Genomic DNA, 115343 nt, shown 5'->3' with positions numbered 1-115343 from the left:
AGTTCGGCGCGCCCACCATCACCAACGACGGTGTGACCATCGCCCGTGAGGTCGAGGTCGAGGACCCGTACGAGAACCTCGGTGCCCAACTGGTGAAGGAGGTGGCGACCAAGACCAACGACATCGCGGGTGACGGTACGACCACCGCCACCGTGCTGGCCCAGGCCCTGGTCCGCGAGGGCCTGAAGAACGTCGCCGCGGGTGCCTCCCCGGCCGCGCTCAAGAAGGGCATCGACGCGGCCGTGGCCGCCGTCTCCGAGGACCTCCTCGCGACCGCCCGCCCGATCGACGAGAAGTCCGACATCGCCGCCGTCGCCGCGCTGTCCGCCCAGGACCAGCAGGTCGGCGAGCTCATCGCCGAGGCGATGGACAAGGTCGGCAAGGACGGTGTCATCACCGTCGAGGAGTCCAACACCTTCGGTCTGGAGCTGGACTTCACCGAGGGCATGGCCTTCGACAAGGGCTACCTGTCGCCGTACTTCGTGACGGACCAGGAGCGCATGGAGGCCGTCCTGGAGGACCCCTACATCCTCATCAACCAGGGCAAGATCTCCTCCATCCAGGATCTGCTGCCGCTGCTGGAGAAGGTCATCCAGGCCGGTGCCTCCAAGCCGCTGCTGATCATCGCCGAGGACGTCGAGGGCGAGGCCCTGTCGACCCTGGTCGTCAACAAGATCCGCGGCACCTTCAACGCGGTCGCCGTCAAGGCCCCCGGCTTCGGTGACCGCCGCAAGGCGATGCTGCAGGACATGGCGACGCTGACCGGCGCCGAGGTCATCTCCGAGGAGGTCGGCCTCAAGCTCGACCAGGTCGGCCTCGAGGTGCTGGGCTCCGCCCGCCGCGTCACGGTCACCAAGGACGACACCACGATCGTCGACGGCGCCGGCAAGTCCGAGGCCGTCCAGGGCCGGGTCGCCCAGATCAAGTCCGAGATCGAGAACACCGACTCCGACTGGGACCGCGAGAAGCTCCAGGAGCGCCTCGCGAAGCTGGCCGGCGGCGTGTGCGTGATCAAGGTCGGCGCCGCCACCGAGGTGGAGCTGAAGGAGAAGAAGCACCGTCTGGAGGACGCCATCTCCGCGACCCGCGCCGCGGTCGAGGAGGGCATCGTCTCCGGTGGTGGCTCCGCTCTGGTCCACGCCGTCAAGGTCCTCGAGGGCAACCTCGACAAGACCGGCGACGAGGCCACCGGTGTCTCCGTGGTCCGCAAGGCCGCCGTCGAGCCGCTGCGCTGGATCGCCGAGAACGCCGGCCTGGAGGGCTACGTCATCGTCTCCAAGGTCGCCGAGCTCGAGAAGGGCAACGGCTACAACGCCGCGACCGGCGAGTACGGCGACCTGGTCAAGGCCGGCGTCATCGACCCGGTCAAGGTCACCCGCTCCGCCCTGGAGAACGCCGCCTCCATCGCCTCCCTCCTCCTGACGACCGAGACCCTGGTCGTCGAGAAGAAGGAAGAGGAGGAGCCGGCGGCCGCCGGTGGCCACGGGCACGGCCACGCCCACTGAGGCACGCACCACGAAGAAGCCCCCGCTGCGGTCGCAGCGGGGGCTTCTCCCTTCGCGGGCGTATCACTGACCGAGTACCCCCAGCTGTTCCAGCAACCCCGCCCGGTCGTACATCCACCACCCCTCACAGATCCTCCCCTCCCGCAACCGCTGCCAGGTCGTGCCCTGCATGGTCACGTCCTGCCCGGTCGCCGGGATCCCGAGGAACTCCCCCTTGTGCCGCGCGGTCCACGTCCACCGAGTACACACCCGGTCGTCCTGGGCCAGCTGGTCGTCGATCCGGAACGTGAAGTCGAAGGCGCCGTACCACCCCGCGACCTGCTCCCGCATGGCTTCGATCCCCTGGACGGGCTGCGGGTAGGACGGATCGTGATCGACGTAGTCCTCCGTGACGTGCTGGGTGAGCGCGTCCGGCCCGACCCGGCCCAGGTCCGTGAAGAAAGCCCGCGCGGCAAGGACGTTCAGCTGCTCGTCCCGCACGACGTCCAGATCCGTGAAGGTCGGCGTCTCGTCACAGAGGGCGACCATCTCCTGGAAGATCCGATCGGTCTCGGGAAGACCGGAGTTGCGCATCGCCTCCTCGTACGACGGAAACTCCACGATCTCGACGAAGTGCGAGGTGTCGGACCGGTCCCGCCCGATGACGTCGTGCGTCGCCGTCCGCTTTCCCTTGGTCTGTTCGACCCACCTGTCCATCAGCCGGTTCATCTCGTCGAAGCGGCTGGTCCTGCAATCGATGAGCTGTACGAAGGTCATGGCGCCGTCGCCTCCCCGGTGCCCTGGGTGGGGCTGGACAGCACCATTGTCCCCGTGGGCGCCGGGCCCTGCCTGTCGAAGCCCTCTACTGCGGCCCGTACTTCCGCCCCGTCCGCGAGCTGATCCCGCCGAGCACCCCGCGGGGCACCAGCTTCGCCGCGCCCAGCAGCACCTTGTACCGGGCGTCCGGGATCGACACCGACTTCCCCCGCGCCAGATCCCCGAGCGCCGCCGCCACCAGCTTGTCCGCGTCGAGCCACATCCACCCCGGGATGTTGTCGGTGCCCATCCCGGCCCGCTCGTGGAACTCGGTCCGCACGAACCCCGGGCACAGCGCCATCAACCGCACCCCACTGCCGGCCAGATCCCGCGCCGCCCCCTGCGTGAACTGCACGACCCACGCCTTGGACGCGCCGTACGTCCCGCGCGGTACGAACGCCGCCACGGACGCGACGTTCACGACGCCGCCCCGCCCGCGCTCGCGCATCGCCTCGGCCGCCGCCGACGTCAGGCGCAGCACGGCCTCGCAGTGCACCTTGAGCATCTTCAGCTCGTCGGCCATGGTGACGTCGAGGTAGCGGCCCTTGTTGCCGAATCCGGCGTTGTTGATCAGCAGGTCGACGGGGTTCCTGCGGTCGCCGAGGCGGGCGGCGACCGACTCGATGCCGGCGTCCTGCGCGAGGTCGGCGGTGAGCACCTCGGCCTCGACGCCGTGCCGGTCGTGCAGTTCGGTCGCCTGTTCCCGCAGCCGCTTGGTGTCCCGGGCCACCAGGACGAGGTCATGCCCGTCGGCGGCCAGCCGGCGCGCGAAGGCGGCGCCGATCCCCGCGGTCGATCCCGTAATCAATGCCGTTGTCATGGCCCAAGATTAGTGACCCGGACCAGGTGCATCCGCTTACCGCACAGCCCCGCCCGGGCGGTGCGGTCCGGACGCAGGCGCGCGCCGCGCGAGCCCGTGGCCCGTCGCCGGGGGCGAGTTCGCCGGGAGGGCGGCGTGATGCCCTGTCAGGAGCCGTGCTGGGCCACGTACTTGTGCGCCGCCTCCAGCGACTCCGGGTGCAGTGCCTCGCCCGCCGTCAGCAGCCGGGGCAGCAGCGACCGGTCCGTCGTGACCGCACGGAACTGAAGCGCGACCGTGACGTCGTGGCCCGGCCGGTGAATGACCTCCAGCGCGTCACCGGCCCGGATCTCGCCCGGCACGATCACCCGCAGATACGCGCCCGGCGCGCCCTTCGCCGTGAACCGCTTCACCCACTGCTTCTCGCCCACATGACCCTGGAAGGTGCGACAGGGGATCCGGCCGCTCGTGACCTCCAGCACCACCTCCGGCCCGATCCGCCAGCGCTCGCCGATCAGCGCGCCGGACACGTCGAGGCCGGAGGTCGTGAGGTTCTCGCCGAAGACGCCGTTCGTCAGCGGCCGTCCCAGCTCGCGCTCCCACTCGTCGAGGTCCTCGCGCGCGACCGCGTACACGGCCTGGTCGTTCCCGCCGTGGTGGCGGGTGCTGCACACCGCGTCCCCGGCCACGCCGCTCGCCCCGATCCCCTTGGGCCCGGGTGCCGCCACCCGCACCGGACCCTCGACCGGCCGCTTGTCGATCCCGGTCACGCCCTCGGGGTGGTCCGTGTACGGCGCGTGCGTGCGGTGGCCCAGGTTCACAGACAGAAGCTTCATGACGGCACGGTAGGCGACCGCCGGTCAAAGCGTCTACGCATTATCCGGCGGCATACCCAAGGCTCGCTTATGCTTGAGCCGTGATCGAGGCCCGTCATCTCCGTGTGCTGCGCGCCGTCGCCGCCTCCGGCTCCTTCTCCGCCGCGGGGCGCGAACTGGGCTGCACCCAGCCCGCCGTCAGCCAGCAGATGAAGGCCCTGGAGGCGTCCGTCGGCACGCCCCTGCTGGTCCGCACCGGACGCGAGATGCGGCTGACCCAGGCCGGGGAGGCGCTCGTGCGGCACGCCGCCGGGATCCTCGCGGGACTCACCGCCGCCGAGGAGGAGGTCGCCGCCATCGCCGGGCTGCGGGCCGGCCGCGTGCGGCTCGTCTCCTTCCCCAGCGGCAGCTCCACCCTCGTCCCGACCGCGCTGGCCGCGCTGCGCGCCGCCCACCCCGGCACCCGTGTCTCCCTGGAGGAGGCCGAGCCGCCGAAATCCGTCGAGCTGCTGCGCGAGGGCGACTGCGACGTGGCGCTCGCCTTCCGTTACGAGGGTGCGGCCCAGGAGGGGGAGTGGGAGGACCTCGTCGTACGTCCCCTGCTGACGGACCGTCTCGTCGGCCTCGTACCGGACCGGCACCGGCTCGCCCGCGCCGCCTCCGTCGCCATCGGCGAACTCGCGGCGGAGCCCTGGATCGCCGGCTGCCCGCGCTGCCGGGGACAGCTCGTCGAGGTCTGCGAGAGCGCCGGCTTCACACCGCGCATCGACTTCGCCACCGACGACTACCCGGCCGTCGTCGGCCTGGTGGGCGCCGGTCTGGGTGTCGCCGTCCTGCCCCAGCTCGCCGTCGAGTCGGTACGGCCGCGCGGGGTCCGCATGCTGACGCTGGAGCCGGCCGTCCGCCGGGAGATCGTCGCGCTCACCCTGCCCGACCTGGCGCAGGTGCCGGCCGTGGCGGCGACGCTGGAGCAACTGGCGCGGGCCGCCAGGCGCTAGGCCGGTCGAAGAAAAGGGCACGCAGGCCGCGTGCCCTGGGTTGAAGAAACGTTCCTTCAGGTGTGCGGACCGGCCTCCCCGCTGGTCGTCGACGCCGACACCAGCCGGTTGCGCGCCCGCCCCATGAGCTCTTCGCGCTCGTCCTCGGTCAAGCCGCCCCAGACGCCGTACGGCTCACGCACCGCCAGCGCGTGCGCCGCGCACTGCGCGCGCACGGGGCACCTCATGCAGACCTCCTTGGCCGAGTTCTCTCGAGCGCTCCGAGCCGCACCGCGCTCACCCTCCGGATGAAAGAAGAGGGAGCTGTCGACCCCGCGACAAGCAGCCAGCAGCTGCCAGTCCCACAGGTCCGCGTTCGGTCCGGGAAGGCGGGAGAAATCTGCCATTGCGTGACCCCTTGTAGCCGTTCTAGGCGGATACGGTGTCTACGACCGTACATCTACGATCTAAGGAGATGAAAATATGACTCATTGCGAATCTAGCCCCAATCGCCGTGAAACGGGAAGAAAAAGGGCTGAATGGGGCATGGGTTGTGATGAAACATTGTGGGTCCGTCGTGCATGTCTGCCCCGTGTCCGTCCCCTCACGTAGAGTGCCGAAGACGGCACATGCCCCCGTAACTCTTTCGAGTGACCGTCGTTGAGAGGGCGGAGGCGGTTGAAGGAACAAGGGCTCGGGCAGGCGTCCGAGACGGTCGACCGCACAGGTGACGATTTCGTACCAGCCTGGAGGCTCAAGGTGACGTGCATCAGCTGCGGAGGGCGGCCATGACATCCGTCCTCGTCTGCGACGACTCCCCGCTTGCCCGAGAGGCGCTGCGCCGCGCGGTCGCGACCGTGCCCGGCGTGGAGCGCGTGACGACCGCGGCCAACGGCGAGGAAGTCCTCCGCCGCTGGGGCGCCGACCGCTCGGACCTGATCCTGATGGACGTACGCATGCCCGGTCTGGGCGGCGTCGAGACCGTGCGGCGGCTGCTGTCCGCCGACCCCGGTGCGCGCATCATCATGCTCACCGTCGCCGAGGACCTGGACGGCGTGGCCCTCGCGGTCGCCGCGGGCGCGCGGGGCTACCTGCACAAGGACGCGTCGCGAGCGGAGTTGCGGGCCACCGTCACGCAGGCTCTCGCCGATCCGACCTGGCGGCTGGCCCCGCGCCGGCTGCGGTCCGCCGAGATGGGTGCGGCGCCGACGCTCACCGCGCGTGAGATCCAGGTGCTGGAGGGCATGAGCCACGGCCGTTCGAACGCCGAGATCGGCCGCGAGCTGTTCCTGTCCGAGGACACCGTGAAGACGCACGCCCGGCGACTGTTCAAGAAGCTCGGGGCGTCCGACCGGGCGCACGCGGTGGCGCTCGGCTTCCGGTGGGGCCTGGTTCGCTAAGGAGCCCGGCTCCCGGGCCGTCGCTTCGGCGCGGGCCGTTCGTGACTTGTCGCGCCCGCGCGGCGGTAGTCGCAATCGATGCAGTTCCGCGCCCCTGCCGGGGCGCGGCTGCGACGCCTGTCAACAGGTGCTGTCGGCGCCCGCTGCTCGTTTCGGCGCCGATGCCGCATCCTTGAGATGTGGAGTCTCTCGGGGACGAGTCGGTCGAGCGGAAGGGGAGGGCGCAGGGGATGAGTTCCGGCGCACCTGCTCATAACGCTTCGGTGCACAACAACGGGCGCGATGCCACGGACGCAACGGCCGCAAGGCACCATGGACCGATGCGCGACGACGAGGCGGCCAACGCCGCAGGGGCGATCGGTGCACTCGTCCATCGCGCCGTGGACGGGGACGAGCAGGCCACGCACGATCTGCTCGCGCATGTCCACCCCCTGGCGCTGCGCTACTGCCGCACCAGGCTGTCCCGCCTCCCGGGCGACGCCCGGCACTTCGTCGAGGACCTCGCCCAGGAGGTCTGCGTCGCCGTCCTGCTCGCGCTGCCGCGCTACAAGGACACCGGCCGTCCCTTCGAGGCGTTCGTCTTCGCGATCGCCGCGCACAAGGTCGCCGACCTGCAGCGGGCGGCGATGCGGCACCCCGGTTCGACCGCGGTCCCCTCGGACGAGATGCCCGAGCGCCCGGACGACTCCCTCGGCCCGGAGGAGCGCGCGCTGCTCAGCAGCGACGCCGAGTGGGCCAAGAAACTCCTGGCCAACCTGCCCGAGAACCAGCGGGAGCTGTTGCTGCTGAGGATCGCGGTGGGGTTGACGGCCGAGGAGACGGGACAGATGTTGGGAATGTCACCCGGAGCGGTCCGGGTGGCGCAGCACAGGGCGCTGAGCAGGCTGCGCGCGCTGGCCGAGCAGTAGTGGTCCCCGTAGTGCTCCCTTGAGTGCGCCCCCGGTGAACGCGCTCGTCCCCGGTTCCGTACGAACATACGAAGCCCAGGGACGACCGCAACCGTGGAATTTGCAGGCCATGCTTCCCGTTAGCATGGACATCCGCACCGATCAAGGCCATTTGGGGAAGGTGTCATGACTGCCAACGTCGACGGAGTGCCCGCCAAATTCGCGACTCTCGGGCTGACCTACGACGACGTGCTGCTGCTGCCGGGCGCATCCGAGGTGCTCCCCAACGCGGTCGACACCTCGTCCCGAATCTCCCGCAACGTCCGGGTGAACATCCCGCTGCTGTCCGCCGCCATGGACAAGGTCACCGAGTCGCGCATGGCGATCGCGATGGCCCGGCTGGGCGGCGTCGGCGTACTGCACCGCAACCTGTCCGTCGAGGACCAGGTCAACCAGGTCGACCTGGTGAAGCGGTCCGAGTCCGGGATGGTCACGGACCCGATCACGGTGCACCCGGAGGCCACGCTCGCCGAGGCGGACGCGCTGTGCGCCAAGTTCCGCATCAGCGGCGTCCCGGTCACCGACCCGGCCGGCAAGCTGCTCGGCATCGTCACCAACCGCGACATGGCCTTCGAGAGCGACCGCTCCCGTCAGGTGCGCGAGGTCATGACCCCGATGCCGCTGGTCACCGGCAAGGTCGGCATCTCCGGCGTCGACGCCATGGAGCTGCTGCGCCGCCACAAGATCGAGAAGCTTCCCCTGGTCGACGAGGCGGGTGTCCTCAAGGGCCTCATCACCGTCAAGGACTTCGTCAAGGCGGAGAAGTACCCGAACGCCGCCAAGGACGCCGAGGGCCGCCTGCTCGTCGGCGCCGCCGTGGGTGCCAGCCCCGAGGCCCTGGAGCGCGCCCAGGCGCTCGCCGAGGCCGGGGTGGACTTCCTGGTCGTCGACACCTCGCACGGCCACAACAGCAACGCCCTCAGCTGGATGGCGAAGATCAAGTCCACCGTCTCCGTCGACGTGATCGGCGGCAACGTCGCCACGCGTGACGGCGCCCAGGCGCTGATCGACGCGGGTGTCGACGGCATCAAGGTCGGTGTCGGCCCCGGCTCCATCTGCACCACCCGCGTGGTCGCCGGCATCGGCGTCCCGCAGGTCACCGCCATCTACGAGGCCTCTCTCGCGGCCCGTCCCGCCGGTGTCCCGCTGATCGGCGACGGCGGTCTGCAGTACTCCGGCGACATCGGCAAGGCGCTGGCCGCCGGCGCCGACACCGTGATGCTCGGCAGCCTCCTCGCGGGCTGCGAGGAGTCGCCCGGCGAGCTGCTCTTCATCAACGGCAAGCAGTTCAAGTCGTACCGCGGCATGGGCTCCCTCGGTGCCATGCAGTCCCGCGGCCAGGGCCGGTCGTACTCGAAGGACCGCTACTTCCAGGCCGAGGTCGCCTCCGACGACAAGCTCGTCCCCGAGGGCGTCGAGGGCCAGGTCCCGTACCGCGGCCCGCTCTCCAACGTCCTGCACCAGCTCGTCGGCGGTCTGCGCCAGACGATGGGCTATGTGGGCGCGGCCACCGTCGCCGAGATGGAGTCCAAGGGCCGGTTCGTCCGGATCACCTCCGCGGGCCTCAAGGAGAGCCACCCGCACGACATCCAGATGACGGTCGAGGCGCCGAACTACAGCCGTAAGTAGGCAGCACGCCTGATGGGGCGGCTCCGGGAGCATCCGGGGCCGCCCTCGTCGTGCCCGTCGGCGATACTGGAAGACGCTGAACGCATCAGGGAAAGGCCACAGACGTGACTGAGATCGAGATCGGGCGCGGCAAGCGCGGCCGCCGGGCGTACGCCTTCGACGACATCGCCGTCGTCCCCAGCCGCCGTACGCGGGACCCGAAGGAGGTCTCGATCGCGTGGCAGATCGACGCCTACCGCTTCGAGCTGCCCTTCCTGGCCGCCCCCATGGACTCGGTCGTCTCCCCGGCCACCGCGATCCGCATCGGCGAGCTCGGCGGCCTCGGCGTGCTGAACCTCGAAGGCCTGTGGACGCGGTACGAGGACCCGCAGCCGCTCCTCGACGAGATCGCCGCGCTGCCCACCGAGGCCGCGACGCGCCGCCTCCAGGAGATCTACGCCGCTCCCATCAAGGAGGAGCTGATCGGGCAGCGCATCAAGGAGGTGCGCGACTCGGGCGTGGTCACGGCCGCCGCGCTCTCCCCGCAGCGCACGGCCCAGTTCTCCAAGGCGGTCGTCGACGCCGGCGTCGACATCTTCGTCATCCGCGGCACGACGGTCTCGGCGGAGCACGTCTCCGGTTCGCACGAGCCGCTGAACCTGAAGCAGTTCATCTACGAGCTCGACGTCCCGGTGATCGTCGGCGGCTGTGCCACGTACACCGCGGCCCTGCACCTGATGCGCACCGGCGCGGCGGGTGTCCTGGTCGGCTTCGGCGGCGGCGCCGCGCACACCACGCGCAACGTCCTCGGCATCCGGGTCCCGATGGCCACGGCGGTCGCGGACGTGGCCGCTGCCCGCCGTGACTACATGGACGAGTCCGGCGGCCGGTACGTGCACGTGATCGCCGACGGCGGAGTCGGCTGGTCCGGCGACCTGCCCAAGGCCATCGCCTGCGGCGCCGACGCCGTGATGATGGGCTCCCCGCTGGCCCGCGCCACGGACGCCCCGGGCAAGGGGAACCACTGGGGCATGGAGGCGGTCAACGAGGATCTGCCGCGCGGCAAGAAGGTCGACCTGGGCACGGTCGGCACGATCGAGGAGGTGCTGACGGGTCCGTCGCACACCCCCGACGGTTCGATGAACTTCTTCGGCGCACTGCGGCGGGCCATGGCCACGACCGGGTACAGCGAGCTGAAGGAGTTCCAGCGCGTTGAGGTCACGGTGGCGGACTCGCAGCACATGCGGTAGCCGCTTCATCGGCGTTTGGGAAGGGCCGGTCGCCCCGAGTGGGGTGACCGGCCCTTTTGCGTGCCCAAGTGGGGCTGGGTGGGGGCGTGTTGTGGGGGAGGGGGCGCGTGGTTGCGTTTGGGGCGAATGCGGGCCGAACGGGCGAATGGGGTCGGTAGTGTCCGTGATCGGCGTCCCGTTCTCTGGGGCGCCCCCTTCCAAGGAGATGTTCCGGACCCCGGCCCTCGGGGCCCGGCCCGAGCTCCAGACGGACCGCCTACCGGGTCAATGGGCGGCATCGTGGAAGGGGGCGCGCCCATGGGCCGTCACCGCAAGCCCACCCGCTGGGATCGCACCTGGCTTCGGCTGGTGAAGTTCCGGAGGAGGTGCATCTTGTGGATTTACGGCTGGTGAGCGGCCGCCCCTACAAGAACTAGGGGCGGGCACCCGTCAATCAGCCAGGAGCCCGCTGCAGCGACCACTGCGGTGGGCTCCACCTGTTCCACACGGTACCGGCGCGGAATGCCCCACGCCACCAACCCCGGCAGCGCACGCACCCGACGCGCCCCTTTCACAACCGATGCGCCGCCCCCGTAGGCGCCGCCCCCCGCGTGTCCAGCAGCAGCTGGGCCTTCACCGACAGGCCCTGAAGGTCGTACGTCCGGTGCTGCTGGAGCAGGATCGTCAGGTCGGCGTCCGCGACGGCCTCGTACAGGGCGTCCGCGCGGGGGACCGGGCGGTCCAGGACGTTCCAGGAGGCGACGTAGGGGTCGTGGTAGCTGATGGAGGCGCCGAACTCCAGCAGCCGGATCGCGACCTCCTGGGCGGGGGTGGACTGCTGGTCGGCGAGGTCGGGCTTGTAGGTGACGCCGAGCAGGAGGACGCGGGCGCCGCGCGCGGACTTGCCGTGCTCGTTGAGGAGGGTGGCGGCGCGCTGGACGACGTAGCGCGGCATCTGGCTGTTGACCTGCTGGGCCAGTTCGACCATGCGCAGGGTGCGGCCGGCGGGGCCGGAGAGGTCCTGCGGGACGGCGTGGCCGCCGACGCCAGGGCCGGGGCGGAAGGCCTGGAAGCCGAACGGCTTGCTCTCCGCGCAGCGGATGACGTCCCACAGGTCGACGCCCAAGTCGTGGCAGAGGACGGCCATTTCGTTGACGAGGGCGATGTTGACGTGCCGGAAGTTGGTCTCCAGGACCTGCACGGTCTCGGCCTCGCGCGGGCCACGCGCGCGTACGACCTTGTCGGTGAGACGGCCGTAGAAGGCGGCCGCGGACTCGGTGCACGCGGGCGTGAGGCCGCCGATCACCTGGGGGGTGTTCGCGGGCGTGAAGTGGCGGTTGCCTGGGTCGACGCGGCTCGGGGAGTACGCGAGGTGGAAGTCGCGGCCGGCGCGCATTCCGGAGCCCTCTTCGAGGAGCGGGCGCAGGACGTCCTCGGTGGTGCCCGGGGGTACGGGCGACTCCAGGATGACCGTGGTGTGCTGGCGCAACTGCGCGGCCAGGGTGCCGGCGGCCGCCTTCAGCTGGCTCAGGTCGAGCCCGCCGTCGGCGTCGCGCGGGGTGGGCGGGCAGATGACGGCGGTGCGCACCCGGCCGAGGTCGGCGGGGTTCGTGGCATGCCGGAAACCCCCCGAGAGCATCCGGCGCAGTTCGGCGGGACTGAGGGAGTCGGCCTCGGGCCCGGTCCGGTAGCCGAGCGTGGGGATGCCGGCGGCGACGGCGGCCTTGGCCAGGGGCAGGCCGTACGGGCCTAGTCCGATGACGGCGAGATCTGCGGGCATGGCGTGGGCCGTCCTTCCCGATAACCGACGTGGGGCAGGTGCGCAACCCCTGTGGACAGGACGAGGGAGCGCAATGTCAGACTAGGAGTAAATATGACCGATTTGCTGCATTGAATGATCGCGTTTCCGGGAGTGTTGTCCACAGGCTGGGGGTACGTGGTGGCTGAAGTCGGGCAACCCGGTCAGAATTTTGGGCATGGGGGTACGAGGCGGGCTTCGCCCGACGGGTGCGGCCTACGCGACCGATGAGCGGGAGGCAGCGGTGAGGACAGCGACACTGGGGCCGGCGGAGCGCGCCGAGTCACTGGCGGCCATGGCCGAGCGCGAGCTGGACGTACTGGTCGTGGGCGGTGGCGTCGTGGGCGCGGGCACCGCACTCGACGCGGTGACCCGCGGCCTGTCCACCGGCCTGGTCGAGGCCCGCGACTGGGCGTCGGGCACCTCCAGCAGGTCCAGCAAGCTGATCCACGGCGGCCTGCGCTATCTGGAGATGCTCGACTTCGTGCTGGTCAGGGAGGCCCTCAAGGAGCGGGGGCTGCTGCTGGAGCGGATCGCACCGCATCTGGTGAAGCCGGTGCCGTTCCTGTACCCGCTGCGGCACAAGGGCTGGGAGCGGCCGTACGCCGGTGCGGGCGTCGCGCTCTACGACGCGATGTCGATGGCCCGTGGCCATGGACGGGGCCTGCCCCTGCACCGCCATCTCAGCCGCCGTCACGCCCTGCGCATCGCCCCGGCCCTCAAGAAGGACGCACTGGTCGGTGCGCTGCAGTACTACGACGCGCAGATGGACGACGCCCGCTATGTCGCCACCCTGGTGCGTACGGCGGCGGCCTACGGCGCGAAGGTCGCCAACCGCGCGCGGGTGACCGCGTTCCTGCGCGAGGGCGAGCGGGTCGTCGGGGCCCGGGTGCAGGACGTCGAGGGGGGCGGGGAGTACGAGGTCCGCGCCAAGCAGGTGGTGAACGCGACCGGGGTGTGGACCGACGACACCCAGTCGATGGTGGGGGAGCGCGGCCAGTTCCACGTACGCGCCTCCAAGGGCATCCACCTCGTCGTGCCCAAGGACCGCATCCACTCCTCCACGGGGCTGATCCTGCGCACCGAGAAGTCGGTGCTGTTCGTCATCCCCTGGGGCCGGCACTGGATCGTCGGCACCACCGACACCGACTGGGACCTCGACAAGGCCCACCCGGCCGCGTCCAGCGCGGACATCGACTACCTGCTGGAGCACGTGAACTCGGTGCTCGCGGTACCGCTCACCAGGGACGACGTGGAGGGTGTGTACGCGGGACTGCGACCCCTGCTCGCCGGTGAGTCGGACGCCACCAGCAAGCTCTCGCGCGAGCACACCGTGGCGCACCCGGTGCCCGGACTCGTCGTCGTGGCGGGCGGCAAGTACACGACGTACCGGGTGATGGCCAAGGACGCGGTGGACGCGGCGGTGCACGGGCTCGACATGCGGGTCGCCGAGTGCGTGACGGAGGACATCCCGCTGCTGGGCGCGGAGGGCTATCGCGCACTGTGGAACGCCCGTGCGCGGATCGCGGCGCGCACGGGCATTCATGTGGTGCGCGTGGAGCACCTGTTGAACCGGTTCGGGTCGCTCGCGGAGGAGATTCTCGAACTCATCGCCGCGGACTCCTCGCTGGGCAAGCCCCTGCAGTCGGCCGACGACTATCTGCGCGCCGAGATCGTGTACGCCGCCTCGCACGAGGGGGCGCGCCATCTGGACGACGTGCTGACCCGGCGCACGCGCATCTCCATCGAGACCTTCGACCGGGGCACGCGGTCCGCCCGCGAGGCGGCCGAGCTGATGGCGCGGGTGCTGGGCTGGGACAAGGACCAAATCGAGCGCGAGATCGAGCACTACCAGAAGCGCGTGGAGGCCGAGCGCGAGTCGCAGCGCCAGCCGGACGACCTCACGGCGGACGCGGCGCGGCTGGGGGCGCCGGACATCGTGCCGCTCTAGGCCCGCGTGGTGAGGGAACGTCACCCGAATGGGCGACCGGGACCGGGATCTCCGCTCGAATGCCGGCCGTTCTACTTGGTGCGAGGGCAGAACTCGGCCGCGAGCAGCCGGGGTTCGAGACCGGGATCTGCGATCGCCGTCGTGTTCACCCGGAAGGTCAGGACCCGACGACCGCCGACGGTGGCCGCGGAGCGCACGTAGCTGCCGGATATGCGCCCGTTGTGCCCCCACACGACGGTGCCGCAGCGCAGTTTCACGGGGAAGAGCCCCATGCCGTACGAGCCGTGTGCGGCACGGGTGTCGAGCATCTCGCGCAGCAGGCGCGGGGGCAGCAGCCGGCCACCGAGCAGCGCGGCGTAGAAGCGGTCGAGGTCGGCGAGCGTGGTCACCAGCTCGCCGGCTGCGCCCGCCACCCGTGGATCGAGTTCGGTGACATCGGTCCCGTCGGCGGCGTAGGCGCGGCCGTGCGGGGCGGGAAGAGAAGTGCGGGAGCCAGGGAAGGAGGTGCCGGTCAGACCCAGCGGAGCGACGATGCGCCGCTCGGCCTCGGCGGCGTAGGAGCGGCTGGTGACCCGCTCTATGACCAGGCCGAGCAGCACGTAGTTGGTGTTGGAGTACGAGAAGCCGCCGGGATCGGCAGGAGGGTGGGTGAGTGCCGTACGGACAGCCTGAAGCGCGGTGAAGGGGACGGTACCCCTGGTCGCGGCGGTGAAGTCGTACAGGCCGCTGGTGTGGGTCAGCAGGGAACGAAGGGTCAGCGCGCGCCCGTCGTTGCCCGCCCCGCGCACGAGGCCGGGCAGATGCCGCTCCACGGTGTCGGCCAGGGACAGCCGTCGCTCGGCGGCCAGTTGCAGGACGACCGTCGCGATGAACGTCTTCGTCATGCTGCCGGCGCGGAAGTGGTCGGTGCGGGCGATGCCCTGGCCGGCGCGGACATAGCGGAAGCCGCCGTTCTCGCGGGCCAGCAGGGCCGCGGCGGGGGCCTTGCCCCGGGTGACCAGCCGCGCGAGGAGAGCGTTCGTCGCCGGGGGCCCGGACGTGGAGGAGGCGGTGAGAACCGACGTGCCGGTGGGGGAGACGCCGAGGAGGACTGGGGCCGACAGGGCGAGAAGGGTCAGGAGCACGGGGACGACCGGGAGCCTCCGCAGCACGGATATCGCCTGTCGTGCCATGGGGGTTCCTCCCTTCTCCTCGCCTCTCCCGGCTCATCATGCCGGGTGGCGGAACGGGCCATTCCGCCGGGCCTCGGGTGAATCGGGACCGGCACGTTCGCGCCATGCGGCCGGATGGCGGTGCGAGAGGCACCCTGGGCGCTGGGCACTTGTCGGGTGAGAGACAATGGAGGCTCTGTCAGGGCGGGTTGTATGAGGGGACGCATGTCGGAGGCGGAGCGGGCGGGGTCATCTCGTCAGGACACTCGTCAGGACGACCGTGAGCGTCTCCTCGCGGGGCGGTACCGGCTGGGCGCGGTCCTCGGCCGGGGCGGCATGGGCACGGTGTGGCGTGCCGTCGACGAGACGCTGGGGAGAACCGTCGCCGTCAAGGAGCTGCGGTTCCCCTCGAACATCGACGAGGAGGAGAAGCGGCGGCTGATCACGCGCACCCTGCGGGAGGCCAAGGCGATCGCGCGGATCCGCAACAACAGCGCGGTGACGGTGTTCGACGTGGTCGACGAGGACGACCGGCCGTGGATCGTGATGGAGCTCGTCGAGGGCAAGTCGCTCGCCGAGGTCATCCGGGAGGACGGCCTGCTGGAGCCCAAGCGGGCTGCCGAGGTGGGCCTGGCCGTGCTCGACGTGCTGCGGTCCGCGCACCGCGAGGGCATCCTGCACCGCGACGTGAAGCCGTCGAACGTCCTGCTGGAGTCCGACACCGACCGGGTCGTGCTCACCGACTTCGGTATCGCCCAGGTCGAGGGCGACCCGTCCATCACCTCGACCGGCATGCTCGTCGGAGCGCCCTCCTACATCTCCCCGGAGCGGGCCCGCGGGCACAAGCCGGGACCGGCGGCCGACCTGTGGTCGCTGGGCGGGTTGTTGTACGCGTCGGTCGAGGGTGTGCCGCCGTACGACAAGGGCTCCGCCATCGCCACACTCACCGCGGTGATGACCGAGCCGATGGAGGAGCCGAAGAACGCGGGGCCCCTGAGGGACGTCATCTACGGCCTGCTCACCAAGGACCCCGAGAAGCGGCTCGACGACGCCGGCGCGCGGGCGATGCTCAACGCCGTCATCCACGCACCCGAGCGCAAGTCCGAGCCGGAGCCGCTGGACGCGACGAAGGTCGTGCCGTTGCCGCCGCAGCCCGGGGCGCGTGCCGAGAAGGGCCGTTCCGGTTCCGGGTCCGGGGCCAAGCGGGGCGAGGAGGCCGGGGAGCGGTTGCGCGGGGCGCTGCGTTCCGTGCGGAAGGCCGCTGTGGGTGCGGGGGCGGCCGGGGCGGCCGCCGGGAGTACCAAGTCCGGGAGTGAGAAGGACGGTTCCGAGTCCGGCGCCGGAGCGGCCGGGTCGGCCGCGGCGACGGGCGGGGCCGGGAGTGCGGCAGGCGCCGGTACCGGTAGCGGCACCGGTGCAGGTGAACGGGATGCGGCCGGGGCGAACGGGCAGAGCGGGGGGCGCAGTTCGGGATGGCCCGTGATGCCGCCGCCGGATCTGCCCGCGCGGCCGGTGCCGAGGGCGCCGCTGACCGATGTGGTGCCGAAGCGGACGCTGGTGATCATCGCGGTGGTCGTGGCGCTCGCCGTGCTCGGCGTGGTGCTGGCGATCGCGCTCAACGGCGGCGATGGCTCGACGGACGCGTCGGGCGGTGGCGGGGACAAGCCGTCGGCCAAGTCCAGCGCGAGCTCCGACACCAAGAAGGACGACGACGGCGGGACCCGTACGGGCGGTTCGAAGTCCGCGACCGGCGGCTCCGGGTCCGGGTCGGGGGCTGAGAAGACGCCGAGTGCCGAGGCGAGCGCGACCGGTGGGAGCGGCGCCGAGGCGGGCTCCGGCGGCGACAGCGGGGCCGCCTCCACCCACAAGGGCGGCCAGGGGTACTCCATCGGGCTGCCGAAGGGGTGGAAGTTCCAGTCCTCGGGTTCGGCGGGGGACCGGTTCACCGGGCCCGACGGGCAGAAGCTGCTCATCGCCTGGACTAGCACGCCCAAGGACGACCCGGTGGCGGACTGGAAGAGCCAGGAGCGGTACATGCAGCGCTCGCAGTACGAGCGCATCCGCATAGAGCAGGTGGACTACCGGGGCTGGAACACGGCCGACTGGGAATTCACCTACACCGAGGGCGGGACGAAGTACCGCACCATCGACCGCGGGTTCGTCGTGAACGACCGGAGCGGGTACGCGCTCATGTACACCGCGAAGGCCGATGGTTGGGACAGCGATCTCCGTAAGGACACCTGGAAGACACTGACCGGTTCGTTCAAGCCGAAGTCTTGAGGAGAGCGGTTTCGGTTCGGGCTCGTGAAGGCGGGGTTCGCGACGTGAGATCCGGCAACCCCTCTTTGTGAGTTGCCTCCGGCACGTATCGTGAAAGCTTGCGGACCGTGCGCATCCAGTCGTGTGTCCGGAACGGGACGCAAGGCGAGCGGAATTGACCATCCGGGCGGCCGGGGGAGGCAACGTGGACGACTATGCGGGTCGGGTGCTCGCCGACCGCTACCGCCTGCCGCTGCCGCCCTCCGACGAGTACGAACTCACCGAGACCCGCGCCTTCGACACCTACAGCGGGCAGGAAGTCCTGGTCCGGCAGGTGCCGTTGCCCGAGGTCGTCGAGGCGGAGGTGCTCGACGCGGAGGGGCTGCCCGACGGCTTCACCGCGCGGGACGCCGGCCGGCGCGGGGCGGCGGGGCGCGGACCCGCAGCGCGTTCGAGTACGCGCCGGCCCAGTGATCCCGCCGTACGGCGGGCGGTCGAGGCGGCGCAGGCCGCCGCGCGGATCCCCGATCACCCACGGCTGGACCAGGTCTTCGACGTGTTCGCCGAGGGCGGCTCGTTGTGGATAGTGAGTGAGTTGGTGGCGTCGCGCCCGCTGGCCGCGCTGCTCGCCGAGAAGCCGTTGACGCCGTACCGTGCGGCCGAGGTCGCCTCCGACGTCCTGATGGCGCTGCGGGTGCTGCACGCGCACGGCTGGGTCCACCGCAACATCACCGCCCGTACGGTCCTCGTCTGCGACGACGGCCGGGTCATGCTGACCGGGCTCGCGGTCGGGGCGGCCGAGGAGGCGCTGTGCGGGTACGACCCGGTGCCGGCCGAGGACGGTGACGGGGGTGGCGGTGCCGCCCCGACGTTCGCACCGGGTGGCGGCGGACCGGGCGGGCCGGGACCTGCCGGACAGCTCGCAGGCGGTACGGATCCCGAGGCCGCCAGGCGGGCCGCCATAGAGGCGCGGGCGGCGGTGCCCGCGGGCGACGCCGGCGGCGGCGCGCAGGACTCCGGGGCGGCGCCGGGCGGTGCGCCGGATGCCGGCGGGGACATCAGGGCGGCGCGGGCGGGAGCCATCGCCGCGTACCGGGCGGGTGCGCGTGCCGCGGCCCGGGTGCAGGAAGGCCGGCAGAACGGACGCGTCGCGCTGCCGGGGGCCCGTCCGGCGCCCGAGGGCGGCCCCGCGCCCCACGCAAACGGCGCGGCGCAGCGGCCGTACCCCTCCGGCGAGGGCGCCGCGACGCCCCCCGGGCAGATCGCCGACCCGTACGGCGTGCGGACCACGCCCTGGCCCGGCGGCGCCACGCCGCACAACGGTGGGACCTCCGTCGAAGCGGGCCGCGACCGCACGGCACTGCCCTCCGCAGGCTTCCAGGCAGGCCCCGGTATGCCGCCCGACAGCCTCGTGCCCTCCCCGGGCGTCGGCGGGTACCCCGCGCAAGGCCTCCCCTCCGCCGTCGGCGCTCCGGCGCCCGGCCCTTCCCCCGACTCCGGTCAGTCCCCGACCCGTTGGAACGACCTCGTCGCCGGCACTCCCGCCCGTCGCGGCCCCACTACCGCGCTCGCCGCCGAGCGGGCGCGGCAGGCGCGGATGGCCGTGGTCGGGCCCGTCACCGAGCGCTGGGCGCCGGAGCAGGCGGGGCCGGTGCACGAGAACTGGCAGCTGGCCGCGCCGATCGGCCCCGCCACCGACCTGTGGGCGCTGGGGGCGCTGCTCTTCCGGGCCGTGCAGGGACACGCGCCGTACCCGGAGGAGTCGACGGCCGAGCTGGTGCAGATGGTGTGCGCGGAGCCGCCCGCCTTCGCCGAGGAGTGCGGGCCGCTCAGGCCGGTCGTGGAGTCGTTGCTGCGTCAGGATCCGACCGAGCGCCTCGACTTCGAGGAGCTCAGGGGCTGGCTGCGCTCGCTCGTGCGGTCCGCGCCGGAGCCGGAGGCCGGCGCGCATGTCGTGGCCGCCCCGCCCGTCGACCCGAACCGGCTGCCGATCGTGCGCCGCCGGGGCGAGCTGGTGCGCAAGCGCCGGGCCGGGCTGCCCGCGCACCACGGACGGCACAAGCGGGCCAAGCAGGAGGCGCGTTCGCCGCGCAGACTCGGCCGTACGCTGCTGGTGCTCGTGCTGCTCGGCATGGCCGCGGCGGTCGCGTACGCCATGCTGTTCATGCCGAAGGCCGATCCGGGCAGCGGCTCCAGGGCCGACTCCGATCGCACCGGCGCGGCCGGCCAGACCGACCAGGTGGAGCCCGAGCGGTCCGCCGAGGCGAGCAGCGAGCCGCGGCCCGACCAGACCTCCCCTTCCGGCAACGACCCCTCGGAGACGGCCGGTTCCACCGAGACGCAGACCAACGGCCCCGACGTTCCCGACGGTTTCACCCTGCGCAAGGACGCCGCCGGCTTCCAGGTCGCCGTCGCCAATGGATGGAACCGCACTGCGGAGAACGGGCGCGGGCAGGTCGTGTACTCGCACGGCGACTTCGACCTCGTCGTCGTACCGGGCCGGGACACGGCCGACCAGTACGGCAGCGACCCGATGGTCTACCAGCGCGAGCACGAGCGGGAGTTGCAGCCCTACCGCGACTCCAGCTGGGCCTCCTCCGGCGGGCTGAAGACCATTCAGGTCGGTGAGCGGGTGATGGCCGAGGGGCAGTTCACCTGGACCGATGACCAGGGGCGCGACCTGTTCGTACGCAATCTCGCGATGCTGGTCGACGGGCGGTACCACGTGGTGCAACTGCGCGGCCCGGACGCCGAGCGGGACGAGGTGACAAGGCTGTTCGAGCAGGCGTCGGCGACGTATCAGGTCACCGGATGACTTCGCCCCTGGACACAGGGTGATGGTTGCTTCCCAACGCCGAAAGCGACAACCATCACAGTGCGGTCTCCTTGGCACCCCCGTGGTTCCAGTCGCGTCGGCCGGTCCTTAACCTGACCCTGTCAAGAGCATTGCGGGGCAACGTGAATCAGATGCAGGGCCAGCTCGTTTCGGGCCGCTACCGGCTCGCCGACGCGATCGGCAGCGGCGGTATGGGGCGCGTCTGGCGTGCGCATGATGAAGTGTTGCATCGAGCGGTCGCGATCAAGGAGCTGACCGCCGCGCTCTACGTCTCCGAGAGCGACCAGGAGCGACTGCTCGCCCGCACCCGCGCCGAGGCCCGTGCCGCCGCGCGCATCAACCACTCGGCCGTCGTCACGGTGCACGACGTCCTGGAGCACGACGGCCGGCCCTGGATCGTGATGGAGCTGGTCGAGGGCCACTCGCTGGCCGACGCGGTCAAAGAGCGCGGACGCGTCGATCCGGCGGAGGCCGCCCGGATCGGTCTGTGGGTGCTGCGGGCGCTGCGCGCGGCGCACTCCGCCGGGGTCCTGCACCGCGACGTCAAGCCCGGCAACGTCCTGCTGTCCGAGGACGGCCGCGTCCTGCTGACCGACTTCGGCATCGCCCAGATCGAGGGCGACAACACGATCACCCGCACCGGCGAGGTCGTCGGCTCCGTCGACTACCTCGCCCCCGAGCGGGTGCGCGGCCACGACCCGGGTCCCGCCTCCGACCTGTGGGCGCTCGGCGCGACGCTGTACACGGCCGTGGAGGGCCGCTCGCCCTTCCGCCGCACCTCGCCGCTGGGCACCATGCAGGCGGTCGTCGAGGAAGAGGCCACCGAGCCGCAGCACGCCGGCCCGCTCGCGCCCGTGATCACCGCTCTGCTGCGCAAGGATCCGGCCACCCGGCCCGGGGCCGCCGAAGCCGAGCAGATGCTGGCCGAGGCGGCGGAGGGGCGCAGGCCGAGCGCGGCACAGGTGTACGTGCCGACGCAGCACGCCCGGCGGTACGAGCCGGAGGCGCACACCGGGCCCTCGTACGGCGGGATGCCGCTGCCCACGGGGGCGCAGACGACGGCGACCGGCACGCCGTATCCCCCGATGCACGGTCCGACGACGATCGGCCGGCCGTACGACACCGCGGGGACGGGCACCGGCGGTACGCCCGTCCCGCCGCCCCGCAAGCGCCGCCGGCTGCGCACCCTCGCCCTCGTCGTCGCGCTCGCCGCGCTCATCGGCGGGGGCACCGCGGTGGTACTGCAGAAGTGGGGGCCGCGGGACAGCGGCAGCACCTCGTCCGCGTCGTCGCCCGACCCCACCCCGAGCGACTCGCCGGGCCCGGTGGGCGGCGTCCCGGCGTCCTGGGTCCGCTACGACGACCCGTTCGGCTTCAGCCTCTACCTGCCCAAGGGGTGGAAGCGGGAGGTGGTCGGCGAGGAGGTCGAGGGCCTTAAGCAGGTCGACTACAGTCCCGACGGCGGCGAGCACTTCGTCCGGATCGCCGTCGATCCCGCGCCCGACTTCGCGAAGGCCTACGACCACATGCGCGACCTGGAGGACCAGGTGAGCGAGAAGCTGGTCCGTTACCGGACCGTGTACCTGAAGGAGAACCTGTACCGCGACCGCGATGGCGTCCTGTGGGAGTACACGTGGACCGCGCTGGCCAAGGACACCCCCTTCCCTGGGCCGCGCCGCGCCATCGACCAGGCGTACATCGACCGGGACGGCACGGAGTACGCGATCTACATGTCCACGCCGGAGGTGGACTGGGCCACCACCCGCGAGCAGTACACGGCGGTGCTCAAGGGATGGCAGACGGGCGGTTCCTGACGCCCCGGGCGGGCCGACGGCTGCCGGAATTCGTGACCGCCAGGCGGCTTTTGAAGTCGTTTGCTCCTTTGCATAGTTGGCCGATCGGCACCCCGGAGTCGGTCCGTCCGGTGCGGCATGATGGGGCGCATGGGGACCGAGGGGGCCAACTTCCGTGTGATCGCGGGGCGTTACCGCCTCGAGACGAGGCTCGGTCGCGGCGGCATGGGTGTCGTATGGCAGGCGACCGATCAGTTGCTCGGGCGCAGGGTGGCCGTCAAGGAACTCCCCTTCGACGACACGCTCTCCGCGGCCGACGCCCGGCGCCGGCGCGAGCGCACGCTGCACGAGGCGCAGGCGCTGGCACAGCTGAGCCATCCGCACGTCATCGTCGTCCACGACGTCGTCGAGGACGACGAACGTCCCTACATCGTCATGGAGTTGATCGACGGATACTCCCTGGCCGACCGGATCGCGACGCACGGGCCGGTGGACGCCCGCGAGGCCGCCCGGATCGGTGCCGACCTGCTGAGCGCGCTGCGCACGGCACACGCGGCCGGGGTGCTGCACCGCGACATCAAACCGGCCAACGTCCTCATCGAGAGCGGCACCGACCGTGTCGTCCTCAGCGACTTCGGAATCGCCCAGGTGCCCGGCACCCCCACGCTCACCGAGTCCGGGTCCTTCGTCGGCTCGCCCGAGTACACCGCGCCCGAGCGGATGGCCGGGGGCGGGACCGGACCGGCCTCCGACCTGTGGTCGGTGGGGGCGCTGCTGTGCGCGGCGCTGAGCGGTGAGTCGCCGTTCCGGCGGGACTCGTTGAGCGGCGTCGTGCTCGCCGTGGTGTCCGACGACATACGGCCGCCCGCGCAGGCGGCGCCGATCCTGCCCGTCGTCCAGGGGCTGCTGGAGCGGGATCCGGGGCGACGGCTGGACGCGGTGGCGGCGGAGGGGATGCTGCGGGAGTTCCTGGAGACGGGGGCCGCCCTTGTGCCGAAACGGTTCAGCAGAGCGGAGCGCACGTATTCGCCCCGCAGCGTGCTGGCCACCGTCGTACTGGTCGCGGCGATGGCGGTGGTGGGGGTGTCGGCGGCGGCGCTGCTGGTGAAGGGGGGTGGGGACGGGGGTGTGGCGCCGAGCAGTTCGGCGCCGGGGAGTTCCGGTCCCTCGGAGAGGCCCAGCGTGTCGGTGACCCCGTCCCCGTCTCCGTCGCCGTCCTCCTCCCCGGCCGCGTCCCGGTCTCCGTCCGCGTCGCCCAGCGCATCCCCCTCGCCGACTCCGACTCCGACTTCGACCTTCGCCACTTCGGCCTTCTCGCCCCCCAACCCCGGATAAAGCGGAGATAAGTGGCGATCCGAGTCACGGGTCTGTGACCGGAAAGGGTTCCTGCTGGCTGCCGAAGCGCTTGCCGCGATATGGATGGAGCCATGAGCAGCAACGGGGGAGCCCCTTATCGGTCCGACGAGCCGACGAGTTTCGAGCTGCAACCACCGCAGCCGATCTCGTCCACGCCCGTCCCGCACCCGGACAATCCGTATGCGGCGCCCGCCCAGGCCGTACCGCACCCGAGCACGCCCGCCGCGCCCACGCCGGCGGCTCCCGCGCCCACGCCCGCGGCTCCCGCGCCCGACCCCGGCACCGGACGTCTGATAGCCGGCCGCTACCGGCTGCTCGCCAAGCTGGGGCACGGCGGCATGGGGACGGTCTGGCGGGCCAAGGACGAGACCGTGGACCGTGAGGTCGCCGTCAAGGAGCCCCGCGTCCCTGATCACCTTCCCGAACGTGAACGTGCCAACGCCTACGAGCGGATGCGCCGCGAGGCGCGCGCCGCGGCCAGGCTCGATCACCCGGCGGTCGTGAACGTGCATGACGTCGCCGTCGTGGACGGCCGGCCGTGGATCGTCATGGAGCTGGTGCAGGGCCGTTCGCTGGGTGACGCGTTGCAGGAGGGCACGCTCGGCGCCCGGGACGCGGCGAGAATCGGCCTCGAAGTGCTCGGCGCGCTGGAGGCCGCCCACGCGGCGGGCATCCTGCACCGTGACGTGAAGCCGGACAACGTCCTGCTGGGCCGTCATGACCGTGTCGTCCTCACCGACTTCGGCATCGCCCAGATCGAGGGCGAGACCAATCTGACCGACACCGGCGGCTTCGTCGGCTCGCCGGAGTACATCGCTCCGGAGCGGGTGCTGGGCCAGCGCCCGGGGCCGGCGAGCGACCTGTGGTCCCTGGGCGTCGTCCTGTACGCGGCGACGGAGGGCGTCTCGCCGTTCCGCCGCAGCAACACCCCGGCGACGCTCCAGTCGGTCCTCAACGCCGTCCCGGCGGCACCCGCCTCGGCGCAGGGTCCGCTCGCGGAGGCCATCAACGGGCTCCTCCAGAAGGACCCGGCGCGCCGCCCCAACGCCGCGCAGACCCGTGCGCTGCTGGAACAGGCGGCCAATCCGCCGGTGCAGGCCGCCACCCAGGTCGTGCGGATCCCGGAGAGCGTGAAGAGCGGCATCCGGCTGGGGCCCAAGGCGCTGCTCGGCATCGGTGCGGCGGTGGTCGCGGGCGCGGTGGCGGCGTATCTGGTGGTCGCCGATCCGTTCGCGGGGCCGTTGCCGGACGGCTGGAAGGTCCGTGAGGAGAAGGCTCTCGGCGCATCCCTCGCGGTGCCCGACGGCTACAAGCGGGGCGTGCCCGAGGAGACGGACAAGGAGCACTGGGTCACGTACACCGACGAGAGCGGCGCCGTCTGGATCGGCCTGCGGCTCGACAAGAAGGCCGAGGACACCGGCAGCAGCATCGCCGACTCCGCGGACGCCGAGATGTACGACGACAACAGCGACTTCAAGGAGGGCAACAACTACGCGCTGAGCATGGCCGAGGGGGCGAGGACCAAGCCCGACGGCGAAAACACGTACAAGGGCAAGCCGGCCGCCGAGAACACCGTCGTCTACACCACCACCGACAGCCAGAACCCGCGCCCGCGCGAGATGAGGATCTTCTACTACAAGACCTCCAAGGGCGACATGTACAAGCTCACGATCAACTACCCGGGCAAGGGCGACTTCACCGACCGCGGACGTGAAGTGGCGCGGACGGCCATCGCGAACCTGGACATCGACAAACTCTGAACTGGCGAAGTGCCCACCCCGCAAGGTAGGCATGGGACATGAGCGAAGACGGTGGCCGCACCGGACCCAACGGGCGTGTGATCGGCGGGCGTTACCGGCTGGTCGAGCGCATCGGCTCGGGTGGCATGGGCACCGTCTGGCGGGCGCTCGACGAGCTCGTGGAGCGCGAAGTCGCCGTCAAGCAGCCGAGGTTGCCCGGCGACCCGGAGGACGCGGCCCATCAGCGGGCCGCCCACCGGCTCTACCGTGAGGCCCGCGCCGCCGCTCGCGTCGACCATCCGGCCGCCGTCTCCATCCACGACGTCGTCGTCGAGGACGGACTGCCCTGGATCGTCATGGAGCTGGTCCGCGGCGAGTCCCTGCACGAACTCCTCCAGCGCGGCCCGGTGGAGGCGCCCGAGGCCGCCCGCATCGGCGTCGCCGTCCTCGGCGCCCTGCGCGCCGCGCACGCCGTCGGCATCGTCCACCGCGACGTCAAGCCCGCCAACGTCCTGCTCGGACCCCATCGCCGCGTCGTCCTCACCGACTTCGGCATCGCCCACATCCAGGGCGAGGAATCCCTCACCGTCAGCGGCGAGTTCATCGGCTCCCTGGAGTTCATCGCGCCCGAGCGCATGTCCGGCCGGGGTGCCGGCCCCGCCTCCGATTTGTGGTCGCTGGGCGTACTCCTGTACGCCGCCGTGGAGGGCTGGTCGCCCTTCCGCCGTACGACCCTGGAGTCCACGCTCGCCGCGATCCTCGCCGCCGACCCGCCCGAACCGAAGCAGGCCGGACCGCTGGGGCCTCTGATCGTGCGGCTGCTGGTGAAGGATCCCGAACTGCGACCCGACGCCGACGAGGTCGGGGCGGCGCTGGAGGCGGTGGCGAAGGGGTGGCCGATGCCGCAGCTCTCCGGGGGAGCGGGGGCGACGGAATCGCAGGACACCTCGGGGCTAAGGGAGTTCGCGGAGGACGCGGGGACGGTCAGGCTGGCCCCGGCAGACTTGAAGCCCGACGTGGCGGGGGAGTCGAAGCCCGAGGAGGAGAGGGCACAGGAACCGGAGTTGAAGCCGGACCCGGAGCCGGACCCCAAGCCGAAGCCGAAGCCGGAGTCCGGCCCCGACCCGATCGCCGAATCCGAGACCGGTGCCTCCGGAGCATCCGGAACCTCCATCACGGCCTCGTCCCTCGGCACCCCGGCCACCCCGGCCCAGCCGAGCCGCCGCCCCCGCCTCCTGCGCCCCGCCCCGATGGCCGCCCTCGGTGTCCTTCTCGTCGCCGGCACCTGGTTCACCACCTCCCACTACCTCGCCGGCCAGAGCGGTGAGGCCAAGGAAATGAACCCCGTCCACACCTCCGCACCCTTGACCCCCGAGTCCACCCCGCCCCCCGAGTCCAGCGACCCGAAGTGGATCGCACACCGCGAGACGGACATGGACGCCGTCCTCTTCCTCCCACCCGAGTACAAGGAAGCCGCGCGGGAAGGCAGTGCGGGGGACCCGCCCCGGCTCGTCGTCTACGACATCGGCCTCGTCCAGGTCCGCCTCACCCAGTGGGACAAGGCACCCCGCCCCCTGCTGGACCAGGCGCAGGAGGCGCACGACACCTGGGACAGCTACAACCACGACGCGAGCACCCAGGCGACCCGCACCACCTTCAAGGGCTACGACGCGGTCCTCTCCGACACCACCTACGACATGGAGGAGTCCCCGAGCCGTGTCATGCAGCTGATCGTGGTGACCGGCGACGACCGCATGTACGAGCTGCGCGTCGACATGCCCAAGGGCACGCCCACCGAGAAGAAGGGCACCGCGGTCTTCAAGGGCGCCCGTGACCGACTTGAGATCGGGCCGGACTGACCTGCACCCGATCCTCTTCGGCAACGCCCTGATCAGCACGTTTGTTGCCAGTGGACACTGGCGTCATGTGAGCGGTCGGTGAATCCCCGTTACCGACGGGTACACAAAGCCCCCGCTCCGGCATACTCTGCGGCTCATGACGGACGCGCAGGCCCCGGCCAAGACCGGCACCAACCCCCTCGCCCCCGCCCCGCAGGGCGCCCGTACCGCAGCCGACGTGGTCACCCCCGAGCTGGTCGCCCAGCTGACCAAGGGCGTGGTCGGCTCCGGCCGTACCGCCAACCACACGCCGTTCACCGGCGAGAAGCTGGCCGACCTGCCGGAATCGACGCCCGAGGACGTGGCGAAGGCCTTCGAGGCGGCCCGCCGGGCGCAGGCCGTCTGGGCGCAGGTCCCGGTGCGGCAGCGCGCCGCGGTCCTGCTCCGCTTCCACGACCTGGTGCTCGAACGCCAGGCCGAGGTCCTCGACCTCATCCAGCTGGAGACCGGCAAGGCCCGGCTGCACGCCCACGAGGAGGTGCAGGCCGTAGCCGTCGCGGCCCGCCACTACGGCCGTAAGGCACCGGCCTACCTCAAGCCGAAGCGGCACACCGGCGCCATTCCCACGCTGACGAAGGTCACCGAACTGCGCCACCCGCGCGGTGTCGTCGGCCAGATCGCCCCCTGGAACTACCCCCTGGAGCTGTCCGTCGGCGACGCGCTCCCGGCGTTCGTCGCGGGCAACGCGGTCGTCATGAAGCCCGACACGGAGACCTGCCTGACCGCCCTGTGGGCCCGCGACCTGCTCATAGAGGCCGGGCTGCCCGCCGACGTCTTCCAGGTCGTCCTCGGCGACGGCCCGGTCGTCGGCCCCGAGGTCGTCAAGCACGCCGACTACGTCTCCTTCACCGGCTCCACCCGTACCGGCCGTGAGGTCGCCCAGGGTGCCGCCGCCCGTCTGGTCGGCGTCTCCCTCGAACTCGGCGGCAAGAACGCGATGCTGGTCCTCGAGGACGCCGACATCGAGAAGGCCGCCGCGGGCGCCGTCCGCGCCTGCTTCTCCTCCGCCGGCCAACTGTGCATCTCCATCGAGCGGCTGTACGTCCACGAGTCGATCGCGGACGCCTTCGTCGAGCGCTTCGCCGCCCGCACCAAGGCGATGCGGCTCGGCACGTCCCTCGCGTACGGCGCCGACATGGGCTCCCTGGTCGGCGAGCGCCAGCTGGAGACGGTCACCCGGCATGTGGAGGAGGCCGTCGCCAAGGGTGCGAAGCTCGTCGCCGGCGGCTCGGCCCGGCCCGACATCGGCCCGTACTTCTTCGAGCCGACCATCCTCGACGGCGTCGAGGCGCCGATGGCCGTCTGCGCCGAGGAGACCTTCGGCCCGGTCGTCTCGATCTACCGGTTCAAGACGGAGGACGAGGCGATCGAGCAGGCCAACTCCACGGCGTACGGCCTGAATTCCTCGGTCTGGACGAAGAACGGCAGCCGCGGCCGCGCGGTCGCCGCCCGCCTGCGCACCGGCACGGTGAACGTCAACGAGGGCTACGCCCCCGCCTACGGCAGCGTCCAGTCGCCCATGGGCGGCATGAAGGACTCCGGCCTGGGCCGCCGGCACGGCTCCGAGGGCATCCTCAAGTACACGGAGGCCCAGACGGTCGCGCAGCAGCGGTTGCTGCCGATGGCGCCGTCGCTGGGCATGGACGACGAGAAGTACGCGCAGTTCATGAGCCGGAGCCTGCGGGTGATGAAGGCCTTCCGGTTCAAGTAGGAACAGCCGTACAGGAACACCCGTTCTCAACGAGGAGAGCATGTGCCACAGGACACCTATGACTACGACGTGATAGTCGTCGGATCGGGCTTCGGCGGCTCCGTCACAGCCCTTCGTCTCACCGAGAAGGGCTACCGCGTAGGTGTCCTGGAAGCCGGCCGCCGGTGGACCCGCGAAACGCTCCCCAAGAACTCCTGGGACCTGAAGAACTACCTGTGGGCGCCCAAGCTCGGCATGTACGGCATCCAGCGCATCCATCTGCTGGGCAACGTCATGGTGCTGGCCGGCGCGGGCGTCGGCGGCGGCTCCCTCAACTACGCCAACACCCTCTACGTACCGCCGAAGGCCTTCTTCGACGACCCGCAGTGGCGTGACATCACCGACTGGCACGAGGAGCTGAAGCCGTACTACGACCAGGCCCAGCGCATGCTCGGCGTGCGGCTCAACCCGACGATGACCCCGTCCGACGTGCATCTGAAGGCGGCGGCCGAGCGCATGGGCGTCGGCGACAGCTTCCACATGGCGCCGGTCGGCGTGTTCTTCGGCGACGGCAAGGACGCCACGGGAGAGGCGAAGGCCGCACCGGGGCAGGAGATCGCCGACCCGTACTTCGGAGGGGCGGGCCCTGCCCGCAAGGCGTGCACGGAGTGCGGCGAGTGCATGACCGGCTGCCGGCACGGCGCGAAGAACACCCTGAACGAGAACTACCTCTACCTCGCCGAGAAGGCGGGCGCGGTCGTCCACCCCCTGACGACGGTCGTCTCGGTCACCGACGACTCGCAGGGCGGCTACGCGGTGGCGACCCTGCCGACGGACCGCGGGAAGAAGGGCGACGGCAGGCTGTTCACGGCCCGCCGGGTGGTGATCGCGGCCGGCACCTACGGCACCCAGACGCTGCTGCACCGGATGAAGGCCGGCGGCCAGCTGCCGCACCTCTCCCCGAAGCTGGGCGAGCTGACCCGTACCAACTCCGAGGCCCTGGTCGGCGCGCAGACCGACAACCGGCGCTACCGCAGGGCGACGGGCGAGCAGAAGGTCGACTTCACCCGCGGCGTCGCCATCACCTCCTCGATCCACCCGGACGAGAACACCCACATCGAGCCGGTCCGCTACGGCAAGGGATCCAACTCGATGGGCGGCCTGTCGATCCTCCAGGTCCCGTACGCCGAGGGCCGCTCACGCGTCGGCGCCTGGCTGGCGAACGCGGTCCGCCACCCGCTCCTCGTCGCCCGCTCCCTGTCCAACCGGCGCTGGTCGGAGCGGACCATCATCGGCCTGGTCATGCAGTCGCTGGACAACTCGCTGACGACGTACCTGAAGCCGAACGGCGTCGGCAAGGGCCTGCTGACGGCACGCCAGGGCCATGGCGCCCCCAACCCCAAGCAGATCAAGGCCGCTTCTCAGGCCGCGTCCGTCATCGCCGCCGACATCAACGGCTTCGCCGGCTCCAACGTCGGCGAGCTGATGGGCACCCCGCTCACCGCCCACTTCCTCGGCGGCTGCCCCATCGGCGACTCGCCGGAGACCGGTGTCATCGACCCGTACCACCGCCTGTACGGCCACCCCGGCATCTCGGTCGTCGACGGGGCCGCGGTCTCGGCCAACCTGGGCGTGAACCCGTCCCTGACGATCACCGCACAGGCCGAGCGGGCGATGTCCTACTGGCCCAACAAGGGCGAGTCCGACCCGCGTCCGGCGCCGGGAGCGGCGTACGAACGTCTGAAGCCGGTCGAACCGCAGTCCCCGGCGGTCCCGGCGGAGGCCTTCGGGGCGCTCAGGCTGCCGTTCCTGGGGATGCCGGCAGTGCCGCCGAAGAAGTAGGGAACCGAGAAGGGCTTCCGGAAGCAGGGAGACGAAGAAGGTCCCGGAAGCAGGAAAACGAAGAAGGTCCCGGAAGCAGGGAAACAGAGAAGGACCCGCACCCCCCTCCGAGTGCGGGTCCTTCTCTGTCTTGCGCAGGGTTTCGGTGAGGCTCAGGCCTCGGAGCCGACCCTGCGGCGCTTCATCGCGAACACGACGCCGGCGCCGGCGACGATGGCGATACCACCGACGGTGGCGAGCACCGGCAGGTTGGAGTCGGCACCGGTCTCGGCGAGGCTGCCCGTGACGTCGACCTCGCTGACGTCGGAGATGGGCTTCTGGCCGCCGGTCTGCGGCTTGGCGTCGTCCGGGTCACCCGGGTCGGAGCCCGCGGCGAGGATGTCGAAGAAGTACACCCAGCCGTTCGGGTCGTCGGCCATCCAGCAGCCGTCGGCGTCGGAGTACTGCGCGAAGCCACCGGTGATGCCGATGGCGTCCGGCACGTTGCCGCTGACGCTGAGGCGCAGCTTGAACGAGGTCGACTGACCGGCGTCGAGCGCGAACGCGGTGAAGGTCGCGCCCTCACCGGCGGCGTCCGCCAGGGTCTGCCAGGCGCCGGCCTCCTTGTCGAAGACCTGGACCTTGATGTCGCCCGAGTAGTCCTCGGCGTCCCAGCCCATGGCGGCGACGCCGATCAGGGGCTTGATGTTCTTGATGGCCTCGTCGCCGGAGTTGGAGACGTCGAACGAGAAGTTCGTCCAGCCGCTGCCCGCGACGATGGTCTCGGGCAGGCCCGACAGACCGCTGTGCAGGTCCGCGCTGAGGCCGACCTCCTCCTCGTCGGCGTCCTCGCAGAAGTCGACCTCCTCCGGGGCGCTCTCGCTCGCGCTCGGCGACGGGGAGGTGGAGGCGGCGGGGCTGCTGTCCTCGGCGGCCGGGGTCGACTCGTCGGCGGCCGGCGTGCTCTCGTCCGCGGCGGGGGTGCTCTCGTCCGCGGCCGGCGTGCTGTCCTCGGCGGCCGGGGTCGACTCGTCGGCGGCCGGCGTGCTCTCGTCCGCGGCCGGAGTGCTGTCCTCGGCGGCCGGCGTGCTCTCCGACACCGTCGGCGTCGCGGTCTCGTCGTCCGTGGCGAACGCGGCCGGCGCCGACAGCAGCGCGATCGGCGCGATGACAGCCGTCGTGGCCGCGGCGGCCAGTGCACGGCGAAGCTTCATGAAGACCTCGAAAGTCCGGAGTGCTGCGCGAACGCAGCACGCGCTGAAGGGAGGCCTCCGCGTGTGGGGCGCGGGTGTGGCCGTTGTTTCGCAGGGTTGGATCGGTGACGGCTGTGAATGGTTGTGCCGTCACTAACAGATTTCTTATGTGCGCTGCGTCACATGAAATGGTTGTCCGCTCGGCGAGTGCGAACTGACGTACGCTCAGCGGCCGACAGCCCTCTGAGAGGAAGCGCACACCGCCGTGACCGACAAGCCGTCCGAAGGGCCCAGACCGGAGCCCGAGGGCTCGTCCATACCGGACGAGGAGTGGGAGAAGTTCGTCCGGGACGCCGAGCGCGACCGGGATTCCGTACCGAAGGAACCGTCCGCGCGGGCCCGTATGGTCACCGAGCGGCTGCGACAGCAGGAAGCCCGGGGCGAGTTGCCGGCCGGGTGGCGGACCGGCCCCGCCTGGCAGGAGATGAACGGCCGCGGCACCCGCCGCCGGAGAGTGTGGGGCGTGCTCGGCGTGCTGCTGGCGGTCGCGGTGGCCTTGATCGCCCTCAAGCCGTCCGCCGCCCTGTCCCTGCTGCCGGGTGGTTCGGACGCCGGGTCGGCCGAGGCGTCGGCCTCGCCGCTGGCCCCGGAGACGCGCCGGCCCACCGGCGCGCCCGCCGACACGGCCGGTCTGCCCACCCGGAAGCGGCCGTTCACCGGCTCCCCGGCCGAGCGCTGGGCCGCGAACGCCGACGCCATCGAGGTGCCCGAGGCCAAGGCCGTCGGCGGGGTCTCCGCCGCACGGATCGAGAGTGCCCTGCGGCTGACGAAGCGGTTCCTCGTCGCCGCCAACCTCGACCGCGAGGTGCTGTACGGCGCCGAGCCGAAGACGGCGCTCGGACTCGTCGACCCGCTCCAGAAGGACTACCTCGCCGACTTGCGCGCGAGCCTGCGCGGCCCCAGCGTCAAGAACGACCCCAAGTGGACCTTCACCCGCTTCGATCCCGACGAGGTCGAACTGGTGGGCTCGCAGGTGAAGGCGCGCGGCCGGATGACGGTCGAACGCGGCGGCGGCGCGAACGGAGGTCCGGTGATCCGCGCCGACTACACCTTCGTCTATCCGCTGGCGAAGGCCGGGGGCGGCACGGAGATCTCGCGCACGATCGTCCGCCGCGCCATCGAGGTGGAGGTCATCGACCCCGCGAAGTTCCAGGTCACCGAGGGCCGTCTCTGGGTGGTCACCCACGACGCCGAGATCGGCAACGACTCCTGCCGCAAGGGTGACGGCTTCATCCACCCGATGTTCGAGACCGACCCGTACCGGAGCCGCGAGCCCTCAGGTGAGGTGGTCGATCCGTACGACCGCAGCAGAGGAATCGACGGGAACGACGACGACTGCGGAACGGTCTCCCGGACCTGAGGCTGCGGACGCGACACCCAGGATCACGGGCATGACGGGACCACGGCATGACGGGACCACGGACATGACGGGACCACGGACATGACGGGACCACGGACATGACGGGACCACGGACATGAGAAGGGCCCCGCGGGCGGAGCCGCGGGGCCCTTCTTTTCGTCAGCACCGACGTCAGGGCAGCGTCGGTGCCTGGGAGCGGCGCCGGGGGGTTGCGCCGCTGGTCCTGAGACTTATGGGTCTCGACCTCCGGCAGTGCGGCGAGGCACGGCCGGGCCGAAGCGATGTAGTTGTCCGCGACGGGACGCGGGGCGGCACGGTCTGCGGTGGTGCCGCCCGAGGCGGTGGGACTCGGGGCATTTATGTGCATCGTGCTGGACGGACGCGGTCACCGCAACCGCTCGCCCCAGCCCGGTACTCCTTCTTGCCCTTTTCCGCCGGCCGGCCCCGGGCGTCCCCGGAGCCGGCCGTTCTCTTGGGTGACCGGACTGCTGTCCCCTGCCGTCCGGTCACTTTCCTGGAGCGAGGTCCCACGGCGCACGGCGTGATCCGTCCGCCTCATCGCTCCAGCGAGCCACGCGTGGTTCTGTCGGGCCCGCCCCTGGCTGGCACGGACACCGGTACCAACGAAGCGGTGCGGGAGGCGTCACGCGCCGTACGGGTGAGAGGGCGGCCGAACTCAGATGCGACCGCGGCACAGTTCGAGCAGCGTCATCGCGAGGGCCGTGCCCGGCTTGCCCAGCGCGTCCCTGTAGTGGCCGAGGACCTCCATCTCGCGGGAGAGGTTCACGCGCCGGCCACCTGAGGCGATCCGTGCCTCCTGGATCACCGCCGACACGGCCACGCGTTCCTGGATCAGACCGATGATCCGGTCGTCGAGGGCGTCGATGCGCTCCCGGGCGCCGGTGATCACATCGGCGGCCTCGGGGGTGCGGGCGCCGGTCACGTCGATCGCGGTCATGGGGGGCTCCTCGTCTGTTTCGGGTGGGGCCACCCCGGAGCGACAGGGTCCGCAAACGCCAGGCGCCCCGGACCTTGTCGGCCCGGGGCGCCTGGGAAGTCGCTTGTCAGTTGCTCAAGCAGCACGACCATGGCAGCCGGCGGGCCGGGTGCCATAGGTAAAGAGGAAGGTCGGGTGCGTGAGCATGGGGCCAGTATGCCGGGCCCCGCGGGGGCGTCCAAGCCGGTTCGCATCCTGAGACGGGGCTTGGCCCGGAGACGGCCCCCCGGCTCCCGGTAGACTCGGCCCCACACACACCTCGCTCACCGCCGGAAGGCAACCCGTGTCATCAGCGAACCCCGCCGCCGCCCCCGACACCGTCCTGGTCGTCGACTTCGGCGCGCAGTACGCCCAGCTCATCGCCCGTCGCGTCCGCGAGGCCCGGGTCTACAGCGAGATCGTGCCGAGCACCATGCCGGTGGCGGAGATGCTCGCCAAGAACCCGGCGGCGATCATCCTCTCCGGCGGCCCCTCGTCCGTGTACGAGGAGGGCGCCCCCCAGCTGGACCGCGCCCTCTTCGAGGCCGGCGTCCCCGTCTTCGGCATGTGCTACGGCTTCCAGCTCATGGCCCAGAGCCTGGGCGGCACGGTCGACAACACCGGTGCGCGCGAGTACGGCCGTACGGACCTGCACGTCTCGAAGTCGTCCTCCACCCTCTTCGAGGGCACCCCGGCCGAGCAGCACGTGTGGATGTCGCACGGCGACGCCTGCTCCGCCGCCCCCGAGGGCTTCGCGGTGACGGCCTCCACGGACGTCGTCCCGGTCGCCGCCTTCGAGAACGACGAGCTGAAGCTCTACGGCGTCCAGTACCACCCCGAGGTCATGCACTCCACGCACGGCCAGCAGGTGCTGGAGCACTTCCTGTACCGCGGCGCCGGACTCACGCCCTCCTGGACCACCGGGAACGTCATCGACGAGCAGGTCGCGGCCATCCGCGAGCAGGTCGGCGACAAGCGCGCGATCTGCGGCCTGTCCGGCGGTGTGGACTCCGCCGTCGCCGCCGCCCTCGTCCAGAAGGCCATCGGCGCCCAGCTGACCTGCGTGTACGTCGACCACGGCCTGATGCGCAAGGGCGAGACCGAGCAGGTCGAGAAGGACTTCGTGGCCGCCACCGGCGTCCAGCTGAAGGTCGTCGACGCGGAGGAGCGCTTCCTGAAGGCGCTCGCCGGGGTGAGCGACCCCGAGGAGAAGCGGAAGATCATCGGCCGCGAGTTCATCCGGGTCTTCGAGCAGGCGCAGGCCGAGATCATCGCGGACGAGGGTCCCGCGGTGGAGTTCCTCGTCCAGGGCACCCTGTACCCGGACGTCGTCGAGTCCGGCGGCGGCACCGGCACCGCGAACATCAAGTCCCACCACAACGTGGGCGGCCTGCCGGAAGACCTCGAGTTCAAGCTGATCGAGCCGCTGCGCAAGCTGTTCAAGGACGAGGTCCGGATGGTCGGCCAGGAGCTCGGGCTCCCGGAGGAGATCGTCCAGCGCCAGCCGTTCCCGGGTCCGGGCCTCGGCATCCGGATCGTCGGCGAGGTGACGAAGGACCGTCTGGACCTCCTCCGCGAGGCCGACGCCATCGCCCGCGAGGAGCTCACCGCGGCCGGCCTCGACCGGGACATCTGGCAGTGCCCGGTGGTGCTGCTCGCCGACGTCCGCAGCGTGGGCGTGCAGGGCGACGGCCGGACCTACGGCCACCCGATCGTCCTGCGCCCGGTCTCGTCCGAGGACGCCATGACCGCCGACTGGTCGCGACTGCCGTACGACGTGCTGGCGAAGATCTCGACCCGGATCACCAACGAGGTGCGGGACGTCAACCGCGTGGTCCTCGACGTGACCTCGAAGCCGCCGGGCACCATCGAGTGGGAGTAGGCGAGTAGGCCCTAGGTGCGTTTGATCGTGCGCAGGGGCCGGCCGGGCTGCCAGGCCTGGACGACGAGGTACTTGTCGTCCTCGACGTAGGTCCTCACGACCTCGGTCAGCTCGGTACGGAAGAGGTGGAACGGCTCCGGCGGTTCCACCTCTTCCGTGTACGCGGCCTTCAGCTTCGGGTCCTCGACCTCGATCGCCCGCCCGGCGATCCGCACGTCGCCCCCGCCCATGGACTGGCCCTCCCCGGGGTTCGCCTGGAGCGCGAAGCGCGGGTCGCGGCGCAGGTCGAGGGCCTTGAGCGAGTCGGGCATCATGCCGAACCACAGCTCGCCGTTCAGGAAACGGACCTCCAGGCCGGTGGTGCGCGGGGAGCCGTCCTTGCGGAGGGTGGCGAGGACGTGGTGGGTGAAGGCGCCGAAGCGTTCCTCCGCGGTGCGGGCGAGGTCCGGTTCGGCTGCGGTGAAGGCGGCCCAGTTCATCACTGTCATACGGTGAGTGTCGCGCCGATACCCGACATCCGCTGTCCGGATTCCCTGGCCGTGAGAAGGCAGTGCGAGCGGGATCTTTACAGAACAGCTCTGTTCTCCTGCGCTGACCGACGGTAACTTCCGCCCCGTAAGCAACCCAGTGCTGGAGGACACATGCACGGGACGCCCCTCGGCCCCACCCCACCGTCGCCGCTGCCGACCGACCAGTTGCAGTTCGCGATGCCGCCGATGCACGACTCCGTCGAGGACGAACGCCGGCACCGCAAGGAACGGCTCGCGGGCGCGCTGCGGATCTTCGGGAGGCTCGGGTTCGAGGACGGGGTCTCCGGGCACATCACCGCGCGCGACCCCGAGTTCAGCGACTGCTTCTGGGTGAACCCGTTCGGGATGCCGTTCAAGCACGTCACCGTCAGCGACCTCGTCCTCGCCAACTCGGAGGGGCAGGTGATCGACGGCCGCTACCACGTGAACCAGGCCGCCTTCACCGTCCACTCCCAGGTCCACGCCGCCCGCCCCGACGTCGTCGCGGTCGCCCACTGCCACTCGGTGCACGGGCGCGCGCTCGCGGCGCTGGGGGAACTGCTGGACCCGATCACCCAGGAGAGCTGCGCCTTCTACGAGGACCACGCCCTCTACGACGACTACACCGGCGTCGCCGTCGACGCCCAGGAGGGCCGCCGGATCGCCTCCGCGCTCGGCTCCCGCAAGGCGCTCGTGCTGCGCAACCACGGGCTGCTGACCGTCGGGGACTCGGTGGACGCCGCGGCCTGGTGGTTCCTGTCCATGGAACGGTCCTCCCAGGTGCAGCTCACCGCCCGGGCGGCGGGCCGTCCGGTGCTGATCGAGCATCGGGCGGCGGTGGCCACGCGGGAGCAGCTGGGCGGGGATCTGGTGGCGTGGATCAACTACCAGCCGCTGTGGCAGGACGTGAGCCGCAGCGAGCCGGACCTCTTGAGCTGACGGCTCGCGGACGCCGTCGTCAAAAACCCCGCAGCACCACCGCCTTCGTCATCGCGAACTCCTCGTCCGTGAGCACGCCGTCCCGGTGCAGCTCCCCCAACTCCCGCAGCCTGCGCAGCAGTACGTCGTGGTGGTCGGCCGGGGGCGGCACGGACGCCGTGAGCTGGGGACGCTCGGCGTGGTCGACGCCGGTGCGGGCGGAGGGGTGCGGCAGACGGGCGGTGACGGCGGTGGCGACCAGGGCCGTGAGCAGGTCGCGGCGGGCGCTGCCCCACAGGTCCAGGGCGTACGGATCCTTCTCCGGCGGCAGTTTGGAGAACACCGCCTCGCGGGTCACGAAGCGCAGGAATCCGTCCTCGTAACCGGAGTTGGGCAGCCACTCGACCTGGACCAGGTCGCCCACGTTGATGATCCGCGGGCCGGTCGCGCGCTTGACCCGGTCCGAGGTGTCGGACCAGTCGATCCGCACCTGGGCGCCGTCGAAGGAGACCGTGCCGTCGGAGGAGCGCACGGAGACCGGGACCGGCGGGCCGGGCAGGAGATAGGTCTTGGTCGGCTCGGTGGGGATCTGGTCCAGGAGCAGTGCGTGGCGGATCTCCTCGGCGACGTACTCGGCGACCCCCGCACGGTCGACGTCCACCGCCAGCCGGTACGGATCCGCCGCCTCCGGCAGCCGTCCGCCGGTCGCCTGGAGCAGCGGGTCGGCGCCCTCGCGCAGCCGCAGGCGCAGCCGGCCGCGTTTGCGTTCGGGCTCGAAGACGACGCTCGCCACCGCCTCGAGGGGGACGGCGATCTCTCCGTACGTCTGCCGGAACAGCGGCACGGAACGGTGGAGTCCCGGCGTGATCCGGACCGTTGTGCCGTCGAAGGCCCAGGTCCCGTCACGCTGGATGATCTCGGCCATAGGGGAATTCTCGCAGCCGGGTCAACACGATGGCCCGCTCATCACCCACGGCACACCGCCCTGCCGGACGTGGCACGGGTGGCGTACGGCACAATTCGCTGTCGGCGCAGGGGAGTTGTGGGCGGCGCGGCCGGTGGGTGAAATCGGCGGCGGCCCGGTATGTGAGATACGGCTGCCGGTGGTGGGGCTGTGGGCTATAAGCGGGGTCTGAGGGGTGTGAGCCCCGAAGGCCGTGGGGTCGGGTCGTGAGGTTCTGAGGAAGGCGGGCGTCGGGCGTGGCGGTGCAGGAGGCTGGGCAGGGCGGCGCGGTCGTGGGCGCGCATGGGGGCGGCTGCACCTGTGGGGACTGCCCGCACGGGGCGCGTGCGGGGCATCGGCGCGCGGTCGCCGAATTCCTGCTGAAGCGGGACGAGTTCGCGGCGGGGCAGGGGCTCCCCGCAGCGGTGGCCCACTCGGTCTCGGCCTCCCGGCAGTGGGTCTCCGAGGAACTCACGCAGTCGGCGGAAGCCGTCGCCGAACGGGGGCGGGCCGAGGGCGACGCCTGGCTCGCGCGGCTGTGGTGGCGTACGGCGTGCGTGGTCTGGGGACTGGTCGTGGCGCTGCTGCTGGTGCAGGCGCTCACGGCGATCGGCGCGGGGTGGACGGCCGCGCGGACGGCCGGGCTGCTGGCGGCGGTCGTCACCGCCTCCGCCCTCACCGCGGCGTCGTGGTTCCATCGGGCCCGGGGCGGGGCGCTCGCGCCGCTCATCGGGGAGGACAACCGGCTGTCCACGTCGCGTGCGGTGGCCGGGGCGTGGGTGCTGTTCGTGGCGTACGCCGTGCTCGTGCTGGTGGGGCGGTTGGCGGGGGCGTCCGGTCACGCGGAGCGCGACGCGCTGATCGCCGGGCTCGATCTGGGGCGGGGCGCGGGTGTGGTGACCGTGCTCGCCGTGGTGTGCGCGATCGCTGTTCTGGTGCGGCGGGTGGTCGGGGTGCGGGTGCTCGGGCAGCGGCTGCAGAAGGTGCGGGCGCATCGGCCGCGGGCGGCGGATCTGCTGACGGACGACGCGGGGCGCGGGACGTTCGCCGACATTCAGTACGTCGTGATCGGCGGGGTCGCGCTGCTGTTCGCGGCGGTGCGGCTGGGGCGGCGGCCGGATCAGCTGCCCGATCTGCCATGGGGGCTGGCGGTGGTCGTGCTGGTCTCGGCGGCGACGTACCTCGCGGGGAAGTACGCGGAGGGCGGGCGGCCGGTGATTCTGTCCGTCGTGCGCTCGCGGGAGGCCGGGGATCTGGACGGGCCGATCCGCACGGGCGACGACATCGAGATTCGCGGGGCCGGGTTCGTGCCGCCCGGGGCGCAGGGGGCGGATCGGTTGTCGCGGATGGTGGTGCGGGTGGGGGCCGTGCATGTGCATGTGCCGTTGGTGCCGGTGGCCGGGGGATTCAGTAATCCGACGGATGCCGTGCTGACGGTGCCGGTGCCTGCGGATGTGGAGCCGGGGCGGGTGGAGGTGCAGGTGGTTACCGCTGCCGGGGTGGAGACGAATCGGTATGTCATTGACGTGACCGAGTGACGGTTGCCTCTGGCGGTTGGGCGGGATGCCTGCGGCGGCCTGTTCCTGTTCGGTGGGGGTGCCGGTAGCGCCGGCGGTTGCGTTGTGGGTCGGGGCCGTGCCGGGGGGGTCCGTCCTCGGACCGGCGGTTGGGGTTGGGTCGGTTGTGCCGTTTCTTGACGCCGGCCACTGCGGGCGGACACCCCCCGGCACGTCCCCTTCCCGCCGTGCGCGGGTGCGGCGGCGTGGGGCGGCAGATCCCCGGTGAGGCTGGTGTTGTCGAGGGGTGTTCAGCAGGTTGGCCGCGGCGGAGAATACGGGTTCGTACGGTTGAGCGGCGCAGCTGCTGCGTACGTATCGTCATTTGAGGGGTCACGGCACGGCGGGCGAGAGGCGGCTACTGGCGATGACTCACGGTAGGCATACGGAGACTCACAGCCCTTATCTTGACGGTGGCCGGGAGGGGTGGCGGGACACCGCCACCCGTTACGCGCTGCTCCCGCTGCGCGTCTTCCTCGGCGTCACCTTCATCTATGCCGGCCTGGACAAACTCACCGACAGCGCCTTCATGAAGGACGCCGGTGCGGGCTCGATCGGCGACATGATGCGTGCCGTTCGGGATTCCGCGGCCATTCCGGCCATGGTCGACATGGCCCTGGAGAATCCGGTCGCCTTCGGCTACGCCATCGCTTTCGGTGAGCTGGCCGTCGGCATCGGCACTCTGATCGGGCTGTTCGCCCGTCTGGCGGCGCTCGGTGGGGCGCTCATCTCGCTGAGTCTGTGGCTGACGGTGAGCTGGGCCTCCGATCCCTACTACTACGGCAATGACCTCGCCTATCTGATGGCCTGGCTGCCCCTTGTGCTGGCCGGCGCCCCGATGCTGTCGCTGGACGCCGCTCTGCGGTCGCGGCGACGGCAGCGGTCGGCTGGGTATCGCTAGCTCGGAGGGTTGGGGGACTGGTGGGGCGTGGTCTTCGGGGTGCGGCGTCTGCGGCGTAGTGCTCCGGATATGAGTGCCGCTACGCCTGCGAGGAGCAGGCCGAAGACGATCAGGGGGATCACCGCGAACCACGGTGTCTCCCAGGCGCCGCCCGCGTCTCCGGCGTAGACGATGCCCGCGACGGTCAGGAAGGTGCCGGCGATCAGTCGTCCGGGTTGGAACTCATGACGTAGCACGGCTCACCTCCGCCTGTCCGACTCCGACGCTCAGGTCGAGGTCCAGCGTGCCCGCGCTCTTGGTGCCCGAGGTCGGTTTCAGGGTCAGCTCCTTGTGCTTGCCCGGTGCCACGTCGACGTCCCGCTCGTCGTCGCCCGGAAGCTGGATGTCTCCCACGCCCACGTCGATGCTCAGCTTCACGGTCGCGTCCTTGGGGACGATCACCTTCAGCCGGCCGACTCCGACGTCGGCGCTTGTCGTCACCGCCTGTCCTGCGGGCAGATTCAGCCGGGTCAGGTCCAGGGTGCCCACCCCTGTACCGACGTCGTACTGCTCCTTGACGTCCGCCGCGGCCGCCGGTCGCCAGTTTCTTTCGATCCACTGGGTGCTGATGTCCTTGGGCAGGGCGGCCGAGGCGGCCAGGAGGCCCGCGGTGATGATCGCCAGGAACACGGAGCCCGCTCCGGTGCGGCCCAGGAAGGCGCTGACCGCTATGCCGAGGCCTATGACCAGCAGGGCGCAGGCCAGGCCGGTCTGGAGGCTGGTGCCCAGGGCGTGGTCCTCCCAGGTCGCGCCCGTGCCGAGGGCTCCCGCGACGAGGGCCAGCAGGAACACCCAGCCGCCGATCCAGCGGGGGCCGCGGGGCTTGGGCTGCTGAGGGGCCCGGGACCGGATGTCCTGGCGGCTGCTCCATCTGTGGCCGAGGCCGATGTTGACCGCCGCGGCGATGTCCCGGTCGCGGGAGCCGCGGGGGCCCCAGAGATAGCCCGTGCCGCCCTCGTGCGTGCCGTCCTTGACGATGGGGTCGCGCCACCAGGAGGGGTAGGCGGCGGGGACCGGTGGGGCCTGGGCCTCCGGTGGGGCGTCGGCGACGGCCTGGGCGGAGAGGGGGTCGGGGTCGGGGGTGCCACGGTGCCGCGACCAGTAGCCGGCGCCCGCCAGGAGGAGGGAGAGGACGACGGCGAAGGCGAGCACCCCGCCGTTCTTCAGGAGTGTCAGGAAAACGCCGCAGCCGACCAGCGCGAACAGCACGGCCGTCAGCGCCTGTCCGTCGACTCGGCCGGTCAGCAGCTTGCGCACCTCGTTCTCGTCCTCGTCGGAGTACGGGACGAAGAGCCAGGCGAAACCGTAGAAGATCAGGCCGATGCCGCCGGTCGCGGAGAGGACGGCGAGGGTGATCCGGAAGATCACCGGGTCCATGTCGCACTGCCGCCCGAGGCCGGCGCACACGCCGGCCAGCATCTTGTTCCCCCGGTCGCGGCGGAACCTGTGCGGTGGGTCGAGGACGTCCGCCGCCGCGGATGCCTCTGCTTCCGCGTGCGTGTGCGCGCGGGGTTCCTCACCCGCGGCGCTCGCGGGTGCCGGGCCGGACGGGGTGCCCGCGGGGGGCACGGCTTCCGGCTCGGACACGGAGTCCGCGGCGTGCTGGTGATCAGTCATGTGTCCATGGTGACGGGCGGGTCGGCGGGATGGGAGTCGGTATGACCCTGGTCGGACCCTGATATCGGCCCTGAGCCGGGTGCGGGGGATGTGTGCGAAGCGGGCGGCTCCGAAGATCAGGGGAGTCTAGGGGGTCGACCCTGATGCTCCGGTCGGCCGGGCGTGTGAACATCGATGGCATGCCGGAAGCCGCAGCAGCGCCAGTCGTCGAACCGCGGCCGCCGCGCAAGCTCTACCGCAGCAGTGACGGACGCTGGCTCGGGGGCGTGGCGCGGGGGCTCGCCGGGCATCTCGGCCTGCCCGTGATCTGGGTGCGGCTCGTCTTCGTCGGCCTGTTCATGGCGGACGGCCTCGGTGCGCTGCTGTATGCCGCGTTCTGGTTCTTCGTGCCGCTCGGCGTCGGCGGTGTCGACGCGCAGCGACCCTCCCCCTTCGCCACCGAGACCGCGGCCGACGGCCGCCGCAGACTCGTCGCCCGCAAGCCGGACAAGGGGCAGATCGTCGCGCTGCTGCTCATGGTGGCCGTGGCCATGGTCTTCGTCGGCAGCGTGGATCTGGGCAACGGCGCCAAGGCGTATCTGCTGCCCGCCGTTCTCGTCGGCGCGGGCGTCGCCCTGGTCTGGCGCCAGGCGGACAACGCGCGGCGGGCCCGCTGGATGGAGGTCGGCCGGCGTCGGCGCACCCTCAGCCTGCTGCGCGCCGCGGGCGGCGTCGTCCTGGTCACGGCCGGCGTCTCCGGCATCTTCGTCCTCCAGGGTTCGGCCGCCCACCTCGGCTCCGTCCTCCAGGCGGCGCTCGCGGTCCTCGTCGGCATAACGCTCCTCGCGGGGCCGTACCTGGTCCGGATGACCCAGGACCTCTCCGAGGAGCGCCTGATGCGCATCCGCGCCCAGGAGCGCGCCGAGGTCGCCGCGCACGTCCATGACTCGGTGCTGCACACCCTGACCCTGATCCAGCGCAACGCGGAGAACGCGAACGAGGTCCGCCGCCTCGCCCGCGCCCAGGAGCGCGACCTGCGCACCTGGCTCTACAAACCCGAGGGCACCGGCAAGGACGAGGCGGACGAGCCGGCCAACCTCGCCGACGCGGTGCGGCGCAACGCCGCCGAGGTGGAGGACAAGCACGGCGTCCCCATAGAGGTCGTGGTCGTCGGCGACTGCCCGCTCGACGAGAAGATCGCCGCGCAGATGCAGGCCGCGCGCGAGGCGATGGTGAACGCCGCCAAGTACGGTGGCGAGGGCGGCGCCGTGCAGGTCTACGCCGAGGTGGAGGGAAAGACCGTCTTCGTGTCCGTCCGGGACCGCGGTCCGGGCTTCGACCTCGACTCGATACCGGCCGACCGCATGGGCGTCAGAGAATCGATCATCGGCCGCATGGAGCGCAACGGCGGTACGGCCCGGCTGCGGGCGGTGCCCGACGGCGGCACGGAGGTCGAGCTGGAGATGGAGAGGGCGGAGAAGACGTCATGAGCGACCCGACCGAGGCGAACGAGCCCGTGGAGTCGACCGGCGGGAGCGCGGCCGAGCGGCGCGTGCGCGTGGTCCTCGTCGACGACCACCGCATGTTCCGTACCGGAGTCCAGGCCGAGATCGGCCGGACCGAGCAGACCGGCGTCGAGGTCGTCGGCGAGGCCGCGGACGTCGACCAGGCGGTCACGGTCATCACCGCGACCCGGCCCGAGGTCGTCCTCCTCGACGTGCACCTGCCGGGTGGCGGCGGAGTCGAAGTGCTGCGTCGCTGCGCCCCGTTGATGGCCGACGCGGAGCAGCCGGTGCGTTTCCTGGCGCTGTCGGTCTCGGACGCCGCCGAGGATGTGATCGGGGTGATCCGGGGCGGTGCGCGGGGGTACGTGACGAAGACGATCACCGGTACCGACCTGGTCGACTCCATCTTCCGGGTCCAGGACGGCGACGCGGTGTTCTCGCCGCGCCTCGCCGGGTTCGTCCTGGACGCGTTCGCGTCGACGGACGCGCCACCGGTCGACGAGGACCTCGACCGGCTCACCCAGCGGGAGCGGGAGGTGCTGCGGCTGATCGCGCGCGGGTACGCGTACAAGGAGATCGCCAAGCAGCTGTTCATCTCCGTCAAGACGGTCGAGTCCCATGTCTCGGCGGTGCTGAGGAAGCTCCAGCTGTCGAATCGGCACGAGCTGACGCGGTGGGCTACGGCACGGCGTCTGGTGTGAGGCCGGGTCCCGGTGCGCCGGGGCTCGGGCTCGGTCACGCCACCCGAGTGGCCCCCGCGAACGGCATCTCGTCGAGCGGGGCCACCCGGACCGGAGCCGACGGGTTCGGGGCGTGGATCATCTGGCCGTTGCCGATGTAGAGGCCCACGTGGCTGATGCTGGAGTAGAAGAACACCAGGTCGCCGGGGAGCAGTTCGGAGCGGGAGACGCGGCGGCCCGCGTCGATCTGGGCGTAGGTCGTGCGGGGCAGGGAGACGCCGGCCGAGCGGTAGGCGGCCTGGGTGAGGCCGGAGCAGTCGAAGGCGTTCGGGCCGGTCGCGCCCCAGACGTAGGGGCTGCCGAGCTTGGAGTAGGCGTAGGAAATGGCGGATGCCGCGCGGGAGTTGGGGGCCGCGGCGGTGGCGGAGCCGGGGGTGGCCGAGCCGGGGGTGGTGAGCGCCTCGCGGGCGCCTGGCCCTGAGCGGGTGGCGCGGTCCGTGGCCTGTTGGAGCTGGGCGCGTTCCTCGGCGGTCAGGCGGGCGAGCAGGTCCTTGGCCTCGTCCAGCTTGCCGGTGAGCGTCTCCTTGTGGCGTTTCAGCTCGGCCCGGCGTGATTGCAGCGAGGTCAGTTCGATGCGGGCGGCGCCGCGCAGCTGCTCGATCTCGCGCAACTGTCTGCGGACGTCCGCGACGGACGCCGCCTGGCGGTTCCCGGCACGCTCGGCGAACTCCGCGCCGGCGAGATAGCGGTCGGGATCCTCGGAGAGCGCGAGCTGGAGCGCCGGGTCGATGCCGCCGTCGCGGTACTGCGCCGCGGCCATCGAACCGAGCGCCTCGCGCGCCGAGTTGAGCTGGTCCGTCTTGCGGGCGACCTCGTCCTGAAGCGTCCTGATCCGCCGCTCGGCCGCGTCCGCCTTCTCCTTGGCCCCGTTGTACTTCTCGGTGGCGACCTCCGCCTCCTCGTACAGCCTGTCCACCTTCGCCTTCACCTGTGCCGGTGTCAGCTGCGGCTCGGCATGCCCGGTCCCGTCCAAACCCGTCGCCGTCGCCGCGCCCGCCAGTGCGATCGTCCATGCCGTGCGGGCCGTACTGCCGCCGGTCGAGCGCCGACGGGGCTTTCGGTGGGATGCCACGTGGACTGCACGTCCTTTCGTACGACCGCCTCGTCCCGTACGTCCGCGTGGGGCGGCGGACGGTGGCGCGCTCCCGCCCCGGAGGAGCGGTGGGCGTACGGGCGCCTGGGGGGAGCGGACGTACGACCGCCCGGGGCGGGTTACGCGTCCGGCGGCGGCCTGCACAGGGGGAGCGGGCCGCCGCCGGACCTTTCTCGGCGGTGGTGGCCGACTGCCGCCCCTGGCCCGGGCGGCGGTGGGGAGCCGGTCACCTGGTGGAGGACGCTAAACCTCGCTGTGTCGGGTCGGTGACGCGTTGTGCGGAAGTGCCGGGAGCGGACCGTCGGTGACCGTAAGTGAGCGTGATCCCGGGATGAGGGCGTCGGGTTCACGCTGGGTGCTGACCGATGTGGCGATTCGGGGTTGCGGTGGGGTGGCGGAGTGCTATGGCGCGCATATATGCGGGGCGGTGTGGGGTGGGTATTTCGTGGTTATTAGGCTCCGGCCCCATGGACGTACTCATCCATCTGTTCGTCGGACTGCACATCGTCGGTATCGCCGCGCTGCTCGGTGGGTTTCTCACGCAGATGAAGGCGATGGGGCAGGGCACCGCCCGGTTCGTTCCCGCGATGCTGCACGGCGCGCTGACCATGCTGGTCACCGGGGTGATCCTCGTCGGCCTCAATCAGGCGGACGACCAGTCCGTCAACAACATCAAGATCGGCGTGAAGCTGGCGCTGCTGATCGTGATCCTCGGGCTTGTGTATGTGAAGCGGGACGAGGAGAAGGTGGAGAAGGGGCTGTTCGGGGTGGTCGGGCTGCTGACCACGGCGAACATCTTCATCGCCGTGTTGTGGACGTGACGTCCGGCTCGGGGGGTTCGGGGGGCGTGGAGTTCTCGGGGGGCGCGAGGGTGCTCGGGGCGGCGTAGGCCCGTACCGCGCCCGCCGTGACGGCCAGCCATGCCGCCACCGCGATCCACAGGAGTACCTCGCCGAGGGTCTCCAGCCAGGGGACGTCCTCGACGGCGGCGACGGAGAGGGTCGCCGCCGCGGTCATTCCCATCGGGAAGACGGTGGCCCACCGGCATACGTCGTAGCGCGTGCGTGGCCAGGCGAACTCGGCTAGCAGCAGGACGGCGTACCAGACGAGGTCGAGTGCGAGCACGGCCAGGGTCACCGTGCGCAGGACGCCTTCGTCGTCGTCGTTCCAGAGGTACAGGCCGGGGCTGTCGGCGGCGAGGAGTTTCGAGCCGGCGAGCGCGGAGATGGCGAGGGCGCCGCCCGCCACCCAGTGGTCGCCGGCGCCGTGGGCGAGCTGGCGCAGGTCGAAGCGGGGCATGGCTAGGACGTAGAGGGCGAGGCCCATCCAGAACAGGGCCAGGGCGGTGTGGGCGAGCCATGCCGTTTTCTCGGCCGCGGCGAGGGTCGCGCCGAGGACTGCCAGGCCCTGGGTGGCGACGCAGCTCAGGAAGACCGCGCCGGGCATGTGGCGGCGCCAGTGGCGGGCGACCGTGATGAGGAGGCCTGGCCAGAGGAGGGCGGCCAGGGCCAGGAGGGCCTCGGCGAGGGTTTCCCAGCCGAGGGCGGTGAAGCCGGTGCCGAGGACTGTGGTCGCGGCGACGGCGGTCAGGGCGGCTGGGGTGGCCGCGTCCTTGAGCCACCTCGGGCGGTCCAGGACGAGCCGGGCGATGAAGTCGCCGGCCAGGGCCAGCCAGGCCGCGGAGGCGAGGGCCAGGGCGATGCGGGAGAGGGTTTCGTAGCCCGTCTGGTGCAGGGCCACCGAGATGATGCCGGTCGCCATGACGGCGGCGCCGGCTGCGGGGGGTCGCTGCGACCACCAGGTGTGGAGGGGGGAGGGAGGAGGGGTGGTGCTGGCGGGCATGGGGCGATGCTATGGAGCGGGGTGGGGGTTGGGAGTGGGGCGCGCGGGGCAGGGGGTGCGCCTTGATGCCTGCGGCGCATGGGCGGGCTCGGTGGGGGTGCCTCTAGCGCCTGCGGGGCGGGGGTGGGTCGGGGCCGTGGGGGGGGGGGGGGGGGGGGGGCCCGCCGGGGGGGGGGGGGGGGGGGGGGGGGGGGGCCGGGGCGGGGGGGTGTCCGTCCTCGGACCGGCGGTTGGGGTTGGGGCGGTTGTGCTGTTTCTTGACGCCGGCCACTGCGGGCGGACACCCCCCGGCACGTCCCCTTCCCGCCGTACGCGGGTGCGGCGCCGTTGGGGTGCCCTCTCGACGTCGTGTGTGTGCGTGGTCGGTCAGGCGGGGCGGACCACGCTGTGGATCGACGACTCGCCGTCGTAGTAGATCGACTCCTCGCGGACGTACGCGCCCGGCTTCGGGGCGTGGATCATCATGCCGTTGCCGATGTAGATGCCCACGTGGGTGATGTCGTCGTAGAAGAAGACCAGGTCGCCGGGCTGGGCATTGGCGAGGGAGACTGTGGTGCCGGCGTTGACCTGGTCGTAGGTGACGCGCGGGATGTCCACGCCGGCGGCCTTCCAGGCGGCCTGGGTGAGGCCGGAGCAGTCGTAGGAGTCCGGGCCGGTGGCGCCCCAGACGTACGGCTTGCCGATCTGGGAGCGGGCGAAGGCCAGGGCCTTCTCGGCCTTGGTGGCGTAGGAGCTGTCCGAGGAGGAGTCTGAGGTGCCCGAGTCGGACGGGGTCTCGGCGCTCTCCTGCTGCTGGGCGGCTGCGGCGGCTGCGGCGGCTTCCTCGCGCTGGCGCTCGGCCTCCGCCTGCTGCCGGGCCAGTTCGGCCGCCTTGCGCGCGGCCTCCTCCTGCTTGCGCCTCTCGATCTCGGCGAGGCGGGCCTTCTCCTCCGCCGTCAGCTTCGAGAGAAGTTCGCGTGCGGCGGAGAGCTTCTGCTGGACGGTGGTCTTGGCGCTCTGGAGGTCGTTCTGCGAGTCGGTGAGCGTCTGAAGGCTCTCGGTGGCCTCCTGGCGCTTCTTCATCGTCGCGGACTGCTCGGTGAAGTACTCGTCGACCGATTCCTTCTGACGGTCCGTCATGCGGCCCATCAGCTGGGACTGGTCGAAGTAGTCCTGCGGGGTGTCCGCGAGCAGGAAGGTCGCCGTGTCGGGGGCCGCCGCGCCGGTGCGGTACTGGGCGGCGGCGTTGCGGCCGAGTTCCTCGCGGGCCTCGTTGAGCTTCTGGGTGCGCTGGGCGACGTCGTCGAGGAGGGTGTCGACGCGCTTGCGCTGCTTCGCGGTCTTCTCCTTGGCCGCGTTGTACTTCTCGGTCGCCGTCTCCGCCTGGCGGTAGAGGTCGTCGACCTTCTTCTCGACCTCTTCGAGGCTGGGCTTGTCGTCCGTCGACGGGCTGGCGTTGGCCGTCTGGGACAGCAGGGCCACGGATGTGAGGGCGGCCGTGGCGAGGGCAGGGGTGCGTATGCCTGCTACGCGCGTACCGGCGGGACGCGACTTGCGGTGCGACGCCAAGGGAGGCGACTCCTTCCATGCTCCGCCTACCGAGTTAGCTGTCGGGTTCGGGCGGGTGGTTCGGAAGGGTTGCCCTACGGCCGTCCCGGGAAGGGAAGTCGGGCCGATTCACCCCAAGTTCGGTGGGTCCCCGGCTCCGGTCGTCGTGACGCCGGACTCGGCGGAGGCCGCGCGGCCCGGCGTCGTTCGCCGGTGGGGGTCGTACGGCCTGCCCGGCACGGTAGCCAACTCGTGTGGCGTCTGTGAAGGTTGATGTTCGATATGCCCGATACATTTTCGTGACCTTGGAGTCAGTTAGCGTCGGGGGTGGTTGTTTGGGGTGATTGTGGGACGGTCTGTGTGGATCTCCGGGGGGTTGCGGGTTCTGTCTTGTTTGTTGGGTGATGTGACAGGCCTGACCTGGTGGTCGCGGCGCGTAAAGGCCTGGTCGCGGGGGGTGAGGGCGGGTGGCGTGGAAGATCGTTGGGATTCGGAATGGGTGATGTTTCCGGGGCGGCGGCGGGCTGTCAGTGGGGCGGCCTAGACTCGGAGAGCGATGAGCAGCCTCTTTGACGACAGCTTCCTGGCGGACCTCCAGGCCCCTCGGGCCCATGAGGAAGAGCACCCGCCGCCGCCCGAGGACGATCACGCTCCGGAACCGGTTCCGGACGATCTGTTCGGGGGGAAGTTCGACGTGCCGCCGGACCGGGACGGCCACTACCGCGACGGTGCCCCGCGGCCGGTCATCGACGCCGCCGCGCTGCTGGAAGGGCTGAACGACAACCAGCGCGCCGCCGTCGTCCACTCCGGCACCCCGCTGCTCATCGTGGCCGGGGCGGGCTCCGGCAAGACGCGTGTGCTCACCCACCGCATCGCCCACCTGCTGGCCGAGCGGCAGGTGCATCCGGGGCAGATCCTCGCGATCACCTTCACCAACAAGGCCGCGGGCGAGATGAAGGAGCGCGTCGAGCAGCTCGTCGGCCCGCGTGCGAACGCGATGTGGGTGATGACCTTCCACAGCGCTTGCGTGCGCATTTTGAGGAGGGAGAGCAAGAAGCTCGGGTTCACGTCTTCCTTCTCGATCTACGACGCCGCTGACAGCAAGCGGTTGATGGCGCTCGTGTGCCGGGATCTGGATCTTGATCCCAAGCGGTACCCGCCCAAGTCCTTCAGCGCCAAGATCAGCAACCTGAAGAACGAGCTGATCGACGAGGAGGACTTCGCCGCACAGGCGACGGACGGCTTCGAGAAGACCCTGGCGCAGGCCTACGCCCTGTACCAGTCGCGGTTGCGGGAGGCCAACGCTCTCGACTTCGACGACCTGATCATGACGACGGTCAATCTGCTGCGCGCCTTCCCCGATGTCGCCGAGCACTACCGCCGTCGGTTCCGCCATGTCCTGGTGGACGAGTACCAGGACACCAACCACGCGCAGTACGCGCTTGTGCGCGAGCTCGTCGGGACCAGCGAGCACCCCGTCGACGTGCCGCCCAGTGAGTACGATCTTCTGCCCGCCGAGCTGTGTGTGGTGGGTGACGCCGACCAGTCCATCTATGCGTTCCGGGGCGCCACCATCCGAAACATCCTCCAGTTCGAGGAGGACTACCCGGACGCGACGACGATCCTGCTGGAGCAGAACTACCGCTCCACGCAGACGATCCTGACCGCCGCCAACGCCGTCATCGAGCGCAACGAGTCCCGCCGCCCCAAGAACCTGTGGACCAACGCGGGCGCGGGCGCGCGCATCACCGGCTATGTCGCGGACACCGAGCACGACGAGGCGCAGTTCGTCGCCGACGAGATAGACCGACTGACGGACGCGGGCGACGCGAAGGCCGGCGACGTCGCCGTCTTCTACCGGACCAATGCCCAGTCCCGTGTCTTCGAGGAAGTCTTCATCCGCGTCGGGCTGCCCTACAAGGTCGTCGGCGGGGTTCGGTTCTATGAGCGCAAGGAGGTCCGGGATGTTCTCGCCTATCTGCGGGTGCTGGCCAACCCCGAGGACTCCGTGCCGCTGCGGCGCATTCTGAATGTGCCCAAGCGGGGCATCGGTGACCGTGCCGAGGCGATGATCGACGCCCTGTCGCAGCGGGAGAAGATCAGCTTCCCGCAGGCGCTGCGTCGCGTGGACGAGGCGTACGGCATGGCCGCGCGGTCGACCAATGCCGTCAAGCGGTTCAACACGCTGATGGAGGAGCTCCGTACGATCGTCGAGTCGGGCGCGGGGCCGGCGACGGTGCTGGAGGCGGTCCTTGAACGGACCGGCTATCTCGCCGAGTTGCAGGCTTCCACGGATCCTCAGGACGAGACCCGTATCGAGAACCTTCAGGAACTCGCGGCCGTCGCCCTGGAGTTCGAGCAGGAGTCGGGCGAGGGCGAGGCCGCGGCCGGGCTCGCGGACTTCCTGGAGCGGGTCGCGCTGGTCGCCGACTCCGACCAGATCCCGGACGAGGAGGAGGACGGCTCCGGTGTCATCACCCTGATGACCCTGCACACCGCCAAGGGCCTGGAGTTCCCGGTCGTCTTCCTCACCGGCATGGAGGACGGCGTCTTCCCGCACATGCGCGCCCTCGGCCAGAACAAGGAGCTGGAGGAGGAGCGGCGGCTGGCGTACGTCGGCATCACGCGCGCGCGTGAGCGCCTGTATCTGACGCGGTCGTCGATGCGGAGTGCGTGGGGGCAGCCTTCGTACAACCCGCCGTCCCGCTTCCTGGAGGAGATCCCGGCGGCGCACGTCGACTGGAAGCGGACGGGGGCGACCGCGCCGGTCTCCTCCGGGCCCGTGTCCGGGGTCGCCGCCTCGCTGTCGTCGTCCCGCTCGCGTTCCTCGGCGTCGGGCGCGTCCGGCTTCGCCACGCGTCGCACCTCGGAGAAGCCGGTCGTCCAGCTGGCGGTCGGCGACCGTGTCACGCACGACCAGTTCGGGCTCGGCACGGTGACGGGTGTGAAGGGCACGGGCGCGAACGCCGAGGCGACGATCGACTTCGGGGACACCAAGCCGAAGCGGCTGCTGCTGCGGTACGCGCCCGTGGAGAAGCTGTAGCGCTCACGGGCGGGCGCCCCCGCTGAGGGTGGGGGCTTGGAGGAGGGGTGACTTGTCGCTCACCTGCGGTGGGCGGCTTCTCGGCTGCGTCGCTTACGACGGGTCGAGGCCGTGGCTGCGCAGCCAGGACAGCGGGTCTATCGCCGAGCCGCCGCCGGGGCGTACCTCGAAGTGCAGGTGCGGGCCCGTCGAGTTGCCGGAGTTGCCGGAGTACGCGATCGGGTCGCCGGCCTTGACCGTCGTACCGGAGGCGACGCGGTAGGTGGAGAGGTGGCAGTACCACGTCTCCGTGCCGTCCTTCGCGGTCACGATCATCATGTTGCCGTAGGCGCTGTTCCACTGCGTGCGGACGGTGCCGTCGGTCGCGGCCATCACCGTCGTGCCGTACGAGACGGGGAAGTCGATGCCGGTGTGGATGGACATCCAGTTGATGCCGGACTGGCCGAAATAGGCGCTGAGGCCGTGCTGCGCGACCGGGACCGCGAACTTCGGGCGCAGCCGCTCCTTGCGGGCGGCCTCCTCGGCGGCCTTCCGCTTCTCGGCCGCCTGTTGGGCCTTGAGGTCGATGCGCTCCTGCGTACGGCTGGCCCGGTCGGCGAAGTCGTCGGCGCCGGCCGAGAGACTCTCGAGCTGGGTGTCCAGCTTGTTGTTCGCGGTGGACGGCTTCACGGCCTCGCCCTCCGAGGCCAGCGTCGACGCTTCCTTGTCGTCGCTCAGGGTGCCGACGGACGCGGCAGCGATTCCCGCGACACCCATCACGCACGCCGAAGGCACGGCGATGGTCAGCAGTGCGGAGCGCTTGGGGGGCGTACGGCGACGGGAGCGCGCCCCGCTACGGGAGCCGGCGCGGGAGGAGGGAGCGGCCGGAACGGTCTCCTCCTGGTCGTCGAGGAGGGGGGCGACGCTGGGGAGCTCGCCCGTGGCCGTCAACTCGGCTTCGTGCTGGGCCGATTCGTCGTCGTACGGGGCGTGGTCGTAGGAGGCCGCCTCGTCGTACGTCGGGTGATCGCCGTACTGCGTCGAGTTGTCGTAAGCCGCGGGGTCGATCTGGTCGAAGTGCGCCGTGGCCTGCTGGTCGAAGGATTCTGCTGGCTGCTCGTAGTCGTCGCCCGGCTGCGCCGCACCGCCGTCGGAGTTCCACTGGGTGGCGTCGTATGCCCCGGTGTCGAAAGCGGTCGTGCCCCATTCCCAGTGCTGGGTCTGGTCGGCCGTGGCCGCGGCCCCTGACTGGTCGGGCTGGAGCCAGGCGTTCGCGTCCCACTGGCCGGAGACGTCATGGCCGTTGGCCTGCTGCGGGACGAACGCGAGCCGCTCGTGCTCGGCAGTCCAGGCCGTGGTGTCGTACCCGCCGGTGTCGTAACCGGCCTGGTGCTGGGCCGCGTAGGCGTCGTAGTGCGCGGTGTGGTGGCTGCCCGTGGACCACTGGGTGGCGTCGTACGCGCCCGTGGCCTCGCCGGGGAGGCTGCCGAACAGGGGGTCGGCGTCGAAGGTCGGGGCGGCGTGGCCGGCGGCAAATCCGGTGGCGTCGTACGTCCCGTACGTGGTGGAGTCACCGTAATGGGCTTCCTGGGCACCGTACGACGCGTAGTGCGCCGAGGCGGCATCGGAAGCCGAAGCCGGAGACGTCATGGTCCCCGACGGGTGACGATCGTTCACCAACTTCTCTCTCGCCTCGACAACAGGGGCTGCCAGAGCAGTGCGGCGACTGTACCCGGCAGTACGCGGGCACGACAATCTTCGGCAGGTTTCGCGCGCGCAGGAAACGGGCATTCGGCCGTGTTTTGGCGGACTGCGGGCGCGATGTTGGCCTTGTGTTCGACGTTTGTTCGATGTCGGACGACTGTCGTGGGCCTGTCGTGCGGCCGTCGGAGGCAGGGCGGCGAGGGTTCGGGGTCCGGGGGCTGGGTGGCTGAGGGCTCGGTGGTTCGGGGGCTTTGACTGGTTCGGGTGGTTACGCCACTGTCAGGCCGTTGGGCTCAGTGGTGACCTCGGCCGTGGGGTGTGCCATGTCGAGGGCCTGCCGTATTCCGGTCGCCACGGCGGGGTGCACCGGGAGGGCGAGGTGGCCGACGCCGCTCACGCGGACGTTCTGCGCCATCAGGTCCGGGTGATCGATGCAGGCCGTCTCCAGCGGGTCCATCAGGTGGTCGAGGTCGCTCCAGAAGCTCACGAAGTGCGTACGGCAGCCGGGGGCGGGGCGGCTCAGCTCGTCGAGGATCGATGAGCCGGGGCGCATCTGGCGCACGATGGGGTGCGCGTTGGCCAGCGGGACCACGCGGGTGCCGGAGTGCGGGGTCCCGAGCGTGACGAGCGTGCGGACCCGGAGATCGCCGCCGAGGCGCTGCGCGTAGTAACGCGCTATCAGCCCGCCGAGGCTGTGCCCGACGATGTCCACCTGCCTGCTCCCCGTCCGCTCGCAGATTCCCTCGATGTGCCGGCCGAGCAGCTCGGCGGCGGTGCGGATGTCGCAGGTCAGAGGGGAGTAGTTGAGCGACTCGACCTGGTGCCTGCCGTGCTGGGCGAGGCTGCGGCGCAGCAGGACGAAGACGGAGCGGTTGTCGATGAAGCCGTGGAGCAGGACGACGGGGGGTTTGGCCTCCGTCGGGAGCTGGGCGGTGGCCGGTCCGGGGAGCGTGGGGGTGCCGCGGCGCTCCTGTGTGATGCCGGAGGGGTAGAGCAGCAGATGCCCGGCGAGGATCGCGATTTCCAGGGCGGTCGCCTTCAGCAGGGCCAGGGAGAGGCCGGCGAGCCTGCTCGGCAGCAGGCGCCGGTAGAGCGGGAGAAAGGGGAGCGCTGTCCCGGTGACCTTCATGGCCGACCTCCTTGCGGCACGCTGGAGGACGGCTCCGGCCCCCGTGTGCCCTCGTGGAAGTCGCGGCCGAGGTGGTCGGCGGGGTATGCGGAGGGCGCGTGGGGTGAGCGAGGCGCGCCCGAGTCGGCCACGGTGGCCGTGGTGCCCCGATGACGCGGCGGGGCCGACTGCCGGCGCGGCGACGGGGTCCGGAGACTGCCCGACGTGCCGGAGGCTTCCCCGCTGTCGTGCCTTACCTGCCCTACGTGCCCTTCGTACCACCGTCGACGCGCCCCACCGCCACGTCGCGCGGCCTGCGGCGCGGTGGTGCGGCGACCTCGTTGCGGCTCCCGTTGCGCTTGGTCCCGCTGCGACGCGTGTACCGCAGACTGCTGCGGCCCGTGTGCCGCAGAGATATGGAACGGTGCGCGGCGAACGTGTCCCACCGTGTGATTTCCCCCTCGGTGTACACCGCGAAACTGCCGGTTGCGGGATGCTGGCGATAACGTCCGTTCACTTCTTCCGGCAGCGTGGCCCGGGGCGTCCGTGCCGTGGTGACGCGTCCGGTGCGGTGAGCGGCGGAGAAGTGCGATACGCGCACCATGTATGACATGTGCCGTCTGTGCGGCATAACTCATATATGTGCGGTGCTTGTCGGTACGGATGGATGTAGTCGCTTCATGGAGGCAGTGATGGGTGTGGCAGCCGGTCCGATCCGCGTGGTGGTGGCCAAGCCGGGACTCGACGGCCACGATCGTGGTGCCAAGGTGATCGCGCGGGCGCTGCGCGACGCCGGTATGGAGGTCATCTACACCGGGCTTCACCAGACCCCCGAGCAGATCGTCGACACGGCGATCCAGGAGGACGCCGACGCGATCGGCCTGTCCATCCTCTCCGGGGCCCACAACACTCTCTTCGCCGCCGTGATCGAGCTCCTGAAGGAGCGCGACGCGGAGGACATCCTCGTCTTCGGCGGCGGGATCATCCCCGAGGACGACATCGCGCCGCTGAAGGAGAAGGGCGTCGCGGAGATCTTCACGCCCGGCGCGACGACGCAGTCGATCGTGGACTGGGTCCGGGCGAACGTGCGTCAGCCGGCGGCCTCCGGCGGCTGAGCCGGCTGTCGGTGCGGGTGGACCGGCTGCCGGTCCGGGTGCGCGGGTTGACCGTCCGCGGTGGCGGGGCCGGATGACTTCAGCTCGGCCAGCATGGCGGCCCGCAGCCGCAAGGTCGTCACCAGCCGCTGGAACGCCTCCGCCCAGTACCCCCCGGCCCCCGGCGACGCGTCCTCCGGTTCGTCCGGTACCGCCAGCAGGCCGTCCAGACGGCTCGCCTCGGCCGGGTCGAGGCAGCGCTCGGCCAGGCCCATCACTCCGCTGAAGCTCCATGGATAACTCCCCGCGTCCCGCGCGATGTTGAGCGCGTCGACCACCGCCCGCCCGAGCGGCGCGCCCCACGGCACCGCGCAGACCCCCAGCAGCTGAAACGCCTCCGACAGACCGTGCGTCGCGATGAACCCGGCGACCCACTCGGCCCGCTCGGCGGGGCCCAGTGTGCCGAGCAGCTTCGCGCGCTCGGCCAGGGACACCGCCCCCGGGCCGCCGGCCTCCGGGGCCGAGGGCGACCCGAGCAGCGCCCTGGACCACTCCGCGTCCCGCTGCCGTACGGCCGCCCGGCACCAGGCCGCGTGCAGCTCGGCCTGCCAGTCGTCCGCGACCGGCAGCGCCACGATCTCCCGGGGTGTACGGCCGCCGAGCCGGCCCGGCCAGGTGCTGAGCGGCGCCGCCTCGACCAACTGCCCGAACCACCACGACCGTTCACCCCGGCCCGCCGGAGCCTTGGCCACAACGCCGTCGCGTTCCATGCCCGCGTCGCACTCGTGCGGCGCCTCCACGGCGATCACCGGGGTCTTCCGGGTCGAGTCCGGTGCCGTGCCTGTGTGGTTCAGCGCTTGGTGGGTGGTGGGGCGTGGTGACTGCCGGGTGGAGTCGGGTGCCTGTGCCGCGTCGTCGAAGAGCTCGCCTGTGTGATCCAGCGCCACGCAGGCTCCGGCTCGGACGGCCATCCGCCCGGCGAGTGCCGAGTCCGGCAGCGCCGACAGCAGCTCCGCGGCCGTTGCCCGGACGTTGCGGCTCCGGTCGGACAGCGCCTGCTCCAGGAACGGCTCGTCCTGCGGGCCGAGTCCCGCCCGGAGCGAGTCGAGGAACATCAGCCGGTCCTCGGCGCGCTCCGTCGCCCAGGTCGTGGTCAGCAGTTCGCGCGCGGCGGCGGGCTGGCGCGACCGGATCGCGGCGAGCAGGGCGACCCGCTCGGCGAACAGCCCCTCCTGCCAGAGCTGCCCGACCTCGGCCGCGTCGTCGAGACGCGGCAGCGCCGCGCCTCCGCCGGGGGTCGCGCGCAGGGCGAATCGCCAGTCCGGGTTGAGCCGGGCGAGCCACACCGCGCGCGGGCCCGCGAAGGACAGTGCCGCAGGGCGCAGGTCCGTCCGTCCCCGCGCGGAGTCCAGCAGGGCGGGCAGTACCTCGGGGGGTGGTGCGAAACCTCTCCTGTTCGCCGTCGCGAGCCACTCCGGCAGCAGTTCCACGAGGTCGGGGGCCGTGCCTCTGCGGCCGCCGCCGGACACGCCCGGCCGGTCGGACAGCAGCATCGCGAGCCTGCGGGTGGCCGCAGGGGGCAGCGCCGGTCGCGGATCGGCGGGGGCCGGCTGCGGGCGCTCGGCCGCTCGGGCGGGCCGCAGCCCGGCCCGCCGCCGTACGGTCTGCACGGCCGCGGCGTCCAGCAGCGTCACCGGTGCCTCGCGGCCCGGCGTGCCGCCCGGAGGCGTGCGCCGGTCCGTCCCGAGCAGCGCCGCTGTCACGAGCTCCTCCCAGGCGCTCGGCGCCGGCGAATCCACGGGAACGGAGGGACTGTTCATGGGGTCGTTCCTCTCTGCGTTCGTGCTGCCTGCAAGGGCGTGCCCGGTGGCTGAGCGCGTCGCTCAGCAGAGCTGTACGGCCTCTCCCGTCCCCTCCGGCCAGGCCGTCAGCGGGGTGAAGCCGCGATGGCCGCACTCGCCGAAGACCCTGACCGGCGCACCGCCCGACAGGGCGACCAGGCGCCACAGGCCGGGACGGGCACGGGCGGCCGGGGTGAGTGGGAGGGCCGTGTCCGCGTCGGCGTCCGCGAGCTGCCATGAGTCGTCGTCCGGCGTCGGTACGACCCTGTCCAGGGTCACCGGGACGGAGTCCAGCCATGGATCGTCACGGAGCGCCTTGCCGTACCGCGCGGTCGCCTCGGCCGTCGTCATGCCCGGTGGCCGTATGGCCGAGGGCGCGGGCGGCGCGAACTGCTCGCCCAGGGCCGCGCGCAGCTGACCGGAGCCCGGGTACGCCGCCACCTCCGCCTCCAGGGCCAGCCCGACCGGCAGCGTCAGCTCCGGCGCGCGGCCGGCGGCGCCATAAGAGAGGAGCAGTGCCGTGCGGCCCGATTCGGCGCCGTGCAGCCATATCCGGCGTGTCGTCAGCTTCACGTCGGCCGTGTCGTACTGGGCGAGGACCAGCCAGTGGTCCCGCACCGTCGGGCCGTCGGCCGAGGCGGGCAGGCCGATGCGGGAGCGGACCGTGTCCGCCAGGCCGTCGGGCAGGCCCTCGCGGCGCAGCCAGCCCTGGTCGAGGAGGTGGAGCAGGGCGCACTCCTCCAGCAGGCGCATCGGCCAGCCGGGGCCGGATGCCGGGATCGCCCCCAACTCCCGCACCCGCGCGGCCAGTCCCGGGGCCTGGGCGTCGACCATGCGGGCCGCTGTCTCCTCCCACAGCCCGTACCCCGCCTGCTCGGCGCCGGCCAGGCCGCCGCGCAGCAGGTCCGCCAGACGCTGCTCCAGCTCGGTCGCCCCCGCGGTGACCCGGACGGCCCGGCGCTCCGCCCTGCGGCGTGCCGCCTCCGGATCAGCGGACCCGGCCGGGGAGCCGGAGGGGCCCGTCGTCCGCTTCTCCTCGGCGCGCTGCCTTCTCCCCTTTATCCACTGCTCCGCCCAGTCCGGCGGGTGCCCCGCCGTCACCGCGCCGTCCTCGCCCGCCCAGAGCAGCAGCAGCCCCAGCGCGTGTTTGCACGGGAACTTCCGGCTGGGGCAGCTGCACTTGTACGCGGGCCCCGCCGCGTCCGCGAGGTCGATGACCGTCTGATACGGCTTGCTGCCACTGCCCTTGCACAGCCCCCACACCGTCCCTTCGTCGGCACTTCCCGCCTCGGACCACGGCCCCGCCGCGCCGAGTTTGCTTCCCGCTTTGCGTGACGCGGCGTCAGGCGCCAGCGCCAGCACCTGGTCCACGGTCCAGCGCACCCCCTGCTGAGTCATGACATCGAAGGTAGATCCCACCACTGACAATCGGCCCCGGCGGCGAACCCGTGCACGGTCTCGCGAGGGCGTTTGCGCAGGTCGGAACGCGTTGTCAGTGGCGTGGTGCAACGTGGATGCCAGATCCGAAACGGCTGAACCGGCCGAGCTGGAGGGGGACTTTGCCATGCCTGTGTCCGTAGAAGCGACGCCCGTTGAAGCGGGGGAGACCGAGCCGACCGAGGCGTTGCGACCGCATGCCGAGAATGCCTTCGCCCATGAACTCGCGGCGCTGGCGGCGCAGGACGACCGTCCGCGCCCGGCGCGCTGGAAGCTGTCGCCGTGGGCCGTCGCCACCTACCTGCTCGGCGGCACACTGCCGGACGGCACCGTGATCACACCGAAGTACGTGGGACCGCGCCGTCTGGTCGAGGTGGCCGTGACCACGCTCGCCACCGACCGCGCCCTGCTCCTGCTCGGTGTGCCCGGCACCGCGAAGACCTGGGTCTCCGAGCACCTGGCCGCGGCGGTCAGCGGCGACTCCACGCTGCTGGTGCAGGGCACGGCCGGCACACCGGAGGAGGCGATCCGGTACGGCTGGAACTACGCGCAGTTGCTCGCGCACGGCCCCAGCCGGGACGCCCTCGTGCCCAGCCCCGTGATGCGGGCCATGGCGGAGGGGATGACGGCACGCGTCGAGGAGCTGACCCGTATCCCGGCCGACGTGCAGGACACGCTGATCACGATCCTGTCGGAGAAGACCCTGCCGATACCGGAGTTGGGGCAGGAGGTGCAGGCGGTCCGCGGCTTCAACCTGATCGCCACGGCCAACGACCGCGACCGCGGCGTCAACGACCTTTCCAGCGCCCTGCGCCGCCGCTTCAACACCGTGGTGCTGCCGCTGCCGGAGAGCGTCGAGGCCGAGGTGGACATCGTCTCCCGCCGAGTCGACCAGATCGGCCGTTCCCTCGACCTGCCGGCCGTGCCCGAGGGCATCGACGAGATCCGCCGGGTCGTCACGGTCTTCCGTGAGCTGCGCGACGGCGTGACGTCCGACGGCCGTACGAAGCTGAAGTCGCCGAGCGGCACGCTGTCGACGGCCGAGGCGATCTCCGTCGTCACCAACGGACTCGCCCTGGCGGCCCACTTCGGCGACGGGCTGCTGCGTCCCGGTGATGTCGCCGCGGGCATCCTCGGCGCCGTCGTCCGCGACCCGGCGGCGGACCGCGTCATCTGGCAGGAGTACCTGGAGGCGGTCGTGCGCGAGCGGGACGGCTGGACCGACTTCTATCGCGCCTGCCGGGAGGTGAGCGCGTGAACGAGGACGACCTGGGGTGGGGCCGCCCGAACGGCGGATCGAAGTCCGGTAGCGGATCGGTGGCCGAGGGGCCATGACGTCGAGGGGGCGTCCTCCGGGTCGCCGCCGAGTCCCTTTCCAGCTGGGCGGGCCGTGAGGGACGGATGACGCCGGGACCGGGATGGTGAGGCTGGGACCGGGATGGTGAGGCCAGGGGCCCTCTCCTGGTCGCGGTGTGGTCGGGAGGGGGCGCGGAGGCGGCGTCCGGCGGGGGAGTCGGTGGATGCGTCCGGTGGATCCGGGAGAGAGGGGGCGTGCTGTGAGGGGTGGCCTGGTGCGTAGGGCGTGGGGCGAGCGCGACGGTGTGACTGGTGGCGGCAGCGGACAGTTGGGATCGAGGGGGAGGGTGTGACAGGCGTGGACGGGACACTGAACGGGGGCCTGGAGGCGGGCGTTCCCGGCAGCCCGGACGTCTCGGCGGCGGCCAAGCCGGCGGGACCGCTGCTGCTCGGCGTACGGCACCACGGGCCCGGGTCGGCGCGGGCCGTGCGGGCCGCCTTGAACGCCGCCCAGCCGCGGACCGTGCTGATCGAAGGGCCGCCCGAGGCCGATGCCCTGATCCCACTCGCCGGCGACGAGACCATGCGACCGCCGGTCGCCCTCCTCGCCCACGCCGTGGACGAGCCCGGCCGCTCGGCCTTCTGGCCGCTCGCCGAGTTCTCCCCGGAGTGGGTCGCGATCCGCTGGGCCGTGGAGCACCAGGTACCGGCGCGTTTCATCGACCTTCCGGCCACGCACACGCTGGCATGGGGGAAAGAGGACGAGGCCGCGCTCGATGCCGACACCGACGCCGCTGACGACGGCCCCGCCGAGGCGAGTGATCCGCGCGCTGCCGTGCGGCTCGATCCCCTCGCCGTGCTCGCCGATGTCGCAGGTTACGACGATCCCGAGCGGTGGTGGGAGGACGTCGTCGAGCACCGGGGGGTGGGGGACGGCGACGCGTTCACGCCGTTCCTCGGGCTCGAAGAGGCCATGGGGGCGTTGCGGGAGGCGTACGGGAGCGGGGGGCATGACCGGGATCTCGTGCGGGAGGCCCATATGCGGCTCCAGTTGCGGGCCGCGCAGCGGGAGTTCGGGGACGACGTGGCCGTGGTGTGCGGGGCGTGGCATGTGCCCGCGCTGCGGCAGAAGAGCACGGTGGGCGCCGACAAGGCGCTGCTGAAGGGGCTGGCGAAGGTCAAGGCCGACATGACCTGGGTGCCGTGGACGCACCGCCGGCTGGCCCGGGCCAGCGGGTACGGGGCGGGAATCGACTCGCCGGGGTGGTACGGCCACCTCTTCAGCGCACCGGACCGGCCCGTCGAGCGATGGCTGACCAAGGTGGCCGGGCTGCTGCGGGACGAGGACCGGATCGTCTCCTCGGCACACGTCATCGAGGCGGTGCGGCTCGCGGAGACGCTCGCCGCGATGCGCGGACGCCCGTTGCCCGGACTGAGCGAGACGACCGACGCGGTGCGGGCCGTGATGTGCGACGGCTCGGACGTGCCGTTGGCGCTGGTGCGGGACCGGCTGGTCGTGGGGGACGTGCTGGGGGAGGTGCCGCCCTCGGCGCCGGCGGTGCCGTTGCAGCGGGACCTCGACCGGATCCAGCGCCGGTTGCGGCTCAAGCCCGAAGCGCTGGAGCGTGAGTTGGAGCTCGACCTGCGCAAGGAGAACGACGCCGAGCGCAGCAGGCTGCTGCACCAGCTGCGGCTGCTTCGCGTGGAGTGGGGCGAGCCGGTGGCGTCGCGGGGGAGCACGGGGACGTTCCGGGAGACCTGGCGGCTGCGGTGGGAGCCCGAGCTGGCGGTGCGGATCGCCGAGGCCGGGGTGTGGGGAACCACCGTGTACGCGGCGACGACCGCCAAGGCGGAGGCCGACGCGGTGGGCGCGCAGGGTCTCGCCGACGTCACCGCACTCGCCGAACAGTGCCTCCTGGCCGAACTGCCGGACGCGCTGCCCACGGTGATGCGGATTCTCGCCGACCGGGCCGCTCTCGACGCCGACGTCGGCCATCTCGCCCAGGCCCTCCCCGCGCTGGTCCGCTCCCTGCGCTACGGCGATGTGCGCGGCACGGACACCGGTGCGCTCGCGGAGGTCGCCGCCGGCCTCGCCGAGCGCGTCTTCGTCGGCCTGCCCCCGGCCTGCGCCGCGCTGGACGCGGACGCTGCGGAGGAGATGCGGCGTCATGTGGACGCGGTCCATGGGGCGGTGGGGATGCTGAGGGACGTGGTGACTCCGGGGGAGCGGGGTGGACGGCCGGAGGTGAGCGATGAGGGCGCCGTTGCCGGGGGGCATGCCCCGGGCGAGGACTCCTCGGAGGAGGGCGGGGCTTCGGGTGGGGGCGCCGACTCGCCCGCGCTCGGGCACGGTGACCTGCGCAAGCGCTGGCATCTGGTGCTTCGGGTGCTGTCCGGGCGGGACACCGTGCCGGGCGTCATCAGAGGGCGGGCCGTGCGGCTGTTGCTGGATGACGGGGAGTTGGCGCAGGACGCGGCGGCGCGTTTGATGGGGCTCGCGTTGTCGCCGGGGACGCCACCGGCGGACGCGGCCGCGTGGATCGAGGGGTTCGTCGGAGGCGGTTCGGGCGGCGGGATGCTGCTCGTGCACGACGAGCGGCTGCTCGGGTTGGTCGACGCATGGCTGACGGGAGTGTCGGCGGAGGCGTTCACGGACGTGCTGCCGCTGCTGCGGCGGACGTTCTCGGCGTACGAGACGGGAGTGCGGCGGACCCTGGGCGAGCTGGTCCGGCGCGGGCCGGGGCAGCGGGTGAGCGCCGGGGGCGGCGGTGCGGGCATACCCGGTTTCGCGGCGGAGCTCGATGCCGAGCGGGCGGACGCCGTACTGCCGGTGGTGCGGCTGCTGTTGGGGCTGGACGACGGGCCGCCCAGGGTGGCGGCGGAAGTGGGCGGCGGGAGCGGCGGCCCTGCGGACAACGACCTTGTGGGGGTGGGCGTGGGCGTGGGCGTTGTGCGGCAGTCGGGTGGGGGTGCGGCGCAGGGCGGCCGGCCCGGGACGACGACCGTGCCGGTGATCCCGTTGTGGGAGCGGCCTCGAGAGGGAGCGTGCCGATGACCGGCGAAGTGACGGACCCGGCGCGGGAGCGGCTGCGGCGGTGGCGGATGGTGCTCGGCGGGGACGACGCCGACGGCACCGGGTGCGCGCTGTCCGGGAAGGACGCCGCGATGGACGGGGCGCTCACCGCGCTCTACGGGAAGAAGGACAAGGGACAGTCGGGGAAGGACCGTTCGGCGGGGCTCGGGGCGTCGGCACCGTCCGTGGCGCGATGGCTCGGGGACATCCGGACGTACTTCCCGTCCTCCGTCGTGCAGGTCATGCAGCGCGACGCCATCGACCGGCTCGGGCTGTCCGCGCTGCTGCTGGAGCCGGAGATGCTGGAGGCGGTGGAGGCGGACGTCCACCTCGTGGGCACGCTGCTCTCGCTCAACCGGGCGATGCCGGAGACCACGAAGGAGACGGCACGGGCCGTCGTGCGCAAGGTCGTCGAGGACTTGGAGAAGCGGCTCGCCACCCGCACCCGGGCCACGCTCACCGGCGCGCTGGACCGCAGCGCCCGTATCAACCGGCCACGTCACCACGACATCGACTGGAACCGCACCATCGCGGCCAACCTCAAGCATTACCTGCCGGAGTACGGGACGGTCGTGCCGGAGCGGCTGATCGGGTACGGCCGGGCCTCGCAGTCCGTGAAGAAGGAGGTCATCCTCTGCATCGACCAGTCGGGGTCGATGGCGGCGTCCGTGGTGTACGCGTCGGTGTTCGGGGCGGTGCTGGCCTCCATGCGGTCGATCAACACGCGGCTCGTGGTCTTCGACACGGCGGTCGTCGACCTCACCGACCAGCTCGACGATCCGGTCGATGTGCTGTTCGGCACGCAGCTCGGCGGTGGTACGGACATCAACCGGGCGCTCGCGTACTGCCAGTCGCAGATCACCCGGCCCGCCGAGACGGTGGTTGTGCTGATCAGCGACCTGTACGAGGGAGGCATACGGAACGAGATGCTGAAGCGGGTCGCGGCGATGAAGGCGTCGGGGGTGCAGTTCGTGGCGCTGCTGGCGCTGTCGGACGAGGGGGCGCCGGCCTACGACCGGGACCACGCCGCCGCGCTCGCCGCGTTGGGGGCACCGGCTTTCGCGTGCACGCCCGATCTGTTTCCGGAGGTGATGGCGGCGGCCATCGAGAAGCGGCCGATCCCGGTGCCGGACACGGTGTGAGGCGGGGCCGGGACGGGCGCCGCTGCCGAGGATCCGCTGGTGATTTGTCGACCTGGTGACGACCGGCTTCGGCCAGCAAAACGGACATGAGTACCCATCGGTAGCGGGGGGCTTGCGCGACCGCAGGAGGGGCGTGCAAGGATCGATGCCTCATCTGCGGTGCGCCCCTCGCGCCGCCCGTCGTACCGCGTCCAGCCGACTCGTCGCGTCACGTGTACTTCGTTCCGCCGCACGGGAGGACCACCCCGCCTTGACCCGGTCAGCCACCATGCCTGGTGCCGCCGTGCGCGTCCTGCGCATCGCGGCCGGGCGGCGTGCGCTGCGACTGGCGCTCGTGTTGGGTGGTTTGTTCGCGATCGGGCTCCTCTGCGGGGAGCGGGCGTATGCGGCGGACGGGGTGTCGGTGGAGGCGCCGTCCGGTTCGGCTGTCCCGGTTGCCTCGACCGTGTCGTCGCGGCTCCTGACCGTGCCGGACAGGCCGGCTCCGTCGGCCGATCCTGGGATTCCGGCCACCGATGACACAGCCGCTCAAGACCGGCCTCGGCAGGACGCCGCTCCGCAGGTCGAGGAGCCCCAGCACCAGGAGCCCCAGCACCAGGAGCCCCAGCACCGAGAGCCCCAGTACCAGGCACCCCAACCCGCCCCCCAATTCGTCCAGCCGGTCGATGAGGTCGTGCGGACCGTGTCCGAGGGGCTCGTCGAGGGGCTGGCCCAAGTGCAGGCGAAGGTGCCGCCGCTGACGGCGGCGCCCGCACTGCCGACAGCACCCGGCCTCCCCGCTTTCCCCAACCTCCCCGGCCTCCCCGACCTGCCAAGCGCAGACCTGCCAAGCGCAGACCTCCCCGCACTGCCCGGCCACACGCTGCCGGCCCCCGTCACCGGGACACCGCAGCCGGGCTCGGCATCAGCGCCGGACGGGACCTCGCCGACCGACGGACACGGCGACAAGGGGCGTACCGGCACGGTGGACGCCCGCTCCCACGGCCCCCGTTACATCACCGACGTCACCGCGGCGCACTCCCCAGCCGTCGGCCACAAGCACCGCACCTCGCCCACTCGTTATGCCCCCGGCGGCCAGGCGCCGACCGAGCACCCGGGCGGTGCGGTGGGCGGTCACGCGGCCGGTGACAGCGGTACCCCGAGGCACGGGGACGCGCACGCGGTCTCGTTGAACCGGCGGGTGTCGTGGGGGCTGGTGGCCGGTGCCGCCGTTCGTGCGGACGCGGACGAGATCAAGGACAGGCACCGGGACATCCCGGTTTCCCCCGCATAGGCGACCAGGCCGGCCTCCCCGCCGTAGACCTGCCGCGCGGGGGCGGAAACAGGTCTGCCCGCCCGTCCGGACCCCCCAGTTCCCGGATGTCCCCGGACATCCCCCGGACGGAAGCCGCCGGCGCCGTACCAGGTCCCGCTGGTCCTCGACTCCCCGGACCGCGACCGCAATCGGCGCCGGAATGTCCCCAACCGTCCGAAGTCCCGGAGCACTTCGCCTCTGCGAGCTCCGGGGGCCTTCGGAGCCCCAAGATCTAGGGATCCGACGCACGCATGAACAAGAACATCCGCCGTTCGATCGTCATAGCCGCCGGTGTCACCGGCGCCTGGGCGCTGGGTTCGACCGCCGCCAGTGCGGACGAGCTGCCCGCCTCCACCCTGTCCGCACCGGACACGGCCACCGACGCGACCGAGGCGGCCGAGAGCGCCGACGCCCCGGGTCTCCTCGGCGGCGTCACCGACACCGTCAACGGAGTCGTCTCCGGCGTGACGGACACCCTCTCCGGCGTCACCGACGGCGTCACGGACCAGACAACCGGCCAGGCGACCGCCACCGCAACCGACACGGTCGGCGCCACCACAGGAACGGCCAAGCACGTGTCCACGAACACCGCCGACCAGGCTCGCCGCTACGTCGACGCGAAGGTCACGACCAAGTCGAAGGGCGCGGCCCAGGCCATCCAGGGCGCCAAGGCCGCTCGCACCGGCAAGGCCGCCGCGCAGGCCGGGGCCGGTGTCAGCGCCACCGTCACGGCCACCACCACCGACGTGCACGACGCGGCGGCCACCCTGCCCACCCCGCACACGCCGCACCACCCCGGCACCATCGACTACCTCTTCGGCCCCCTCGCCGCCTTCGCCCCCGAGCTGGAGCAGGCGCTCGCAGCCGCGCAGACGAAGGTGCAGGGGACCCAGGCGGCGGCCCGTGCGCAGGCGCAGGGCGTCGAGGGTGTCGTACGGACGAAGGCGCAGTACGCCGTCGCCGGCGCGGGGCGTACCGCGGCCGGGGCGGGTGCCGTCGTCGGCCACGCCGGCGGCGAGGCCGGGGACACGGCGGCGGGCGCCAAGTCCGCCGCCACGGCCCGGGCCACCGCCGTGACCGCGGCCGCCGAGGCCTCTGTCGCCGCCGTCCCGAGCCACGTCACCGGCACGGTCGGCGGTGTGGAGCAGCGGGTCGTCGGCACGGTCGCCGCCGTCCCCGGCACCGTCACCCCGGTCGTCCAGCAGACCGCCGACGCGGTCGTCCCGCCGTTCGCCGCCGAGGCCGTGGCCGGGGTGCTGCCCGTGGCCGGGGGCGTTGTCGGGGGCGTCGGGCCGGTCGCCGGGCATGCCCTCGACGGTGCCGTCCCCGCCGCCGGTCATGCCGTGGCCGGGGCGAACCCGGTCGCCGCTCAGGCGGTGGACAGCGTCCAGTCGGTGGCCTTCGGCGCGGTGGGCGGTGTGCGTCCGGTCGTCGGAGAGGCGGTGGACGGCGTCCTTCCGGTCGCCGGGGGTGCCGTGGCCGGAGTCGAGCGGACCGCCGGGCACACGGCCGGCGCCGCGACCGCGCTGGCGTACGGCGTGGTCGCCGACGTCCAGCCCGTGGCCACCGGGGCAGTCGAGGGTGTGCGGCCCGTGGCCACCGGTGCGGTCGAGGGGGGCCAGCCGGTCGTCGGCTGGGCCGTGGGGGAGGTGCCGCCCGTGGCGCACGGCACGGTCGGCGACGTCCAGCACCTCGCCTCCGGCGCCGTCGCCGACGTCCGGCCCGTGGCCTCCGGCGCCGTCGCCGACGTGCACCCGGTCGTCCACGGGGTCGCCACCGACGTACCCGCGTACGCCACGGGTCTGGTCGGCCAGGTCACCGCGGACGCCACCGGCAGCGTCCTGCCGCCCGTCGCCGGCACCGCCGTGCACGGTGTCGTGCCGGTCGCCGGGCAGGCCGGCCACGACGCGGGCGCGCTGGCGTACGGCGTCACGGGCGAGGTCCGGCCCTTCGCGGACGGTGTCGTCGGTCACGTCGACCCCTTGGCGCACGGTGTGAGCGGGCAGGCCGTCGGCTTCGCCGGGGGCGTCGCCGAGGAGGTGCAGCCGTTCGCGTACGGCGTCGCACAGCCCGTCGTGGACACCGTGCGGCCGGTTGTGGACGGCGTCGGAGGCGGTGCGGCGACGCTGGCGTACGGCGTCACCGGTGATGTCGAGCCGTTCGCGGGCGGTGTCGTCGGCGAGGTCGGCCCCTTCGCGTACGGCGTCGCGGGCGAGGTCGCGCCCTTCGCCGACGAGCTGACCTGGACGGTCCGGGACTCGGCCGGCCCGCTGACCGGCAACGCCACCACTGGCGTGCGGCACGTCGCCCAGTCGGTCACGCCGGGTTACGCGCAGGACCTCCACGACGGCGGCGCCTACCGCGCCTGACGCACCCCTCGCCACGGCAGGCGTGGCGACCGACAGGCGCCGCGTGGCAGACGGCTCCGGACGGCCGAAATCCGTCGGCCGATCCGGCCGGAGCTTCGCGGACGGGCCGGGTGCCCCCCATTGGGGTGGGGATCATCCGGCCGGAGCCCACAGGGGCGGCCCATTCGTGCCCCTTTCGGGCTGTTCAAGGGACCTCACCGGGTCAACCCCAACCCGGTGAGGTCCCTCCCTCGTCCCGTGCCGGCACCTCACAGTCGGCACGCCGTGCCAGTGATCCCTGCCGGTCGCGGCATCATGTGACAGGTATCACCGCTCAGGTGTGACCCTCGATTTAGGGGCCCTCCGCAAGCAGCGATAACCTGCGAGACGGACATGCCGCGCGCTCGGACACCGTGTGCGCCTCCCCTGTGACAGACGGCGGACGTCACGTTGCCCTCGCGGCACGCCCACGCATCCAACGAACCGCGAGATCACTGATAGGGACGGAAGCGCGTGGACCTGTTCGAGTACCAGGCGAGGGACCTCTTCGCCAAGCACGATGTACCGGTGCTGGCCGGTGAAGTCATCGACACGCCTGAGGCGGCCCGCGCAGCCACTGAGCGCCTCGGTGGCAAGTCCGTCGTCAAGGCGCAGGTGAAGGTCGGCGGCCGTGGCAAGGCCGGCGGCGTCAAGCTGGCCGCGACCCCGGACGAGGCCGTAGCCCGCGCGACGGACATCCTCGGCATGGACATCAAGGGCCACACGGTCCACAAGGTGATGATCGCCGAGACCGCGCCCGAGATCGTCGAGGAGTACTACGTCTCCTTCCTCCTCGACCGTGCCAACCGCACCTTCCTCTCCATCGCCTCCGTCGAGGGCGGCATGGAGATCGAGGAGGTGGCGGCCACCCGCCCGGAGGCCGTCGCGAAGATCGCGATCGACGCCATCGACGGCGTGGACGAGGCCAAGGCCCGCGAGATCGTCGAGGCCGCGAAGTTCCCGGCCGAGGTCGCCGACAAGGTCGTGAACGTCCTCATCACGCTGTGGGACACCTTCATCAAGTCGGACGCCCTCCTCGTCGAGGTCAACCCGCTCGCGAAGGTCGCCTCCGGTGACGTCCTCGCCCTGGACGGCAAGGTGTCGCTCGACGACAACGCCGAGTTCCGCCACGACTGGGACGAGCTGCACGACAAGGCCGCGGCCAACCCGCTCGAGGCCGCCGCCAAGGAGAAGAACCTCAACTACGTCAAGCTCGACGGCGAGGTCGGCATCATCGGCAACGGCGCGGGTCTCGTCATGAGCACCCTGGACGTCGTCGCGTACGCCGGTGAGAAGCACGGCAACGTCAAGCCGGCCAACTTCCTGGACATCGGCGGTGGCGCCTCCGCCCAGGTCATGGCCAACGGTCTGGAGATCATCCTCGGCGACCCGGACGTCAAGTCCGTCTTCGTCAACGTCTTCGGTGGCATCACCGCCTGCGACGAGGTCGCCAACGGCATCGTCCAGGCCCTGAAGCTCCTCGAGGACCGCGGCGAGAACGTCACCAAGCCGCTCGTCGTCCGCCTCGACGGCAACAACGCCGAGCTCGGCCGGCAGATCCTCACCGACGCAGGCCACCCGCTGGTCCAGCGCGTCGACACCATGGACGGCGCGGCCGACAAGGCCGCCGAGCTGGCCCACGCCGCCAAGTAAGCACTCAGGACGAGGACACCAAACACCATGGCTATCTGGCTCAACAAGGACAGCAAGGTCATCGTCCAGGGCATGACCGGCGCCACGGGCATGAAGCACACCAAGCTCATGCTCGGTGACGGCACCGAGGTCGTGGGCGGCGTGAACCCGCGCAAGGCGGGTCAGACCGTGGACTTCGACGGCACCGAGGTACCCGTCTTCGGGACCGTCAAGGAGGCCATCGAGAAGACCGGCGCCAACGTCTCCGTCATCTTCGTGCCGGAGAAGTTCACCAAGGACGCGGTCATCGAGGCCATCGACGCCGAGATCCCGCTGGCCGTCGTGATCACCGAGGGCATCGCGGTGCACGACTCCGCGAACTTCTGGGCGTACGCGGGCAAGAAGGGCAACAAGACCCGGATCATCGGCCCGAACTGCCCCGGCATCATCACCCCGGGTCAGTCGAACGTCGGCATCATCCCGGGCGACATCACCAAGCCGGGCCGCATCGGTCTGGTCTCGAAGTCCGGCACGCTGACGTACCAGATGATGTACGAGCTGCGTGACATCGGCTTCTCGACCGCCGTCGGCATCGGTGGCGACCCGATCATCGGCACCACGCACATCGACGCGCTCGCCGCGTTCGAGGCCGACCCCGACACCGACCTGATCGTCATGATCGGTGAGATCGGTGGCGACGCCGAGGAGCGGGCCGCGGACTTCATCGCGAAGAACGTGACCAAGCCGGTCGTCGGTTACGTCGCGGGCTTCACCGCGCCCGAGGGCAAGACCATGGGCCACGCGGGTGCCATCGTCTCCGGTTCGTCCGGTACGGCGCAGGCGAAGAAGGAGGCCCTGGAGGCCGCGGGCGTCAAGGTCGGCAAGACGCCGACCGAGACGGCCAAGCTCGCGCGCGAGATCCTGGGCGGCTGACCGCACTCGCGGCATTCGGCTGATCGTTGGTGGGCCCGTTCCCGGCATGGGGGCGGGCCCACCGGCGTTCTCCCCGTCCGGTGCGCACGCTCACAGCGGCTGCGGCGCGAGCCGCTGCGGCCCGTGCCGCGAGTCCTCCCGCAGCTTCGCGCGCAGCTCCAGCTCCCGCTCGGACAGCGGCCCCGGCGCCATCCGGGGCGGCACGCCCCGCACCGTGGACCCCGACGGCACCGGGGGCTCGTACCGGGTGGGGGCGGTGCGCAGCGTCAGGGCCGTCGTGCCGATGAGGGCCACCGTGAAGGCGATCGCCGCCCGCGTCCAGAAGCGTGCCCGGCGTTCGCTGCCCTCGCGGACCGTCGTCGGCTTGGCCGCGCGCAGGCGCTCCGTGGCGGCCAGTTCGGCCAGCCGGTCGTGGAGTACGGCGGGGTCGGACAGATCGGGCAGTCGGGCGGCGACCGCGGTGCGGGCGTGCAGCAGGCGGTTGGCGGCGGCCGGAGTGCTCGCCTCCGTCTCGGCCGCCGTCTCGGGCAGGTCGAGGCCGACACCGTCGTAGAGGACGAGCGTACGGCGCTGCGGTGGCGGCAGTTGGAGGAGTGCGGCCAGCAGGGCACGGTCGGAGGCGTCGGAGGGCGGCGATTCGGGGTGCCGGTAGCGGGGGCGGAACCGATGCCAGGGGGAGAGGGCGAAGTCGTACGCCGTCGCCCGCACCCAGCCCGCGGGATCCCGGTCGCGGGCCACCTCCGGCCAGCGCTGCCAGGCGAGTTGGAAGGCCCGCTCGACCGACTCACGGGCGAGTTCGCGGCGCCCGCAGAGCAGATAGGTCTGCCGTACGAGGGAGGGGGCGCTGAAGGCGTAGAGCGCGTCGAAGGCCTGGGCGGGGGTGAGCCGGCCCTCGGGTACGCCGACGCCTTCCACCTGACCCTGTGTCACCGGACACTCCTTTGTCCGAAAAAGTACATAAACATATATTGAGCGACACTTCGGGGGTTCGCCCGTTACGCCGGAAAAGCGCGTGTCGTTGGGAGCATGGCGTGCGTGATCGAGATGACCGCTCGTCGAACGCCCCTGCTCATGCGCCTTCACCGTCGAACGCCCGGCCTGGGCGCCAGTCTCTTCAGCGGTGCGGTGGCGGCGGGGCTGGGGCTCGGTGTGTTCGCCGTGATGGTGATCGCGCTGTGGATCAGCTCGCCGTACGCGGACGGCGGACCCGGCGGCGCGCTGCGGATCGCCGCCGTGCTGTGGCTGCTGGCGCACGGCGCCGAACTGGTCCGTATGGACACCCTCTCCGGCGTCCCCGCGCCGGTCGGTGTCACCCCGTTGCTGCTGCTCGCGCTACCGGCGTGGCTGGTGCACCGGGCGGCCCGGGACGCCGCCGCCGACGGGGGCGAGGGGGTGCCGCTGGTGTCGATCCGTACGGCATGGGCGGGCGTCGTCCTCGGATACCTCGGGGTCGGCTTCTGCGCCGCGCTCTACGCGGCGGGCGGTGAACTGCGGCCCGCGTGGATGTGGACGGTGGTGCGGGTGCCCCTGGTCGCCATGGTCGCGGCGGGGGTGGGGGTGTGGGCGGCGTGCGAGCGGCGGCCCGAGGTGGTCGACGGCCTGCTGGTCGTGCTGCCGGCACGCGTACGGCGGCTGGTGCCCGGCGTGGAGGGCCGCGCCCGGGTCGCCACCGCGGCGCGGGCGGCGGGGGCCGGGGTCGGCGCGCTCGCCGGCGGCGGGGCGCTGCTGGTGGGCGTGGCGCTGGTGTGGCACGGCGTGGCGGTGCGGGGGTCGTTCCTGGAACTGACGGACGGGTGGTCGGGACGGCTCGCGGTCCTGCTGCTGTGCGCGTCCCTCGTCCCGAACGCGGCGATGTGGGCGGCGTCGTACGCCCTCGGGCCGGGGTTCCTGCTCGGCGCCGGGCATGCCGTGGGCCCGTTCTCCTCGTCCCCGGCGCCGATGCTGCCGCCGTTCCCGCTGCTGGAGGCGGTACCGGAGGCGGGGGCGGCGGGGCCGCCGTGGTGGGCGGTCGGTGCGGTGCCGCTTCTGGCGGGGGTGGTCGTGGGCTTGTTCGCGGCACGGTGGGGCGAGGGGGCTCAAGTGGAGGCGGAGGCGCCCGTGGTGACGTGGGCCCCCGCGCGGACGGCCGTGACCGCCGTGCTGGCCGCCGGGTTCTGCGCGGTCGCCGTCGCCGCGCTGGCGACGCTGTCGGGCGGGCCGCTGGGGGTGGGCGCGCTCGCGCGGTTCGGGCCGGTGTGGTGGCAGACCGCCGCGGCGGCGCTGGTGTGGGTCGCGGTGGTGGCCGTGCCCGTCGCGCTGCTGGCGCGGGGCTTCCGGTGCTGGGCGGGTCAGGGGGACCTGCCGGGCTCGGTGAGCGGGACGCGGGCGCGCCGGGTGGTGGCGGTGAGCGCGCCGCAGGGGACGCGGATCGGTAAGCCCCGGGTGGCCGAGAAGGAGGGCGCGGAGGAGCCGGGGGACGGCGAGAACCGTGTTCAGGAGCCGCTGCCCGGGGGGCACGGCGAGGTCGTTCCGTACGGGGCGTACGACCACGACACGACCTTCGAGCCGGAGGGCTTCTCGCCCGACGCCCCGCCGCCGGAGCCCCCGCCGGCCTCCTGGAGCGACGACGAAAAGGTGAAGGAGGGCGAGGCGGAGTCGTCGGAGGAGACGGATGTACGCCCCCCACGGGCGGACGAGCAGAAAACACCAGACCCGCAGACCGCGACCGACACCGGGTCACCGGACACCGAGCGCGAACCAGAGCCGAAGCCGCCGACCGCCACCCCCTGACCCAGGCGAACCGGAGACCGTCAGAGCCTCAGCTCTCCGCGCCCAGAACCCCACGCAGCTCCTTCGGCAGATGCTCCTTGCACGCCTGCTGCGCCTCGTTCGTGAGGGCGTCGCTGCGGCAGGTGTAGTAGTCGCTGTAGACCACCTGCGCCGCGAACCCGGCCGCTACGACCGCGATGGCGAGGGACGCCGTGACCAGACCACTCACCGCCGCCGTCGTCTGGGGGCGGCCGGAGTTCTGCGGGGCCGGGTTGTCCGGGTCGGGGGTGCGGGGCTTGGCGCGCAGGCTGCTGATGCCCCAGTAGAGGGCCAGCACGCCCAGCGGCAGCGCCACGTACGGCCAGCTGAACAGGGCGAAGAAGAAGGCCCACATCCCGGACAGCAGTGCGTAGCGAGCCCGGCGCTGGGCGGGGTCGGTGGGGTCCCAGCGCATGCCGCCGGTGCTCTGGCCGCCGCCCCCGGGGCCGTCCTGGCCGCGCCGGGGGTTGTCGCCGAAGCCGCCCTGGGAGCGGCCCGGCTGGCGGTCGCTCCACTGGTTGCCCCACGGCGAGCGCCCGCCGCCCTCGTCGGATCCCCGGGAGTCGTCCTCGCCCGACGGGCGGCGCGGCTGCCACGGCCGGTCAGGGGTGCCCTCCGGGGGCGGCGCGAAGGGGTTGTCGTCCTGCTTGTCGTCCTGCCTCCGGCCGTCGCCGCCCTGCTGGTCGCCGGGCTGCCCGCCGGAGGGGGCGTCGGGCGGCGAGGTGGGGCGCTCCCGCAGCAGCACGCCGCTGTGCCCTCCCGGCAGGGGCTGCGGGGGGAGCGTGAGGAGTCGCAAGCTGCGGTCCGGCATCAAGTGAGCGTCTTCCCCTTGGTGAACGACTGATCCGACATGAGCTGTCACCTCATGAACGCACCGCACCACAACCGCGTTCCCGGGCCAGCTCCCCCCAGACGCTACCTTCCGGCCACGCCCCCGTCCCGTGGGGGCCGTCGGGAGTGCCGGTATCGTTGCTGACGGTCGGCCGCTTCGTAGACTTCCCCGTATCGCGGGGCGCGATGCATTCGTACGAATATACAAAACGTACGGACAGGGTGAAATACAAAGCACCGGCCGCACGAAGAAACGCACCCCCGAGAAAGGGCCCCACCGTGGCCGCCATGCCCGTGGCCGAGCGTGCCAAGCGCCTCGTCGTGCTGGTCTCCGGATCCGGCACCAACCTTCAGGCGCTCCTCGACGAGATCGCCGCCGCCGGTCCCGAGGGATACGGCGCCGAGATCGTGGCCGTCGGCGCCGACCGGGAGAACATCGAGGGGCTGGCGCGGGCCGAGCGCGCCGGGCTGCCGACCTTCGTGCGGAAGGTCAAGGACTACGACACCCGCGACGAGTGGGACGCGGCCCTCGCCGAGGCGGTCTCCGCCCACGAGCCCGACCTCGTCGTCTCCGCCGGGTTCATGAAGATCGTGGGCAAGGAGTTCCTCGCGCGCTTCGGCGGCCGGTTCGTCAACACCCACCCGGCACTGCTCCCCAGTTTTCCCGGCGCCCACGGCGTCCGTGACGCCCTCGCGTACGGCGCCAAGGTCACCGGCTGCACCGTCCACTTCGTCGACGACGGCGTCGACACCGGGCCGATCATCGCGCAGGGCGTGGTCGAGGTCCGCAACGAGGACGACGAGAGCGCTCTGCACGAGCGCATCAAGGAAGTCGAGCGAAGGCTGCTCGTCGAGGTCGTGGGGCGGCTCGCCCGCAACGGCTATCACATTGAGGGACGAAAGGTAGTTATCCAGTGACCGCCGAGAGCAACAAGCGGGCCATTCGACGGGCGCTCGTCAGCGTCTACGACAAGACCGGTCTGGAAGACCTCGCGCGCGGCCTGCACGAGGCGGGCGTCGAGCTCGTCTCCACCGGTTCCACGGCCGCGAGGATCGCCGCCGCCGGTGTCCCGGTCACCAAGGTCGAGGAGCTCACCGGGTTCCCCGAGTGCCTGGACGGCCGCGTCAAGACGCTGCACCCGCGCGTGCACGCGGGTATCCTCGCCGACCTGCGCCTGGACAGCCACCGCGAGCAGCTCGCCGAGCTGGGTGTCGAGCCGTTCGACCTGGTCGTCGTCAACCTCTACCCGTTCCGCGAGACCGTCGCCTCCGGCGCCACGCCCGACGAGTGTGTCGAGCAGATCGACATCGGCGGTCCGTCGATGGTGCGGGCCGCCGCGAAGAACCACCCGTCCGTGGCGGTCGTGACCAGCCCGGACCGCTACGCCGACGTCCTCGCGGCCGTCCGCGACGGCGGCTTCGACCTCACCACCCGCAAGCGGCTCGCGGCCGAGGCCTTCCAGCACACGGCGGCCTACGACGTGGCGGTGGCGAGCTGGTTCGCGTCCTCCTACGCCCCGGTCGACGACTCTCGGTTCCCCGACTTCCTCGGCGCCACCTGGGAGCGCGAGAACACCCTCCGCTACGGCGAGAACCCGCACCAGCCGGCCGCCCTCTACGTGGACGGCAGCGGCAGCGGTCTCGCGCAGGCCGAGCAGCTGCACGGCAAGGAGATGTCGTACAACAACTACACGGACACGGACGCCGCGCGCCGTGCCGCGTACGACCACGCCGAGCCGGCCGTCGCGATCATCAAGCACGCCAACCCCTGCGGCATCGCGGTCGGCGCGGACGTCGCCGAGGCGCACCGCAAGGCGCACGCCTGTGACCCGCTGTCGGCGTTCGGCGGTGTGATCGCCGTCAACCGCCCGGTCAGCAAGGAGATGGCGGAGCAGGTCGCCGAGATCTTCACCGAGGTCATCGTCGCGCCCGACTACGAGGACGGCGCCCTCGAGGCCCTCGCCAAGAAGAAGAACATCCGCGTCCTCAAGGCTCCCGCCGCGCCCGCCAACCCCGTCGAGATCAAGCCCATCGACGGCGGCGCCCTCCTCCAGGTCACCGACCGCCTCCAGGCCGACGGCGACGACCCGGCCAACTGGACCCTCGCGACGGGCGAGGCCCTGTCCGCCGAGGAGCTGGCCGAGCTCGCCTTCGCCTGGAAGGCGTGCCGGGCCGTCAAGTCCAACGCGATCCTCCTCGCCAAGGACGGCGCCTCGGTCGGCGTCGGCATGGGCCAGGTCAACCGCGTCGACTCCGCGAAGCTGGCGGTGGAGCGGGCCGGTGCCGAGCGCGCGCGGGGTTCGTACGCCGCGTCCGACGCCTTCTTCCCCTTCCCCGACGGCCTGGAGATCCTGACCGAGGCCGGCGTCAAGGCCGTGGTCCAGCCGGGCGGTTCGGTCCGTGACGAGCTGGTCGTGGAGGCCGCGAAGAAGGCCGGCGTCACGATGTACTTCACCGGGACGCGCCACTTCTTCCACTGACGCGAACGGAAGAACCCGACCCGGGCGGCGCCGCGCGGATTCGACTCCTACGTCGAACTGCGCAGCGCCGCCCAGGTGTTGGGGCCCACTTCGCCGTCCACCTCAAGGCCCTTGGCGCTCTGGAACTGCTTCACGGCGGCCAGCGTCGCGTCGCCGAACTCCCCGTCGACGCCCGAGGCGCCGACGCTGTAGCCGCGCTGGGTGAGCATGCACTGCACCTGGACCACGCGCTGTCCCGTGTTGCCGCGCACGGTGAGCTCGGTGCCCGAGTAGTAGGTGCACTGGGTGATCCAGGGCGGGGTCGCGGGTGTGGTGGGCGCCGTCTTGGTGGGGGTGGCGGTCGGGGTGCTGCCCCCACCGCCCCCGTTACCGCCGGAGGTGGCGGTGACCTGGCCGGCCGGGGTGGTGGCCCGAGGGCCGCCCGCGTCGCCGCCGGATGCCGTGTCCGAGCTGGCCGACGGCGTGGGGGCCGACTCCCGAGGGCTCGGATCCTTCTTCTTCTCGCCGCTGGGAGAGGCCGACGAACTGGGCGGGGCGGAGGCCCCCTTCTCGGCGGGGGTCGTACTGCCGACCGCCGTCGGGGCGGCCGAGGCCGTCTCGTCGAGGGACGGGCGGGTGACGAAGTAGGCGCCCGCGGCCACGGCACACACGGCGAGCCCGGCCACGACGGCGAGCAACGCCTTCCTCTTCCTGCGGCCGCCGGCTTCGTCAGGGGCGGGGGCGGCCTGCTGCCAGGAGGGCGGTGCCGGCGGGGTGAACCCGGGGCCGGAGGGCGCGGGCCGCTGGATCGGCGTGCGCAACTGGACGGTCTCGTGCACGGCGACCTGCTCCAGTACGTCGCAGGCCTGCCGCCGGGCGAGCAGCCGGGCGCCCAGCGGCTCGTGCCAGACGACCTCCCCGCCGTGACGGTGTCCGGCGGCCGTCGCGGCCTCGATGAGCTGCCGAGGCGTGGGGCGGCCGGCCGGGTCCTTGGCGAGGCAGGCGGCCAGGAGCGAGCCCAACGCCGGGTCCACGGCCGCGAGTTCGGCCATGATCTCCTGCTTGGGCTCCTCGAAGGCGACCCGGTGCATCACGTCGACGCCCGTTCCGTCGCCGAACGGGGCGTGCCCGGTGGCGGCGTAGATCAGGCTCCCGGCGAGCGAGAAGACGTCCGAGGCGGTGTCGCAGCGGCCCTCGCGCAGGTACTCGGGCGCCATGAACGCGGGGGTGCCGACCCGGCTCCCGGTCGAGGTGATCGCGCTGCTGTCGGCGGCCTGGGCGATGCCGAAGTCGATGACGTGCACGCCCTGGAGGGAGAGGATCACGTTGGACGGCTTGAGATCGCGGTGTACGACATCGGCGGCGGCCAGCGCCGACAGCGCCTGCCCCATCTCCGCGACCAGCCGCCACACGCCTCCGCGCTCCAGCCTGCCGCACTCGCGGACCGCCTCGGCGAGGTTCAGTCCCGGCAGGTACTGGGTCGCCATCCACAGCAGCGAGTCGTCGAAGCCGGTGCCGAGGAGGTTTGGCGTGCGCGGGGTGTGCACCTGGCCGTGCACGGCCGCCTCCCGCTCGAAACGCCGCCGGAACCGGGAGTCCTCGGCGTACTCGGGCCGGATCACCTTCACGGCGGCGAGACCGGGGGAGCCGTCGGAGGGGCGGGCGAGGTAGACGTGGCCCATACCGCCGCTGCCGAGCAGGCCGAGGGGGATGTAGGGTCCGATCCGCCCCGGTTCCCTGGACCCCAGCGGACTCGCCCCAGCCTGCTGCAATGCGGCGCCCTCGGACGCCGGAGGGCGCGGCGGCGTCGGCCGTTCGTCTGACATGGGTTCCCCCGATGTGCTGCCTTCTCACAACGTGCGCTCGCGTCACACAAGTTGACGAAAGGCTACCGCTCACGACGTCCGCCCGTACGTGGTGCACTCACGTACGGGCGGTGGCACCCCGCCGTGATGACCGTCAACGGATGAGGGAGCGCAGGACGGGGATGCTCGCGCCGGTCGTGGTCAGCCCGGCGATGACTGCGGCCGCACCGGGCACGCCGGTGAACGCTGTCAGGACGCCGATGGCGAGACCGATCGCCAGCGCGGCGAGCAGGACGACGGCGGTGTGAAGGGACAGGAACGGCGGTTCGGATGCGGGTCCGTTGGCGGACTGCTGGTTCTGGGTGTTCGTCATGCATCGACTGTGGACCTGCCCGGTGCCATGGCTTGAGCTGGTCGAACGAAGTCATTCGAGATCAGCGTTCGGCCGAACCGCCTCCGTCCGAGGCCCGGTTCGGGTCTGTTCGCTGAAGTTCGGTGCCGTTCGGCCGCGGTCCCTCTACCCTGCCCAGCACAGTACGAGGGGGCCCGACACCATGGATGAGCGCCAGAGCGGACAGCATGACGAGAACGCGTACGACAAGGCATTGGAGGCGCAGGGGCGGGCGCTGCGAGAGCTGCGCGCGGACCGGGGAGAGAAGTCCTACCGCGTCATCGATGAGCGCGCCCTGGTCTTGTTCCGCAAATCGCTGCCCAAGGCGACGCTGAGCGACGCGTTCAGAGGCAGACACATCGGCATCGACCGGTTGATGCTGCTCGTGCGGACTCTGATGTCCTGGGACCAGTACGGGCAGGAGTGTCCCGCGCCGCATCACACTTCAAAGGCTCTGGAGCCATGGCGTTCGAACGGCAAGCGTCTGATCGCGCTACGGCCCAGACGCGCCCGACCCGAACCGGCCCGGCAGACCCGGGAACCGTTGCCGCCGGTCGAACCGCCGCAGCTGGATCACGAGAGTAGTCCGGCCCCCGAGACCGAGCCCGCGATCGAGCACGAGATCGAGTCCGAGCCCGAATCCGCTCCGCCGCCTGTGCACACCGAGCGGCTTTTCATCGTCCAGCCCCGCGAAACCGCCGAAGACCCGTACTATGACGCGCCCATCGGGGACGTTCGGTACGTGCCGATGGGCATGCCCTTCGCCACGCACCGCCGGGTCTGTTCCGTGGTGTTCTCCCCGGTCAGCGGCCTGATCGCGGTGGGCGGGAACAGTGGCCTTTCCGGGAGCGTACGGCTGTGGGATTCGTCCAGGGTCCTCCCCGTCGGTGAACCCCTCCCCGCACCCGGCTCCTACACCTCGGTCCTCTCGCTTGCCTTCTCGCCGGACGGAAGCCTGGTTGCCGTCGGTGACGACAAGCGTTCCGTGCACCAGTGGGACCCGTCCACTCGCACCCTGGTCGGTGAACCGCTCATGCATACGAGCACGGTCCGCTGCATGGCGTTCTCGCCCAACGGGCGCCATCTCCTCACCGGGGGAGCCGACGGCACCATGCGCCAGTGGGCCGCGGCTACCCGAGAATCCGTCGGTGAAGTCTTCGACGCGCATCACGACGCGGTGTCCTCTATCGAGTTCAACCCGGGCGGTCGCCTACTCGCCACCGGCGGTAACGACGGCATTGTGAGGCTGTGGGACGCATCGACCTTCGCCATGGTCGGAGAACCCCTGGTCGGACGCGAAGGCACGGTCTCCTCGGTCGCCTTCTCCCCGGACGGACGTCTCCTCGCCGTCGGCGGCAGTGACCACACCGTATGGCTGTGGGACGTGGCGACCGGTGAGACGGTCGGCGAGCCCCTGGAACACAAGAGTCCGGTCTTCTCCGTGGCGTTCTCTCCACACGGACACCTCGCGGTCGGTGTCGACGACGGCACCGTGCGGCTGTGGGACCCGGGAACCCACACTCCGATCGGCGACCCTCTCATCGCGGACTACTCCGCTGACGACTCCGCAGTCGTCTCGGTGACGTTCTCCGCGGACGGCCGTCGACTCGCCGCCGGCAGTAAGAACGGCAGGGTTCGGCTCTGGCGGCGGGCGACCGGCAGCCGACCGGCACGCCCCGCGGCGGCGCCCTCCTCGCTCGCCGCGCGGATGGTGGTGGGCGCGATGCACCGTGGATCCGCGGCTAGTATCGGGTTGCTCGACGACACGTACTTCTTGGTGCGAGCCGTGGCGTTCGCTCCGGACGGTGCCTTGTTCGCGACCGGCGGTGCCGAAGGCGTGCTGCTGTGGGACCTGGCCACCCGTCGCCCGATCGCAGACCCGATGACCGGACACAGCGGCACCGTCTCGTCGTTGGCGTTCTCTCCGGACGGTCGGCTCCTGGCAAGCGGCGCCAACGGCATGGTCCAGCTGTGGGACGCCTGCACCCGCACGCCGGTCGGCGACCCAATCCCCCACAACGGCACCGTCCACGCCCTGGCCTTCTCTCCGGACGGCGCCCTGCTGGCCAGCGGCGACAGACACGGTGTGCGGCTAGCGGACCAGGCCACGCACACCCCGGTCGGCGAACGTCTCAGTCACTACGACGCGGTCAATTCGGTGGCGTTCTCGCCGGACGGTCGCCTCCTCGCGATGGGCGGGCCCGGCGCGGTGCGGCTGTGGGACGCGGCAACCCGACCGGCGAGCGGTGAGCTCCTGACCCGCAATGGGGACGGCACCTACTGGGTGGCGTTCTCTCCCGACGGCGGTCTGCTCGCCACCGGAGGACCGGACGCCTTGCGGCTGTGGGATCCACACAGCGGCAAGCCGGTGGGCGATCCCCTCCCACGCACCGGCCCGGTCTTCGCCGTGGCGTTCTCCCCGGACGGTCGTCTCCTCGCTGTCGCCGGCGGCGACGACGGCTTCGTCCAGTTGTGGGACCGGGACACCCTGGCACCCGTCGGCGAGCCGCTCACCGAATGCAACGGCCCGGTCTTCGCCGTGGCGTTCTCTCCGGACTCCTCGGTCCTGGCGGTGAGCGGCGAGCGGGGAACCGTCTTCTGGACCTAGGGTCCCGGAACCGGAGGCTCGCACCAGACGGTCTTGCCGTGGGCGTTCTGCTCGACGCCCCAGCGGAGGGCGATGGCTTCGAGGAGCAGCAGACCGCGTCCGGACTCCTCGTCGAGGGCCGGGTTGCGCAGGACGAGCCACGAGTAGGGCAGGGGGTCGGTCACCTCCAGGCGGGTGCGGCCGTCCGGGGTGAGGAACAGGCGGACGGTGACCGGGGTGGCCTCGCCGATGTGGGTGATCACATTGCTCAGTAACTCGCTGACACAGAGCTGGACTTCGGGGCAGGGCGCGCCGAGGTGATCGCGGACGGCTCGGCGTACCTCCGGTACGGCCTTGGGGAGGGCGAGCAGTTCGAGAACGAGCGGTTCGATCATCGTTCGGCCGCCCTGCGGAGGGCGGCGGCCAGCGTTTCGGCCGTGGCGAGATTGCAGTTTCCGAGCGCGATGAGGGGGCGTGCGGGCAGCGCGGTGAAGGAGGGCAGGTCGATACCGAGGGAGGGGAGCGTGATGCCGTTCGCTTCCAGCGCGGTGCGGAGTTCTTCGAGGTGGGTATCGGGCATGAGGTACGCCTCCGTGTGCGGTCTGTGACGAATCGCTCACAGGCTGGCGTGAAGTTGCGTACCGTGAAAGGGGTTTCGTGTGTGCACGAGCAAGTGAGAAACGGCGGTGGTGGGTTGTGCCCGCGAAGAAGGATCCCGACGCGTCGACGAGTGTTGCCTGTTTCTACGGCGCCGAGTTGCGCTACAGGAGGGAGCAAGCCGGGCTGACGCTTCAACAGTTGGTGGAGGGGAGCTTCCGGGGGATCTCCTTCCTCAGCCAGATCGAGCGCGGTGAGCGGGGGATGCCGATCGATTTCGCCCGGCATGTGGATCAACGGCTGGGGACGGACGGGTTCTTCGAGCGACGATGTGAAGACGCGGCCAAGGCGCGGAGGGAGGGGCATCCGCTCTACTACGCCGACGTGCCGGATCTGGAGAAGGCGGCGGAGACCCTGGAGGAGTGGGCGCCCGTCCTCGTCCCGGGTCTTCTTCAGACCGAGGCGTACATGAGGGGTCTCATGCAGCACGGCGACTCGCAACCGTCGCCTGAGCGGATCGAGAAGCTTGTCCGTGCGCGGTTGAAGCGGGCGGAGCTGTGGGACCGGGCGGACCGGCCGACCTACTGGGGGATCCTCCGTGAGGAGATCGTCCGTAGGCGCGTGCTTTCCCCGGAGGGGATGGCCGAGCAGTTGGAGCACATCCTGGAAGTGGTCCAGTCCACAAGCAGCGTTCTGCAGATCGTCCCGGACACGACCGCCGTGCACCCACTCATGTTCGGTATGGCCAAGATCATGACCTTTCCCGACGCGCCCCCACTGGTGTGGACGGAGGCCAGTTTCCAGGGGCAGATCGCCGACTTTCCGGCCCTCGTGAAGGATTACCGCCGTAGGTACGATCTGCTCAGGCCGTCGCACTGTCGCCCGAGGCGTCCCTGGCCTTGATCGAGGAAGCAGCGAGGAACTACAGACATGAAGCGCAGCAGGGGAATTGACCTGAGCTCAACCACCTGGCGCAAGAGCAGCTACAGCGACGGAGACGGCGCCGACTGCGTGGAGGTCGCCGACAACCTCCCCGGCATAACCCCCGTCCGCGACTCCAAAAACCCAGAGGGCCCGGCGCTGATGTTCCCCACCCGCGCCTGGGCCCTCTTCGTCAAGTCGCTCTAGTCGACCTCGTACCGCCCGACCTCGATGAAGTACCGCAACTCCTCCGGCGTTCCGTCGATCACGGCCTCCGCCGCCGCCCGCAGCGCGTCGCTGATCGTCGGGTCGGCCAGGATGCGGGCGACGCGGACGCGGTCGTCCTCGGCCCGTGCGAGGCGGTAGCCGGTCTCCAGGAACGCGCGCAGGGCTTCCGGCGTGTTGGCGTCGAGCGCCTCGTTGGCCTCCCTGATGACCCCCCGGTCGGTCTTCGGGTCGGCGATGGCGAGGATGCGGGCGATCGCGACGCGGTCGTCCTCGGCTTGGGCCGTCCAGCGTCCCGTCTCCAGGAAGTACCGCTGGTCCTCGATCGTGCCGTCCATGGCCTTCTGCGCGGCGGCGTAGACGGCCCTGCCCGTGTTCGGGTCGGCGATGATGCGCATGATCGCGACGCGGACGTCGTCGTCGGACATCTCGTCGACGCCGGAGACCGTCACCGCGGTGGCGGCGGGCGACGGGGCCGAGCCGGCGGCGAACGCCGGGGTCGCCAGCAGCAGAGCCGGGGTCAGGGCGGTGGCCACGAGGGTCAGGGCGATACGGCTGCGTCTCACGTAGGAACGACCTTCCTTGTTCACGGGATGCGCGGATGTTCGTATCCTCCCAGCGATCTCTTCCGCGATCACCGCAATTAGCAAGCACCCAGCGGCTCTTGCCGGCGGGTTGTGGAGGGAGAACGGCCTCCGGCCCTCCCCCGAGCGAACCGGAGACCGGTGCTGCCACGATGGCGTCCGGTCCGCGGGGGCGGTACCTGAGAACTCTCAGGGTCACGTCTTGCCGGGCGGCGTGTACTCCTTGAGGTAGTGGGCGACGCGGGTGGCGTAGTCGCGGTACTTCGGGGGAACGCCGCCCGTGTTGTTCACGACCTTGGTCGAGGTGCGGTAGGCGGCCGCCAGCAGCACCTGGCGGTCGCCGGACAGCCCGTTCTGCCTCAGGAGCGGCTCCATGTAGCAGAGATAGCGGCCGACGGCCGGGATGGACTCGGCCGGGGTGAGGGGCGGCCGGGGAGTCTCCTCCGCGGGGACCCCGTCCGCGCGGATCCACCAGCGCAGCAGGCTCGGCGTCCAGCGGGCGATGCCGTACTCGCCCTCCTTGCCCACGGAAGGGTCGGACAGGTCCGGGTCGAAGTTGCTCTCCGCCTTCAGCAGGGCGGCGATCAGCGCGGGCGTGACCTCCGGCTGGACGCAGTCGTGGGCCGAGTCGACGATGAGACGGCGGTAGGCCACCGGGATGCCCTTGTCCGTGCGGAGTTCGGCGGCGCCGTAGTCGGCGGCGGCGACCTTCGTGCCCTGGCGGCCCGGGGTCGGGCCGTCGTCGCCGCCACCGCCGGCCCAGGTGCTGATGCCGTACCCGAGGGCCGACACCGCCACCACCGCGGACACGGCGGCCAGCACCGTCGTACGGCGCGAGCGGCGGCGGGGAAGGAGGGCAGGCAGCCGGGGCGAGCGGCCCGTGCCGGCCGCGGCCTCCACGCGGCGCAGCAGGTCCTGGGTGCCGGCCCGGTCCTCGTGCGTGCGGGTCAGACAGTCGCGGACGATCTCCCGCCAGACGTCCGGGAGTTCGGGGGACAGCCGCAGGTCGTCGGTACCGCGCGCGTAGGCGGCGGCCGCGTCGCGGCGGGCCGTCGGGGTGCCGCCGGGCAGCGGGAAGGAGCCGGTGAGGACGAGATGCGCCAGGACGCCGAACGCCCAGACGTCCGCCGACGGGCGGATCCGGCGGCCCCGCTCACCGATCTCCGACCACAGCAGCTCCGGCGGCGTGTAGTCGGGCGTCGAGAAGGCGGGCGTGTACGCGTGCGTGCCCTCCAGCTCGGCGGCCATGTTGAAGTCCGCGAGCCGGGCCGAACCGTCCGCCATCAGCAGCACGTTGGCCGGTTTGAGGTCGCCGTGCACCCAGCCCGCGTGGTGCAGCTGGGCCAGCCCCTCGCAGATCTGCGCGAGCAGAGCCGGGCCGGCCTCGGGGCGCGGCCGCGCCGCCAGCAGGGCGGACAGGGAGCCCTCCGCCTTCTCCAGTACGAGGACGGTGGCGCCGTCGAGGGCGGGGCGCTCCGCGTCGTCCACGGTCAGGGTGTCGTACATCCGGATCAGCCGCGGCTGCTTCAGCCGGCGGTGCAACTCGACCTCGCGCTCGACGAGTTCGCGCAGGTGGGTGAGTTGGCGTGGGGTTCCGGTGCCGGTGGGCAGGAACTTCAGGGCCGCCGTTCTCGGCAGGTCCCCGTCCTCGCCGACGCGTCTGGCCTCGTAGACGCTCCCGAACGCGCCCGTGGCGATCGGCTCGCGCACCTCCCACGCCCCCACCCGGTACCCCCTGGGCACCGGCACGGCGTAGGGCTCGGTCACCGCGTCACCCGGCCGGGAGCGGACTCGCTGAGGACGACGAGGTCGTCCTCCCGTACGAGGTCGAACCGGAGCGCCAGCGACACCAGTGACTCCTTCTTGCCGTTGAGCCGCGGGCCGGTGTCCGCGGTCTCCGGGCCGGGCTTGAGCCGCAGCTTCACGGCGAGGTAGTCGATGTTCCACTGCACCGAGGTGCGCGAGGCGGCCGGCCAGATGGGGCGCAGCCGGTCCACGACCTGGTCGACGGTCGGCAGCGCCGCGTGCGGTTCGCCGCGCAGACGGGGCTCGCACAGGGCGGCCAGGACGGCGAAGTAACGCTTCGTGGGGTCCACCGAGAAGGCGGGCGCGGTGGTCGCCCCGTCCGGTCCGCCCTCGGAGCTGAGGTAGTCGTGGCGCGGCGCCCACACCTCGATGGCGAGCAGATCGCCGGCCGCGGGCAGCACGATCCGCGAGAACTCGAACGGGATCGGCGCGTCGAGCCGCCCCGGCCCGACCTTGATGTGCTCGCCCGCGCCTTCCGGGTTCTCGACGACGTACGTCTGCTCCCGGCTGAGGTTGCTCAGTATCCAGAAGGCGCCCTGCGCGGTGATCTCACCGGCTCTGCGCGAGACTCCGTCGTGCGCGATCGCCAGATCGTTGTCGGAAACGGATCGCCCGAAGCCGAGTCGCTCGCCGGGCGCCAGCCGGAGCTGGGTACGTCGGTTCTCGTCCTCCGTGGTCGGCGGAGGTACCACGATGATGCTGTACAAGGTGCGTCTCCCCGTGCCTGACGGCTACCCACGTCAGAGTAGGGCGACGCGGCCGGGCCGTGTCCCCCTCAATCAGGTGAGACACGGCCCTCGGCGTTTATTGGCGTGAACTGTGCCTTGGCTACGGCGCTTTCCGCGCCGGCCGGTGCCCGTCAGTAGCGGGGGCGGTTGAACCAGGCGGACGCCGCGCCGTTGACCATCGAGGCGAGGATGATGCCGGCGATGGCGAGGGAGATGAGCCCGCCGAAGGTGGTGGAGCCGCCTCCGCCGTTCACGATGTTCACGATGCCGCCGAGGATCATCAGCGCCGCGTACACGATGGTGGTGATGCGGATACCGCTGCCACCGTTCTTGAACTTGACGCCCAGGAAGATGGAGAGGGCGCCCATGCCGACCAGCAGACCGGCGAACAGGAACCCGAGGCCGGCCAGGGTGTCGGTGTCGTCGCCGCTGCCGACGCCGTTGGACACGTCCTGGGCGGCGCCGATCGCGATTCCGGCGATGATGCCGATCAGAAGCTGGAAGCCGGCCATGATGAAGAGGAGCACCCGCGCCGTCTTCATCAGACCGGGCATCTCCATGGCCATCGCGTTCCCGCCGGGGTAACCCGGGTAACCGGGGTAGCCGGGCTGAGCCTGCGGGTAGCCGTAACCAGGGGCCTGCGGCTGCTGCGGGTAGCCGTAGCCGGGCTGGCCCTGCGGCTGCTGGGGCGGGTAACCGGGCTGGCCCTGGGGCGGCGGGCCGTAAGGGTTGTTCGGGTCGCCGAAACTCATGGCGGTCTTTCCTCCGTTGTCCGAGTGCGGGGACGCGCGGCACGGTGCGGAGGAAGGTCTACTGATGCGGTTTGTCCCCCCGGTACTGCCCGCGGCACTGCCGTCACATCGTTCTTTAGTCTGCTCTTACTTGTCCAGCCGCATTCCCTATGTGTTGTGCAAGTGCAACATCGTTGATCATGGGGGGATTCGGGCGGAGATGACGTGACGCAGGCCATGCCGGACCCGGATTGGATCGGGGAGGGCGTCATCTAGGAGGATGGGAGCCATGACCGCCCAGATTCTCGATGGCAAGGCCACCGCAGCCGCGATCAAGTCCGACCTGACCGCCCGCGTGGCGGCGCTGAAGGAGAGGGGCGTCACGCCCGGACTCGGCACGATCCTGGTCGGGGACGACCCCGGCAGCCAGAAGTACGTCGCCGGCAAGCACCGCGACTGCGCGCAGGTGGGCATCGCCTCCATCCAGCGCGAGCTCCCGGCCACGGCCACCCAGGAGGAGATCGAGGCGGTGGTGCGGGAGCTGAACGAGGACCCCGCCTGCACCGGCTACATCGTCCAGCTGCCCCTCCCCAAGGGCATCGACGAGAACCGCATCCTGGAGCTGATGGACCCGGACAAGGACGCCGACGGTCTGCACCCGATGAACCTCGGGCGTCTCGTGCTCAACGAGCCGGCCCCGCTGCCCTGCACCCCCAACGGCGTCCTCACCCTGCTCCGCCGGTACGGCGTGGAGATCAAGGGCGCCGAGGTCGTGGTCGTCGGCCGCGGCGTGACCATCGGGCGTCCGATGCCGCTGCTGCTGACCCGGCGCAGCGAGAACGCGACGGTCACGCAGTGCCACACCGGCACCCGCGATCTCGCCTCGCACCTGCGCCGCGCCGACATCATCGTCGCCGCCGCCGGCTCCGCCCACCTGATCCGCCCCGAGGACGTGAAGCCGGGCGCCGCCGTCCTCGACGTCGGTGTCTCGCGCAACGCCGAGGGCAAGATCGTGGGCGACGTCCACCCCGGCGTCGCCGAGGTGGCCGGCTTCATCTCCCCGAACCCCGGCGGCGTGGGTCCGATGACCCGGGCGCAGCTGCTGGTCAACGTGGTCGAGGCGGCGGAGCGCAGTGTCGGCTGAGGGCGGCGCCGGCAAGGCGCAGGAGATCGAGGACGTCGAGGAGATCGAGGTCCGGGACCCGGTGAGCGCGCCCGACGCGCAGGGCGTGCCCCGGCGGACGACCCGCCGCTTCCCCCTCTTCACCCGGGACACGGCCCGCCCCGAGGGCGGCGGCCGCGCGGCCTCCGGTGACCTGCCGGCGCCCGCCCGGCAGTGGCCGGTCCTTCTCGTCCTCGGGCTGGTCGGGGTCGGCCTGCTGATCACCGCGCTCGACGTGTTCCGCGTCGGCACCCTGTTCATCGGCGGCGCCCTGCTGGCCGGTGCGGTGATGCGCTGGCTGCTGCCGAGCGTCGGCATGCTCGCGGTCCGCTCCCGCTTCACCGACATCGTGACGTACGGCGTCCTGGGCCTCACGATCGTGCTGCTGGCCCTGATGGCTCAGCCGAAGCCGTGGCTGCAGGTGCCGTTCCTGAAGGACGCCCTGCACTTCACGGTGGAGAACTAGCTCCGGCGCATCACGGCGGCCCGTCCTCTCCCCCGAGGAAGGACGGACCGCCGTCTGCGTTCCACCCTCGGGCACGGCGAAGGGGCTGTTCAACGCCTGTCAGTGCGCTGTGGCACGGAAGTGACCGTTCCGCTACGTCCGGTCCGTCCGGGAACCAATGCGCCCTGCCGGATCGTCACCCGATCGGGTCCGGTTCGGAGGTGAGCGATGAGTGCGTGGCAGCCGCTGCCCGACGATCTGCCGCCGGAGGTGCGGCACTTCGTGGAGCAGTTGCGGCAGCTCAAGGACCGCACGGGCCTGAGCCTGGTCTCGCTGGGGGCGCGTACCGCGTACAGCAAGTCCTCCTGGCAGCGCTACCTCAACGCCACCCAGCCGCCGCCCCGGCAGGCGGTCGCCGCGCTGTGCCGGGTCGCGGGGATCGACCGGGACGAGGCGGAGCGCTTCGGGGTGCGCTGGGAGCTGGCGGTGCGGGTGTGGCCGAAGACCGTCACGGTGCCGGGGAAGCCGGAGGAGGCGGGCTCGGGGAGCCGTACGGGCGCCGAGGGCGCGGAGCGCGAGGCGTACGACGAGTACGAGGACGATCCGACGCTGCCCTGGTGGGACGCGCCGCCCAAGGAGACCGGGCCGACGTCGCGCAGGCTGCTGCTGGTCGCCGTGGTGCTCGTGGTGGCTCTGGTGCTGACGGCGGTGATCGGGGCCGTCGCGCTGGGCTGAGGCCGCTGGGGTCATCGCGTCGGAGTTGCCCGGATAGGGCACTTGTGGCGCGAGTGATCGTTTATGTGCGTTCTGTGTGGCGATGTGTTGACAAGTTCGCGGATTTGCAAGGAAGTCGTTCGGTAAGCGGGCTAGCGTGGTCGATCGGGACGTCCGGGGCGTCCTGCTGGTCTGCAAGGGCTTACTACCAGGGTTGCGTCGGCCGCAAGGGGAAGCCGGTGGAACACTGGACGCCATCCGACGGGCGTGCGACGGTGCATGCCCACGGTCCCAATGCTCCCGTGCGCCCCCACCCCGGGAACTGAGATCCTTACTGGGCGCATCCCTGTGGGTAGCCACATCGAGGACTCGGCAGAGGGCACCACGCGCGGGGGAAACGCGAGAACCACCAGCACGAACCGGGGGGAAGAGGGGGGAAGCAATGCCTCGTTGGAGGGCCTTGCCGGATGAACTCGATCCGCAGGTCAGGGAGTTCGCGAGCCAGCTGCGGCGGCTCGTGGACCGCAGCGGTCTGAGTATCGCGGCGCTGTCCGACCGCACGGGATACGCCAAGACGTCCTGGGAGCGGTATCTGAACGGACGGCTGCTCGCGCCCAAGGGCGCGATCGTGGCGCTGGCCGAGGTCACCGGTACCAATCCGGTTCATCTGACGACGATGTGGGAGCTCGCCGAACGTGCGTGGAGCCGTTCGGAGATGCGCCACGACATGACGATGGAGGCGATCCGGATCTCGCAGGCCCGCGCGGCGCTGAGCGAGTTCGGGGCGCCGCCGGCGAACGCCAAGGGAAGCGCGAAGGCGGGCAAGTCCTCGCGCCGCGGCGGGAGCGCGACGGCCGCGCCCACGCCCGGGGTGGCGGGACCGGCGGGAGTGTCGCCGACCGTGCCGCCGTCGGTGCCGGCGCAGCCGACGGCGCCGGAGGTGCGGGACTCCGTGGTCCGGGACGCTCCGGTGCGCGGTTCGTCCGGGGGCGACGTCCGGGAGGGCGGGGTCTCCGAGGCGAACTCGTGGGGGCTCGCGGGATATCGGGGGCCGTCGCCGACGGGGGGTCGTGCGACGGGGGCACCCGGTGCCTCGGGATCGTCCGCCGTGTCCGGGGCCTCCGGTGTGTCCGGGCCGTCCGGGGCGGAGTCGGGGGCCGCGTGGACGCCGAGTCCGTACGGCGAGCCTCCGCAGGGTCCCCGTCCCGGCGGCGGGGCTTCCGGCGGCGGTGGCGGCAAGCGGCGGCTGACGATGTTCCTCGCGGGCGTCGTCGGTGTGCTGGTCGTGATCGCGGCGGTGTTCTTCCTGACCGACCCCGGCGACGGCAAGAAGAACGATGACGCCGCCAAGTCGCCCTCGCCGACCGCGTCGACCGACCCGGATCTGCCGCCCGGGGTGAAGTGCAGCGGTGACGCCTGCACCGGCAAGGACGCGGAGGCCATGGGGTGCAGCGGTGACCTCGTGACGACCGCGAAGACGGCGACCGTGGGGACGGCCGTGGTCGAGGTGCGCTACAGCGAGACCTGCGGCGCGGCATGGGGCCGTATCACGCAGGCCGCGCAGGGCGACGAGGTGGCGGTGTCGGTCGGCAAGGAGAAGCAGACCGGGACCATCACCGCGACCGGCGACACGATCGCGTACACGCCGATGGTGGCGGTGAAGGACGCGGGCGAGGCGATCGCCTGCGCGACGCTGGCGGCCGGGCAGAAGGGGTGCACGCAGTAGGGGCGCCCACGGGGGTCGGTGCGGCGCCGGAAAAGAATTCCGCCGGACAGGAATGGCCGGCGGGAAACTGGGCACGCGCACCGTACCCCCACGGGAGTCCGGCATCGGTACCCCCACCCGGCGGCCGCCCGCGTCCCCCTCTCCCGGACCGGGCGGCCGCCCTTTTGCGCCCCGGTGGGCGGTCTGTGGGACGGGCCACACGGACCCGGCCGTGCGAGATCCCGGACTCGCGATAGCCTGACCGGTGGATCTCTCGACGCCAAGAGATCGATCATCTCTACGTCCCGCACCCCGGGGGCAGAGACGCCCCACCGCCAGCTGTCATACGGAGAACGCCATGACCCGCACTCCCGTGAACGTCACCGTCACCGGCGCGGCCGGCCAGATCGGTTACGCCCTGCTCTTCCGCATCGCCTCCGGCCAGCTGCTCGGCGCGGACGTGCCGGTCAAGCTGCGGCTTCTCGAGATCACGCCGGCGCTCAAGGCCGCCGAGGGCACGGCCATGGAGCTCGACGACTGCGCGTTCCCGCTCCTGCAGGGCATCGACATCAGCGACGACCCGAACGTCGCCTTCGACGGCGCCAACGTCGCCCTCCTGGTCGGCGCCCGCCCCCGCACCAAGGGCATGGAGCGCGGTGACCTCCTGGAGGCCAACGGCGGCATCTTCAAGCCGCAGGGCAAGGCCATCAACGACCACGCCGCGGACGACATCAAGGTCCTCGTCGTCGGCAACCCGGCCAACACCAACGCGCTCATCGCGCAGGCCGCCGCGCCGGACGTACCGGCCGAGCGCTTCACCGCGATGACCCGCCTCGACCACAACCGCGCGCTGACCCAGCTCGCGAAGAAGACGGGCTCGACGGTCGCCGACATCAAGCGCCTGACGATCTGGGGCAACCACTCCGCCACCCAGTACCCGGACATCTTCCACGCCACCATCGCCGGCAAGAACGCCGCCGAGGTCGTCAGCGACGAGAAGTGGCTCGCCGAGGACTTCATCCCGACCGTCGCCAAGCGCGGCGCGGCGATCATCGAGGCCCGCGGCGCCTCCTCCGCGGCCTCCGCCGCCAACGCCGCCATCGACCACGTCCACACCTGGGTCAACGGAACCGCCGACGGCGACTGGGTCTCCATGGGCATCCCGTCCGACGGTTCGTACGGCGTGCCGGAGGGGCTCATCTCCTCCTTCCCCGTCACCGCCAAGGACGGCCAGTACGAGATCGTCCAGGGCCTGGAGATCAACGAGTTCTCCCGCACCCGCATCGACGCCTCCGTCGCGGAGCTCGCGGAGGAGCGCGAGGCGGTCCGCGCCCTCGGCCTCATCTGAGCCCACCCGGGCACCGAACCCGCGCAGGCCCCGTACCGGTTTCCTCCGGTGCGGGGCCTGTGGCGTCGAGCCGCACCATCCCCTCACCTCGTGCCCATCAGGTCATCACCGCCCGCAAGGGCCGAATCAGAGTTTTCGCCAACTCTCCATCCGCTGACCGAATCCCGTTACTCATACGTCTTTCTGTTCGAGTGACTGGCCTGACCTCACGGTAGATCGTGCGGATGCGGATGTGGCCCAGACCACTTGGGGTGGCCGCCGAGGGCCCCGGTGAGGCGGGGGCCTGCGACGACGGGGCGACCGACCTGGCATTCCGCAACTACCGGACAGTACCCCCGGTTTGGCGCAATCCGCTCGGCCCCCACCTTCGCCCTGCCACCATCAACACCCATCGAAAATCCAGGCGTCCGGACTGCGGCGGGGGGCCGGCCATGGGGCTGCTCGGAAATGAGCTGGCGTTCGCACAGACGCTGACTCCCCAGGAGCACGAGAGCGTCATGGCTCTCGGTCACCACAAGAGCTATCCGGCCGACACCCATCTGCTCACAGAGGGTGACCGGACCAGTCATGTCGTGATCATAATTCGGGGGTGGGTGACGGTATCCGTGGCGACGGACCGTGGGGCGACCCGGCTGATACTCGGCCTGCGCGGACCGGGTGAACTGCTGGGCGAGATGGCCGCGTTGGACCAGCATCCGCGCAGCGCCACCGTGCGCGCGCTGGGGCCCATAGAGGCCCAGGTCATATCCGGCGACGCGTTCCGCCGCTTCCTTGCCCTGCACCCCCGGGTCAGCGGACTGGTGATACGCCAGCTCACCTTCCGGCTCCGCAGCGCCGACCAGGAGCGCTCCGCGCTCGCCTCGCTCACCGTGCTCCAGCGCCTGGCCGGCCGGCTCGTCGAACTGTCGGGAGCCCAACCCGTCGGCCCCTACGCCCCGTCCGGTACGGGGACCTCGAGGGCCCCCGCCGTTTCCGGCCCCGTGGTCCAGCTGGCCCAGGACGAACTCGCCGCCACCATTGGCGCCACCCGGGAAGCCGTCGCCAAGGCCCTGCGGCTGCTGCGCACCCAGAACATCGTCCGCACCGGCAACCGCATGGTGGAGCTCCTCGACCCCGCGCTGCTCGCCCTCCTCGCGGACGGCCATCAGGAGTAGACCCGCGCCCCGCCGTGTGTAAACGGCTACAGACGTCTCTCGTCCAGGGCCCGACCCTGAGAGAGCACGAACCCCTCCCGAACGCTGCCCCCGACACCTCGGGGCCACCTGCGCGGACCGGGTTTTCGGGCAGCACGACCACCTCTTCGGCACAGCGGACAGAACATGCAGGGGGCATGGGTGAACCACGACGACGCTCTTGAACTCACCGAAGCGCACTACGAGTTGGTGATCAGCGTCGACGCCAGACGTTCCGGCCGGTACGACGACGTCGACAAGCCCCGCATGCGTGCCCGGATCTACCGGGTGGTGGAGACGGCGCTCACCCACGCCAAGGTCGCGCGGGACGCCGTGCACCTGGAGGACCGCGGCGACGGCGTGCTGCTGTCGGTCGCGGGGCGGGTCGCGGTGAGCCGGCTGCTCGGCCTGTGGCTCGTCGAGGTGCACGAGAAGCTCCGGGACGAGAACCGCGATCTGGCCGTCCCCCTCGGGCTGCGCATCGGCATGCACGTGGGCCCGGTCCGGCACGACGACCGGGGCATCAGCGGACGCGCCGTCGACCTCGCCTGCCGGCTCGCCGACTCCTCCGTCGCCCGCGAACTCCTCGACGCCGAGAAGGCCGACCTGGTGCTGGTGACCTCCCAGTCCCTGTACGAGGAAGTGGTCAGCGGCGGCGGCAAGTTCATCGAGCCCGCGCACTACGCCCCGGCCCGGCTGGAGCTGAAGGAGGGCGAGGTGACCGCCTGGTTCCACCTGCCGGGGCGGACCGCTCCGGAGATCCCCGGGGCCGGACCCTGCGCACCGGCGGCCGCCGACGCCCCGCACGCGTTCGACGACGAGGACGAGGACGACTTCGAGGCGGTCGACATGGCCGGTCACAGGCCCGGCAACCTCGGCATTCAGCAGAACGTCAGGCGCGACGCCTTCCATAACGAGCACAACGTCTACCACGGGAACGTGCAGATGGGCGGGTCCACGAACCGGGTCACCGAGCAGGGGAAGGGCTGAGCCGGGTGAGCGACGACGAGCAGTCGGGCGGCGGGGCCGACGACGCCCCCGAGCGGCCCGCCGGAGGGCGGTCGTCCGACGACGGCAAGAACGGCGGCAAGAACGACGGCAAGGAGAGTAAGAGGGACGGCAAGGACGGTCGGGAGGACCGGAAGAGGGACCGGGAAGACCGCAAGCGGGACCGGGACGACGAGGGCGGGTCCGACGACGAGAAGTCCGCCGAGGACGACGAGGCGGACGAGGAGAAGGAGCGGGAGAGGGAGCGCGAGCGGGCCGCCGGGCGGTTCAAGGAGCGCACCCGCGACCCCCTCGCCGACGATCAGGGCGAGGACGGGCCCACCGATCTCGCCGCCGCCGCACGCACCCGCCGGGCCACCCGGCAGCTGTTCGACGTCCACCGGGACCTGATCAGCTTCGCCCACTCGCGGCTGCAGAGCGCCCACATCGGCGACAACATCAACCTCCTGGTGGGCGCGCGCCCCGGCGCCGGCATGCGCAGCGGCCCCGTCCCCGAGGAGGAACTGCGCAGGCTGCGGCGCGCGCACGTGCCGCCGGAGGGGTACGTGCGGTTGCGCAACGCGCTGCGCGCACGCCGGCTGCTGGTGCTCGGCGCCGCGCCCGGCACGGGACGTACGAGCACGGCGCTCTCCCTCCTCGACGAGGTCACCGCCGCCACGGCGGACGGCACGGAGGGCGAGCCGGCCGCGCGCATCCGGCGGGTCGACTCGGACGGCGGGGTCCGGCAGCTGGCCGAGTCGCTCGACGGCGAGGGCGGCCAGGCCTGGCACGGCACCGGCCATCTGCTGACGCTGTCCCTGAACCGGCCGGACGCGCTGCCCCCGGACGAGATGGACCTCGACGAACTCGCCGCGGCCCTGGACCGGCGCGAGGCCTTCGCGGTGATCGTCGTCGCCGTGGGGTCGGCCGCGAACCCGCTGCTCGCCGGCCGCTACGGCATGCTCTGCCCGCCCGCGCCCACTGAGGAACTGCTCGCCACCCGGCTGCGCGAGCGCCTGGAGGAACGTACCGCCGAGGCGCGCGAGGACGACCCGCCCCTGGACGAGCTGCTGGCCCGCGCCGAGGAACTCGCCGGCGGGGACGAGGTCACCGAAGCGGTCGGCCTTGACTATCTGCGGCCCGCCGAGGCCGAGTTGCTGGCGTCCCTGCTGGCCGGGCATGTGCTGGGGGACGTCTCCTACGACGATCTGCTCTCCGGCTGCCGCAGCATCGCCGCCGACCAGGCCCAGGAGTGGTTCGCCGGGGTGGACCGGGCGCTGGCCGCACTGCCGGCCGCGGCGGAACGCGGGGAGCGCGGCGCGGTGCGCTCGGGCACGGCGACGCTGTTCCACCCGGTGGCGTTCCGGATCGCGCTCGCCGTGCTCGGCGGCGCCTCGCACAGCGCGGTCGCCGCCGCCGCCCACCTGCTGACCTGGGAACTGTCGGTGCAGTCCGACCCGGACAACACCCCGGCCCGCCCGCTGTTCTGCGACGATCCGGAAGCCGACGTGGCGCTCTCGCGCGCCGAACTGACCGACGGCAAGGTCGAGGTGGACGGCCACGACGTGCCCGCGCGGCTGATCTTCTACCGGGGTTCCGCCCTGCCGTCCGCCGTGCTGACCGAACTGTGGGACCGGCACTTCCCGGTGCGGGCCCCGGTGGTGCGCTGGCTGCGGCTGCTGGCGGACGATCCGCGCTCCCAGGTGTGGATGCGCGCCGCGGTCTCCGCCGGGGAGCTGTGCGTACGGGACTTCGACCACGGTTACACCGAGTTGGTCCGGCCGCTCGCCGAGGCCACCACCAGCCGCCGGCTGATCTTCGCGGCGACCACACTGGACCAGGCGGCCGGCCACGCCTCGCACCGCAGGACCGTGCACAAGCTGGTCGGCGACTGGAGCCGCAAGGGCACCGACTCGCAGCGCTGGACGGCCGCGTGGGCGCTCGGCTACGGCAACGCCGCGGCCACCATGGACGAAACCCTGGACGCGCTGGCCCGGATCGGGGTCCGCGACGAGGGGGAACTGGTCTCGGTCGCCTCCCACAACGTCGTACGGCTGCTGGTGCTGCCGGACGCGGCTCAGGTGCTGGCGCGGATGACCGAGTGGACCCACCACAGGCGCGAGCCGTACCAGGACCTGGGCCTCGCGGCGACCGTCCGGCTCGCCCTGACGACGGTGGACGAACTGCTGATGGATCCCGACGCGATGCTGGACGACAGCGGCTCGCCGTGGGGGGACCGCGGGGACTGGCCGGTGTCGCTCGCGCTGGCCGCCATCCGGCCCGAACTCATCGGCCCCATGGCCGACTTGATGTGGACCGCGCTCAACACCGCGCGGTCGAAGGACGTCGCGACGGACGCCCTGGAGGAGTTGCTGCGCTCGGCCGAACGCAAGGACGGCACCGAGTGGACCCGGCCGGGACTGGCGGCGCTGCTGCCCGCGCTGGCCATCGAGGAGCACGACCGGCGGCGGCTGGACTGGCTGCTGCGCCGAATGATGAACGACCCGGAGAAGCCGTTCCCCGAGCCGAAGGCGCGCGACCTGTGGTGGCTCGCTGTGGAGCCGCAGGAGAGGCCGCGCCGGCACGCGCCGGGCCCGGACAGGCCGCGTCGGGACAGGACGCGCGAGGAGGAGAGCTATGGCTGAGAACGACGAGGCGGGCGCGGACGAGGCGGCGGGCGGCGAATCGGCGGCGCCCACGGGTCCGTTCCTGCGGGACTTCAACACACTGGCGGACGGGTTCCCGCGGGTCAGTCCCCGCTCGGCGCTGGTGCTGTTCTACCGGAACGGCGGCTACACGGTGAAGCGGGCCTCCGGTGTCCAGCACGTCGACAAGCCGGTGCTGGCGCGGGCGCACAGCATCTGCGAGATCGCGCTCGGCACCTATGTGACACCGCTGCAGATGGAGCTGCCGGCCGCCGGCGCCACCACCTTCTTCAAGGCCGAGGTGGACATCGAGTGGGCCGTCACCGATCCGCATCTGGCCGCCCTGGAGGTCGTCACCGACGTCGCCAACCGGCTCACCTCCCCGATCCTGGAACGGCTGCGCGAGGTCACCACCACCTACCGGGTGACCGAGGCCGAGCAGGCGAACCGCGCCATCACGCGCGAGTGCGCGGGCGGCCGCTGGGCCGACCTGGGCTCCGAACTCGGGCTGCGGGTAAGGCTGTACGTCCGCCTGCGGGTGGACGACCGCACGATCGAGCACGCCGACGAGGAACGAGACGCGCACGCCCAGGCCAAGGTGATCCGGCTGCGGCAGGAGTCGTACCGGCGCATGCTGATGGGCGGGGAGCTGGAGCAGCTCAGCTTCATGCTGGCCGCCGACCCCGAGGGCGCCAAGGACTTCCTGGAGCAGATCCGCCAGGAGGGCAGACAGGACGAGAAGGAGCGGGTCGCCCGGCTCTTCGCCATGGCCACGCGCGGCGAGCTCGCCACGGTGGATGTGGAGACGCAGGTCCTGAACCTCCTCAACCAGGGCACCGGGCGGCCCATGGTCGGCCCCATCGGCACGGTGCCGGCCCGGCGGCCACCGGAACTGGAGGCGTCCGGCGACCGCCCGTTCAACCCCGAGTGGGCCTCGGACGAGCCGCCCCGCAGGCAGCCGCCCCGGGCACAGCCGCAACGGGACGGGCGTCGGGCCGACGGCTGGGGGAGCGACGGGCGGGGGAGCGACCGGTGGGAGTCCGGCCGGCGGACCTCCGACCGGCGGACCCCGGACCGGGCGACCCCCGACGGGCGGACCCCCGACCGGGACCGGCCGTACCCGGGAGACGACGCCCCTTATGACGAGCCGGGCACCCGCGGCCGTCGCCGGAGTCACCGTCAGGAGCCCTACCCGGGAGACGACCTCGACCACGACGACCTGCGCGCCCCCGACCGACTCCCGGCGTACGACCCGCGGGACCACGCCGAGTTCGACGAGCCTCGCGCGGCCGGCCGCCCCCGGAACAGCCGTCCGGAGCCGTACGCCCTGGGGCCGGGATCGGGGTCGGCCGATGACGACGACCCGCGGTTCCGTGACCGGCGTCCGGCCTACCGGCCCGAGCCGTACCACCCGGGCACCGGGGCGGATCCCGATCGGGACGACGAGGTGCGCTCCGGCGGGCGGCCCCGCACCTACCGGCCGGAGCCGTACTACCCGGACGACGACTTCGACCGGGACCCGCCGCGCCGGCGCAGGCGGGGCGAGGACGACGGATGGTCCTGGGCACAGGAGGACCGATGAGCGCCGAGGGCGGGGCACGGACTTCCCCCGACCCGGTCGCGCCGGTGCCGGACGGGGGTCGGCACTGTGACGACCGGGCGGGGGAGCGCATCGTCGCCGAGCGGCTGCTGGCGACGGTGCGGGAGGACCTCGGCCGCGCCGACTCCAAGGCGGCCGTGCTGCTCTCGGGGACGCTGGCGCTGCCCGCGTTCCTCGCCGGGTGGCGCGGCGCCCCGGGCTGGGACGGGCTCGGCGACCTGACGCTGGTCCTGTCCGGGGTGCTCTGGGCCGTCGCGGTGGCCGCGCTGGTCGCGGCGCTGATGCCGCGCACCGGCACGGTCCGCGGCGGGGGCGGGGTGACGTACTTCGGTGACCTGGTGGGTTCCCAGGACCTCACGGGGCTGGCGGCCCGGGTCGGCGAGGCCGGGCGCGACCCGGCCAAGTGGCTCCTCGTCCAGGCCGTGGACGTCAGCTCGATCCTGTCCGCCAAGTACCGGGCCATCCGCTGGGGGGTGGGTGCGCTCGCCCCCTCGGCGGCGCTGGCGGTGGTCTGGGGACTGACCTCCGGCTGAGCGCAGAGGGCGCACGCGCGAGGGGTGTACCACCGCCCACGCGCCAACGCCTCACCGCACACGACTCCGGCACGCACCAGGCGCGACTCCTGACGCGTCACCACATGCACGTCACAAGCACAGCGACAGCCTCAAGCCCGACCTCAGCGGGCACCTCAGCACGCATCGCAGCACGCATCTCAAGCACCGACTTCACGAAGACCAAGGGGACGGCCGTGGGAAGAGTCACGGGAAGACGACAGACAGGAAGGACCCGGGTCCGCAGCGCCGCCGCCTCGGTGCTGGGCGCCACCGCGGTGTTCGTGTCCTTGGTGGCACCGGCCGGTCAGGATCCGGTGCCCGCGGCGGACTCGGCACCGGCGTTCCCGGCGGTCAACTACGCGGTGGCCGTGGACGAGTCGGCCAGCCTCGCGGCGGAGGACATCAAGGCGGAGAAGGCCGCCGCCAAGCGGATCGCGCTCGGCGACGTGTCCTCCTCCTCGCAGGTCACGGTGTTCGGCTTCGCCGCAGCCGAGACCGCCGGCCAGCGCGTGGTGGACCCGGTGTGTCCGCGCACGACACTGGACGCGGCCGGCCGCGAGGAGGTCGGCGGGTGCGTCGACGAGCTGCGCAGCCGCAAGAAGGGCGAGGGCACCGGAACCGACCTCCCCACCGCCATCCGGCAGGGCGTGGACGACCTGACCGACGGCTCCGACGCCTCGGTGCCCCGGGTGCTGTTCCTGCTGACCGACGGGAAGATGGACGTCAAGGACAGCTTCAAGTACGGCGACCCCGCGCACCGCGAGGCCGAGGGCGAGCGCCAGTTGAAGGAGGCGCTGAAGGAAGCCGCCGCGCAGAACGTCCAGATCTGGCCGCTGGGCTTCGGACCCGACCCGGACAAGAAGCAGCTCGACCAGATCGCCGCCGGCGGCTACCGCAAGGGCTGTGTCGAGCTGCCCTCCGCGACTCCCCGGGCCCACAAGGTCGACGGGGCGAAGGACGTCGGCACCACGCTGGAGAAGATCTTCGCCGCCGCCCACTGCCTGCGCCACGAGGAGGGCCCGAGCAAGCGGCCGCCGGCCACCCTGGAGATCGGCATCTCGCCGCTCGCGACCGTCGGCAGCATCGTCGTCGACAAGGGCGACCCCGAGGTGAAGATCACCTACATCGACCCGGCGGGCGACAAGATCCCCGCCAACTCGCGGACGTACAAGGGCTCCCGCTTCGAGCTGGCGGGCGGCACCGGCACCGTCGAGGCGCTGAAGATCGTCGACCCGCTGCCGGGCACCTGGAAGATCAAGGCCGAGGCCCCGGAGGGCCACCGCTCGCTGCCCGTCGCCGTCAGTGTGCTGTGGCAGGGCGAGCTGCGCGGTGCCATCACCATGGACCCGCCCTCGCCGCAGGCCGGTGAGAAGGTCACGGTGACCATGCGGCTCCAGACGCGCGAGGGCTACGAGATCAAGGACCCGCGCGACTACGAGGGGCTGCGCGTGCGCAGCGAGCTGACCGGGGACGGCTTCTCGCCGCTGGCGCTCGACCTCGCCGACAACGGCAAGGGAGTCGACCCCGACGCGAGCGACGGCTCCTTCACCGGCACCGTGACCATCCCCGAGGACGCCGCCGGGGCGCTGACCGTGAGCGCCACGCTGACCGCCTCGGGCCTGAGCGCCGACACCCGCAGCGAGACCGGCGACGTCGCCCCCGGCGAACTGCCCGTCAAGGCGCCCCTCGAACTGCCCGCCGGCGACACCCACCCCGGCGGCACCGTCACCGGCACCCTGGACGTCAGCAACACCACCGACACCGCGCACACCCTGCGGCTGTCCGTCGCCGACGTGAAGGACGGGCTGCTCTCCGTCGAGCCGAACGAGATCACTCTCAAGCCCGGTGAGCGCGGCACCCGGGAGGTCACGGTCCGGGTCTCCCCGGCGAGCGCCTTCGGCGACCGGCTCGGCGACGACGGGCTCGACCTCTCGGGCACCTTCACCGTCGTCGACACCACCGACGACGACCGCACGCTCGAACGCGCCCCGGTCTCGGTACGGGTCACGCCCGAGCCCGGGATCTGGGACAAGTACTGGTGGGCGTTCGTCGCGGGCGCCGTCGTGCTCGCGCTGGCCGTCGCGGCCGTCGTCGCCTGGCTACGGCTGCGCAGGCGCCGGCGCGACCCGTTCGGCCTCGTGCTCCAGCTGGTCTCCGCGGACGGCACCGTCGTCAACGAGCACCGGGCCGGGCACGGCAACAACAAGCAGTGGTACGAGTTCGCCGTCGCCGAGGCCCATCGCAGCCCGCGCATCGAGAAGCGCGCGCACGGCCCGTACGCCGTCCGCCGCAGCCGGGAGGGAGGCGCCGTGGTGCGCAAGGGCGGCAGCCGTGTCCCGCTGCCCACCCACGGCCAGGTCCAGCTGACCGACACGCTGAGCCTCGCGCTCGGCGGGACCCCCGGCCAGGGGCCCCGGCCGACGCAGGGCGCCTTCGCCGGCGGCCCCGACCCGAGGCCGTCGGCCCCGGGCGGCGGCGCCTACGACGACTTCCTGTGACCCGAGGGGCGGGCCGGACCCGGCACCCCCGGCCCGCCCTCACCGCATCACCGCATCACCGCCGCGCCGCCGGCCCGCCGCGCGGCACCACAGACGTACCCAGCACAGTCCTGCGGCCGCCCGCCGGCCGTACAGCGGGGAGGAAACCATGAAGATCTTCCAGCCGATGCTCTTCGTCGGCCTGGGCGGCACCGGCGGCCTGGTCGGTTCCGAGCTGGAACGCAGACTGCGCGCCGAGCTGTGCGGTCCCGACGGCATGGCGCTGAGCAGGCAGAGCGGCCATGCCCCGTTCCAGCTGCCGGACTGCCTGCAGTTCGTGTACGCCGACTACAGCGAGAGCGACCTCCAGCGGCTGCCGCAGTTCAACGTGGACCCGTCCCTGCGGGCGGCGTACGCCCGGACCTCCCGGGCCACCCACAACCTGCTGCCGAACTTCGACGCCTCCCCGGAAGTGACCAAGATGCTCCGGGCGGTGCTGCGCGACGAGGTCGCCGACTGGCTGCCGCCGCGCGTCGACGAGCCCAAGGTCACCCCGCTGCACGCGGGGGCGGGCCAGCTGCCGACCGTCGGCCGCGCGGCCCTGTTCGCCACGCTCCGGCACGGCCTCGGCCCGGTCCTCGAACCGCTGCTCCAGGCCATCGACGCGATCGCCAAGGCGGGCGGCGAGCTCAGCGAGCTCGGCGGCGGCAAGGTCAACGGCTGCGACGTCTTCGTCGCCTTCTCGGTGGCCGGCGGCACCGGCGCCGGGATCTTCCTGGACTACCTGCACCTGATCAACTACGCCTTCCAGCAGCGCAAGTTCGACGGCGTCAAGATCTATCCATTGGTCGTCATGCCGTCCTCCTTCGGCTCCGCGACCGGCGGCGGGCGGGAGGCGGAGCTCAACGCGGCCCGCGCGCTGGTCGACCTGTTCCGGCTCGTGGACACGCAGAACGCGCCCTCCGAGGGCCACGAGATCGGCGATCTCGACCAGGAGCTCGGGCTCGGCGTCCGCTACCCGGGTATGACCCCGATCCGGCTGCGCACCGGCATCCTGCCCACCGCGTTCCTGTTCAGCCCGACCGCCGGCATCCGCGCGGACGACCTGCGCCGCTCCATCGTCTCCCTGGTGATGTCGCTGATCGGCACCGAACTGGGCGACGGCCGCTCCCGGGGCCGCAAGACGGCCGCCGACGACGACTTCACCACTTTCGCGGCCAGCTTCATCAACCGGGGTGTGCAGCGCAGCGCCGTCTCCCCGACCGGGATCGGCCGGCAGGGCGTCTCCACCAGCCTGGTCGCCTCCATGACCGCGCCGATGGACCAGCTCGCCGACCTGGTGGCGGGGCGGCTGCTGCGGCTCGCGGTCACGGACCTCGTGGAGCAGCCGCGGGCGGCGCTGCGGGACGAGGCGGTGCCGATGATCCGGCAGCTGTTCGCCGACGCCAACCTCGAAGAGCTGTGGGAACGCAGGCAGTTGGCGGTGCCCGAGCCCGACCCGCTGCCGCGCGGCGGCAAGAACATCGAGCAGGCGCTCGGCGAACGCATCGCGGACATGCAGCGGCTGCTGTCCGACCTGCGGTCCGAGGCGGAGCGCGCGGCCATCGCGATGGCCGACCGGTTCGCCCCGCGCCCCGCGATCGACAAGCTGCTCCAGACCGTGGACCCCTTCCTCGCCGAACGCGTCGTCAGGGGCGTCCCGGACAGCGAGGAACCCATCGCCCGGCTCGGCTTCCTCGGCATGCTGGACCACCGCGCCCGCACTCCGCAGCGCCCGGCCGGAGTGACCGAACAGCCGCCCAAGATCCCCCGGATCAAGGGCCAGTTGGGCGGACTCGCACCGGCCCGCTGGGGCGACGACGACGTACAGGCCGCCATCCAGGAGCAGGACGCCTGGTACCAGTGGCGCTGCCGGCTGGTGTGGCACGAGGCCTGGCGTGAGCAGCAGATGCACTGGCAGCCCCAGGCCGACGCGGCCGGCACCGACCTCGGGCGGCTGGTCGGCGCCTTCCGCAGGCACAGCGACCAGGAGCGCAAGTCCGCCCAGCAGAAGGGCCTCGAACTGTACGAGGACCGCACCGGCATCTCGTACCTGCTGCCGCCGCAGCGCACCCTCAACCACTTCTACGAGGACGTCGTGGGCCGTCTGGTACGCCGCGAGGGGCTTCGCGAGAACGAGGACGAGGCGGCGCTGCTGCTCAAGCTCGTCGACGGCGACACCTGGCGCCAGGTGCACGCGCAGAGCCGGCGCGACCCGGAGGGCTCGGTGGCCCGGGTCAAGGGGCAGCTGGAGGCCCGGATCACCCGGCTGTTCGCGGAGAGCGGCGCGCACCTGGAGGAGCGGCCGCTGCTGCCGTCCATGGGCACGCTGCTGGCCGCCGCGGCCGGCGACGCGGACGCCAAGGACCAGGTCAGCAAGGAGGCCCTCGACCTGTTCGGGCGCAAGCTGACCGGGCTGCTGCCGGTCGGGTTCACCCCCGAGGGCACCGGCCTGCTCCGCGTCCTGGTCACCTACCCCCGGGTGCAGGCCGTCGAGGAGGTGCAGGAGTTCCTCGGCAAGACGCTTCGGCTGCCCTCGGACGCGAAGAACTCCGTGGAGTACCGGGGCGTGGAGAGCGACTCGATCACCGTGGTCCTCTTCCGCAGCGAGATGAGCCTCACCCAGGTGCCCGAGGCCCGCAAGGTGCTGCGCCAGTGGGCCCGCGCGAAGGACAACGAGCAGGCCCAGGACGTCCTGCGCTGGCGGCAGCGGCTCGGCTTCCGGGACAGCTGGATGGTCAGCAGCGAGGAGGACCGGCGGGTCATCCTGCACCGCCTGCTGTGCTGCATGTGGAACGGCCAGGTGGACGTCGTCGACGGCGACCCGTCCTCGCCGGACCGCATCCGGCTGCGCCTGCACCCGGAGAAGGGCGCGCAGGTGCCCGGCGTGCGGCTGCGGCTCGGGGACTTCCCCGGCGGCGTGTCCAGCTGGGCCGAGCTGCTGCGGTCGTACGAGCGCTGGACGGTCCTGGACGACGAGCGGATCGTCGAGGACTACTGCCGTGAGCTGATGGGCGCTCAGCCGACCGGCCTCGCCCGCGCGGGCAGCGAGCCCCACCCGCTCTTCGTCGACCTGGTCGAGAAGGTCGCCCCGCGTCAGCTGGAGCTGCTGACGGAGCGCCGGGAGCGGGGCGGCGAGCGGGTCGAGGGCTGGGTGCGCCCGCTGTGGGAGTTCTGGGCGGAGACCCTCCCGGCCGCGCTGGACACCGAGTTCGGCGACCAGCGCGCGGTCCAGCCGACCCTGCGCACCCTGCTGGAACACGTCCGCGGCGGCACCCCGACCGACCCCCGCGGCCGCGAGGGCTTCTCGGCCCCCCGGCGTCCGGCACCCGACGAGGACGACTGGGGCACGGCACCGGTCGGCCCGCGCGGCGGCGTCGACGACTACGGCAGGCGGAACGACGACCCGGAGGGGGACTACGGCAGGCGGGCCGGCGAACGGCGGAACGACGACCGGGACGACGGCTTCGGCCGGCGTGGCGGTGAGCGGCGGCATGACGAACCCGACGACGGCTATGGCGGCTTCGGTGGTGAGCGGCGGCGCGACGAACCCGACGACGGCTATGGCGGCTTCGGTGGTGAGCGGCGGCGCGACGAACCCGACGACGGCTACGGCAGTTTCGGCGGTGAGCGCCGGCGCGACGCCTACGACGACCCCGACCTCGACGACCGCCGGCACGCGGACGGCCGTGACGGCCGTGACGATCAGGACGGTCGGCGGCGGGCGCCGTGGGACGACGACGCGTCCGGCGAATCGGGCCGTCGCAACCCCTGGGACGGTGACGCGCAGTGAGCACGCCCGAGTCCTTCGGCACCGTCATCCACCTGGACCTGAGGGCCGGGGCGGCGGCGCTGCACGACCCGCCCGCCCTGCGCGCCCGGGTCGCCCAGGAGCTGGGCCGGGCCGGGCTGCCGGAACCCGACGACCCGCTGTTCCTGGTGGTCGACACCCCGGCCGGGCTCAACGACCACCAGATTCAGTACGAACTGCTCACCGGCTACCGGGCGGTGGGCGAGGTCAGGCTGCTCGTGCTGCTGGTGGGCAGCGCGCCGGGCGCGTTCGCCGGCGAGGAAGGGGACTTCCAGCCCGACCGCAGGCTGCTGCGCCCCGCCGTGCTGCGGGCCACCGGCACCGGGCTGCTGTGGGCCGGTGATCTGCGCTCAGCCCGCACCGCGCTGGAGCGGCCCGCGCCCGACGACCCGGACGCGCTGGCCGTTCTCGTCGACGTGCTGTCCGTACCGGACGTCTATCTCAGCGTGCTGGACAGCGTCCAGGCGCTGCCCGAGGCTGTCGCCGCGCCCGGCGTACGGCTGCTGGAGCAGGACCTGCCGCCGGAGGTGCGCGACCGGGCCTGGCGTGACGCGCTCACCCGGTTCGCCGGGACGGACGACGAGCCCGCACCGGACGTGATGCTCACCGTTTCATCCGGCGCCGACCTGCCGGAGCCGCTGCGCGGGTTGGTGGCCGGCCGAGGGGGCCGGGACCTGGGGCACCGGGAGCCCGGCGGGATCGCCGACGAGGCCCACCGCGCCTGTGCGGACGCCCTGGACTACGCCGACGAGGCGCTGGCCGGGCTGCGGACCCTGCCCGGTCTGCTGCGGGCCTCCCGCCGCGAGACGTTCGAGGCGGAGGCGGAGCAGGCGCGCAAGTCGCTCGACGACTACCGGGACCTCGTCACCACGGCCCTGCGCAGCGGCGGCGGCACGGCACCGTCCGCCGCCGAGTCGACGGCCCGGCTGGCGGCCCTCGGGCTGCGGGTGCCGTCGGCCGAGGGCATGGGCGAGCGGATCGGCGAGGGCCTGCGGGAGTTCGCCCTGAAGCTGCTCGGCCAAGGGCTCGCCCTGCGCTCGGTGGCGCAGCGCTTCACCGGTCTGGCCGGCCGGGTGGAGCCGCTGCCGGGCTCGGCACTCCTGCCGAAGCTCGGCGCCCACTCCGCCGACACCGTGGCCCGGCGACTGGCGGGCGGGGCGGGTACGGCCGGGCCCGGACTCCCGGTCGCCGGACCGCTCGCGGCGGGCGGTGCGGGACTGCTGGGCGCGCTGTGGTCGGGGCCGTTCCTCGCCCTCGCGGTCCTCGTGCCGCTGCTGTTCGCCGGCATGGCCGCCCTCGGGTCGGCCCGGCTGAAGGGCGCGGGGCGTCCCGGGCGCTGGGCGGTGGCCCCGCGGGTCGCGGCGTTCTGCGGCGCCGCGCTCGGGGCGGGAGTGGGGTACGCGACCGAGTCCCCGGTCTGGGTTGGCACGATCGGCCTGCTCGTCGGCCTCGGCGTCGCGGTGGAGACCGTACGCCGGCTCTGGCGGGCGGCGGCCGCGGCCTGGGCCCCGGGCCACACAACCGCCGTACTGCGCGAGGCACTTGACGGTCTCGACGCCCTGCTGGCCGAGGCGGTGCGTGAGCACTGGGCCGTCGAGGAGCGTCTGTACTGCGCCGACGCGGCCCGCTCCGTCGCCGGGATGCTGCGGGCGACGGCGGCCGCGGCGGAGGCGGAGGCGGTGCCCGAGCCGGCGCGGCTCGCCGCGGCCGGGGCGCCCGGAGCCTTCGGTGACCCTTTTGGCGGCGGGGACGACTGGCTCGCCGGTGACCCCGACGTGGAGGAGGACGACGGCTACGCCGGAGCCGACGACGCGGACAGCGACTGGGCGAGCGTGTACGCCTGGGAGGACGAGGGGGACGAGGAGAAGAGCGGGGAGCAGGGACGGGGGAGGAGCGCCGAGGGCGCCCCGGGGAGCCGTCCCAAGGGTGCTCCGCGCTGGCTGGAGCGGGAGAACGGGGAGGGCGGGCCGGAGCTGGTCGCCACCCTGTCCGCCGATCTGACGGACGCCGCGCTCGAAGCCATGAAGCACTACTGGGGTGCCGTCGAGCGCGGCCAGGCCGGCGCCCGCGCCGTGCGGCGCACCGAGGAGCGGGTCCACCAGTTGCTGTCCATGGCCCGCCATCACCTCCAGCACAGCGGAGTGCTGGCCCCGCCCCCGTTCGCCGCCCCGCGCCGCGTGCGCGCCACGTCGGCGAACCTGCTCGGCACCGACCCCTACGGGCTGGCCGAACTGGTCGGCGCCGACGCCGGCCGGCAGGCCGTGGTGCAGCTGTCCACGCCCGAGCAGGGCACGCTGCTCAGCCGCGACCCGGCGGCCGCGCTGTGGCTCCGGTTCGCTCCCGGGGCCGTACGCGACGAGGTCGAGAAGTCCTGGCGGGCGAGCGGTTCGGGACACCCGGAAGACGTCCTGTGGACGTCGTCGGGCCGCTACGCCGGACTGATCCGGCTGACCCCGCTGCGGATCGGCGTGGTGCACACCGTCCGGTCACGGCACGGCGCCGGACCCGACGGGACGGGCCCGGCCGAGGAGGGGACGGGGACGTACGGCGCGTCGCATCAGTACGAGCGGGCGAATCCGTACGAGGGGGCTGACGCTTACGAGCGAACGGACGCGTACGAGCGGGCGGACGCCTATGAGCGGGCGGACGCGTACGAGCGGGCGGACGCCTACGACGATCCGTACGACCGGTCGGACTCCTACACGCGGTCCGCTGCTTCCGCCCACGGGGCCGACTCCAACCACGGGTCGGACTGCGACGACTGGTTGGCCTCGGACGACTGGTCGGGTACCGACGAGCGAGGGGACGGCGACCGCCGGTGACCAGCACCACGCATTCCCGTCCGCCGGGGCCGGGCGGCCCGCCCCCGGACAAGCTCGCGTTCACCGTGCCCTCCGGGCGGCGGCGCGTCACCCCGGTCCGGGTCGGCCGTGAGGTCCGCCGCGACCGGCTGCTGCCCCAACTGCTGCGCAAGGCCGTGCTCGACGACGTGGGACAGCAGTGCGTCCAGGTCCGGCTCAGTCCCCGGGACGCGGCCAACCCGGCGGCGCGCGCCCTGCTGGACACCGAGGCGGGCACCGCCGTACAGCTGAACCAGGCGCTCGGCGACACCGAGTACGCCGCGCTGTTCCCGCGGCTGATCGGCCATGAGCTGGACACGGCCGAGCCGTTCCTGCTGTACGACCCGCCGCGCGGCACACCCGTCTCGCGGATCCATGTGATGGGCGCCGCCGACCAGGAGGTCTTCACCCGCGAACTGATGCTGGCCCTGTGCCTGCTGGAGGGCCAGGGCCTGGTGGTGCGCGGCATCTCGCCCGGCACCGTGCTGTGGGACGGCGCCCGCGTCCAGCTGTGGGGGCTGGAGTCGGTGACCCGGATCGGGCGGCCGAGGCGCCCCTGGGGCCGGTCGCCCTACTGCTCGCCCGAGCAGCGCGGCGGCGCGGGGCTCGCCGAGCCGCGGGACGCGGTGTGGAGCGCGGCGCAGGTGCTGTACCGGCTGGCGACCGGCCGGTCCGGCCCCGCCGACCGACCGCCCGCCGACCTCGGTGAACACCGCAAGCTCGACCAGACGCTGCGGGACGCCTTCGCACCGACCGCCGCCGGCCGGCCGACGCCCGCCCAGGTGCTCGACCTCGTCGCGCCGGGTGCCGCCCGCCGCGTCCGGCTGGCCGTGCCGGCCGACGAAACGCGCCCGCACCACGAGGCCTTCGAGGAGGCCCTGCGCCTCAAACGGCAGGCACCCGCCGCGGCCGAGCCCCGCTCCGGGCAGCCGGTCGGCGAGGTGCTCTGCCCGTACTGCCTGGAGACCATCCGGCTCGACCTCACGAAGCTGTTCGTCACCGACAGCCGGATGCAGTACAAGCCGCTGGACCTCAAGGGCATCAACAACCCCGCGCGGCGCACGGACGTCATGCGCGGAGCCGTCCAGAAGTGCACGGCGGACCCGGAGTTCGCGGCGCACTACATCCCGGTGCCCTATCTGACGTACGGCCGTCCGCTGACCGTCGCGATGGTCGGTCAGTCCTCCACCGGCAAGAGCCATCTGCTGACCCAGATGATCGCGGCCATCACCGACGGCGGACTGGAGCCGTTCGGCCTGAAGTGGCAGTCCGTCAACCCGGAGCAGCACGCCCGGTTCGTCCGGGACCGGGTGCAGCCGCTGCGCAACGGCGAGGTCCTCGACCACACGCCCGGCCTCGGCATGGACGACTTCGCCCGCTTCGTGGAGTCCCTGCTGATCACCGACCCACGGGGGCAGGTGCGCCCGGTCGCCTTCTTCGACCTCGGCGGCGAGGACCTCGTGCGCACCGACGCGGCGCTGCGGTTCCTGCTCGGCGTCGACGCCCTGGTGTTCGTCGTCGACCCGGCGCTCGCCCTGCCGTTGCCGCAGCTCGACCACGCCCGGGAACGCTGGGGCGTGGAGGTGAACCGGGACGGCGACCTCGCCTTCGGCACGGTCCTGGACCGGCTGCCGAAGAACGGCGGGTACGTGGACGTGCCGTCCGCGATGGTGCTCGGCAAGGCCGACCTGCTCCGCTTCCAGCCGCCCGTCGACCGGTGGCTGACCCGGCCGCCGGCCACCTCGGTGGACCCGGCGCTGGTGCGCGAGGAGAGCCGGGACCTGTACGGGCTGCTGCGCCGGCACGCGGGCCAGGCGTGGCTGCGCCCCTTCGACGCCCTGCGCCGCTGCACCCTGCACATCGCGTCCGCGACCGGCGGTCAGGAGGACCAGGGCCGTTATCCGGCCGGGGCCGGGCCCCGGCGGGTGCTGGAGCCGCTGCTGTCGCTGTTCGCCATGCACGGGCTGATCCAGCTCCCGGGCGGCGCCGAGGCGCTGGCGGTGGGTGAGGCACCCGCGCTGGAGGCGGTGCCCCGGGGCGGGGACGAGAAATTCGACAGGTCGGATGGGCCCGAGGAGCCCGAGGGATCCGAGGGAGGGGAACTCCGGTGAACGATTACCAGGACCGGGGCTCGGTGCACCAGGTCGTCTACCGCTGGGACGGCAACCACGGCCGCCAGGGCACCGGCATGAACGCCGTCGCCCACTCCTGCGACGCCGGGCGCGCCGAGGAACTCGGCCGGGAACTGGGCCCGTTGCTGTGGGTGTCGGGCGGGCAGGCCGCCCGGTCGAGCGTCGTGCGCACGCTCTCCCGCGACGGCGACGTGCTGCTCGTGCAGCGCTGGCCCACCACGGACCGGGGCGGCAGGCCCAGCACCGTCAGCCATGTACTGGTCGGCGGACCCGGCACCCTGAAGGTGCGCCAGTGCCTCGGGCTGGCGCGCGGCGGCTGGGGCAGCCGGGAGAAGGCCGAGTCGGCAACCGGCAAGCAGGACGTGATCGAGTGCGCGCAGCTCGACGAGCTGGCGCTCAGGCGGCTGCCGGGCATGCTGGAGGAACTGCCGTCGGTCAACCACGCGCTGACCCTGACGGCGGCGGAGTGGCTGCGCGATCCGACGCAGCGGATCTCGCTGCTGATGGAGGAGCGGGGGCACCCCGGCTGGCCGGACCGGAGCGCGGTGCCGCTCGTGTACCTCGGGCTGTTCCTGCTCTTCGGGCCCTGGCTCGACCGCCACTGGACCTTCGCCACGTACGACACCGCCGACAGCCACCCGCTGCGGCTGACGTCCGTCCCGCGCTGGGAGGAGGACACCGGCGGCTCCGGCCCGCTGGCCCGGGTCAGAGGGGGCAAGCCGGCCGGTCGCCGGTTCGAGCTCTGGGCGGCGGCCGAACTCGTACGGCATCTCCTCGCGCACCCCGAGGCGGACGCGGGAGTGCCGCAGCTGATCGACGAACTCCCCGGCGGCGCTTCGCTGGACTGGGAGCACCGCCGGGCCCGCCTCAAGGAGATCCTGGGCGCCGACCGCACGCCTCCGGCGGGCATCCGGATCCCGATGCCGGTGCCGACGCCGGCGCCGGTGCCGATTCCCGCACCAGCGCCCGCACCGGTGCCGACGTGGGACCGCGAGCCGGAAGCGGCGTATCCGGAGGTGTACGAGGACCCGCCGAGGCAGGCGTTCCCCGACCCGCGTCTCCATCAGGACCTGCGCGGCCACCGGCGCACCGACGTCCGGGGACGCAGCATGCTGCTGGCGGAGCTGCGCGGCCTGCCCGACGAGCTGCTGCTGCACGAGCTGCGCTCGGGTGAACTCCCGGCGGATTCGACGGAGTTGCTGCTGGACGTGCTGGGCGAACCCCAGCGCGTCCAGGTGCGCCCTCCGGAGCTGCGGCACGAGCTGTGCGCGGAGGTGCTGCACAAGGACCTGTACTTCGCGCCGCACGAGCCGCCCGGGGAAGGCAGGTCGGGAGCGGACCGGGCGTCCCGGGCGGCCCACCTCTTCTCCTGGGCCGTGGCACCGCTGGCCCGCGACAAGCGGCATCTGCGCCCGCTTCAGGAGCTGCTGTACCGCCTGAGCCGCGATGCGCACCCCACCACGGGGAACTGGCTCCGGCAGAGCATCGTCGAACCGCCGCACGGCCGGATCCCCGACCTGCCGCCGGAGGTGTGGGCCCAGCTCCTGGCCAACACGCTGGTCCGGGTCAACCGTCCGCCGCAGCCCGCCCCGCCGGCGCCCCAGCTCCCGCCGGTGCCCCGCACCACGGTCCCGACGCCACTCGAGCCGCCCCCGCAGCCGCCGGCCCACCCGCCGGGCTCGTTCATGGACGGGGTCTACAGCCGGATGGGCAGCGCGGGATGTCTGCTCGGAGGAGGTGTCACCTTCTGCGTCATCAGCACGATCATCGTGGTCGTGTGGTTCTTCAGCTGAGTGGCCGCGCCAGCCGCTTCTCGAACCAGTGGCTGGCGTAGACGTTGTCGTCGTACGCCGGGATCTCCGTGTAGCCGCACGCCCGGTACATCGCCTGCGCCTCCGTGAGCGCGGCGTGCGTGTCCAGGCGTACGACGGCCAAGCGCCGTGCGGCGGCCTCCTGTTCGAGCGCGGCCAGCAGGCGGCGGGCGAGGCCGAGGCGGCGGGCGGCGGGGGCCACCCAGACATGGCGGATCTCGCCGACGCCGGGCTCCAGGCGCCGTAGCGCGCCGCAGCCCACCGGCCGGCCCTCCTCGTACGCGACGAAGAACGCGCCGGCGTCGCCGGACACCTCCTCGGGCCGTACGAGGTCGTCCTTGTCGAACCCCTCGGGGAACCGCTCGTCGATGTCGGCCGCGTAGGCGTCGAGGGCGGCCAGGGCGTCCGGTGCGGCGCCGTCGACGAGGGCGACGGTGATGCCCGCGAGGCGCAGCAGGCGCTGGGCGCGGGCCATCGCCTCGGTCAGTTCGGCGCGCTGGGGTTCGCTGAGGCCGTCGAGCAGGCCCGCCGCGGCGGCCTGCGCCCGCCGGTCCTGCTCGCGCACCTCCGCCCGCCCGGCCGGGGTCAGTTCGATCATGCGCAGCCGGCTGTCCTGCGGATGGGCGGTGAGCCGGACCATGCCCTGGGTCTGGAGCGCCTTCGCCATCCGGCTCAGATACCCGGCGTCCAGCCCGAGCCGGCTCCTGAGCTCCCGCAGGGACGCGCCGTCCCCCACCTCGAACAGCAGCCGGGCCTCGCCCAGCGGACGGTCCTGGCCGAGGTAGTGGTCGTCCAGTACGCCGATGCGGCGCGTGAAGTACCGGTTGAAGCGGCGGAAGGCCGTCACATGGTCCGTCGACACTGGCTCCATATTTCTTTGACTTTAGTCAAATGTCTGGTCGCGGTCCAGGTCTTCGGCTGCTTCGGCGAGGCGGCGGCCGAGGGCGCGCACCGCCTCCCGCAGCTCCGGGGGCCCGACGATCCGGAACGGCGCCCGGATCGCGGTGAGCTGCTCGGCGTACCAGTCCGGTTCGTCGGTGGTGGCGAGGAGACGCGTGGTGTGCTCGTCGATCGGCTCGGGGCGGCCGAGGCTGCGGGGGAGCCACTCGGTCACGAGCGCGACGGGCGCCTCGATCACGATCTCCACCTCGTGGGTCCAGCCCTGGGAGAGATGCTCCTCCAGGGTCTCGGCGGGCCGCAGGTCCGCGGGCGGCTCGAAGGTGTGGGGCAGCACCGCGACGCTCGTGACCCGGTCCACCCGCAGCACGCGGCGCGCGTCGCGCGTGTGTGACCAGCACAGCAGGTACCAGCGGCCGTGGTGGACGACGACCGCCCACGGGTCGACCTCCATCTCGCGCTCGCCGCGTGCGCCGAGCCGGTAGCCGAGGCGCAGGCGGCGGTGGGCGGCGGCGGCCTGCACGAGGGCCGCGGTGGTGTCCGGGTCCGGGCGCGCGGCGGTTCCGGGGCCGCCCCGGGCGCTGACCCTGCGGAGCGCCTCGGCCGGGTCCGCGACCGGCTCGGGCAGAGCCCGCAGCAGCTTGCCGAGCGCGGCGCCCACCGGGCCGGCCGGGTCGGCCGCGTCGTGATGGCCCTCCAGCACGGCCATGACCAGGCCGAGCGCCTCGGTCGGCGAGAACATCAGCGGCGGCAGCCGCAGGCCCCGGCCGATGCGGTAGCCGCCGTAGGGGCCCCGGGTGGACTCGACGGGGATGCCGGCCTCGCGCAGGATGCCGACATAGCGGCGGGCGGCGCGCTCGGAGACGCCGAGGCGGTCGGCCAGGCGCGCCGCGGTGATGCCGGGACTGCCCTGGAGCAGCTCCAGGAGCAGCAGGGCGCGGGCGGTGGGGCTCTCGTCGTGGCTCATCTTCCGCCGGGGGAGGATTCCGGAAGCCGATCGACCGGAATGGTCCCTAGTCTGCCGCTCATGACTCAAGACACCCAAGAGCCGGTCCTCCTCGAACCGCCCGTCGCCGGCAGCGAGGTGGACACCCTCGTCGGCTCCCTGGAGCGGCAGCGCCGGATCTTCGCCTGGAAGTGCGAGGGACTGGACGCGGCGGGGCTGACCGCCCGGCTCGCGCCGTCCGCGCTCACGCTGGGCGGGCTGCTCAAGCACCTGGCCCTGGTGGAGGACGAGTACCTCACCCGGCGCCTGCTGGGCGCGGAGCTCGGCGCGCCCTGGGACGGCGTGGACTGGGACAGCGAGCCCGACTGGGAGTGGACCTCGGCCGTGCGGGACAGCCCCGGGGAGCTGTACGCGCTCTGGAAGGCGGCCGTGGCGCGCTCGCGCGGCCATGTGCGCTCGGCCCTCGCCGAGGGCGACGCCGGCCGGCTCGTCGCGTACACCTCTTCGCGTGGGGAGTCACCCAGCCTGCGGCGCCTGCTGATCGACCTCATCGAGGAGTACGCCCGTCATCTCGGCCAGGCCGACATGATCCGCGAGTCCGTCGACGGCCGGGTGGGGGAGGACCCGCCGGCCGAC

At 72.1% G+C, this 115343-nt stretch carries 85 protein-coding genes, 1 pseudogene and 1 riboswitch (2 of these 87 only partly in view); of the genes and pseudogenes, 54 read left to right on the top strand and 32 right to left on the bottom strand.

The genetic code is table 11. The features are described 5' to 3' along the window. On the top strand, positions 1–1505 hold the 3' portion of the coding sequence (gene groL, locus ACIRD7_RS27550; RefSeq protein ID WP_403457782.1) for a chaperonin GroEL. The gene continues 124 nt to the left of window position 1, outside the view; only the last 1505 of its 1629 coding nucleotides appear in the window; its start codon lies off the left edge, out of view; the stop codon is at positions 1503–1505. A gap of 63 nt (positions 1506–1568) precedes the next feature. Here groL and ACIRD7_RS27545 read toward each other — a convergent pair whose 3' ends face one another. The 3 genes from ACIRD7_RS27545 to ACIRD7_RS27535 all read right to left on the bottom strand — a co-directional run bounded on the left by ACIRD7_RS27545 (position 1569) and on the right by ACIRD7_RS27535 (position 3935). Beyond that, positions 1569–2261, bottom strand: a complete 693-nt coding sequence (locus tag ACIRD7_RS27545; RefSeq protein ID WP_403457780.1) for an ester cyclase — start codon at positions 2259–2261, stop codon at positions 1569–1571. An 85-nt stretch (positions 2262–2346) separates the two neighbouring features. Then, entirely contained in the window at positions 2347–3120 is a 774-nt protein-coding gene (locus ACIRD7_RS27540; protein ID WP_403457779.1) for an SDR family NAD(P)-dependent oxidoreductase, read from the bottom strand. 146 nt (positions 3121–3266) lie between these two features. Beyond that, a complete protein-coding gene (locus tag ACIRD7_RS27535; protein ID WP_403457777.1) occupies positions 3267–3935 on the bottom strand; it encodes an MOSC domain-containing protein in 669 nt (222 codons plus the stop codon). Between the two features lie 80 nt (positions 3936–4015). Between ACIRD7_RS27535 and ACIRD7_RS27530 the strand changes: the two genes are divergently transcribed. Continuing rightward, positions 4016–4912, top strand: a complete 897-nt coding sequence (locus tag ACIRD7_RS27530; RefSeq protein ID WP_403457774.1) for a LysR family transcriptional regulator — start codon at positions 4016–4018, stop codon at positions 4910–4912. 56 nt (positions 4913–4968) lie between these two features. Here the strand turns inward: ACIRD7_RS27530 and ACIRD7_RS27525 are convergent, their stop codons facing one another. Further along, positions 4969–5298 carry a WhiB family transcriptional regulator gene (locus ACIRD7_RS27525; RefSeq protein ID WP_370263259.1) on the bottom strand — a complete coding sequence of 110 codons (330 nt, stop codon included), beginning with the start codon at positions 5296–5298 and terminating at the stop codon, positions 4969–4971. Between the two features lie 381 nt (positions 5299–5679). On the opposite strand from ACIRD7_RS27525, the gene ACIRD7_RS27520 reads away from it, so the two are divergent. The 4 genes from ACIRD7_RS27520 to ACIRD7_RS27505 all read left to right on the top strand — a co-directional run bounded on the left by ACIRD7_RS27520 (position 5680) and on the right by ACIRD7_RS27505 (position 10096). Then, entirely contained in the window at positions 5680–6291 is a 612-nt protein-coding gene (locus ACIRD7_RS27520; protein ID WP_003948568.1) for a response regulator transcription factor, read from the top strand. A 320-nt stretch (positions 6292–6611) separates the two neighbouring features. Next, entirely contained in the window at positions 6612–7199 is a 588-nt protein-coding gene (locus tag ACIRD7_RS27515; RefSeq protein ID WP_115906402.1) for a sigma-70 family RNA polymerase sigma factor, read from the top strand. Between the two features lie 165 nt (positions 7200–7364). Further along, positions 7365–8867, top strand: coding sequence for an IMP dehydrogenase (gene guaB / locus ACIRD7_RS27510; protein ID WP_403457773.1), 1503 nt, complete (start codon positions 7365–7367; stop codon positions 8865–8867). Between the two features lie 104 nt (positions 8868–8971). Further along, positions 8972–10096 carry a GuaB3 family IMP dehydrogenase-related protein gene (locus ACIRD7_RS27505; protein ID WP_345015665.1) on the top strand — a complete coding sequence of 375 codons (1125 nt, stop codon included), beginning with the start codon at positions 8972–8974 and terminating at the stop codon, positions 10094–10096. A gap of 550 nt (positions 10097–10646) precedes the next feature. Here the strand turns inward: ACIRD7_RS27505 and ACIRD7_RS27500 are convergent. Continuing rightward, a complete protein-coding gene (locus tag ACIRD7_RS27500) occupies positions 10647–11855 on the bottom strand; it encodes a nucleotide sugar dehydrogenase (protein WP_403457772.1) in 1209 nt (402 codons plus the stop codon). 262 nt (positions 11856–12117) lie between these two features. Here ACIRD7_RS27500 and ACIRD7_RS27495 point away from each other — a divergent pair, with 262 nt between their 5' ends. Beyond that, positions 12118–13824: a glycerol-3-phosphate dehydrogenase/oxidase gene (locus ACIRD7_RS27495; protein WP_403457769.1), complete on the top strand. Its 1707-nt coding sequence runs from the start codon at positions 12118–12120 to the stop codon at positions 13822–13824. 71 nt (positions 13825–13895) lie between these two features. Here the strand turns inward: ACIRD7_RS27495 and ACIRD7_RS27490 are convergent, their stop codons facing one another. Next, on the bottom strand, positions 13896–14996 hold the full coding sequence (locus ACIRD7_RS27490) for a serine hydrolase domain-containing protein (RefSeq protein WP_403457767.1): 1101 nt from the start codon (positions 14994–14996) through the stop codon (positions 13896–13898). Positions 14997–15200: 204 nt separating this feature from the next. On the opposite strand from ACIRD7_RS27490, the gene ACIRD7_RS27485 reads away from it, so the two are divergent. The 8 genes from ACIRD7_RS27485 (at position 15201) to ACIRD7_RS27450 (ending at position 30388) form a co-directional block, all read left to right on the top strand. Beyond that, entirely contained in the window at positions 15201–17255 is a 2055-nt protein-coding gene (locus ACIRD7_RS27485; RefSeq protein ID WP_403457765.1) for a serine/threonine-protein kinase, read from the top strand. Positions 17256–17439: 184 nt separating this feature from the next. Continuing rightward, positions 17440–20049, top strand: coding sequence for a protein kinase (locus ACIRD7_RS27480; RefSeq protein WP_403457763.1), 2610 nt, complete (start codon positions 17440–17442; stop codon positions 20047–20049). Positions 20050–20201: 152 nt separating this feature from the next. Continuing rightward, positions 20202–21884 carry a serine/threonine-protein kinase gene (locus ACIRD7_RS27475; protein ID WP_403457761.1) on the top strand — a complete coding sequence of 561 codons (1683 nt, stop codon included), beginning with the start codon at positions 20202–20204 and terminating at the stop codon, positions 21882–21884. A gap of 129 nt (positions 21885–22013) precedes the next feature. Continuing rightward, the gene (locus tag ACIRD7_RS27470; RefSeq protein ID WP_403457759.1) at positions 22014–23198 is read left to right on the top strand and encodes a serine/threonine-protein kinase; all 1185 of its coding nucleotides are present in this window, start codon (positions 22014–22016) and stop codon (positions 23196–23198) included. 92 nt (positions 23199–23290) lie between these two features. Continuing rightward, on the top strand, positions 23291–24979 hold the full coding sequence (locus tag ACIRD7_RS27465) for a serine/threonine-protein kinase (RefSeq protein WP_403457758.1): 1689 nt from the start codon (positions 23291–23293) through the stop codon (positions 24977–24979). 38 nt (positions 24980–25017) lie between these two features. Then, a complete protein-coding gene (locus tag ACIRD7_RS27460; RefSeq protein WP_403457756.1) occupies positions 25018–26817 on the top strand; it encodes a serine/threonine-protein kinase in 1800 nt (599 codons plus the stop codon). 136 nt (positions 26818–26953) lie between these two features. Beyond that, positions 26954–28567 (top strand): succinic semialdehyde dehydrogenase, encoded by a 1614-nt coding sequence (locus ACIRD7_RS27455; protein ID WP_403457755.1) that lies wholly within the window; start codon positions 26954–26956, stop codon positions 28565–28567. 42 nt (positions 28568–28609) lie between these two features. After that, positions 28610–30388, top strand: a complete 1779-nt coding sequence (locus ACIRD7_RS27450) for a GMC oxidoreductase (protein ID WP_403457753.1) — start codon at positions 28610–28612, stop codon at positions 30386–30388. 152 nt (positions 30389–30540) lie between these two features. On the opposite strand, the gene ACIRD7_RS27445 is transcribed toward ACIRD7_RS27450, so the two are convergent. Then, positions 30541–31581, bottom strand: coding sequence for an LAETG motif-containing sortase-dependent surface protein (locus ACIRD7_RS27445; RefSeq protein ID WP_403457752.1), 1041 nt, complete (start codon positions 31579–31581; stop codon positions 30541–30543). 244 nt (positions 31582–31825) lie between these two features. Here ACIRD7_RS27445 and ACIRD7_RS27440 point away from each other — a divergent pair, with 244 nt between their 5' ends. Then, complete coding sequence (locus ACIRD7_RS27440; RefSeq protein ID WP_403457750.1) at positions 31826–32980, top strand: hypothetical protein; 1155 nt, start codon at positions 31826–31828, stop codon at positions 32978–32980. A gap of 676 nt (positions 32981–33656) precedes the next feature. Here the strand turns inward: ACIRD7_RS27440 and ACIRD7_RS27435 are convergent. Then, positions 33657–33938 carry a chorismate mutase gene (locus ACIRD7_RS27435; protein WP_403457749.1) on the bottom strand — a complete coding sequence of 94 codons (282 nt, stop codon included), beginning with the start codon at positions 33936–33938 and terminating at the stop codon, positions 33657–33659. 322 nt (positions 33939–34260) lie between these two features. On the opposite strand from ACIRD7_RS27435, the gene guaA reads away from it, so the two are divergent. Then, the gene (gene guaA, locus ACIRD7_RS27430) at positions 34261–35838 is read left to right on the top strand and encodes a glutamine-hydrolyzing GMP synthase (RefSeq protein ID WP_403457747.1); all 1578 of its coding nucleotides are present in this window, start codon (positions 34261–34263) and stop codon (positions 35836–35838) included. Between the two features lie 11 nt (positions 35839–35849). Here guaA and ACIRD7_RS27425 read toward each other — a convergent pair whose 3' ends face one another. Further along, positions 35850–36317, bottom strand: coding sequence for a pyridoxamine 5'-phosphate oxidase family protein (locus ACIRD7_RS27425; RefSeq protein WP_403458204.1), 468 nt, complete (start codon positions 36315–36317; stop codon positions 35850–35852). A 162-nt stretch (positions 36318–36479) separates the two neighbouring features. On the opposite strand from ACIRD7_RS27425, the gene ACIRD7_RS27420 reads away from it, so the two are divergent. Continuing rightward, positions 36480–37286, top strand: coding sequence for a class II aldolase/adducin family protein (locus ACIRD7_RS27420; protein ID WP_403457746.1), 807 nt, complete (start codon positions 36480–36482; stop codon positions 37284–37286). A gap of 19 nt (positions 37287–37305) precedes the next feature. Here ACIRD7_RS27420 and ACIRD7_RS27415 read toward each other — a convergent pair whose 3' ends face one another. Then, positions 37306–38190, bottom strand: coding sequence for a DUF4429 domain-containing protein (locus ACIRD7_RS27415; protein ID WP_403457745.1), 885 nt, complete (start codon positions 38188–38190; stop codon positions 37306–37308). Positions 38191–38465: 275 nt separating this feature from the next. Between ACIRD7_RS27415 and ACIRD7_RS27410 the strand changes: the two genes are divergently transcribed. Together ACIRD7_RS27410 and ACIRD7_RS27405 are read left to right on the top strand one after the other, a co-directional pair. Then, the gene (locus ACIRD7_RS27410; RefSeq protein WP_403457744.1) at positions 38466–39746 is read left to right on the top strand and encodes a hypothetical protein; all 1281 of its coding nucleotides are present in this window, start codon (positions 38466–38468) and stop codon (positions 39744–39746) included. Positions 39747–40131: 385 nt separating this feature from the next. Continuing rightward, entirely contained in the window at positions 40132–40665 is a 534-nt protein-coding gene (locus ACIRD7_RS27405; protein ID WP_403457743.1) for a DoxX family protein, read from the top strand. Here ACIRD7_RS27405 and ACIRD7_RS27400 read toward each other — a convergent pair. Next, on the bottom strand, positions 40662–40901 hold the full coding sequence (locus ACIRD7_RS27400; RefSeq protein WP_403457742.1) for a hypothetical protein: 240 nt from the start codon (positions 40899–40901) through the stop codon (positions 40662–40664). The genes ACIRD7_RS27405 and ACIRD7_RS27400 overlap by 4 nt on opposite strands. Next, a complete protein-coding gene (locus ACIRD7_RS27395; RefSeq protein WP_403457740.1) occupies positions 40888–42321 on the bottom strand; it encodes a PspC domain-containing protein in 1434 nt (477 codons plus the stop codon). The genes ACIRD7_RS27400 and ACIRD7_RS27395 overlap by 14 nt, the downstream gene beginning before the upstream one ends. A 143-nt stretch (positions 42322–42464) precedes the next feature. Between ACIRD7_RS27395 and ACIRD7_RS27390 the strand changes: the two genes are divergently transcribed. Together ACIRD7_RS27390 and ACIRD7_RS27385 are read left to right on the top strand one after the other, a co-directional pair. Beyond that, positions 42465–43790: a PspC domain-containing protein gene (locus ACIRD7_RS27390; protein ID WP_403457739.1), complete on the top strand. Its 1326-nt coding sequence runs from the start codon at positions 42465–42467 to the stop codon at positions 43788–43790. Next, the gene (locus tag ACIRD7_RS27385) at positions 43787–44506 is read left to right on the top strand and encodes a LuxR C-terminal-related transcriptional regulator (RefSeq protein WP_403457738.1); all 720 of its coding nucleotides are present in this window, start codon (positions 43787–43789) and stop codon (positions 44504–44506) included. The genes ACIRD7_RS27390 and ACIRD7_RS27385 overlap by 4 nt, the downstream gene beginning before the upstream one ends. 34 nt (positions 44507–44540) lie before the next feature. On the opposite strand, the gene ACIRD7_RS27380 is transcribed toward ACIRD7_RS27385, so the two are convergent. Continuing rightward, the gene (locus ACIRD7_RS27380; RefSeq protein WP_403457737.1) at positions 44541–45617 is read right to left on the bottom strand and encodes an NlpC/P60 family protein; all 1077 of its coding nucleotides are present in this window, start codon (positions 45615–45617) and stop codon (positions 44541–44543) included. Positions 45618–46105: 488 nt separating this feature from the next. On the opposite strand from ACIRD7_RS27380, the gene ACIRD7_RS27375 reads away from it, so the two are divergent. Continuing rightward, on the top strand, positions 46106–46459 hold the full coding sequence (locus ACIRD7_RS27375) for a hypothetical protein (protein ID WP_403457736.1): 354 nt from the start codon (positions 46106–46108) through the stop codon (positions 46457–46459). On the opposite strand, the gene ACIRD7_RS27370 is transcribed toward ACIRD7_RS27375, so the two are convergent. Then, positions 46437–47480 carry a tellurite resistance/C4-dicarboxylate transporter family protein gene (locus tag ACIRD7_RS27370; protein ID WP_403457735.1) on the bottom strand — a complete coding sequence of 348 codons (1044 nt, stop codon included), beginning with the start codon at positions 47478–47480 and terminating at the stop codon, positions 46437–46439. The genes ACIRD7_RS27375 and ACIRD7_RS27370 overlap by 23 nt on opposite strands. 366 nt (positions 47481–47846) lie before the next feature. Further along, on the bottom strand, positions 47847–49028 hold the full coding sequence (locus ACIRD7_RS27365; protein WP_403457734.1) for an NlpC/P60 family protein: 1182 nt from the start codon (positions 49026–49028) through the stop codon (positions 47847–47849). An 8-nt stretch (positions 49029–49036) separates the two neighbouring features. After that, a riboswitch (cyclic di-AMP (ydaO/yuaA leader) is annotated at positions 49037–49201 on the bottom strand. A 362-nt stretch (positions 49202–49563) separates the two neighbouring features. On the opposite strand from ACIRD7_RS27365, the gene pcrA reads away from it, so the two are divergent. Then, positions 49564–52050: a DNA helicase PcrA gene (pcrA, locus tag ACIRD7_RS27360; RefSeq protein WP_403457733.1), complete on the top strand. Its 2487-nt coding sequence runs from the start codon at positions 49564–49566 to the stop codon at positions 52048–52050. A gap of 93 nt (positions 52051–52143) precedes the next feature. On the opposite strand, the gene ACIRD7_RS27355 is transcribed toward pcrA, so the two are convergent. The 3 genes from ACIRD7_RS27355 to ACIRD7_RS27345 all read right to left on the bottom strand — a co-directional run bounded on the left by ACIRD7_RS27355 (position 52144) and on the right by ACIRD7_RS27345 (position 55454). Then, entirely contained in the window at positions 52144–53679 is a 1536-nt protein-coding gene (locus tag ACIRD7_RS27355; protein WP_403457732.1) for a M23 family metallopeptidase, read from the bottom strand. A gap of 322 nt (positions 53680–54001) precedes the next feature. After that, positions 54002–54862 (bottom strand): lipase family alpha/beta hydrolase, encoded by an 861-nt coding sequence (locus ACIRD7_RS27350; RefSeq protein WP_403457731.1) that lies wholly within the window; start codon positions 54860–54862, stop codon positions 54002–54004. 241 nt (positions 54863–55103) lie between these two features. Then, positions 55104–55454, bottom strand: a complete 351-nt coding sequence (locus ACIRD7_RS27345; protein ID WP_403457730.1) for a hypothetical protein — start codon at positions 55452–55454, stop codon at positions 55104–55106. 79 nt (positions 55455–55533) lie between these two features. Here ACIRD7_RS27345 and ACIRD7_RS27340 point away from each other — a divergent pair, with 79 nt between their 5' ends. Further along, complete coding sequence (locus ACIRD7_RS27340) at positions 55534–55956, top strand: cobalamin B12-binding domain-containing protein (RefSeq protein ID WP_403457729.1); 423 nt, start codon at positions 55534–55536, stop codon at positions 55954–55956. Here ACIRD7_RS27340 and ACIRD7_RS27335 read toward each other — a convergent pair. Beyond that, on the bottom strand, positions 55932–57755 hold the full coding sequence (locus ACIRD7_RS27335) for a DUF5691 domain-containing protein (protein WP_403457728.1): 1824 nt from the start codon (positions 57753–57755) through the stop codon (positions 55932–55934). The two genes, ACIRD7_RS27340 and ACIRD7_RS27335, sit on opposite strands and share 25 nt — an antisense overlap. A 63-nt stretch (positions 57756–57818) precedes the next feature. Beyond that, complete coding sequence (locus tag ACIRD7_RS27330) at positions 57819–59174, bottom strand: SWIM zinc finger family protein (protein WP_403457727.1); 1356 nt, start codon at positions 59172–59174, stop codon at positions 57819–57821. Positions 59175–59340: 166 nt separating this feature from the next. On the opposite strand from ACIRD7_RS27330, the gene ACIRD7_RS27325 reads away from it, so the two are divergent. The 7 genes from ACIRD7_RS27325 (at position 59341) to sucD (ending at position 70970) form a co-directional block, all read left to right on the top strand. Beyond that, positions 59341–60471: an AAA family ATPase gene (locus ACIRD7_RS27325; protein WP_403457726.1), complete on the top strand. Its 1131-nt coding sequence runs from the start codon at positions 59341–59343 to the stop codon at positions 60469–60471. A gap of 420 nt (positions 60472–60891) precedes the next feature. Continuing rightward, positions 60892–63564: a DUF5682 family protein gene (locus tag ACIRD7_RS27320; protein WP_403458201.1), complete on the top strand. Its 2673-nt coding sequence runs from the start codon at positions 60892–60894 to the stop codon at positions 63562–63564. Next, positions 63561–64724, top strand: coding sequence for a VWA domain-containing protein (locus ACIRD7_RS27315; RefSeq protein WP_403457725.1), 1164 nt, complete (start codon positions 63561–63563; stop codon positions 64722–64724). The genes ACIRD7_RS27320 and ACIRD7_RS27315 overlap by 4 nt, the downstream gene beginning before the upstream one ends. A gap of 250 nt (positions 64725–64974) precedes the next feature. Next, entirely contained in the window at positions 64975–65997 is a 1023-nt protein-coding gene (locus ACIRD7_RS27310) for a hypothetical protein (protein ID WP_403457724.1), read from the top strand. Positions 65998–66269: 272 nt separating this feature from the next. Then, positions 66270–68387: a hypothetical protein gene (locus tag ACIRD7_RS27305; protein ID WP_403457723.1), complete on the top strand. Its 2118-nt coding sequence runs from the start codon at positions 66270–66272 to the stop codon at positions 68385–68387. A 492-nt stretch (positions 68388–68879) separates the two neighbouring features. Next, positions 68880–70058, top strand: coding sequence for an ADP-forming succinate--CoA ligase subunit beta (gene sucC, locus ACIRD7_RS27300; protein ID WP_403457722.1), 1179 nt, complete (start codon positions 68880–68882; stop codon positions 70056–70058). A 27-nt stretch (positions 70059–70085) separates the two neighbouring features. Next, complete coding sequence (gene sucD, locus ACIRD7_RS27295) at positions 70086–70970, top strand: succinate--CoA ligase subunit alpha (protein WP_403457721.1); 885 nt, start codon at positions 70086–70088, stop codon at positions 70968–70970. Positions 70971–71060: 90 nt separating this feature from the next. Here the strand turns inward: sucD and ACIRD7_RS27290 are convergent, their stop codons facing one another. Beyond that, a complete protein-coding gene (locus tag ACIRD7_RS27290; protein WP_403457720.1) occupies positions 71061–71900 on the bottom strand; it encodes a sigma factor-like helix-turn-helix DNA-binding protein in 840 nt (279 codons plus the stop codon). A 96-nt stretch (positions 71901–71996) separates the two neighbouring features. On the opposite strand from ACIRD7_RS27290, the gene ACIRD7_RS27285 reads away from it, so the two are divergent. Continuing rightward, positions 71997–73739, top strand: a complete 1743-nt coding sequence (locus ACIRD7_RS27285) for a DUF6350 family protein (RefSeq protein ID WP_403457719.1) — start codon at positions 71997–71999, stop codon at positions 73737–73739. 28 nt (positions 73740–73767) lie between these two features. Here ACIRD7_RS27285 and ACIRD7_RS27280 read toward each other — a convergent pair whose 3' ends face one another. Then, a complete protein-coding gene (locus tag ACIRD7_RS27280) occupies positions 73768–74568 on the bottom strand; it encodes a hypothetical protein (RefSeq protein WP_403457718.1) in 801 nt (266 codons plus the stop codon). A gap of 299 nt (positions 74569–74867) precedes the next feature. Between ACIRD7_RS27280 and purN the strand changes: the two genes are divergently transcribed. Then, positions 74868–75506, top strand: coding sequence for a phosphoribosylglycinamide formyltransferase (gene purN / locus ACIRD7_RS27275; protein WP_403457717.1), 639 nt, complete (start codon positions 74868–74870; stop codon positions 75504–75506). Continuing rightward, entirely contained in the window at positions 75503–77068 is a 1566-nt protein-coding gene (purH, locus tag ACIRD7_RS27270) for a bifunctional phosphoribosylaminoimidazolecarboxamide formyltransferase/IMP cyclohydrolase (protein WP_403457716.1), read from the top strand. The genes purN and purH overlap by 4 nt, the downstream gene beginning before the upstream one ends. A 47-nt stretch (positions 77069–77115) precedes the next feature. Here the strand turns inward: purH and ACIRD7_RS27265 are convergent, their stop codons facing one another. Continuing rightward, a complete protein-coding gene (locus tag ACIRD7_RS27265; RefSeq protein WP_403457715.1) occupies positions 77116–78873 on the bottom strand; it encodes a protein kinase in 1758 nt (585 codons plus the stop codon). 133 nt (positions 78874–79006) lie between these two features. Further along, positions 79007–79225 (bottom strand): hypothetical protein, encoded by a 219-nt coding sequence (locus tag ACIRD7_RS27260; protein ID WP_030954381.1) that lies wholly within the window; start codon positions 79223–79225, stop codon positions 79007–79009. Positions 79226–79406: 181 nt separating this feature from the next. Between ACIRD7_RS27260 and ACIRD7_RS27255 the strand changes: the two genes are divergently transcribed. Next, positions 79407–81851, top strand: coding sequence for a hypothetical protein (locus tag ACIRD7_RS27255; protein ID WP_403457713.1), 2445 nt, complete (start codon positions 79407–79409; stop codon positions 81849–81851). Here ACIRD7_RS27255 and ACIRD7_RS27250 read toward each other — a convergent pair. Both ACIRD7_RS27250 and ACIRD7_RS27245 read right to left on the bottom strand, forming a co-directional pair. Continuing rightward, positions 81848–82225, bottom strand: coding sequence for an ATP-binding protein (locus ACIRD7_RS27250; protein ID WP_383488263.1), 378 nt, complete (start codon positions 82223–82225; stop codon positions 81848–81850). The two genes, ACIRD7_RS27255 and ACIRD7_RS27250, sit on opposite strands and share 4 nt — an antisense overlap. After that, on the bottom strand, positions 82222–82410 hold the full coding sequence (locus ACIRD7_RS27245) for a hypothetical protein (RefSeq protein WP_403457712.1): 189 nt from the start codon (positions 82408–82410) through the stop codon (positions 82222–82224). The genes ACIRD7_RS27250 and ACIRD7_RS27245 overlap by 4 nt, the downstream gene beginning before the upstream one ends. Before the next feature lie 116 nt (positions 82411–82526). On the opposite strand from ACIRD7_RS27245, the pseudogene ACIRD7_RS27240 reads away from it, so the two are divergent. Together ACIRD7_RS27240 and ACIRD7_RS27235 are read left to right on the top strand one after the other, a co-directional pair. Beyond that, positions 82527–83380, top strand: a pseudogene (locus ACIRD7_RS27240) (helix-turn-helix domain-containing protein). Beyond that, the gene (locus ACIRD7_RS27235; RefSeq protein WP_403457711.1) at positions 83358–83555 is read left to right on the top strand and encodes a DUF397 domain-containing protein; all 198 of its coding nucleotides are present in this window, start codon (positions 83358–83360) and stop codon (positions 83553–83555) included. Before ACIRD7_RS27240 ends, ACIRD7_RS27235 begins: the two are co-directional and overlap by 23 nt. On the opposite strand, the gene ACIRD7_RS27230 is transcribed toward ACIRD7_RS27235, so the two are convergent. The 4 genes from ACIRD7_RS27230 to ACIRD7_RS27215 all read right to left on the bottom strand — a co-directional run bounded on the left by ACIRD7_RS27230 (position 83552) and on the right by ACIRD7_RS27215 (position 87443). After that, positions 83552–84139 (bottom strand): ALF repeat-containing protein, encoded by a 588-nt coding sequence (locus ACIRD7_RS27230; protein ID WP_403457710.1) that lies wholly within the window; start codon positions 84137–84139, stop codon positions 83552–83554. The genes ACIRD7_RS27235 and ACIRD7_RS27230 overlap by 4 nt on opposite strands. Before the next feature lie 213 nt (positions 84140–84352). Further along, entirely contained in the window at positions 84353–85924 is a 1572-nt protein-coding gene (locus ACIRD7_RS27225; protein WP_403457709.1) for a protein kinase, read from the bottom strand. Beyond that, on the bottom strand, positions 85921–86670 hold the full coding sequence (locus ACIRD7_RS27220) for an FHA domain-containing protein (RefSeq protein WP_403457708.1): 750 nt from the start codon (positions 86668–86670) through the stop codon (positions 85921–85923). Before ACIRD7_RS27220 ends, ACIRD7_RS27225 begins: the two co-directional genes overlap by 4 nt. A gap of 152 nt (positions 86671–86822) precedes the next feature. After that, complete coding sequence (locus ACIRD7_RS27215) at positions 86823–87443, bottom strand: hypothetical protein (RefSeq protein WP_403457706.1); 621 nt, start codon at positions 87441–87443, stop codon at positions 86823–86825. Positions 87444–87711: 268 nt separating this feature from the next. Here ACIRD7_RS27215 and ACIRD7_RS27210 point away from each other — a divergent pair, with 268 nt between their 5' ends. The 15 genes from ACIRD7_RS27210 to ACIRD7_RS27140 all read left to right on the top strand — a co-directional run bounded on the left by ACIRD7_RS27210 (position 87712) and on the right by ACIRD7_RS27140 (position 112846). Further along, on the top strand, positions 87712–88566 hold the full coding sequence (locus ACIRD7_RS27210; protein WP_403457705.1) for a bifunctional methylenetetrahydrofolate dehydrogenase/methenyltetrahydrofolate cyclohydrolase: 855 nt from the start codon (positions 87712–87714) through the stop codon (positions 88564–88566). Beyond that, entirely contained in the window at positions 88556–89050 is a 495-nt protein-coding gene (locus ACIRD7_RS27205) for a DUF3017 domain-containing protein (RefSeq protein ID WP_403457704.1), read from the top strand. Before ACIRD7_RS27210 ends, ACIRD7_RS27205 begins: the two co-directional genes overlap by 11 nt. Before the next feature lie 207 nt (positions 89051–89257). Continuing rightward, positions 89258–89764, top strand: a complete 507-nt coding sequence (locus tag ACIRD7_RS27200) for a helix-turn-helix domain-containing protein (protein ID WP_403457703.1) — start codon at positions 89258–89260, stop codon at positions 89762–89764. Positions 89765–90185: 421 nt separating this feature from the next. Continuing rightward, complete coding sequence (locus ACIRD7_RS27195; protein WP_403457702.1) at positions 90186–91469, top strand: DUF2690 domain-containing protein; 1284 nt, start codon at positions 90186–90188, stop codon at positions 91467–91469. Positions 91470–91806: 337 nt separating this feature from the next. Next, positions 91807–92796 carry a malate dehydrogenase gene (locus ACIRD7_RS27190; protein ID WP_403457701.1) on the top strand — a complete coding sequence of 330 codons (990 nt, stop codon included), beginning with the start codon at positions 91807–91809 and terminating at the stop codon, positions 92794–92796. A gap of 431 nt (positions 92797–93227) precedes the next feature. Beyond that, positions 93228–93950 (top strand): Crp/Fnr family transcriptional regulator, encoded by a 723-nt coding sequence (locus tag ACIRD7_RS27185; protein ID WP_403457700.1) that lies wholly within the window; start codon positions 93228–93230, stop codon positions 93948–93950. A gap of 180 nt (positions 93951–94130) precedes the next feature. Beyond that, on the top strand, positions 94131–94958 hold the full coding sequence (locus ACIRD7_RS27180; RefSeq protein WP_403457699.1) for a hypothetical protein: 828 nt from the start codon (positions 94131–94133) through the stop codon (positions 94956–94958). A 5-nt stretch (positions 94959–94963) separates the two neighbouring features. After that, positions 94964–97600 carry a hypothetical protein gene (locus ACIRD7_RS27175; RefSeq protein ID WP_403457698.1) on the top strand — a complete coding sequence of 879 codons (2637 nt, stop codon included), beginning with the start codon at positions 94964–94966 and terminating at the stop codon, positions 97598–97600. Next, positions 97593–99182, top strand: coding sequence for a hypothetical protein (locus ACIRD7_RS27170; RefSeq protein WP_403457697.1), 1590 nt, complete (start codon positions 97593–97595; stop codon positions 99180–99182). Before ACIRD7_RS27175 ends, ACIRD7_RS27170 begins: the two co-directional genes overlap by 8 nt. Then, positions 99179–99733, top strand: a complete 555-nt coding sequence (locus ACIRD7_RS27165) for a Pycsar system effector family protein (RefSeq protein ID WP_403457696.1) — start codon at positions 99179–99181, stop codon at positions 99731–99733. The genes ACIRD7_RS27170 and ACIRD7_RS27165 overlap by 4 nt, the downstream gene beginning before the upstream one ends. A 215-nt stretch (positions 99734–99948) precedes the next feature. Further along, the gene (locus tag ACIRD7_RS27160) at positions 99949–102252 is read left to right on the top strand and encodes a VWA domain-containing protein (protein WP_403457695.1); all 2304 of its coding nucleotides are present in this window, start codon (positions 99949–99951) and stop codon (positions 102250–102252) included. 148 nt (positions 102253–102400) lie between these two features. Further along, the gene (locus tag ACIRD7_RS27155) at positions 102401–106063 is read left to right on the top strand and encodes a tubulin-like doman-containing protein (RefSeq protein ID WP_403457693.1); all 3663 of its coding nucleotides are present in this window, start codon (positions 102401–102403) and stop codon (positions 106061–106063) included. Then, complete coding sequence (locus ACIRD7_RS27150) at positions 106060–108903, top strand: hypothetical protein (protein ID WP_403457691.1); 2844 nt, start codon at positions 106060–106062, stop codon at positions 108901–108903. The genes ACIRD7_RS27155 and ACIRD7_RS27150 overlap by 4 nt, the downstream gene beginning before the upstream one ends. Continuing rightward, entirely contained in the window at positions 108900–111032 is a 2133-nt protein-coding gene (locus tag ACIRD7_RS27145; protein ID WP_403457690.1) for a hypothetical protein, read from the top strand. Before ACIRD7_RS27150 ends, ACIRD7_RS27145 begins: the two co-directional genes overlap by 4 nt. After that, entirely contained in the window at positions 111029–112846 is a 1818-nt protein-coding gene (locus ACIRD7_RS27140; protein WP_403457689.1) for a hypothetical protein, read from the top strand. Before ACIRD7_RS27145 ends, ACIRD7_RS27140 begins: the two co-directional genes overlap by 4 nt. Here ACIRD7_RS27140 and ACIRD7_RS27135 read toward each other — a convergent pair. Together ACIRD7_RS27135 and ACIRD7_RS27130 are read right to left on the bottom strand one after the other, a co-directional pair. Further along, entirely contained in the window at positions 112839–113735 is an 897-nt protein-coding gene (locus ACIRD7_RS27135; RefSeq protein WP_403457688.1) for a GNAT family N-acetyltransferase, read from the bottom strand. The genes ACIRD7_RS27140 and ACIRD7_RS27135 overlap by 8 nt on opposite strands. A gap of 12 nt (positions 113736–113747) precedes the next feature. Further along, on the bottom strand, positions 113748–114728 hold the full coding sequence (locus ACIRD7_RS27130) for a helix-turn-helix transcriptional regulator (protein WP_403457687.1): 981 nt from the start codon (positions 114726–114728) through the stop codon (positions 113748–113750). Between the two features lie 60 nt (positions 114729–114788). Between ACIRD7_RS27130 and ACIRD7_RS27125 the strand changes: the two genes are divergently transcribed. After that, positions 114789–115343 carry the 5' portion of a DinB family protein gene (locus tag ACIRD7_RS27125; RefSeq protein WP_403457686.1) on the top strand. It continues 15 nt past the right edge of the window, so the window shows 555 of its 570 coding nt (coding positions 1–555); it begins with the start codon at positions 114789–114791; its stop codon lies beyond the right edge, outside the window.

It is taken from the genome of Streptomyces sp. NPDC093568, assembly GCF_044764945.1.
GTDB lineage: Bacteria > Actinomycetota > Actinomycetes > Streptomycetales > Streptomycetaceae > Streptomyces.
This window is presented reverse-complemented; position numbering and strand designations above follow the sequence as displayed.

What these genes read in the sequence shown, in the direction of transcription:
- ACIRD7_RS27545 (WP_403457780.1), bottom strand. Translation starts at nt 2,261, where the DNA reads ATGACCTTCGTACAGCTCATCGATTGCAGGACCAGCCGCTTCGACGAG.
- ACIRD7_RS27540 (WP_403457779.1), bottom strand. Translation starts at nt 3,120, where the DNA reads ATGACAACGGCATTGATTACGGGATCGACCGCGGGGATCGGCGCCGCC.
- ACIRD7_RS27535 (WP_403457777.1), bottom strand. Translation starts at nt 3,935, where the DNA reads ATGAAGCTTCTGTCTGTGAACCTGGGCCACCGCACGCACGCGCCGTAC.
- ACIRD7_RS27525 (WP_370263259.1), bottom strand. Translation starts at nt 5,298, where the DNA reads ATGGCAGATTTCTCCCGCCTTCCCGGACCGAACGCGGACCTGTGGGAC.
- ACIRD7_RS27520 (WP_003948568.1), top strand. Translation starts at nt 5,680, where the DNA reads ATGACATCCGTCCTCGTCTGCGACGACTCCCCGCTTGCCCGAGAGGCG.
- ACIRD7_RS27515 (WP_115906402.1), top strand. Translation starts at nt 6,612, where the DNA reads ATGCGCGACGACGAGGCGGCCAACGCCGCAGGGGCGATCGGTGCACTC.
- guaB (WP_403457773.1), top strand. Translation starts at nt 7,365, where the DNA reads ATGACTGCCAACGTCGACGGAGTGCCCGCCAAATTCGCGACTCTCGGG.
- ACIRD7_RS27500 (WP_403457772.1), bottom strand. Translation starts at nt 11,855, where the DNA reads ATGCCCGCAGATCTCGCCGTCATCGGACTAGGCCCGTACGGCCTGCCC.
- ACIRD7_RS27490 (WP_403457767.1), bottom strand. Translation starts at nt 14,996, where the DNA reads ATGGCACGACAGGCGATATCCGTGCTGCGGAGGCTCCCGGTCGTCCCC.
- ACIRD7_RS27485 (WP_403457765.1), top strand. Translation starts at nt 15,201, where the DNA reads ATGTCGGAGGCGGAGCGGGCGGGGTCATCTCGTCAGGACACTCGTCAG.
- ACIRD7_RS27475 (WP_403457761.1), top strand. Translation starts at nt 20,202, where the DNA reads ATGCAGGGCCAGCTCGTTTCGGGCCGCTACCGGCTCGCCGACGCGATC.
- ACIRD7_RS27470 (WP_403457759.1), top strand. Translation starts at nt 22,014, where the DNA reads ATGGGGACCGAGGGGGCCAACTTCCGTGTGATCGCGGGGCGTTACCGC.
- ACIRD7_RS27465 (WP_403457758.1), top strand. Translation starts at nt 23,291, where the DNA reads ATGAGCAGCAACGGGGGAGCCCCTTATCGGTCCGACGAGCCGACGAGT.
- ACIRD7_RS27460 (WP_403457756.1), top strand. Translation starts at nt 25,018, where the DNA reads ATGAGCGAAGACGGTGGCCGCACCGGACCCAACGGGCGTGTGATCGGC.
- ACIRD7_RS27455 (WP_403457755.1), top strand. Translation starts at nt 26,954, where the DNA reads ATGACGGACGCGCAGGCCCCGGCCAAGACCGGCACCAACCCCCTCGCC.
- ACIRD7_RS27445 (WP_403457752.1), bottom strand. Translation starts at nt 31,581, where the DNA reads ATGAAGCTTCGCCGTGCACTGGCCGCCGCGGCCACGACGGCTGTCATC.
- ACIRD7_RS27435 (WP_403457749.1), bottom strand. Translation starts at nt 33,938, where the DNA reads ATGACCGCGATCGACGTGACCGGCGCCCGCACCCCCGAGGCCGCCGAT.
- ACIRD7_RS27425 (WP_403458204.1), bottom strand. Translation starts at nt 36,317, where the DNA reads ATGAACTGGGCCGCCTTCACCGCAGCCGAACCGGACCTCGCCCGCACC.
- ACIRD7_RS27420 (WP_403457746.1), top strand. Translation starts at nt 36,480, where the DNA reads ATGCACGGGACGCCCCTCGGCCCCACCCCACCGTCGCCGCTGCCGACC.
- ACIRD7_RS27415 (WP_403457745.1), bottom strand. Translation starts at nt 38,190, where the DNA reads ATGGCCGAGATCATCCAGCGTGACGGGACCTGGGCCTTCGACGGCACA.
- ACIRD7_RS27405 (WP_403457743.1), top strand. Translation starts at nt 40,132, where the DNA reads ATGACTCACGGTAGGCATACGGAGACTCACAGCCCTTATCTTGACGGT.
- ACIRD7_RS27395 (WP_403457740.1), bottom strand. Translation starts at nt 42,321, where the DNA reads ATGACTGATCACCAGCACGCCGCGGACTCCGTGTCCGAGCCGGAAGCC.
- ACIRD7_RS27390 (WP_403457739.1), top strand. Translation starts at nt 42,465, where the DNA reads ATGCTCCGGTCGGCCGGGCGTGTGAACATCGATGGCATGCCGGAAGCC.
- ACIRD7_RS27385 (WP_403457738.1), top strand. Translation starts at nt 43,787, where the DNA reads ATGAGCGACCCGACCGAGGCGAACGAGCCCGTGGAGTCGACCGGCGGG.
- ACIRD7_RS27375 (WP_403457736.1), top strand. Translation starts at nt 46,106, where the DNA reads ATGGACGTACTCATCCATCTGTTCGTCGGACTGCACATCGTCGGTATC.
- ACIRD7_RS27370 (WP_403457735.1), bottom strand. Translation starts at nt 47,480, where the DNA reads ATGCCCGCCAGCACCACCCCTCCTCCCTCCCCCCTCCACACCTGGTGG.
- pcrA (WP_403457733.1), top strand. Translation starts at nt 49,564, where the DNA reads ATGAGCAGCCTCTTTGACGACAGCTTCCTGGCGGACCTCCAGGCCCCT.
- ACIRD7_RS27355 (WP_403457732.1), bottom strand. Translation starts at nt 53,679, where the DNA reads ATGACGTCTCCGGCTTCGGCTTCCGATGCCGCCTCGGCGCACTACGCG.
- ACIRD7_RS27350 (WP_403457731.1), bottom strand. Translation starts at nt 54,862, where the DNA reads ATGAAGGTCACCGGGACAGCGCTCCCCTTTCTCCCGCTCTACCGGCGC.
- ACIRD7_RS27345 (WP_403457730.1), bottom strand. Translation starts at nt 55,454, where the DNA reads ATGTCATACATGGTGCGCGTATCGCACTTCTCCGCCGCTCACCGCACC.
- ACIRD7_RS27340 (WP_403457729.1), top strand. Translation starts at nt 55,534, where the DNA reads ATGGGTGTGGCAGCCGGTCCGATCCGCGTGGTGGTGGCCAAGCCGGGA.
- ACIRD7_RS27335 (WP_403457728.1), bottom strand. Translation starts at nt 57,755, where the DNA reads ATGAACAGTCCCTCCGTTCCCGTGGATTCGCCGGCGCCGAGCGCCTGG.
- ACIRD7_RS27330 (WP_403457727.1), bottom strand. Translation starts at nt 59,174, where the DNA reads ATGACTCAGCAGGGGGTGCGCTGGACCGTGGACCAGGTGCTGGCGCTG.
- ACIRD7_RS27325 (WP_403457726.1), top strand. Translation starts at nt 59,341, where the DNA reads ATGCCTGTGTCCGTAGAAGCGACGCCCGTTGAAGCGGGGGAGACCGAG.
- ACIRD7_RS27315 (WP_403457725.1), top strand. Translation starts at nt 63,561, where the DNA reads ATGACCGGCGAAGTGACGGACCCGGCGCGGGAGCGGCTGCGGCGGTGG.
- ACIRD7_RS27305 (WP_403457723.1), top strand. Translation starts at nt 66,270, where the DNA reads ATGAACAAGAACATCCGCCGTTCGATCGTCATAGCCGCCGGTGTCACC.
- sucD (WP_403457721.1), top strand. Translation starts at nt 70,086, where the DNA reads ATGGCTATCTGGCTCAACAAGGACAGCAAGGTCATCGTCCAGGGCATG.
- ACIRD7_RS27285 (WP_403457719.1), top strand. Translation starts at nt 71,997, where the DNA reads ATGGCGTGCGTGATCGAGATGACCGCTCGTCGAACGCCCCTGCTCATG.
- ACIRD7_RS27280 (WP_403457718.1), bottom strand. Translation starts at nt 74,568, where the DNA reads ATGCCGGACCGCAGCTTGCGACTCCTCACGCTCCCCCCGCAGCCCCTG.
- ACIRD7_RS27265 (WP_403457715.1), bottom strand. Translation starts at nt 78,873, where the DNA reads ATGTCAGACGAACGGCCGACGCCGCCGCGCCCTCCGGCGTCCGAGGGC.
- ACIRD7_RS27260 (WP_030954381.1), bottom strand. Translation starts at nt 79,225, where the DNA reads ATGACGAACACCCAGAACCAGCAGTCCGCCAACGGACCCGCATCCGAA.
- ACIRD7_RS27255 (WP_403457713.1), top strand. Translation starts at nt 79,407, where the DNA reads ATGGATGAGCGCCAGAGCGGACAGCATGACGAGAACGCGTACGACAAG.
- ACIRD7_RS27250 (WP_383488263.1), bottom strand. Translation starts at nt 82,225, where the DNA reads ATGATCGAACCGCTCGTTCTCGAACTGCTCGCCCTCCCCAAGGCCGTA.
- ACIRD7_RS27245 (WP_403457712.1), bottom strand. Translation starts at nt 82,410, where the DNA reads ATGCCCGATACCCACCTCGAAGAACTCCGCACCGCGCTGGAAGCGAAC.
- ACIRD7_RS27235 (WP_403457711.1), top strand. Translation starts at nt 83,358, where the DNA reads ATGAAGCGCAGCAGGGGAATTGACCTGAGCTCAACCACCTGGCGCAAG.
- ACIRD7_RS27215 (WP_403457706.1), bottom strand. Translation starts at nt 87,443, where the DNA reads ATGAGTTTCGGCGACCCGAACAACCCTTACGGCCCGCCGCCCCAGGGC.
- ACIRD7_RS27210 (WP_403457705.1), top strand. Translation starts at nt 87,712, where the DNA reads ATGACCGCCCAGATTCTCGATGGCAAGGCCACCGCAGCCGCGATCAAG.
- ACIRD7_RS27200 (WP_403457703.1), top strand. Translation starts at nt 89,258, where the DNA reads ATGAGTGCGTGGCAGCCGCTGCCCGACGATCTGCCGCCGGAGGTGCGG.
- ACIRD7_RS27195 (WP_403457702.1), top strand. Translation starts at nt 90,186, where the DNA reads ATGCCTCGTTGGAGGGCCTTGCCGGATGAACTCGATCCGCAGGTCAGG.
- ACIRD7_RS27190 (WP_403457701.1), top strand. Translation starts at nt 91,807, where the DNA reads ATGACCCGCACTCCCGTGAACGTCACCGTCACCGGCGCGGCCGGCCAG.
- ACIRD7_RS27185 (WP_403457700.1), top strand. Translation starts at nt 93,228, where the DNA reads ATGGGGCTGCTCGGAAATGAGCTGGCGTTCGCACAGACGCTGACTCCC.
- ACIRD7_RS27170 (WP_403457697.1), top strand. Translation starts at nt 97,593, where the DNA reads ATGGCTGAGAACGACGAGGCGGGCGCGGACGAGGCGGCGGGCGGCGAA.
- ACIRD7_RS27165 (WP_403457696.1), top strand. Translation starts at nt 99,179, where the DNA reads ATGAGCGCCGAGGGCGGGGCACGGACTTCCCCCGACCCGGTCGCGCCG.
- ACIRD7_RS27155 (WP_403457693.1), top strand. Translation starts at nt 102,401, where the DNA reads ATGAAGATCTTCCAGCCGATGCTCTTCGTCGGCCTGGGCGGCACCGGC.
- ACIRD7_RS27135 (WP_403457688.1), bottom strand. Translation starts at nt 113,735, where the DNA reads ATGGAGCCAGTGTCGACGGACCATGTGACGGCCTTCCGCCGCTTCAAC.
- ACIRD7_RS27130 (WP_403457687.1), bottom strand. Translation starts at nt 114,728, where the DNA reads ATGAGCCACGACGAGAGCCCCACCGCCCGCGCCCTGCTGCTCCTGGAG.